Origin of the sequence: Gordonia aichiensis NBRC 108223 (assembly GCF_000332975.1) — a bacterium.
Classification (GTDB): Bacteria; Actinomycetota; Actinomycetes; order Mycobacteriales; family Mycobacteriaceae; genus Gordonia; species Gordonia aichiensis.
On sequence record NZ_BANR01000026.1, the window covers coordinates 1 to 85,886 of the forward strand.

At 65.1% G+C, this 85,886-nt stretch carries 80 protein-coding genes, 4 tRNA genes and 1 pseudogene; 50 read left to right on the plus strand and 35 right to left on the minus strand.

Going from position 1 to position 85,886, the window contains the following annotated elements:
- From GOACH_RS19190 to GOACH_RS19220, 7 genes are all read left to right on the plus strand, one after another.
- Positions 1-1,279: alpha/beta hydrolase-fold protein (locus GOACH_RS19190; RefSeq protein WP_005178421.1), on the plus strand; the 1,279-nt coding region annotated here is incomplete at its 5' end.
- Between the two features lie 201 nt (positions 1,280-1,480).
- Positions 1,481-2,032 carry a DUF732 domain-containing protein gene (locus GOACH_RS19195; protein ID WP_005178424.1) on the plus strand — a complete coding sequence of 184 codons (552 nt, stop codon included), beginning with the start codon at positions 1,481-1,483 and terminating at the stop codon, positions 2,030-2,032.
- Between the two features lie 2 nt (positions 2,033-2,034).
- Positions 2,035-3,042, plus strand: coding sequence for a cutinase family protein (locus GOACH_RS19200; protein WP_005178427.1), 1,008 nt, complete (start codon positions 2,035-2,037; stop codon positions 3,040-3,042).
- Positions 3,043-3,272: 230 nt separating this feature from the next.
- Complete coding sequence (locus GOACH_RS19205; protein ID WP_040519184.1) at positions 3,273-4,259, plus strand: LLM class F420-dependent oxidoreductase; 987 nt, start codon at positions 3,273-3,275, stop codon at positions 4,257-4,259.
- Positions 4,260-4,532: 273 nt separating this feature from the next.
- The gene (fadD32, locus tag GOACH_RS19210; RefSeq protein ID WP_005178429.1) at positions 4,533-6,452 is read left to right on the plus strand and encodes a long-chain-fatty-acid--AMP ligase FadD32; all 1,920 of its coding nucleotides are present in this window, start codon (positions 4,533-4,535) and stop codon (positions 6,450-6,452) included.
- Between the two features lie 175 nt (positions 6,453-6,627).
- Positions 6,628-11,973 (plus strand): polyketide synthase Pks13, encoded by a 5,346-nt coding sequence (gene pks13, locus GOACH_RS19215; protein ID WP_005178438.1) that lies wholly within the window; start codon positions 6,628-6,630, stop codon positions 11,971-11,973.
- A 54-nt stretch (positions 11,974-12,027) separates the two neighbouring features.
- A complete protein-coding gene (locus tag GOACH_RS19220) occupies positions 12,028-13,578 on the plus strand; it encodes an acyl-CoA carboxylase subunit beta (protein ID WP_005178441.1) in 1,551 nt (516 codons plus the stop codon).
- Between the two features lie 56 nt (positions 13,579-13,634).
- Here the strand turns inward: GOACH_RS19220 and GOACH_RS19225 are convergent, their stop codons facing one another.
- The 6 genes and pseudogenes from GOACH_RS19225 to GOACH_RS19250 form a co-directional block, all read right to left on the minus strand.
- Positions 13,635-14,861, minus strand: a complete 1,227-nt coding sequence (locus GOACH_RS19225) for an EAL domain-containing protein (RefSeq protein ID WP_005178443.1) — start codon at positions 14,859-14,861, stop codon at positions 13,635-13,637.
- Between the two features lie 85 nt (positions 14,862-14,946).
- Positions 14,947-15,387: a hypothetical protein gene (locus GOACH_RS19230; RefSeq protein WP_174320852.1), complete on the minus strand. Its 441-nt coding sequence runs from the start codon at positions 15,385-15,387 to the stop codon at positions 14,947-14,949.
- A gap of 320 nt (positions 15,388-15,707) precedes the next feature.
- Positions 15,708-16,448, minus strand: a complete 741-nt coding sequence (locus GOACH_RS19235; RefSeq protein WP_005178448.1) for a VIT1/CCC1 transporter family protein — start codon at positions 16,446-16,448, stop codon at positions 15,708-15,710.
- 95 nt (positions 16,449-16,543) lie between these two features.
- Positions 16,544-19,936 carry an arabinosyltransferase domain-containing protein gene (locus tag GOACH_RS19240; protein ID WP_245551964.1) on the minus strand — a complete coding sequence of 1,131 codons (3,393 nt, stop codon included), beginning with the start codon at positions 19,934-19,936 and terminating at the stop codon, positions 16,544-16,546.
- Positions 19,926-23,008: pseudogene (locus GOACH_RS19245) on the minus strand (arabinosyltransferase domain-containing protein). The gene GOACH_RS19240 and the pseudogene GOACH_RS19245 overlap by 11 nt, the downstream one beginning before the upstream one ends.
- 52 nt (positions 23,009-23,060) lie before the next feature.
- On the minus strand, positions 23,061-26,414 hold the full coding sequence (locus GOACH_RS19250) for an arabinosyltransferase domain-containing protein (RefSeq protein ID WP_005178456.1): 3,354 nt from the start codon (positions 26,412-26,414) through the stop codon (positions 23,061-23,063).
- 119 nt (positions 26,415-26,533) lie between these two features.
- Here GOACH_RS19250 and aroQ point away from each other — a divergent pair, with 119 nt between their 5' ends.
- Both aroQ and GOACH_RS19260 read left to right on the plus strand, forming a co-directional pair.
- Entirely contained in the window at positions 26,534-26,995 is a 462-nt protein-coding gene (gene aroQ, locus GOACH_RS19255; protein ID WP_005178459.1) for a type II 3-dehydroquinate dehydratase, read from the plus strand.
- The gene (locus GOACH_RS19260) at positions 26,995-27,882 is read left to right on the plus strand and encodes an SAM-dependent methyltransferase (protein ID WP_005178461.1); all 888 of its coding nucleotides are present in this window, start codon (positions 26,995-26,997) and stop codon (positions 27,880-27,882) included. The genes aroQ and GOACH_RS19260 overlap by 1 nt, the downstream gene beginning before the upstream one ends.
- A gap of 58 nt (positions 27,883-27,940) precedes the next feature.
- On the opposite strand, the gene GOACH_RS19265 is transcribed toward GOACH_RS19260, so the two are convergent.
- The 3 genes from GOACH_RS19265 to GOACH_RS19275 form a co-directional block, all read right to left on the minus strand.
- Complete coding sequence (locus tag GOACH_RS19265; protein WP_005178464.1) at positions 27,941-28,693, minus strand: MBL fold metallo-hydrolase; 753 nt, start codon at positions 28,691-28,693, stop codon at positions 27,941-27,943.
- Positions 28,690-30,687, minus strand: coding sequence for a galactan 5-O-arabinofuranosyltransferase (locus tag GOACH_RS19270; protein ID WP_005178466.1), 1,998 nt, complete (start codon positions 30,685-30,687; stop codon positions 28,690-28,692). Before GOACH_RS19270 ends, GOACH_RS19265 begins: the two co-directional genes overlap by 4 nt.
- 93 nt (positions 30,688-30,780) lie before the next feature.
- A complete protein-coding gene (locus tag GOACH_RS19275) occupies positions 30,781-32,586 on the minus strand; it encodes an HNH endonuclease signature motif containing protein (RefSeq protein ID WP_005178468.1) in 1,806 nt (601 codons plus the stop codon).
- A 70-nt stretch (positions 32,587-32,656) separates the two neighbouring features.
- On the opposite strand from GOACH_RS19275, the gene GOACH_RS19280 reads away from it, so the two are divergent.
- Positions 32,657-33,874, plus strand: coding sequence for a DNA polymerase III subunit beta family protein (locus tag GOACH_RS19280; RefSeq protein WP_005178473.1), 1,218 nt, complete (start codon positions 32,657-32,659; stop codon positions 33,872-33,874).
- On the opposite strand, the gene GOACH_RS19285 is transcribed toward GOACH_RS19280, so the two are convergent.
- Positions 33,788-34,336 carry a TetR/AcrR family transcriptional regulator gene (locus tag GOACH_RS19285; RefSeq protein ID WP_040519191.1) on the minus strand — a complete coding sequence of 183 codons (549 nt, stop codon included), beginning with the start codon at positions 34,334-34,336 and terminating at the stop codon, positions 33,788-33,790. The two genes, GOACH_RS19280 and GOACH_RS19285, sit on opposite strands and share 87 nt — an antisense overlap.
- 36 nt (positions 34,337-34,372) lie before the next feature.
- Between GOACH_RS19285 and GOACH_RS19290 the strand changes: the two genes are divergently transcribed.
- Positions 34,373-35,065, plus strand: coding sequence for a lysophospholipid acyltransferase family protein (locus GOACH_RS19290; RefSeq protein WP_040519154.1), 693 nt, complete (start codon positions 34,373-34,375; stop codon positions 35,063-35,065).
- Positions 35,066-35,143: 78 nt separating this feature from the next.
- Here the strand turns inward: GOACH_RS19290 and dprE2 are convergent, their stop codons facing one another.
- The 3 genes from dprE2 to GOACH_RS19305 all read right to left on the minus strand — a co-directional run bounded on the left by dprE2 (position 35,144) and on the right by GOACH_RS19305 (position 39,112).
- A complete protein-coding gene (gene dprE2 / locus GOACH_RS19295; protein WP_005178480.1) occupies positions 35,144-35,905 on the minus strand; it encodes a decaprenylphospho-beta-D-erythro-pentofuranosid-2-ulose 2-reductase in 762 nt (253 codons plus the stop codon).
- Positions 35,906-36,025: 120 nt separating this feature from the next.
- The gene (gene dprE1, locus GOACH_RS19300; protein ID WP_005178482.1) at positions 36,026-37,471 is read right to left on the minus strand and encodes a decaprenylphosphoryl-beta-D-ribose oxidase; all 1,446 of its coding nucleotides are present in this window, start codon (positions 37,469-37,471) and stop codon (positions 36,026-36,028) included.
- Between the two features lie 69 nt (positions 37,472-37,540).
- Positions 37,541-39,112, minus strand: a complete 1,572-nt coding sequence (locus GOACH_RS19305; protein ID WP_005178487.1) for a phytoene desaturase family protein — start codon at positions 39,110-39,112, stop codon at positions 37,541-37,543.
- A 253-nt stretch (positions 39,113-39,365) separates the two neighbouring features.
- Between GOACH_RS19305 and GOACH_RS19310 the strand changes: the two genes are divergently transcribed.
- The 7 genes from GOACH_RS19310 to GOACH_RS19340 all read left to right on the plus strand — a co-directional run bounded on the left by GOACH_RS19310 (position 39,366) and on the right by GOACH_RS19340 (position 48,550).
- Positions 39,366-40,196: an aldo/keto reductase gene (locus tag GOACH_RS19310; protein ID WP_040519194.1), complete on the plus strand. Its 831-nt coding sequence runs from the start codon at positions 39,366-39,368 to the stop codon at positions 40,194-40,196.
- Between the two features lie 128 nt (positions 40,197-40,324).
- A complete protein-coding gene (locus GOACH_RS19315; RefSeq protein ID WP_005178492.1) occupies positions 40,325-40,606 on the plus strand; it encodes a DUF1490 family protein in 282 nt (93 codons plus the stop codon).
- Between the two features lie 9 nt (positions 40,607-40,615).
- A complete protein-coding gene (locus tag GOACH_RS19320) occupies positions 40,616-42,847 on the plus strand; it encodes a heavy metal translocating P-type ATPase (RefSeq protein ID WP_040519197.1) in 2,232 nt (743 codons plus the stop codon).
- Positions 42,848-42,864: 17 nt separating this feature from the next.
- Entirely contained in the window at positions 42,865-43,371 is a 507-nt protein-coding gene (locus tag GOACH_RS19325) for a GtrA family protein (protein ID WP_005178496.1), read from the plus strand.
- Positions 43,372-43,373: 2 nt separating this feature from the next.
- Entirely contained in the window at positions 43,374-44,798 is a 1,425-nt protein-coding gene (locus GOACH_RS19330; protein WP_005178499.1) for a phytoene desaturase family protein, read from the plus strand.
- 307 nt (positions 44,799-45,105) lie between these two features.
- On the plus strand, positions 45,106-47,010 hold the full coding sequence (locus GOACH_RS19335) for a glycosyltransferase (protein WP_005178502.1): 1,905 nt from the start codon (positions 45,106-45,108) through the stop codon (positions 47,008-47,010).
- A complete protein-coding gene (locus GOACH_RS19340) occupies positions 46,997-48,550 on the plus strand; it encodes a glycosyltransferase family 39 protein (protein WP_005178506.1) in 1,554 nt (517 codons plus the stop codon). Before GOACH_RS19335 ends, GOACH_RS19340 begins: the two co-directional genes overlap by 14 nt.
- 139 nt (positions 48,551-48,689) lie before the next feature.
- On the opposite strand, the gene GOACH_RS19345 is transcribed toward GOACH_RS19340, so the two are convergent.
- From GOACH_RS19345 to GOACH_RS19370, 5 genes are all read right to left on the minus strand, one after another.
- Positions 48,690-49,568 carry a TIGR03619 family F420-dependent LLM class oxidoreductase gene (locus tag GOACH_RS19345; protein WP_040519157.1) on the minus strand — a complete coding sequence of 293 codons (879 nt, stop codon included), beginning with the start codon at positions 49,566-49,568 and terminating at the stop codon, positions 48,690-48,692.
- A gap of 176 nt (positions 49,569-49,744) precedes the next feature.
- The gene (gene glfT1 / locus GOACH_RS19355; protein ID WP_040519159.1) at positions 49,745-50,677 is read right to left on the minus strand and encodes a galactofuranosyltransferase GlfT1; all 933 of its coding nucleotides are present in this window, start codon (positions 50,675-50,677) and stop codon (positions 49,745-49,747) included.
- Entirely contained in the window at positions 50,674-51,522 is an 849-nt protein-coding gene (wzt, locus tag GOACH_RS19360) for a galactan export ABC transporter ATP-binding subunit Wzt/RfbE (RefSeq protein WP_085950631.1), read from the minus strand. The genes glfT1 and wzt overlap by 4 nt, the downstream gene beginning before the upstream one ends.
- Positions 51,519-52,388 carry a galactan export ABC transporter permease subunit Wzm/RfbD gene (gene wzm, locus GOACH_RS19365; protein WP_005178517.1) on the minus strand — a complete coding sequence of 290 codons (870 nt, stop codon included), beginning with the start codon at positions 52,386-52,388 and terminating at the stop codon, positions 51,519-51,521. The genes wzt and wzm overlap by 4 nt, the downstream gene beginning before the upstream one ends.
- Before the next feature lie 76 nt (positions 52,389-52,464).
- The gene (locus GOACH_RS19370; RefSeq protein ID WP_005178518.1) at positions 52,465-53,031 is read right to left on the minus strand and encodes a bacterial proteasome activator family protein; all 567 of its coding nucleotides are present in this window, start codon (positions 53,029-53,031) and stop codon (positions 52,465-52,467) included.
- A gap of 152 nt (positions 53,032-53,183) precedes the next feature.
- On the opposite strand from GOACH_RS19370, the gene GOACH_RS19375 reads away from it, so the two are divergent.
- The 4 genes from GOACH_RS19375 to GOACH_RS19390 all read left to right on the plus strand — a co-directional run bounded on the left by GOACH_RS19375 (position 53,184) and on the right by GOACH_RS19390 (position 56,169).
- Positions 53,184-54,380, plus strand: coding sequence for a cysteine desulfurase-like protein (locus GOACH_RS19375; RefSeq protein ID WP_005178519.1), 1,197 nt, complete (start codon positions 53,184-53,186; stop codon positions 54,378-54,380).
- 98 nt (positions 54,381-54,478) lie between these two features.
- Complete coding sequence (locus tag GOACH_RS19380; protein ID WP_245551965.1) at positions 54,479-54,934, plus strand: MarR family winged helix-turn-helix transcriptional regulator; 456 nt, start codon at positions 54,479-54,481, stop codon at positions 54,932-54,934.
- Positions 54,935-55,040: 106 nt separating this feature from the next.
- Positions 55,041-56,015, plus strand: coding sequence for an NAD(P)H-quinone oxidoreductase (locus GOACH_RS19385; protein WP_005178524.1), 975 nt, complete (start codon positions 55,041-55,043; stop codon positions 56,013-56,015).
- Between the two features lie 68 nt (positions 56,016-56,083).
- A tRNA-Ser gene (locus GOACH_RS19390) sits at positions 56,084-56,169 on the plus strand.
- Positions 56,170-56,338: 169 nt separating this feature from the next.
- Here GOACH_RS19390 and GOACH_RS19395 read toward each other — a convergent pair.
- The 6 genes from GOACH_RS19395 to GOACH_RS19420 all read right to left on the minus strand — a co-directional run bounded on the left by GOACH_RS19395 (position 56,339) and on the right by GOACH_RS19420 (position 59,678).
- Positions 56,339-56,638 carry a hypothetical protein gene (locus GOACH_RS19395; RefSeq protein ID WP_157227854.1) on the minus strand — a complete coding sequence of 100 codons (300 nt, stop codon included), beginning with the start codon at positions 56,636-56,638 and terminating at the stop codon, positions 56,339-56,341.
- Between the two features lie 502 nt (positions 56,639-57,140).
- Entirely contained in the window at positions 57,141-57,422 is a 282-nt protein-coding gene (locus GOACH_RS19400; protein WP_005178531.1) for a cyclic-phosphate processing receiver domain-containing protein, read from the minus strand.
- Positions 57,423-57,733: 311 nt separating this feature from the next.
- On the minus strand, positions 57,734-58,045 hold the full coding sequence (locus GOACH_RS23835) for a hypothetical protein (RefSeq protein WP_005178536.1): 312 nt from the start codon (positions 58,043-58,045) through the stop codon (positions 57,734-57,736).
- A gap of 221 nt (positions 58,046-58,266) precedes the next feature.
- Positions 58,267-58,827, minus strand: a complete 561-nt coding sequence (locus GOACH_RS19410; RefSeq protein WP_040519163.1) for a hypothetical protein — start codon at positions 58,825-58,827, stop codon at positions 58,267-58,269.
- 10 nt (positions 58,828-58,837) lie between these two features.
- Positions 58,838-59,032: a hypothetical protein gene (locus tag GOACH_RS23840; protein ID WP_040519165.1), complete on the minus strand. Its 195-nt coding sequence runs from the start codon at positions 59,030-59,032 to the stop codon at positions 58,838-58,840.
- Between the two features lie 175 nt (positions 59,033-59,207).
- On the minus strand, positions 59,208-59,678 hold the full coding sequence (locus tag GOACH_RS19420; protein ID WP_040519168.1) for a DUF6194 family protein: 471 nt from the start codon (positions 59,676-59,678) through the stop codon (positions 59,208-59,210).
- A 36-nt stretch (positions 59,679-59,714) separates the two neighbouring features.
- Between GOACH_RS19420 and GOACH_RS19425 the strand changes: the two genes are divergently transcribed.
- The 6 genes from GOACH_RS19425 to GOACH_RS19450 all read left to right on the plus strand — a co-directional run bounded on the left by GOACH_RS19425 (position 59,715) and on the right by GOACH_RS19450 (position 63,419).
- The gene (locus tag GOACH_RS19425; protein ID WP_245551966.1) at positions 59,715-60,539 is read left to right on the plus strand and encodes a MerR family transcriptional regulator; all 825 of its coding nucleotides are present in this window, start codon (positions 59,715-59,717) and stop codon (positions 60,537-60,539) included.
- Positions 60,536-60,826, plus strand: coding sequence for a hypothetical protein (locus tag GOACH_RS19430; RefSeq protein WP_005178549.1), 291 nt, complete (start codon positions 60,536-60,538; stop codon positions 60,824-60,826). Before GOACH_RS19425 ends, GOACH_RS19430 begins: the two co-directional genes overlap by 4 nt.
- Positions 60,823-61,035: a hypothetical protein gene (locus GOACH_RS19435; protein ID WP_245551967.1), complete on the plus strand. Its 213-nt coding sequence runs from the start codon at positions 60,823-60,825 to the stop codon at positions 61,033-61,035. Before GOACH_RS19430 ends, GOACH_RS19435 begins: the two co-directional genes overlap by 4 nt.
- 368 nt (positions 61,036-61,403) lie before the next feature.
- Entirely contained in the window at positions 61,404-61,610 is a 207-nt protein-coding gene (locus GOACH_RS24030; protein ID WP_040519170.1) for a hypothetical protein, read from the plus strand.
- 1 nt (position 61,611) lies between these two features.
- Positions 61,612-62,286 carry an SMI1/KNR4 family protein gene (locus GOACH_RS19445; RefSeq protein ID WP_005178554.1) on the plus strand — a complete coding sequence of 225 codons (675 nt, stop codon included), beginning with the start codon at positions 61,612-61,614 and terminating at the stop codon, positions 62,284-62,286.
- A gap of 68 nt (positions 62,287-62,354) precedes the next feature.
- Entirely contained in the window at positions 62,355-63,419 is a 1,065-nt protein-coding gene (locus GOACH_RS19450) for an SMI1/KNR4 family protein (RefSeq protein ID WP_245551969.1), read from the plus strand.
- A 384-nt stretch (positions 63,420-63,803) separates the two neighbouring features.
- On the opposite strand, the gene GOACH_RS19455 is transcribed toward GOACH_RS19450, so the two are convergent.
- Together GOACH_RS19455 and GOACH_RS19460 are read right to left on the minus strand one after the other, a co-directional pair.
- Complete coding sequence (locus GOACH_RS19455) at positions 63,804-64,289, minus strand: SRPBCC family protein (RefSeq protein ID WP_005178562.1); 486 nt, start codon at positions 64,287-64,289, stop codon at positions 63,804-63,806.
- Between the two features lie 18 nt (positions 64,290-64,307).
- Positions 64,308-64,640 carry an ArsR/SmtB family transcription factor gene (locus GOACH_RS19460; protein WP_005178564.1) on the minus strand — a complete coding sequence of 111 codons (333 nt, stop codon included), beginning with the start codon at positions 64,638-64,640 and terminating at the stop codon, positions 64,308-64,310.
- Positions 64,641-64,750: 110 nt separating this feature from the next.
- Between GOACH_RS19460 and GOACH_RS19465 the strand changes: the two genes are divergently transcribed.
- Complete coding sequence (locus GOACH_RS19465; protein WP_005178566.1) at positions 64,751-65,215, plus strand: Rv2732c family membrane protein; 465 nt, start codon at positions 64,751-64,753, stop codon at positions 65,213-65,215.
- On the opposite strand, the gene GOACH_RS19470 is transcribed toward GOACH_RS19465, so the two are convergent.
- Positions 65,203-65,559, minus strand: coding sequence for a hypothetical protein (locus GOACH_RS19470; protein WP_005178568.1), 357 nt, complete (start codon positions 65,557-65,559; stop codon positions 65,203-65,205). The two genes, GOACH_RS19465 and GOACH_RS19470, sit on opposite strands and share 13 nt — an antisense overlap.
- A gap of 177 nt (positions 65,560-65,736) precedes the next feature.
- On the opposite strand from GOACH_RS19470, the gene GOACH_RS19475 reads away from it, so the two are divergent.
- Positions 65,737-66,306 (plus strand): hypothetical protein, encoded by a 570-nt coding sequence (locus GOACH_RS19475; RefSeq protein WP_245551968.1) that lies wholly within the window; start codon positions 65,737-65,739, stop codon positions 66,304-66,306.
- A 104-nt stretch (positions 66,307-66,410) separates the two neighbouring features.
- Here GOACH_RS19475 and GOACH_RS19480 read toward each other — a convergent pair whose 3' ends face one another.
- Both GOACH_RS19480 and GOACH_RS19485 read right to left on the minus strand, forming a co-directional pair.
- Entirely contained in the window at positions 66,411-67,037 is a 627-nt protein-coding gene (locus GOACH_RS19480) for a hypothetical protein (protein WP_085950632.1), read from the minus strand.
- A 68-nt stretch (positions 67,038-67,105) separates the two neighbouring features.
- The gene (locus GOACH_RS19485; protein ID WP_005178576.1) at positions 67,106-68,185 is read right to left on the minus strand and encodes a magnesium transporter CorA family protein; all 1,080 of its coding nucleotides are present in this window, start codon (positions 68,183-68,185) and stop codon (positions 67,106-67,108) included.
- A gap of 69 nt (positions 68,186-68,254) precedes the next feature.
- Between GOACH_RS19485 and GOACH_RS19490 the strand changes: the two genes are divergently transcribed.
- The gene (locus GOACH_RS19490) at positions 68,255-69,376 is read left to right on the plus strand and encodes an acyltransferase family protein (RefSeq protein ID WP_005178581.1); all 1,122 of its coding nucleotides are present in this window, start codon (positions 68,255-68,257) and stop codon (positions 69,374-69,376) included.
- Between the two features lie 78 nt (positions 69,377-69,454).
- Complete coding sequence (locus GOACH_RS19495) at positions 69,455-70,693, plus strand: hypothetical protein (protein ID WP_040519214.1); 1,239 nt, start codon at positions 69,455-69,457, stop codon at positions 70,691-70,693.
- A 22-nt stretch (positions 70,694-70,715) separates the two neighbouring features.
- On the opposite strand, the gene GOACH_RS19500 is transcribed toward GOACH_RS19495, so the two are convergent.
- Positions 70,716-71,231 (minus strand): acyl-CoA thioesterase, encoded by a 516-nt coding sequence (locus GOACH_RS19500; RefSeq protein ID WP_040519174.1) that lies wholly within the window; start codon positions 71,229-71,231, stop codon positions 70,716-70,718.
- Positions 71,232-71,445: 214 nt separating this feature from the next.
- On the opposite strand from GOACH_RS19500, the gene GOACH_RS19505 reads away from it, so the two are divergent.
- Positions 71,446-72,507 (plus strand): alpha/beta hydrolase, encoded by a 1,062-nt coding sequence (locus GOACH_RS19505; RefSeq protein ID WP_005178587.1) that lies wholly within the window; start codon positions 71,446-71,448, stop codon positions 72,505-72,507.
- Positions 72,508-72,617: 110 nt separating this feature from the next.
- Here the strand turns inward: GOACH_RS19505 and hisC are convergent, their stop codons facing one another.
- Positions 72,618-73,691, minus strand: a complete 1,074-nt coding sequence (hisC, locus tag GOACH_RS19510) for a histidinol-phosphate transaminase (protein ID WP_005178589.1) — start codon at positions 73,689-73,691, stop codon at positions 72,618-72,620.
- A gap of 188 nt (positions 73,692-73,879) precedes the next feature.
- Here hisC and GOACH_RS19515 point away from each other — a divergent pair.
- From GOACH_RS19515 to GOACH_RS19535, 5 genes are all read left to right on the plus strand, one after another.
- Positions 73,880-73,971, plus strand: a tRNA-Ser gene (locus GOACH_RS19515).
- 38 nt (positions 73,972-74,009) lie between these two features.
- A tRNA-Arg gene (locus GOACH_RS19520) sits at positions 74,010-74,082 on the plus strand.
- Positions 74,083-74,432: 350 nt separating this feature from the next.
- Entirely contained in the window at positions 74,433-75,194 is a 762-nt protein-coding gene (gene aqpZ / locus GOACH_RS19525) for an aquaporin Z (RefSeq protein WP_005178591.1), read from the plus strand.
- A 157-nt stretch (positions 75,195-75,351) separates the two neighbouring features.
- Complete coding sequence (locus GOACH_RS19530; protein WP_005178592.1) at positions 75,352-76,125, plus strand: hypothetical protein; 774 nt, start codon at positions 75,352-75,354, stop codon at positions 76,123-76,125.
- Between the two features lie 151 nt (positions 76,126-76,276).
- The gene (locus GOACH_RS19535; RefSeq protein WP_005178593.1) at positions 76,277-76,828 is read left to right on the plus strand and encodes a putative glycolipid-binding domain-containing protein; all 552 of its coding nucleotides are present in this window, start codon (positions 76,277-76,279) and stop codon (positions 76,826-76,828) included.
- Between the two features lie 43 nt (positions 76,829-76,871).
- Here GOACH_RS19535 and GOACH_RS19540 read toward each other — a convergent pair whose 3' ends face one another.
- The gene (locus GOACH_RS19540) at positions 76,872-77,876 is read right to left on the minus strand and encodes a prephenate dehydrogenase (protein ID WP_005178594.1); all 1,005 of its coding nucleotides are present in this window, start codon (positions 77,874-77,876) and stop codon (positions 76,872-76,874) included.
- 115 nt (positions 77,877-77,991) lie between these two features.
- Here GOACH_RS19540 and GOACH_RS19545 point away from each other — a divergent pair, with 115 nt between their 5' ends.
- The 5 genes from GOACH_RS19545 (at position 77,992) to GOACH_RS19565 (ending at position 80,026) form a co-directional block, all read left to right on the plus strand.
- Positions 77,992-78,534 carry a tRNA adenosine deaminase-associated protein gene (locus GOACH_RS19545; RefSeq protein ID WP_005178595.1) on the plus strand — a complete coding sequence of 181 codons (543 nt, stop codon included), beginning with the start codon at positions 77,992-77,994 and terminating at the stop codon, positions 78,532-78,534.
- A gap of 58 nt (positions 78,535-78,592) precedes the next feature.
- On the plus strand, positions 78,593-79,036 hold the full coding sequence (locus GOACH_RS19550; RefSeq protein ID WP_040519217.1) for a nucleoside deaminase: 444 nt from the start codon (positions 78,593-78,595) through the stop codon (positions 79,034-79,036).
- A gap of 129 nt (positions 79,037-79,165) precedes the next feature.
- Positions 79,166-79,435: a hypothetical protein gene (locus GOACH_RS19555; protein WP_005178599.1), complete on the plus strand. Its 270-nt coding sequence runs from the start codon at positions 79,166-79,168 to the stop codon at positions 79,433-79,435.
- A gap of 213 nt (positions 79,436-79,648) precedes the next feature.
- Positions 79,649-79,858 carry a CsbD family protein gene (locus tag GOACH_RS19560; protein WP_005178602.1) on the plus strand — a complete coding sequence of 70 codons (210 nt, stop codon included), beginning with the start codon at positions 79,649-79,651 and terminating at the stop codon, positions 79,856-79,858.
- Between the two features lie 77 nt (positions 79,859-79,935).
- Positions 79,936-80,026, plus strand: a tRNA-Ser gene (locus tag GOACH_RS19565).
- Between the two features lie 43 nt (positions 80,027-80,069).
- Here the strand turns inward: GOACH_RS19565 and GOACH_RS19570 are convergent.
- Together GOACH_RS19570 and GOACH_RS19575 are read right to left on the minus strand one after the other, a co-directional pair.
- Positions 80,070-81,227: a site-specific integrase gene (locus GOACH_RS19570; protein ID WP_005178604.1), complete on the minus strand. Its 1,158-nt coding sequence runs from the start codon at positions 81,225-81,227 to the stop codon at positions 80,070-80,072.
- A 1-nt stretch (position 81,228) separates the two neighbouring features.
- The gene (locus GOACH_RS19575) at positions 81,229-81,819 is read right to left on the minus strand and encodes an XRE family transcriptional regulator (RefSeq protein WP_235434428.1); all 591 of its coding nucleotides are present in this window, start codon (positions 81,817-81,819) and stop codon (positions 81,229-81,231) included.
- 165 nt (positions 81,820-81,984) lie between these two features.
- Here GOACH_RS19575 and GOACH_RS24380 point away from each other — a divergent pair, with 165 nt between their 5' ends.
- On the plus strand, positions 81,985-82,197 hold the full coding sequence (locus GOACH_RS24380) for a helix-turn-helix domain-containing protein (protein WP_005178608.1): 213 nt from the start codon (positions 81,985-81,987) through the stop codon (positions 82,195-82,197).
- Here the strand turns inward: GOACH_RS24380 and GOACH_RS23845 are convergent.
- Complete coding sequence (locus tag GOACH_RS23845; RefSeq protein WP_040519178.1) at positions 82,152-82,343, minus strand: hypothetical protein; 192 nt, start codon at positions 82,341-82,343, stop codon at positions 82,152-82,154. The two genes, GOACH_RS24380 and GOACH_RS23845, sit on opposite strands and share 46 nt — an antisense overlap.
- Before the next feature lie 12 nt (positions 82,344-82,355).
- Here GOACH_RS23845 and GOACH_RS19585 point away from each other — a divergent pair, with 12 nt between their 5' ends.
- From GOACH_RS19585 to GOACH_RS24085, 6 genes are all read left to right on the plus strand, one after another.
- The gene (locus tag GOACH_RS19585; protein WP_005178610.1) at positions 82,356-83,063 is read left to right on the plus strand and encodes a hypothetical protein; all 708 of its coding nucleotides are present in this window, start codon (positions 82,356-82,358) and stop codon (positions 83,061-83,063) included.
- Entirely contained in the window at positions 83,060-83,242 is a 183-nt protein-coding gene (locus GOACH_RS23850) for a hypothetical protein (protein ID WP_152930122.1), read from the plus strand. Before GOACH_RS19585 ends, GOACH_RS23850 begins: the two co-directional genes overlap by 4 nt.
- Positions 83,235-83,579: a hypothetical protein gene (locus tag GOACH_RS19590; RefSeq protein ID WP_005178614.1), complete on the plus strand. Its 345-nt coding sequence runs from the start codon at positions 83,235-83,237 to the stop codon at positions 83,577-83,579. The genes GOACH_RS23850 and GOACH_RS19590 overlap by 8 nt, the downstream gene beginning before the upstream one ends.
- A 102-nt stretch (positions 83,580-83,681) precedes the next feature.
- Positions 83,682-84,101 carry a DUF2742 domain-containing protein gene (locus GOACH_RS19595; RefSeq protein WP_005178616.1) on the plus strand — a complete coding sequence of 140 codons (420 nt, stop codon included), beginning with the start codon at positions 83,682-83,684 and terminating at the stop codon, positions 84,099-84,101.
- Positions 84,098-85,513, plus strand: coding sequence for an AAA family ATPase (locus tag GOACH_RS19600; RefSeq protein ID WP_005178619.1), 1,416 nt, complete (start codon positions 84,098-84,100; stop codon positions 85,511-85,513). The genes GOACH_RS19595 and GOACH_RS19600 overlap by 4 nt, the downstream gene beginning before the upstream one ends.
- Positions 85,514-85,666: 153 nt before the next feature.
- Positions 85,667-85,886, plus strand: a 220-nt coding sequence (locus tag GOACH_RS24085; RefSeq protein WP_217999524.1) for a hypothetical protein, incomplete at its 3' end; no start/stop codon positions are given.

Consider the following 85,886-nt stretch of genomic DNA (forward strand, 5'->3'; position numbering starts at 1 on the left):
TGCACCACCCGCGCCGCCCGCCGCGTCACCGGCCCCCGCAGCCGCGCCTGCTGCGCCGGCGCGGGTGACCAAGGTGTTCTGGTACACCGATCGTCGAGTCGCGTTGTGGGTGCACTCGCCCGCGATGAACACCGATATCCAGGTGCAGATCCTGCTCGCCCGCGACTGGTGGGCTCATCCGGACGCGAAGTTCCCGCAACTGACCATGCTCGACGGTCTGCGCGCGCAGGACGATCAGAGCGGATGGGTACTCAACACCAACGTCGTCGACTTCTACAAGGACAAGAACGTCAACGTCGTACTGCCGATCGGCGGTGAGTCGAGCTTCTACACCGACTGGAAGCAGCCCGACCGCGGCAAGACCTACAAGTGGGAGACCTTCCTCATCCACGAGCTGCCCCCGATCCTCGAAGGTGACTGGCGTTCGACGGACGTCCGCGGCATCGAGGGACTCTCGATGGGTGGCACCGGCGCGATGATGCTCGCCGCGCGCAATCCGGGCTTCTACAAGTTCGCGGCGTCGTTCTCGGGCATCTTGCAACTGACGTCGACCGGCATGCCGCAGGCAATCCAGTTCGCTCAGCGCGATGGTGGTGGCTACAACTCGATGAACATGTTCGGTCCGCCGAGCGACCCGGCCTGGAAGGAGCACGATCCCTTCCTGATCGCTGACAAGCTTCGCGGTACGAGCCTCTACATCTCGTCGGGCAACGGTCTCGTCGGACCGCACGACAAACCGTCGGACATCCCGCTGCTCGCCACGAACTACTCGGGAGTCGGGCTGGAGCTGCTCAGTCGTGTGACCTCACAACAGTTCGCGATCAAGCTCAACGAACTCGGCATCCCGGGCCAGGCGGTCTACCGGCCGTCGGGAACCCACACCTGGGCCTACTGGGAGTTCGAGATGGCGCAGGCGTGGCCACAGGCTGCGGCGGCGCTCGGGCTCGGCGGTGACAAGGTCGCGTGCCGTCCGTCGGCGGCATTCAAGAAGGTCGCCGATGCCAACAAGCTCGGTGGTTGCCTCACACCCGAGTACGCGGTGCCCGGTGGACGCGCGCAGGACTTCTCCAAGGGGCGCGTGATCACCGGTCCGAAGGGGCCGAAGGAGATCGCGGGAGCGATCGGCGGTGCGTACGCGTCGATCGGTGGCCCCGGCGGGAAACTGGGTCTGCCGACCAGCGACGAGCTGCCCACTAAGGACGGCAAGGAACGCTTCAACACCTTCGAGCACGGCAAGATCTCCTGGACCGCCAAGGGCGGGACGGTCATCGGCAAGTGATCGCGAGCAGCCGCACCCGGTACCGCGTGTGTTCGCGCGATGGGCACAGGCTCGGTATCGGGTGTGGCTGCGCTGAGATCTCGCTGAGGAATCACGGCATTTCTGCAGGTGACGCGCATTCGGTGGTCTGTGGCTGTCGGTGAGCGGGGTAGCCTGACACGGTGCCGACAACGCCGGTCGGGTTGTGATGAGGAAGTGATGATGAGGAAGTTCTTCGGGTTGGGTGTGGTTGTGGCAGGGCTCGCTCTGGCGGGTGGACTGACCGCCTGCTCGGACGATTCGACGGCCAGTGCTCCCATCACGAGTGACCCCGTCACGACGACATCGATGTACTCGTCTCCGTCGTCGTCGGCGGCGACGAAGTCGTCGGAGTCGACGAGCGCGTCGTCGTCGGAAGCAGGAGTGGCGGGCACCAAGGTGTCCGGGTCGACGAGCCTGCCCGCGACAGCACCGAGCAGCGGCACCAAGGTGCCAGACAACTTCCCCGGCCCCGGCGGTGAGCCGGTGAGCGACAAGGGCAAGAAGTATCTGCAGGCGCTCAAGGACCAGAACATCAGCTTCGCGGGTGACTCCGACAACTCTGTCGCCCTCAACAGTGCCGAGTACGTCTGCGCACAGCAGTCCAAGGGTGCCGATCCGACGACGGTGAAGGCGTTCGTCACCGCCATGATCGGGCCGAGTTCGAAGAATGCTGCAGAGGCGAACTCGAAGGCGGACAAGGTCATCAAAGCCGCACGTGACAATTACTGCTAGGCGTGGCAGCCAAGCGAGGCGCCACCGGTCGACGTAAGGGCCGTCGACTGGGCCGGATCGCCCTGTTCCTAGCCCTTCTCGCCGTGATCGCGATCGTGTTGATCGTGATCTTGGTGATCACCCTGCTCAAGCCGGGGCCGCCGAACATCCCCGGCGGGCAGGGGCCGTCGACGAGCGCTCCGCCCCCCGGGCGTCCGGAAGCGCAATCCGCCGACTGCCCCGACGTGCTGACGCTCGTCATCCCGGGTACCTGGGAATCGGCTGCCGACGACGACCCGATGAACCCGACGGCCAATAAGGCGTCGTTGATGCGACGGGTGTCGACAGCACTGCAGAACGAGTACCCGACCTCGCGTACCGAGGTCTACACGGTGCCCTACATCGCGCAGTTCCGTAATCCGACCAACCTCAACGACCGCCAGGCCGACTACAACGTGTCGCGGAAGCAGGGTTACGACCGTGCCGCGGCAAAGCTGCGTGCCACCAACGAGAAATGCCCGTTGACGCGCTACGTGATCATGGGCTTTTCGCAGGGTGCGGTGATCGGCGGCGATCTCGCGAGCAATATCGGCAATGGGCGGGGGCCGATCGACGCGTCGGATCAGGACCTGGTGCTCGGCGTCGGATTGATTGCCGACGGCCGTCGCGAGAAGGGTAAGCAGAACGACATCGGACCCGACCCCGATGGAGTCGGAGCCGAGGTCGCTCTCGGGGGCATGGGCAAACTGGTCCCGGGCATCACCATGACGGGCCCGCGCAGCGGCGGATTCGGTGAACTGCGCGATCGCGTCCAATCCATTTGCGCGCCAGGGGATCTCATCTGTGATTCGCCGACGGTCGCCAATCCGATCGGTGCGGTCGGTCAACTCGCGGGCGCCATCAACAATCCAGTTCACGCGATGTACGCCACCAAGCGGTACTGGCAGCTCGACGGGAGCAGCGCCACGCAGTGGATGTACGGCTGGGCGAACAAGGTCATCGCCGACGCCCCCCATCCCGCGCACAACTGACCCGGATCCGGCGTCACGGGCCGCGCGTCGACGGTGCGCCGCGCCGGCTACTACGTACAACGCCCCGCGCCGCTCCCGACTAGGTCGTCTGTCCCGTTCACGCGCGCCGTGGTCGTGTTTGGGCAGTGCCGTCGACCTGCATTACCGTGGGCGTTCGGGCACACCGCCCACCAGACCGACCGGTTGCATGACCGGTGACCGCAGTGATGCGTGAGGAGAAGCAGGCGACGATGAGTGACCCCGGGGAACTGCGCAAGTTCCGGTTCGGAGCCGGCGGCGAGGGCAACAAGGACGAGGGCGGGGCCCGCAAGTTCGTGAAGCTGGCGCAGACCGCGGAAGAGTACGGCTACGACACGTTCGCGGTACCCGATCACCTCGGCAACCAGGTCGGGCCGCTGGCCGCGCTCGGAGCACTCAGCCAGGCGACGAGCACCATCCGACTGGGGACCTCGGTGCTCGCGAACGGGTTCCGCCACCCGGCGATCCTGGCCAAGGAGGCCAACACGATCGACGTGCTCAGCAAGGGACGCCTTGAACTGGGCATCGGCGCGGGGTGGATGAAAGAAGAGTTCGACAAGGCGGGCATCGAGTTCGAGTCACCCGGAGTGCGCATCCGCAAGCTCGACGAATCGCTGACCGTCCTCGACAAGCTCATGCGCGGCGAAACCGTCGACTTCGACGGCGAGTTCTATCAGATCCACGGACTCGAGGGCAGCCCTCGACCTCGGCAGGGTCCTCGTCCGCCGATCGCGGTCGGCGGCGGCGGGCCGAAGATGCTGGCGTTGGCGGCCAAGCACGCCGACATCATCTCCGTCGCGCCCGGCACCACGCCGGACGGCAAGATGAAGCTCTCGGACATGACGATCGAGAAGACAGCGGCCCGCGTCGACCGCATCCGCGAGGTCGCGGGCGACCGATTCGCCGACATCGAGTTGAACTGGACCATCGCGGTCATCGTCATCACCGATGACCGTGAAGCGACGGCGGAGATGGCGCTCAAGGCGCTGGCGCAGGGCTATCCGCCCAACATCGCCCACGACACCGAGTTCACCGTCGACGACGTCCTCACGTCGCCCTACATCGCCATCGGTTCGTTCGAGGAGATCGCCGAGCAGATCCGGGAGGTGCGGCGTCGTACGACGATGTCGTACGTCGGGGTCTTTCCCACCCAGATGGATGCGTTCGCGCCTGTTCTCGCGCAATTGAAGGGGGAGTAAGATTGCCGACGGCCCATTTCGTCTTCGTCGAAATGGGCTGCTGTGAATTCGCCTGCCGTACGGCCCGGGATATGTCGGAATTCCGGCGCCGTGAAGGCGCGATTCACCACAAGCCAAGAATTCGGGCAGGTAGCCGAGTGTGCGCTACCGTGTCACGCGTTGTAGATGCGGACACGACGCCCAGAAGCGTGGTACCTGCGGGGGAGTGCCACGACACCGCGCCGACGAGGCGCACGGACGTGGTGTCCCGCGAGGGGGCCACAGGAGTAATGGATGCTGAACACAGAATTTGAGCAGTTTCTCGATGAGAGCGGCAACCTGCATTTCACCGAGGACGCGACGCTGGTCGACTATGTCGAGCAGAACGTGCGCGATCAGGCTGACACGCTGGCGTACCGCTTCATCGACTACAGCCGCGAGCGCGACGGTGAGGCACAGGACCTGACCTGGGCGCAGTTCGGCAAGCGTCTGCGCGCCGTCGCCGCACGTCTGCAGCAGGTCACCAAGCCCGGTGATCGCGTCGCCATCCTGGCCCCGCAGTCGCTCGAGTACGTCATCGGCTTCTTCTCAGCGCTCTACGCCAGCAACATCGCGGTACCCCTGTTCAGTCCGGATGAGCCTGGCCACACCGACCGCCTGACCGCAGTGCTCGCCGACTGTAAGCCGACGGCCATCCTCACCTCCACCAAGTCGGCCGAGGCCGTGCGCGACTTCTTCGCGGGTGTTCCCGCGAAGGAACGTCCCCGCGTGATCGCGGTCGACGCGGTGCCCGATTCTGTCGGTTCGAGCTGGGTCGCGCCCATCGCGGGCAAGGACCACAACCGCGACACGGTCGCCTACCTCCAGTACACGTCCGGCTCCACCCGTGTGCCCGCAGGCGTCGAGATCACCTACGAGGCCGTCGCCGCCAACTGCCTGCAGATCTATGACTGCATCGAGATCGACCGCAACGCCCGCGGCGTCACCTGGTTGCCGATGTTCCATGACATGGGACTGCTCACCGTGATCCTGCCGGCACTCGGCGGCCGCTACATCACGATCATGAGCCCGCAGGCATTCGTGCGCAGGCCGGGTCGCTGGATTAAAGAACTCGCCGCGGCCAGCGACGGTGCGGAAACGTATGCGGCAGCACCCAACTTCGCCTACGAGCACGCCGCAGCACGCGGGCTGCCCAAGGACGGCGAGAACCTCGACCTGTCGAACGTCATCGGACTGATCAACGGCTCCGAGCCGGTCACCGTCAGCTCCATGAAGAAGTTCAACGAGGCCTTCGGCCCCTACGGGCTGCCGAAGACGGCGATCAAGCCCTGCTACGGCATGGCCGAGGCCACGCTGTTCGTCTCCGCCACGCAGCGAAACAACGAGGCCAAGGTCATCTACGTCGACCGCGACGAGCTCAACGCCGGGCACATGAAGATCGTCGACCAGCACGCCCCCAATGCGGTTGCGCAGGTGTCGTGTGGTCAGGTCGCACTGAGTCAGTGGGCTGCGATCGTCGACGCCGCCGACTACGACGAGACCGGAGAGGCCGTCGAGAAGGCCGATGGCGAGGTCGGCGAGATCTGGCTACACGGGCTCAACATCGGTGCCGGGTACTGGAACAAGCCCGACGAGAGTGATGCGACGTTCCACAACACCATCTCCACGCCGCTGGCCGAGGGCAGCCACACCGAGGGCGCACCTGCGGACGCCCAGTGGATGCGCACCGGCGACTACGGGGTCTGGCTCGACGGCGAGCTCTACATCACCGGACGCGTCAAGGACCTGGTGATCGTCGACGGCCGCAATCACTACCCGCAGGACCTCGAGTTCAGCGCCCAGGAGGCCAGCCCCGCGCTACGTCCTGGCTTCATCGCCGCCTTCGCGGTCCCAGCCAATCAACTGCCCGGCGTCGTCTTCGAGAACGCCGCCAGCGGACTGAAGTTCGACGCCGACGACGCGTCGGAGCAACTCGTGATCGTCGCCGAGCGGGGACCGGGAAAGAAGACCGACCCGCAGGAGATCGCCGACACCGTTCGCGCCGCGCTTGCACAGCGCCACGGCGTGATGGCACGCGACGTCCTGCTGGTACCCGCGGGATCGATCCCCCGTACGAGCAGTGGCAAGATCGCGCGCCGCGCGACCAAGGCCGCCTACATCGACGGGCGACTGCGCGGCGGATACAAGCAGGACGCGTTCCCCGACTCGGTGTAGTGGCGTTCTCGCCGTGTGCGCACCCGTACGTCGTCATCGCGCGTCGTCGCTGCGTCACTCACATCCCCGCAGTGTGGTGCTCGCACCGTGTGCGCCACTGGTCGCGCTCGTCGCCGACCACTTCTGCCCGCAACCCGCGCAGCTCTTGCTGCGCCGCCAAGTAGTCTGGTGAGCGATGTCTGAACTGAACAACGAGCCGAACATCGAGCCTGCGGCCGAGGCGCAGAGCCCCGGTACTGATAGCCCCGGTACTGATAGTCCCGGTACCGATGCCCCCGATACCGACAGCGCCGACGGCGAGACCGCCGGTGGCTTGACCGTCTCGGAGCTGCGGGACTGGCTGCGCGAATGGGTCGCCACGTCGACGGGTATCTCCGCCGAGCAGATCTCCGATGATCGCCCGATGGAGGAGTTCGGTCTCTCGTCGCGCGACGCCGTGGCACTCGCTGCCGACATCGAGGACAAGACCGGCGTCGTGCTGACCGCAACGGTCGCCTACAACCACCCCACCATCGCGATGCTCGCCAAGCGCATCATCGAGGGCGATCCCGACGAGGGCCTTGACCTCGACGCCGAGACCTTCTGGATTCGCGAACGCGACGCGGCAGACGACATCGCGATCGTCGGCCTGTCGACGCGCTTTCCCAAGGCGGGGCACACCCCGGACTCCACCTGGGAGGCGCTGATCTCCGGGCGCGACGGCATCTCCGATCTGCCCGAAGACCGCTGGGCGGAGTTCAAGTCCGATCCGCGTCTGGCCAAGGTCATCGACGAATCCAACGTCAAGGGCGGTTACCTCGACGACGTCAAGAGCTTCGACGCCGACTTCTTCCAGATGAGTCCGCGCGAGGTCGAGATGGTCGACCCGCAGCAGCGTCTCGCGCTCGAACTGGCGTGGGAGGCACTCGAGGACGCGCACATCCCGGCCAGCGACCTCAAGGGCGCACCGGTCGGCGTCTTCATCGGCACGTCGACCAACGACTACCAGCTGCTCGCGGCAATGGGACTCGACGACGGGGCACACGACACCGCCGCCTACGCGCTCACCGGAACGTCGACGTCGATCGTCGCCAACCGCGTCTCGTACTTCTTCGACTTCCACGGCCCGTCGGTGGCGATGGACACCGCGTGTTCGTCGTCGTTGGTCGCCGTCCACCAGGCCGTACGCAGCCTGCGGTCGGGCGAATCCGACGTCGCGCTCGCCGGTGGCGTCAACATGATCATCACTCCCGCTGCGACACTCGGCTTCGACAGCATCGGCGCGCAGGCCAAGGACGGACACATCAAGGCGTTCTCCGCCGATGCCGACGGGATGATCCGCGCGGAGGGCGGCGGTCTGTTCGTGCTCAAGCGGATGGCCGACGCCCGGCGCGATGGCGACACCGTGCTCGCAGTGGTCGCGGGTTCGGCGGTCAACTCCGACGGTCGCTCCAACGGACTGCCCGCGCCCAATCCCGAGGCACAGGTGGAGGTGTTGCGCTCGGCGTACACCGACGCAGCGGTCGACCCGCGCAGCGTCGACTACATCGAGGCGCACGGCACCGGCACCGTACTCGGCGATCCGATCGAGGCCGACGCGCTCGGGCGTGTGGTCGGCCGCGGTCGCCAGGCCGACGCGCCCGCTCTGCTCGGCTCTGCCAAAACGAACTTCGGGCACATGGAATCCGCCGCGGGTGCCGGTGCACTCGCCAAGGTGGTGCTCGCGATGCGGCACGACAAGCTGCCCCCTTCGCTGAACTACTCCGGTCCCAACCCCTACATCCAGTTCGACGCCGGGCACCTGAAGATCGTGCAGGAGCCGTCCGACTGGCCGCGCTACTCCGGTCACGCCGTCGCGGGTGTCTCCGGTTTCGGTTTCGGCGGCACCAACGCCCACGTCGTTGTGCGTGAGGTGCTGCCGACCGATCTCGCACCCGTGGTCGAGTCCTCGGTGGCCGACTCTGCGTCGACCTCGTCGGCGGAGCCCGTCGTGGCCGCCGGTGATGACGAGGACTTCCTGACCGACGCCGAACGCGCGGTCCTCGCCGCGCAGGCGCCGAAGGATGAGGCCCCGGCAGAGGCCGTCGACGCCGATCCCGCCGACGGCTTCGCGCCCTGCGCGGTCGAGGGTTCGGTTGTGCCGCTGGTGCTTTCGGGATTCCTGCCGTCGCGGCGTCGTAAAGCCGCCGCCGACCTGCTCGAGTGGCTCGAATCCGATGAGGGACGCTCGACGCCGCTCGCCGACATCGGGCGCGCGCTGGCTCACCGCAACCACGGCCGATCACGGTCGGTGGTGATGGCCCGAACGCACGATGACGCGGTCAAGGGTGTGCGTGCCATCGCCGAGGGCAAAGCCACTCCGCTTGTCTACTCGGCTGATTCGCCGGATGCGGCGTCGGCGGTGTGGCTGCTCTCGGGCTTCGGTTCGCAGCATCGGAAGATGGCCAAGCAGCTCTACCTCGAGAACCCGATCTTCAAGAACTACGTCGACCGCGTCGACGAGTACGTCCAGAACGAACTCGGCTACTCGATAGCCGAGATCTTCGTCGACGACGAGCAGACCTACGGCATCGAGACCTCGCAGGTCGGTATCTACACCATCCAGGTGGCGCTGGCCGACCTGCTGCGTCATCACGGCGCGGAACCCGGTGTGCTGGTACCCCATTCGATGGGAGAGGCATCGGCGGCCTACATCAGCGGAGGGCTCTCGCTCGAGGACGCCACCCGTGTCATCTGTCAGCGCTCGCGGCTGATGGGCGAGGGCGAGGCCACGCTCACCGGTGACGACATCCGGTTGATGGCTCTCGTCGAGTACAGCGCCGACGACATCAACGACGTCCTGGTCGACTACCCCGATCTCGAGATCTGCGTGTACGCCGCGCCGACGCACACGGTCATCGGCGGTCCCGAACCGCAGGTCGATGCGATCGTCGCCCGCGCGGAGGCCGAGGGCAAGTTGGGCCGCAAGCTGCAGACCAAGGGTGCGAGCCACACGTCGCAGATGGACCCCCTGCTCGGTGAATTGTCATACGAGCTCACCGGAATCGAGCCGAAGCGACTCGAGACCGGCTTCTACAGCTCGGTCGACCGCGAGGCCTTCTACCGTGCGGGCCACGAGCCCGTGCACACCATCGACTACTTCCTCAAGGGGCTGCGCCACAGCGTGTGGTTCAGCCAGGCGATCGCGAAGTCGGTGGAGAACGGCCATCGCACGTTCGTGGAGCTCTCGCCCAACCCTGCCGTACTGATCTCCGTTGCGGCGGTAACGTTCTCGGCCGGTCTGCACGACGCCGAACTGATCGAGACGTTGCGACGCAAGGAGGACGAGAGCTTCGGCGTGGTCAACGCGCTCATGAAGCTGTATGTCCACGGGCATTCCGTCGACGTCGGATCGCTGTTCGGCGCAGGCGATTACGCAGACATCCCGCGCACCCGCTTCGAGCGAAAGCCCTTCTGGCTCTCCGCACAGATCTCCGGTGGCGGTTCGTCTGGCAGGATTCCCGGCTCGCATGTTGCACTGCCCGACGGTCGGCACGCCTGGGAGGTCACTGCTGCGGCGGTGGCCGACCCGCGTGAACTGGTCCGTGCCGCGGCGGCAGAGGTCTTCGATGACGCGCGTGTCGGTGCTGCGGCGTCGCACGGAGAGTTCCCGGCGACGGGTACGGTGACGACCACCCTCAGCCCACATCCGGGCGGCGCGTCGGTGACGATCCACGGCAAGCGGGACAAGAGCTTCCATCTTCTGTTCGAGGCAGTCGTCACGGGCACCGCCGACTCAGCCGATGCCACCGCGATTGTCGCCGACGGCACGGCGGATCGTGCTGACGGCACCATCGATCCCACCAAGGTCGGCTATACCGACACCTCACTCACTGTCGACGACGAGGTCGTCGACGACATCGGCAACAAGTGGGATCCGGAATCGGGTGAGTCCGTGGGCGACCGGCTCGCGATCATCGTCGGTGAATCGATGGGATACGACCCCGAGGATCTCCCGCGTGAGATCCCGCTCATCGAACTCGGCCTCGACTCACTCATGGCGGTACGCATCAAGAACCGTGTCGAGTACGAGTTCGACATCCCGCAGCTGCAGCTGCAGGCGATGCGCCAGGCGAATCTCGCCGATGTCGAGAAGTTCGTCGCCTTCGCCGTCACGCACCGCGACCAGCTCGACGATCTCGCGGGCAAGGCTGCCGGCGAGGGTGAACTCGACACCGCTGCGCTGAACTCCTACATCGACGAGCAACTCGCGAAGGACGCCGAAGCACCCGCCGGTGGCGCAGCGGCGTCCGACGCGGCGCCGGGCGCGGTCACTGTCGTCGATGCAGCTCAGCCGAAGAACGACGACGCTGACCAACCGAGCAACGACCAGCCGAAGAGCACACCGCAGGCCGCCGACCTCACGAGCCAGCAGTCGGTGGCAGAGGCCGCAGGCTCCGATGTGCCGCCGCGAGATGCCGCCGAGCGGTTGACGTTCGGCGTCTACGCGGTCATCACGGGTAAGTCGGCGGGCGGCATCTTCAACAAGCTCCCCGTCCTCGAAGAGGATGTCGCGCAGAGGCTCACCGACAAGCTCAACGAGCGTACCGGCGGCGACATCGACGTCGAGGACATCCTCGATTCCGAGACGATCGAGGAGATGTCGGACTACGTCCGCAACTTCCTCGACGCCGCGGCCGACACCGACGGCTTCATCCGGTACCTGCGCCTGGTGCCGGACGGCAAGAAGAGCTACGACCCGAGTGCAGGAGACCCGGTGCCCGCGTTGCTCTTCCACCCCGCGGGAGGCAACACGTCGGCGTACGAGGCGTTACTCAAGCGACTCCCCGCCGACCAGCCGGTCATCGGATTCGACCGTGTCGAGGGCACTATCGAGGAGCGCGTTGCGCAGTACCTGCCGCGGCTGCGCGAGATCCAACCGCACGGCCCCTACGTCCTGATCGGGTGGTCGCTCGGCGGTGCGCTCGCGTACGGCTGCGCCAAGGTACTGCGTGACGAGGGCGAGGACGTCGCATTCGTCGGACTGATCGACGTGGTGCGTCCGCGTCACGACGTGCCGGACACGCCGGAGAACAAGCGTGCGCGGCTCGAGCGCTGGAAAGACTTCGCGATCCGCAACTACGACCTCGACCCCGACGTCCCGATCCCGATGGATCGCCTCGTCGACGCCGACGACGAGGGACAGTTCGCGATCATCATGGAGATGGTGTCGATGTCGGGCACCAAGATCCCTGGCGGAATCATTGAGCACCAGCGCACGTCGTTCGTCGACAACAGAGCACTGTCCAACATCCAGCCATTGCCCTATGACGGCAAGGTGATCCTCTATCGCGCCGACAAGATGCACGACGGCGCAATCGAACTCGAGCCGCAGTGGGCCGAGATCGATGAGGACGGTCGCTGGGGTGAGGTGGTCGACGACCTGGAGATCATCCACATCGGGGGCGATCACCTCTCGATCGTCGACGAGCCGTACATCGCGAGGATCGGTGCCGATCTGAGCGCACGACTGGCGACCATCGAGGCGAAGGCGACCAACTAGCTTCAGCCGAGAACAGCAACGCGCGCAGCACCAACACCGAGGAAGAAGAATCACGTGACCGACACCACCGCAGCCAAACTCGCCGATCTCCGCGTCCGGTTGGAGCAGGCACGCGAGCCGGGTGGTGAGAAGGCGATCGAGAAGCGTGAGCGCAAGGGGATCTGCTCTCCGCGTGAGCGTCTCGACATGCTGTTCGATCCGGGTACCTTCGTCGAGATCGGTGCGCTCGCGAAGATGCCCGGTGCTGCACACACCGGGTACGGCGACGGAGTCGTGACGGGTCACGGCTTGGTGCACGGACGTCCGGTTGCGGCCTTCAGCCACGACCAGACCGTCTTCGGCGGCACGGTGGGAGAGATGTTCGGCCGCAAGGTGTCTGCACTCATGGAGTGGGCGGGCAAGATCGGCTGTCCGATGGTCGGCATCAACGACTCGGCCGGAGCACGCATCCAGGATGCGGTGACCTCACTCGCCTGGTACGCCGAGATGGGTCGACGCAACGATCTGCTGTCGGGCCTGTCGCCGCAGATCTCGGTGATCCTCGGCAAGTGCGCGGGCGGTGCGGTCTACACGCCTGCGAACACCGACATCCTCGTCGCGGTCGAGGACAAGTCGTACATGTTCGTTACCGGACCGGATGTCATCAAGCAGACGACGGGCGAGGAGATCTCGGCAGAGGACCTCGGTAGCGCGCACAATCAGGCGCGTTGGGGCAACATCCACCATGTCGCGCCGGACGAGAAGCAGGCGTTCGAATGGGTGCGGGAGTATCTGCAGTACATGCCGTCGACCTGCTTCGAACAGCCGCCGGTGATCAACCCCGGTCTCGAGCCGGAGATCACCGAGTCCGACCTTGCGCTCAACGATTTCATGCCCGACAGCGACAACGCGGGCTATGACATGCGCGACATCATCGTGAAGCTGTTCGACGACGGTGCTTTTCACGAGGTCGGTGAACTGTTCGCCCCCAACATCCTCACCGGCTACGCGCGCGTCGACGGCCACAGCGTGGGCGTCGTCGCCAATCAGCCAAGTGTGATGGCCGGGACTCTCGACACCGATTCCTCGGAGAAGGCAACGCGTTTCGTGCGGATCTGCAATGCGTTCCGTATCCCGTTGGTGTTCCTCGTCGACACTCCCGGAATCCTCCCGGGACTCGTGGAGGAGCAGAAGGGCACGATCCGCCGGTCGGGCAAGTTCTTGTTCGCCTATGTCGAGGCCGACGTCCCGAAGGTGACTGTCGTACTGCGGAAGGCGTATGGCGGTGCGTATGCGGTGATGGGCTCCAAGCAGCTAGGCGCCGACCTCAACTTCGCCTGGCCAACGGCGAAGATCGCTGTGATGGGTGCCGAGTCGGCCGCTGCGGTGCTGACGCGCAAGCAGACCGAGGGCATGTCGGCTCACGACGCCGATAAGGTGCGGCGCGACTTCATCGACTTCTACAACACCATGATGGCCACGCCGTACCTGGCCGCAGAACGCGGCTACATCGACGCCGTCATCGAGCCTGCGGAAACCCGCCTTCAGCTCCGAAAGGCGTTGGCGCAGTTGCGGGACAAGCAGACGATGCGCACCCCGCGCAAGCATCTGCTGATGCCTATCTGATCGCCGCAGCGCCCGGAGCGGCGGTGCATCGGTTCAGCGTCAGGTGAGGTTCAGCGTCAGGTGAATCGTGACAGGATCACGCGAACCGCCTGAGTCACGATCGTCCGGTCGTAGCTTTGGACGAACATGAACTCACGACGTCCGCCGGGCTGTTGCCTGTGCATCTCGCGTGCGGAAAGCAGTGCGGCAAAGTGTATTCCGAGTACGGCGACGTTCCACTCGATGGCGAGTTCGTCGTCGGAACTCAGCGGCGCGTAGTGGATGTTGCCCTCGATCATGGGGCGGATGCCCTCGCCGTACACGCCGACGAGTCCCACCTTCTCCGAGAGAGCGCGCCACCGTTGCGATGTCGACGGTGCGAAATGTGTCTGGTCCTGGAAGGTTCCGAGAACCACGGCGACACTCGCCTGGGTTGCGGTCCGTTCGAGATCTTTGCTCATCTCGAGTAGTAGTCGCTCGTCGGCGGCTCGGGGGACCGCCGTCCTCGAGGCGATGGCAAAGGGGGTCTTCTCGTCGCTCGCGGGAATGGTTCGCGCAGGCAGGTCCGGAAGCGCTGAGGTCGCGCCGAGTACCCGGTCGGCGGCGGCGGAGACAGGCGCATGCAGAGTGCCCATTCCGTAGCGAGCACCCAGTGTCAGTGCGTTACGCCGGTCGGCCTCGGTGTCGACCCCTGTCGCGATCACGATCGCGCCGGTGCGTTCGGTGTGCGCGGCGAGTGTGTGCGCGAGGCGCGCGGTGTCCGGCGACGGCACCGGTGAGGACAGGACGTCGGAGTGGAGCAGCACGATGTCGGGTTCGATGAGGGTCAACAGGGTTGCGGTTCGACGATCCGCTGTGACGCCCTCGATCGCGATGAGCCTTCCGTCGCGCCGTGCACGAGCCACCTGGGCGAGGCGTGCCTGCGGACGCCGCAAGATGCTGCGCGGTTCGATCAGCAGTACCAGCGTCTGGCCCGCAGCCGGCCTGCGCTTCGGATCGTCGAGGTCGATGTCGACTGCGACGAAGAGTGGTATCTGTGCGGCGATGCTTGTGGCGGCAGGTGTATCGGCGAAGGTGAACTTGCGTGCGTCGAGAGCGGCGCGCTGCTCCATGAGGGTCGCGGTGCGACGAAGGGCTCGCGGAGTGTCGAAATTGGTGCCCTCGGGCCCGCGCAGTTCGAGACTCACCCCGACCAGGCTTTCGTCCGACAGATCGATGATCGAACCGAATTGGGGACTCAACTCCAAACCCTCGAAGATCGACGCTGCGTCGCCGCCCCTGGTACTGGTCAGACCCTGGCTCATCCCTCACGCTCTCTGCCGGAGCGGCTACGCTGCTCCGGCACTTACGGTGTGGTCGTGTCGCGCTGATTGCTGCGACTGAACCGCATCATTCGCTGTCGTGAAGTGCCGATGCGACGAGCACTCCGAGCGTGAGAGTAGCAAAAACTGCGACGCTGGTAGCGGTGAGTACTGAGGAATCGAAGAGACCGTCGATGGTGATGCCCAGCCACAGGCAGCCGATCGGGATCAGAGCAGCGATCAGCAGTGTGCTGTGCTCTTCGTGGTTGTCGGCGCTGGGCACGGTCTCCTGCGAGGGAACGGGCGCAGGTGCGGGATCGCGATCCTGGTCGGGTGTGGACTGCTGAACGGCGTCGGAGACAGCGGTCTCGACGCTGAGCACGGGGAAATCGGCGGTGTCGGCACGTTCGGTGTCCCAGGTGGAATCGAGGTGCTCGCCTGTGCCCGGCGGTCGTGGTGACTGTCGACTGGGATCGCTGTGATCGTGCGGGAAGACGTCGTGTGCGGCATTGTCCAGAATGCTCATCATCGCTCCAATCTGACGAGGCGGACTCTCTCGGTGTGAGGCGGTCCCCTGCGGAAGCGGGTCAGCAGAAATCGGTTCGCTGGACGGTACAAGCCTTTTCTGTTGCGGATTGTTTCGATATTTCCCTCTGCAATCCACGGTAGGGCACGTGATTAGTTGAGGCTGGCGAACCAAGGCGTTGTTAATGGAAACGTGACCCGATCGGAATCAGATCTCGGGCGAGTTCTGACGGCGCTCATGTCCGTTAGGTGAGGCTGAACTGGCTGGTGAATGACGGGATACGGATCACTCTCAAGCGGTCCGCAGGTGGTGGTCGGCAACCGTCAAGTAACGGTATGGCCTACCAGGTGTCCGATGCCGAAGGTTACCGCCATCGCAATTGCGCCTCCGATCACCACACGAATCATCGGTCGGAGCGGTTTCGATCCGCCGAGAATTGCGCCGACGGCTCCGGTTATCGCCAGCGCGATCAGGACGACGATGAATGTCACCGGAATGCGGATCGACGCCGGCGGGGCGAGGATTGCGATGAGCGGTAGCGCGGCTCCACTCGTGAACGACACCGCCGAGGAGATCGCCGCCTGCCACGGGTTGGTGAGCTCGTGCGGATCGATACCGAGTTCGGCGTCGACATGCGCGTCGAAGGCGTCGTGTGCGGTCAACTCGCGCGCGACCTGGCAGGCGGTCGCGTGGGTGAGCCCCTTTGCCTCGTAGAGGCCGACGAGCTCCTCGAACTCGGCTTCGGGCTGTTCGGCCAGTTCCCGAGCCTCCTTTTCGAGAAGCGAGCGCTCGGTGTCGCGCTGGGTGCTGACCGAGACGTACTCGCCGAGAGCCATCGACACCGCTCCTGCGGCCAGGCCTGCGATACCCGCGGTGAAGATCGGCGCACGGTCGGTGGTCGCAGCCGCAACACCGACGACGATGCCCGCCGTCGAGACGATGCCGTCGTTCGCCCCGAGCACGCCTGCGCGCAACCAGTTCAGTCGATTCGCCAGCGAACCGGCGTGCGGCTCATCACGGTGCCCGTGCGCATGCTCCTCGTGCGGAGAATCGTCGACGCTCATGACCATCAATCATGCGCGCCGGCACCGTTGCCGCAAGCAAGGTGATGATGCCCTCAGCCGTGCGTCCAACGACCGGAGAGTCGTCGGAAGTGCTCTCAGTACCCGCTCGACCGAATCGGGCCCGGGTCCCACAGCCCCGAGCGCCGTGCGGTGCCGAGATCGAGCCGTGCTGCCGGCGCCGGGGCCACTTCGGTGAACCGCTGCAGTCCACCCCAATCGCGGCCCCAGTTGTTGCGGAGGTAGGTGGGCAGCAGCGTGGGTATGAGCATGGCTTCGGTGATGCCGAGCGGTCCGCCCGCGGTCCCCGACATCCAGGTCTGGCTGTTCTTCTGAGTGGCCTCGGCGTCGGGCATGATGCGCCAGCGCGGTACCTGCATCACACCGTTGCGGACCTTCATCGGTTGCTGGCAGGGGAAGACCAGACCCGACACCCAGTCGATGAACACCGGATCGGTGGTTCCGACGACGTCGTTGAGCGTCCGCAGGGCGGGTATCCGTGGCGGGGTCACGGCAACCCATTCCGACGGCGCTCCGGACGTGTCCTGCACGACGATGCGTGCCAGCGTCGCCTGTGCGGGTGCGTTGGCGAGCGGGAACCGGAGATTGCGCCAGGTCGGGGCGGTACCGACATCGAGCGGCGACATCGCGCCGAGGCGCTGCACCGTGCCGCCCGCGCCGAGGCGACCGAACTCGACCGTCACGTCCTGCCCGGCGGTGCGCAAACCATCACCGTCGACGGCCTCCACAGACCCTGCGACGGCAATCGTGAGTAGCGGTTTGTCGGCGCTTCTCGCCGGCATCTGGTACCAGTCGGTCGTCACCGTACCGGTGCCCGACGGTGCGCCGTACGAGCCGAGTACCGGTGTGCTCGCCGGGTCGAGGCCGAAGGGCAGACGCACGGTCGAGCCGTTGACGCCGCGTACCCCCTGACCTCCCTCTGTGCCGCCCTGCGACGCATCGGTCGTCTGGTTGCGATCATCAGAACCCGCGCCTGTCGGTGCAGAACTCGTCGGGGCAGAACTCACCGCGCCCGACGAACCCGACGTCGAGTCGGAGTCCTCGGTGGCGTCGACCGACAGCTTGTTCGCCACGCCGTTCGGGGTGAATGCGGGTTGATTCGGCCCGCTCGCTGCGCTCCCGGCGCCGGCAAGAGCGTTGGAGATACTCGGCGCCGGACGGCCATCGACGGACGCAGGGGTCAGCATGCCTGCGTTGGCGTCGGCCTCGACGAGGACGTCGTTGGCCAGTCCGCATTCGTTGCCGGCAAGGGCGCGCGCGTTGGAGTTCAGCCACGACCACGAATCACGCTGCACATAAGCGGCTTTCGCGAATGATGCCACCATGAACAGCACCATCAGCACCGAGATGACCGGCAGCGGCGAGAACTTCAGCCTGCTGTACCAGTGGTCGGAGTGCCCGGTACGCGTCTGCTCGTCCGTGTAGTCGTCGCGCAGATGGAACCACAGGCCTGCTGCAGCCGTCAGCACGGCGGCGATGAGGAACAGCCACCACAGGTCAACGCCGCCGATCGACGGCGGCCGATCCCACCACGGAATGCCGTAGCTGCCGACGAACCACCACCCGTTGGTGCCTGCGAACGAGATCCCGGTCACGGCGAGCACAGCTGCTGCGAAGAACGCGCGGTTGCGGCGCGAACGCAGGATCGCAGGCGCCATCATCGCGCCCGCGGCTGCGGCGAGACCACCTGCGATACCCGCGTACACACCGAAGTGATGTGTCCACTTCGTCGGCGTGAACGCGATGAAGAACATCGTGCCGAGCGTGACCGCGATCAGGCGCCAGATCGGTGCCCGCGCAACCCCGTTGGGGTGGCTCTTGCGCAGCAGCCGCAGGAGCACCACTACGAGGCAGAGGATCATGATCAGCACCCCATAGCGGCGCGCGAGCGTCCCGTCTGCGGTGGGCAGGATCAGGTAGTAGTAGCGGATCGGCTCCTGCCACCACTCCAGCGTAGGGCCGACATCGGTGGCCACCTTGTTGCCTGCGATGAGCGGGGCAAGCGGTTGGTCGGCGAAGATCTCGAAGAGCACCAGGGTCCCTGCCGCGACAATCGGTGCGAGTATCGGGACCAATCCGTCGCGCCGACGTCGGGTCACGATCGTGCGCACGATCGGCCGCACCCCCGCGAGTAGCGCGGCAACAGCCATGAGACCGCCCGGCGCGAGCGCGAGGGTGAATGCGGCGACGGCCACTGCGACCGCGTACGGCAGCAGCCTCCGTGTGGCGATGGCGCGTTCGACGCAGCACCAGGTCAGCAGTGCGCCAACCGCTTCGGCGGGTTCGGGGCGCAGACCGTTGTTGTAGGGGAGCCAGAGTGCGAGAAAGACGAACGCTGCCGACCACACCGCAGGCGTGCTGTTGCGCACCGCCCGGCCGAGGCGCGGGATCACCTCGCGCGAGATCAACCACCAGCCGAGAAGGCCCAGAAGGAACGCGGGCAGGCGCATCCACGGCGTGGCGAGACTGACGTGCGTCATCGCCGCGATCACCTGGAAGTGCCACCCGAAGGGATCCTGCGGCACGCCGAAGTAGCGGAAGTAGTTGTCGGCGTAGCCCGCTTCGCCGGTGATGCGTCCGACGATGAAGTTGTAGCCGTCATCGGAGGTGTTCGCCCCCGCCAGCCACCAGAACACGAGGATGGCGAAAACTGCGAGGTCGGGGCCGCGAATGGTGAACCAGCCCGAGGGCAGGAATCGGCGGTGGCCGCGGCCATCTCGGGAGTCGAGTACGCCGAGCGCCACAAGGGACAGCAGCGTCATCACGATGCCTGCCACGATGGCGGCGAGCTTCAGCGGCGTCGGCGAACTCACGTATCGGGTGTCGATCGTGGCGTGCATCGATAGGCCCTCGCGCGACGCGGTCTCGGGCAGGTCGGTGTATACCCCGACGATCTGCGGACGCATCTCGTGGTCGGGGGTCGAGTAGGTCAGCAGGCTTCCGGCGCCGGGCGCCACACCGTCGATGCGCGCGTTCACGCCGCCCTCGTCGGCATGGAACACGACCGCGCACGACGAATTGTCCTGCGCACCGGCGCGTTCCGTCGAGAGGATCACGACGTCGCGGTCGGTCACGGTGATCGTCGACGCGTCGGCACGGACGAACAGGCCCCGTGCGCTGGCATCCTGCCCGCCCGCGGGCGTCGTCGACATCAGGACTCCGCCGGAAGCGGGTAGATCTCGGGCGAGGGTGCACGGAACGCGGAGATCCATGTCGACGGGAACGAAGGAGACCAGAGGTGCGGCGACATTGCCGACGCCCTCGCCCTGTGGCCACGTCAGAGCTGCGGTCGACTGCGTGACCGGGAGCAGTGGAGTGGCCACTGCGAGAAGGAAACCGAGAATGCCGGCGACAGCGGCGACGATCTGGGCTGGGCGGTGGCTGCGCGTGCGACGGGCCACTAAAGCGTCTCGGTTCGCGGGGTCACCGGGCGCGGAGGGCGTCTGGGGAGTCGTCGGATCAGTTGTCATCGGATTGTGGCTCCACCCTGATCGAACCATCGTGCGACCAGCCCCAGCGGGTGGTCTGTGCGGTCTGGACATGCGCCGGCGGAGCGTCAGGAGCAAGTGGTGAAAGGCGTTCCAGCGCACCCCATTCCCGCGTCCAGTCGTCCTTGAGGTAGGCCGGTACGGCCTGTGCCGAGGTCGTCGTCTCCGAGATGCCGAGCAAGCCGCCGTCGACTCCCGCCTGCCAGGTCTTCGATTGTGAGTTGGCGAACGGGTAGTCGGGGAGGATGCGCCAGCGCGGGATCTCTGCCACCCCGTTGGTCACCCGCATCGGCTGCTGGCAGGGGAAGTGCGCTGCGACCATGAAGTCGATCAGCGTGGGGGTCTGCGATCCGACGACCTGCTGCAGTGTCTGCAGTCGAGGAGCGCGCGGCGGGGTGATGCCGATGAACTGGTACTGCCCGAGGTTGTTGTCCAGGAGCGACATCCGCATCGCCGATGCGCCCGGCGGCGCCGCACTCATGGGTACACGCAGGTTGCGCCACGGGCGGTTGGAGATGACCGGTCCGGGATCGATCGGCAGAACGTCGGGACCGATCTGACTGAACGACCCGTCGGGTCCCCTGGTGCCGAACTGGATGACGAGCTTCTGCCCGAAGTTGGTCACCCCGAAGGTGTCGACGGTGGAGATGGCGCCTGCGGCGGAGACGACGAGCAGCGGGGTCGCACTACGATCGGTTGGCAGGTCGTACCAGCCGGTCATCAGGCGGGCCTCGCCTGCGTCGCGGACTCTCCGTCGGCGGATCGGAGCATCCCGGTATTGGGGTCGGACTCGACGAGTACGTCGTCTGCCATACCGCAGGTGTTGCCGCGTAGCGTGTTCACGTTCTCGGCGAACACGGTGGTCGCCGGGTAGCGCGTCGCGACGGCCTTGGCGAAGACGAGCAACTCGGCGATCACCATGAGACCCGCGACGAGCGCGATGGGCGACGATGCGAGAAAGAGGCGTCGACGATCGGCGCGTGACTCGCCTGCGCCCGTCGTGTGTGAAAGGCCTTTGTTCGCAACGTAGTCGAGGCGTAGATGCTGCCACACCGCGATGGCGGCGGTGAGCACGGCGAGAATCAGGAACAGCGTCGAGACCGGCCTGCCCGCGATGATCGGTGCCCGGTCGAACCATGAGATGCCGTATTCGTAGGCAAAGGGCCACGCGTTGTAGCCTGCCATCGCGGCGGCCAGTGCGAAGAACAGTCCGGAGACGAAGACCGTGAGATTGCGTGCCGACCGTGCGGCCGATTGCGCCACGGCGAGCGTTGCGATCGCCGCGATGGCGGCCGCGAGTCCTGCGAACACGCCGAACTGGATCGTCCACTTGGTCGGGATGAACGCGAACAGGACGAGGGTCACGCCGATGGCGCCGATCAGTCGCCATGTCGGGCCGGCGTGGACGCCGGCGATTCGCCCGCGCCGCAACATCACCGCGACGGCGACGACCATTCCTGCCAGCAACAGCAGCACCGGGACTCTGCGGGTGAGGGCTCCGTCGTCGGTGACGACGGAGATGAAGTAGTAGCGCAGATACTCCTGGTACCAACCGATCACGGGGCCGACGACGAAGCGCACGCGAATCGCCTCGACGACGGTCGCGATGGTCTGATCGCGGAACACCACCACCAGAACCAGAAGTGCTGCGGCGAGCGTCGGTGCGAGTAGTGGCAGCAGTCCGTCGGAGCGTCTGCGCACGAGCAGGACGTGCAGCAGGGCGCGGGAGGAGGCGATGAGTATCGCGACACCGATGATTCCCTGTGGCGCAAGGGCGAGCGTGAACGTCGCGAGTGCTGCCGCGATCGCTGCGGGAAAGAGTCGCCGGGTGGCGAGTGTGTGTTCGGCAGCCCACCAGGTGAGCAGCGACCCCAGCACGATGATGCCCTCCGGACGCAGGCCGGAGCAGAACGGTAGCCAGAACGCGGTGAACACAAGTGCTGCCGACCACTGTGCCCATCCGCTGCGCCGAACGGCGGAGCCCAGCCGCGGCAACAGGATTCGGCTCAGCACGAACCACGATGCCAGTCCTGCAAGCAGGGCGGGAATGTGCATCCAGAGGATCGACGGCGAGATCGACGACCAGTGGGCGAGGAGCGAGTAGTACCAGTCGAATGGTGCCTCAGGGATTCCGTACCAGCGGTAGTAGTTGGCGAGGTAACCGAACGACGATGCGGTGCGGCCCATGTTGAGGATGTACCCGTCGTCGGGACTACCCGCGCCGAGGAACAGCCAGATCACCAGCACCGCGGTGACCGCCAGGTCTGTGGCGCGGGGGCGCAGGATGCGCAGCCACCCGGTGCGTCGTCGTCGGTGTCGCACGTCGCCGATGCGATCGAGAAGCAGCAGTGCGACGAGCGAGACGATCACCGCGATGACCGCCACGACCATGACGACGGTCTTGAGTGTCGTCGGCGAACTCTCATAACGGTTGTCGATGCGGACATCGACGCGCATCCCGGCTTCGGCCGCGGCACGTGCCTGCTCGGGCGTGAGGTCGCTGAACACGCCGTCGATCTGTGGCCGTTTGTCGGGGTCGAGCGTGGTGGCCGCGCCCAGGCCGACGAACTGTGCGCCCGGCCCATCCGGCGACGACCAGACATGCAGCGTCGAGCAGCGTTCGAGATCCGACCGCGCAGCCGAGGCCGCGACGGTGTTGCGGAAGGTCGCGGTCACGGTGTCGCCCGCGGTGACGTAGAGGGCCGACGCCTTGGAATCCTGGGCGGAGACCGGCATTGATGCCAACAGGAGCGTCGAACGTCCGGCCGGCACTGCGGCGAGCACGGAGCAGGGTATCCGGACGTCGAGTGATTGCGGGGTTTGCGCGATCAGCGGAGCGGTCACCGACGACGTCGTCGACGCGAGTTGCTGGTCCTGCGGCCAGGAGAACGATGCGTCGGTGATCTGCACGGGCAGGAACCCGATCAGGATGCACAGCAGTGCGCCGAGCACGCCCGAGATGGCGGCGGTCAGTTGGAGTGTGCGACGCGAGATCGCCGGATCGTCGGCCGGTCTCTGAGCATCGGACTCGGCTGGCGGGGCTGTCGCAGGCACGATCACTGATGTTAGGCGATCGCACATCACCGACGGCTCGGCGCGTCTGCGGTCAGTGCCTGATCGGTGCGGGACTCCACAGCCCGCTGCGTGTCGCGGTGCCGGTGGTGATGGGGGCGCGCGTGGTCACATCCCCGTAGGGCTGGTAGCGCTCGAGTGCTCCCCAGTCGCGGCCGATGTCGTCCTGCAGGTAGGTGGCGACGGTGTCGGGTTTCTGCGACACCTCGAGCCACCCGAGCGGACCGCCGCCGTAGGAGTCCTGCCACGCCGATACGGCCGCGGCCAGATCGGCGCCGGGGCGGATGCGCCACTTCGGGATCTCCGCGACGCCGTAGTGGTGGGTGAACGGCCGCTGGCACGGAAAGACCAGACCCGAGGTCCAGTCGACGTGCACTGGGTCCTCGCTACCCACGACCTCCTGCAGGGTCTGCATGTGGGGTAGGCGCGGTGGCGTCACCACGATGAAGCGGTCGGCCGAGAGGTTGTCGTCGTTGGCGACGATGCGTACCGCGGTGAGGTCGTCGGGGAGCGACGACGTGGTGATGCGCACGTTGCGCCACGACGGTTGTGGGCCCGGATCGATCATCTCGGTCTCGCCGGTCGCCTTGAGATCGCTGTCGCGGGTCGACGACGTGATGTGATCGGTCGTGTACTCCAACAACAGGTTCGGGTTGTCGTAGCGTCCGGCGACCGAGAACGTCAACAGTGGTTGGTCTTTGTAGTTCGCGGGCAGTGCGTACCACCCCGACGTCAGCTTCGCCGGAACCTGATCGGTCGTCGAATAGCTGCCCTCGACCGGGGTGCGTGCCGGGTCGAGCATGAACGGAAGACGGGCGCGGCTGCCGTTGACTCCCGGTGTGTCGAGTTCGCCGCCGCCGGTGCCGCCGCTGTTGGCGACCAGCACGTCGTTGGTCGACGTCGCGTTGCCTGCGAGAACCCCGAGCGAACCCGCACTTGCCTGGGTGGTGAGGTCCTCGGGAACACTGTTCGACGCGAAACCCGTTGTCGCGGGGCGTGGTGCGTCCGGAGCGACGGTCGACGGTCCGGCGAGCGGGTCGGGCAGGGTTGGGTCGACGGGCGAGAGCATGTGGTCGTTGGGGTTGTCCTCCACCCACACCTTGTCGGCCATGCCGCACTGCTTACCGGCGAGGGCCTCGATGTTGGAGCGTGGAACCGAGAACGACGACGACTGGTTGACTGCTGCGAATCCCGCGGTGACGAGTTCGAAGATCACGACGGCGGCGGCGACATACGCGAGCGGAGCACCTGCTGCCGAGTCGAATGCTCTGCGGTACCACCGCCGGTTCGTTGTCGTGTCGTGCGGCACATCCGGATCGTGTGGATCACTTCCGGTGAACGGCTCGCGGAAGTGGAACCACAGTGCCAGCAACAGCAGCAGTAACGAGAGGTAGAGCAGCGCGTTGCTGAGCGAGAATCCGAAGTCGACCTGGCCGACGCCCCATGGCATTCCCCAGGCCGAGGCGTAGTAGTACGAGTTGGGGGCGGTGAACGCCAGGCCGGCGATGAACAGCACGAGTGCAGCGAACAGCGTGCGATTGCGTCGCGAGTGCATGGCCTTGTTGCTCGCGGCGATGGCGGCGATCGCTGCCAGGGCTGCGGCGAGTCCGGCGAACACACCGAAGTGGTGTGTCCACTTCGTCGGGGTGAACATCAGGAAGACCAGCGAGGCGAACGTGATGCCGACGATGCGTCGCGCAGGTCCGACAGCGGTTCCGGGGATGCGCGATTTGCGGATCAGCACAGCGGCCGAGACCACCATGCCGAGGATCATCGCCAGGACGGCGAAGCGTCGTGCGATGGAACCGTCGGCCGAGAACGCGAACAGGGATGAGTACCGGTCGATCTCGTTGTACCAGTGCGCAGAGGGGCCGAGTGCGGTCTTCATCTTCGACGAATCGGAGAAGGCGCGCAGCGTCAGGTTCGAGAACACGACGAAGATGACGAATGTGCCCGCGGCGAGAACAGGGGCAAGTAGTGCCGCATAGGACCAGAATCCGCCGCCGATGGCGCGTGCGCGTTTGATCAGGGCGAGGATGATCGGCCTGGCGCCTGCGATCAGTGCGGCGACGGCGAGCAGCCCCGTCGGCCCGGCGGCGAGACTGAAGGCCCCGATCAGACAGGCGATCGCGGCCGGGAGCATGCGTCCGGTCGCGATCGCGCGTTCGACCGAACACCAGGTCAGCAGGGCGCCGAGCGCGATGATCGGTTCCGGTCGCAGGCCATTGTCGAAGGGGAACCACGAGGCCAGGAAGACGAACGCAGCGGTCCAGCCGACCACGGGACGGCTGATAGCCGCGCGTCCCAGTCGCGGCAGCACCTCGTGGCTGACGATCAGCCACGACGCGATGCCGCAGAGCAGTGCCGGTATGCGCACCCACGGACTGGCCAGCGAGATATGGCTCATCAGGCCGAATACCTCGTAGTACCACCCGAACGGTGCTTCGGGGGCGCCGAACCATCGGAAGTAGTTCGCGGTGTACTCGCTGTTCTGCGCGACGCGCGACATCGTCAGCAGGTAGCCGTCATCGGACGTATTGGGTCCGATGAAGTGCCAGACGATCAGTGCGCCGATCACCACGTAGTCGCGGGCGTTGAACCGCCACCAGCGCGCCGGGAAGATTCGACGGTGCTTGCGGCCGTCGGTGGAGTCGAGCACGGCGAGCGCCGACAGTGAGAGCAGGGTGCACACGATGCCGACGATGAGGACGAGCCATTTGAGGATCGTCGGTGCTGTCGAATAGCGGGAGTCGATGGTCACGTGTGCGCGCAGGCCCGGAAGCTGCGACGCCGCTCCGGACAGATCGGTGAACAGCCCGGTGACCTGCGGCCGCTGGTCGGAGCTGTAGGTCTGCGACTCGCGACCCTCGGTGGTTCCCATCAGCGTGGTCTCGCCCGACCCTGACTGACCTGCCGGTGCGCTCATGCCCACGAACTCGGCCGTCACCGCGTCTGAATCGGCATGGACGACGATGTCGCGGCACCCCTGCGCGCGCATGTCGGCGAGCGTGGCCGACACCAGCGGCACGTTGCGGACGATGACTTCGATGCTCTGCTTGTCCGGCGAATCCGTCGGGTTGCCGGTGCGTCGGATGAACAAGCCGCGCTCAGGCGACTTGCTCGCCTGCTTCGGCGTTGTCGACAGCAGCACAGAATCATCGGTGCCGAGTCGGTCGGCCGCGGAGCACGGGATGGAAACGTCCAGGTCGATCGGGACGTAGGAGATGAGCGGTGCCGAGACGGATTCGACGTTGGACGTCGATGGCCAATCGATCTCCGCGGTGGTCTGTGTGACCGGCATCAGCGGTGTGGCCAGTGCGAGGACGAATCCGAGCAGGCCGGTGACGATCGCGATGAGTTTCGCTCGTCTCACGGTCTGCGATGGCACAAGCAGTGATCCTAACCGCAGTCGCTTCGGCCGAGACCAAGGGCATTGCGCTCGTGCCTGCGGCGTTGCGTCGGCGCGGTAGCGGTCGGTACCGGGGATCGCCTGACTACGCTTGCCCTATGTCGACCGATGCCGCGGGGAGCGAACCTGCACCGATCCTGTTGCTGAACGGCCCGAATCTGAACACGCTGGGTGTCCGACAGCCAGAGGTGTACGGATCGGCGACGCTGGCCGACGTCGTCGAACTCGCCGAACGTACCGCGGGCGAACTCGGCTACGGCCTGCGGGCGGCGCAGACCAATCACGAGGGACAGATGATCGACTGGCTGCATGAGGCGCGCGGCAATATCAGTGGGATCGTCATCAATCCGGGGGCGTGGACGCACACGTCGGTGGCCTTGGCCGATGCGCTGGTGATCCCGGAGGTGCCGATCATCGAGGTCCACATCAGCAACGTGCACCAGCGTGAGGCGTTCCGGCATCACTCCTATGTGTCGCCGCTGGCGTCCGGGATCGTGATCGGCTGCGGCATCCGTGGCTACGAGTTCGCGATTCGACGCCTGGTGGAGGTCGTCGACTGATGGCTGATCTCGACGACCTCGGACGGACCGCGCTGGGTGTCACGTGGGCGCGGGCGGCGGAATCGTCGAGGGATGACGCGCTCTTCCGTGATCCGCTCGCCGAGGCGATCGCACGCGTGCGGCCGCCGTCGGGTGCTCTTGCCGGCAGCGACGTCGAGAAGGGCGGTGCGTCGGCCGGTATTCGCTCGATGTACCACTGGATCGTTGCGCGCACGGTGTTTCTCGACGACGTTTTCGAGGCTGCGGTGGCCGACGGCATCACGCAGTTCGTGATCCTGGGCTCCGGATTGGACGGTCGCGGTTTCCGGCTCGATCTCGGCTCGCAGGCGACGCTGTTCGAGGTCGAGAGACCCTCGGTGACCGAGGTGAAGGGAGATCTGGTCGCGCAGTCGGGGCTCGAGCCGACGGTCGACCGTCGGGTGGTGGCCTCCGATCTCGCCGACGACTGGCTGCGAGCCCTGCAGGACAAGGGTTTTCGAGTCGACCTGCCGTCGGCGTGGCTTGCCGAGGGACTGTTCGTCTACCTGTCGGATGACATGGTGAAGCGCGTGATCGAGGGGGCTACGGCTGCTGCGGAGTCCGGCTCGCGGATCGGCGTGACCGTCAGATCCGGTAGGCAGGCGCCACCCGCCGCCGACGACCCGTTTGCCGACGTGCGCGCGCTCTGGCGCAGCGATGCCGACATCGCGTCGATGCTCGACGCCGCGGGGTGGAACTGCGAGATCACGACGGCACGGGATGTCCTCGCCGCGCGTGGAAGGTTGTCGAGCCAGTCGACCTCCGAGGAGTCTGCGGAGTCCGGGGGGCTGACTGCTTCCGAACAGTCCGCGACGCTGCTCTCGGGAGTGCGACGCCAACGGGGCCACGGAACGATCGACCGCTCCTGAGGGGTCGCTCCTGAGGGCCCGGAGGCCGACGGCACCGGGTTTCGTGGCGACGGGCCGCTCAGCGCGCGAGAGCCGCCCGGGCCAGATCCGCGACGGGACCGTCGAGGCGCGGGCCGTGGCCGGGGAACAGCACTGTTGCCCTCAGCTGCGTGTACGCCTCGACGCTGCGCCGGGTTGCCGCGTCGTCGTGGTTGAAGAACCTCGGGAGTAGTTGCGGACCGCGGTGTCCGGAGAGCGGATGGCCGCTGATCAGTGCGTCGCCGGAGACCAGTACCTCGCCGTCGGCGACGAGAAATGCGCTGTGTCCATCGGTGTGGCCGTGGGCGCTCACCGGCCGCGGCCGGCCGGGAAGGTCGAGCGCGCCGTCGCCGGTGAATGGCTGTGCGGTGTCGATTCCGGTGCGGCTCAGCACGCCGAGCGGTGTGACCATGGCCAGCCACCGCCAGGCTCGCGGTTGCCAGGCAACTGCCGCGATGTCGAGGGGTCCCGCCTGCTGCAGATGTTCGCGCTGGGCGTGGGCGACCTCGTCGGGGTCGGCGTACACCGGGAAGTCGAAGCGCTGCAACAGTTTCTGCAATCCGCCGAGGTGGTCGACGTGGGCGTGCGTGAGCAGGGCTGCACGGAGATCGGACGGATGTGCGCCGATCTGTTCGATCGATCCGACCACGTCGTCGACGTTCCCGGGGTATCCGCCGTCGATCAGGGTGATACCCGAATCATCCTGCAGGATGACCCAATTCACCGCAGCCGTGTGCACCAGATAGGCGGTCGACGACGCGGCGTCGACTCTGCTGACCTCGACGGTGCTCACCTGCGGACCACCAGGACAAACGGTCCGACGTCGGTCACCTGGAACCGGGGGTCGTTGAACAGGTTGGGGTCGAAGGTCACGGTGTAGCGCTTCACGTTCGGGTCGTTGGGATATACGTCCTGCGCCAGTCGTAGTGCGTAGCCGTCCGCCGAGTACCTGAACAGAAAGACGTTCGGCGGTGTCCACGGTGCGGTGTCGAGTTGATGGACCAGATCGTCGGCCGACGTCGCCTTGGACCATGTCTCGATCGTGGCGGCTCGTTTGTCGAACTCGGCCAACGGATTTGCGTAGTGCGAGGTCAACCCCTGGAAGCCCCAGTACGGGTAGACCGAGAGGAAGCCGTAGTCGGCGGTGAGTACGACGTTGTCGGTGGCCGGGCGACCGGTCTTCTCTCCGATGAGCTTGTCGAGCTGTGGGTAGTACGATTCCGCGCCCGCCGGGCGCTTGTCTGCACGGTCGCCGTACCCGTCGGTATCGGTGTAGGCGGTGGTGATCTCGTTGGAGAGATACGCCGGAATGCTCTGTGCGACAGCAATTGCTGCGAGAGTGGCGAGCACGCCGATCACGACGCGCACGTCGCCGAATCTGCCGACCGTCCAGTGTGCGAGTTCGACGACGCCGAACACACCGGCCGCGGCGAGTACTGCCACGAGAATGGGTTCGAGCCGGAATCCGAGCAGTGTGGTCCCCGCGGCGGTGGCCAGCATGGAGAGCAGGCTCATCAGGTAGATGCCGACCACCGTGGTGCCCAGCGCTGCGGCGATGGTGCGCTGACGGAAGCGGAGCACGATCCAGACGAGGCCGATGAACGTGATCGCTCCGACGAGGCTGAGGTGGAACATCGGCCACGGCAGGAACGAACCGCGTTCTGGCAGGTAGTGTTCTGCCGTTCCGCCGCTCGCGGGCTCGCTGCGCGCACGCGCCAGAAGGTAAGGCGCCCAGACGATCAGTGCGACGAGACCCGCGATCACTCCCATCACAACCAGGCGGGCGATGATCGCCAGGGTCGTACGACGGCGGGTGTTCGACACGACATCCTTCGGCAGCGCCTTGTTCGACGCATTGACCCAGCCCTGCACGATCAACGCCAGCGCCATGAGGATGGCGACGCCCGCGAACAGACCTGTATAGAGCGTGTAGAACGTCGCGCTCACGCCGAGGACGAGGCCGGTGGCGATGACGGCGGGCCAACTCGTGCCGTGACGGAGATTCGACGTCGGGCCGTCGGCATGTCGCGAGCGGCCGCGCAGGCCGTAGAGCATGGGGATCAGCATCGGGACACCGATCAGGATGAGGACTGCCGCGTAGGGTTCGGGACCCGCGTACATCAGCGTGGCGACGGTGACGGCGAGTGCTGCTGCGGTACCCCGGTCGGCGCGCACCATGCGCGACCACAACACCACACCGATGGCTGCCGCGACAGCCATCGACAGGATCGCCCACGGCTTGTACGCCTCCCAGCCGGGCATCCCCACGAGCGACGCATAGCGACCGCCGCCCCAGAACCAACCGGCTGGATAGTACGGCGCCAGGTCCAGGTAGGTCATGTCCGCCAGCCGCGGACTGCTGGTCAGCCGGGTCAGGTACTCGGTCCGGAACTGCTGGTCGGCCGAGAGTCCGGACAGGTAGAGCCGCGTCGCCCCGAGTGGCATGCCGAGCGTGACGGTGACCAGACCGGAGAGCCCCGCCGTCGACAGCAGGGTGACGAGCCAACGCGGTTTGCCGTAGCGGTAGAGCAGTGCGGCGATCACGAGGATCACCACGGCCACCACCTGGCCTGCAGTGGTCAGGGAGCGGGTGACATTCGACGAATTGAACGCCGGCCACTGCACGGAGTCGATGGCCTTGAGACCGACGAATGCGACGATCGCGGCGACGATCACCGCAATGGCCAGGTCGATCAACGCACGGAGGTACCGATTGGCCCCTTGCCGCGGAGCCCCGGAGACCTGTGGACCGGAGTCATCGATGGCCGGGCTCTGCGTTGACGTCACGCGTCTATTTCTAGCAGGGCTCTCGCGACGCTTCGGGCACGACGTCGCGCCCCCGTGAGTGTCTCCGGGGGCTGCCGTCACGGTATAGCGGGCTCAGAAGGGCGGGTCGCCGGTGTAGTGGTCGTTGGCGAGGCGCCAGGCGCGCGTGTCGGCGCGTGCTTGGTGGATGCGCGTTGTGTGGGCCGTGGTGAGTCGTCGGGGGATGCGTGGGTCGGGTGAACGGTCGGGTTCGTCCAGGGTGGGGAAGAGGTCGCGACCGCTGTAGGCGTTGCCGAAGAAGTGGTAGCCGTCGGGGGAGACGAACACCGCTCGTCCCATGGGTGTCTGGTGGTCGCGCCACCCGACGGCGAAGGTCTTGTGGCGGTGATGGAAGCGGCACAGGGGCCGCAGGTTCCGACGTACCGTCAGGCCGCCGGAGGCGGGCCGGGCGCGGTTGAACGGTTCCCAGTGGTCGATGTCGGCAGCGAACACCTTGTTGGTGCAACCAGGGAACACACAGCACAGTTCACCGGCCTTGACCAAGGCGGCGAGCTTCTTGGGGATGGGGTAGCGCAGGGCTGCGCGGGCGGAGCTCTCGTGGTCGGGGTGGATGTGGTTTCGCCGGGCTTCGGCGAGGAGTGTGCGGGCGGTGTCGGCGTCGATGAGTCCGTGGCCGTCGAGAAAGGCCGGATCGTCGTCGTGGCCGAGGACCGTCGACAGGTTGATCACGATGTGGAACATCGGTCTCGGCGCTAGGGCAGCAGGGTCTGTCGGGGACTGGTTCGACGCCCTGCGTTCTGCAGTGATGTTGTCGCTGGTGTCGGCTGACTCGTCGGCTGAGTTGGTCTCGGTCTCAGTCGTAATCCCGGTCTCAGTCGCAGTCTGGGTGCGGATGGCGCGGCAGTCCGGGCAGTCGCAGGGCAGAGTCGGCAGGCCCTGAGCGAGCGCGGTGAGTGCGTCGGCGCGCTGTTGGGCGTGAGTGCGCGGGTCGTCGGTATGGACGTCGGCGATCATCGCCTCTAAGCGGGCGTCGAGAACGGCTGCGGCGCTGGCGGGTAGCTGACCGTCGATCCGCGATTGACCGGGTTCGTCGCGGTGCGGACGGATTCTGAGGTAGCGGCGGCTGGTGGCGGTGGCCCGCCGTCGGGCGGCGCCGTCGGGATCGATGCGTTCGATGACGGCCTCGACCATGGTACGAAACCTGGTCATCGACATGGGTTCTCGTGCAGAGATGGCTGTCGCGAGCGCGGTGTCGACGGGGTCGAGGTGGGCGTCGTCAACGTTGTCGGTGCGTGCGACGATCTCCTGGAAGCGGGTCAGATCGATGCGTCCGCTGGCGAGTAATTGAGCGGTCTTGGGTACCCGGTAGCGCAGGGCGGCACCGGTTTCGATCACCCTCTTGGCCTGGGCGGGTGTCAGGCACAGAGTGGCGCCGAGTTCGGCGATCGATGTGGTCAAGCCGTCGGGCCCGAAGCGCGCCAAGGGATTCTGCCCGTTGCGAGTCAGGAGTGCGGCGAGTTGTTCAGGATCGGTGCAGCCTTCAGGGATGGGGATCTCGCCAGAGCCTATTTCGGTGTCGATGCGCTGGAGGTATTCGGCTTCGCGCTCTTCGTACAGCAGTATCGCCGCTTGCAGCATGCGGTAGTCGGCGCAGGCCTTGAGTGCGTTGGTGTGGAAGAGTACCTCGATGAGCTCGCGGGAGTAGAGCCGCTCGTCGTCGGCCAACTGTGCCAGCAGCGTCTCGACGCCTGCGGGCGCGGCTGTCCGCGCGGTCGCGGCGTCATCCAGACAGTCGTCGGCGTTGTACTCGGCGGTCATGAACTCGTTGGCCGTGGCGGAGTCGTCGGCCGTAGTGAATTCGTTGGCCGTGGCGGATTCGTCGGCGGTGAATCCGCTGTCGCCAGGCTCGTGTGATGCCATACCTAGAACGTACATTCGAGGTCTGACAATCTCTTGACCTTCACGTTGGTTGAGGCCGCACGATGGTCGGGTGACTGATCCGAAACTGATGCCGATCGGTGCGTTCGCAGAACGCGTCGGGCTGACCGCAAGCGCACTACGCTTCTACGACGACGCCGACCTACTTCGTCCCGAACGAGTCGACCCGCTGACCGGCTACCGGTTATACGGGGAGTCCCAATTGCTGCCTGCCGCGCAGCTGCGCCAACTCCGCGACATCGGTATGCCGCTGCCCACGATCGCGCGCTTCTTCACCGCCGGCGCAACCGAAGCCGCTCGACTGATCGACGACCAACTGTCCACGATCGCCGCAGATGCCGACGCAGCGCGGCAGACCGCCGAGACGCTCAAGGCCTCGCTCGCTCAGGAGGCCACCGTCAGCCTCGGTATCGTGTCGGGTCCGCACTTCGCGGCGGCTGTCGACCAGATTCTGGCGACCACGGTTCAGGATCCAGAGGCCCCGGTCTTGGCCGGTGTTCGTCTGGAGGCTTCTCCCGACTCGATCTCACTCACCGCGACCGACAGGTACCGCCTTGCGACGCGCACTCTGGTACCCCGCGAAGCGCCGGTTGCGTCGTGGGCAGGAACGCTGGCCGGCGACGACCTCCGGGCCCTGACATCGAGGCTCCGTCGCAGCCCGACGGTGCGGCTGGAAGCGAGCGAGCGGAGTCTCGCAGTGCGCATGACAGACACGACTGGCCACTGCCGCCTTCTCGTCGACGACTTTCCCGACTACCGGCTCATGGTGGGATCACTCCCCGAAGTGACCCATCGCCTCAATCTCGATGCACGGCAACTGCTCACGGCGCTGGAACACTCGCCGGAGATACTCGGGCTGCGGATCACGGACCATCTACCGAGCCTGCTGCTGTCAGGCACGGACGTACCTCTCAGCGGGACCGCATCGGGCCTCGACGTGACGCTGTGGTTCGAGCTGACGACCCTGTATCCGGCAGCGAGTCACACCCTCGGCAACGACCTGATGATCGATCTGCGCGGGACCGACCAGCCGGCCACCTTCCGCTCAGCAGACGACGGCGACCTCACCACCCTCGTCATGCCCTGCCGGGCGTACGCATCCCACGAGGCCCCGTACCGCCCCACTTCCCGCTGGGGTGCGTGCGACGCGTTGGGGTGTGCGCCAAGAAGATCGGTGTCCGAGCTAGCCGCCGCCGGTGCGCGCGGCGCGTCGAATCATGTCGACGACGTCGACCCCCGGGATCGCCAATTCCAGTGCGCCAGTGGATGACAGGACTGCGAGGCCGTGTATCGCTACCCAGACGGATGCGGCTACAGCCTCGGGTTCGGTTGTGCCACCCGATTTCTCGACGATCGATACCAGCCACTCGAAGAGCGGGCGCGACGAACTCCGCAGGTCTGCGCCGGAGTCCTCGAGGAGGTCGTGACGAAAGATCAGTGTGAACATCGCGGGTCGACGTCGCGCGAACTCGACGTAGGTGCGTCCGATCTCCACCAGGTCGTGGTCGGACGCACTGGCCGATGACCGGAGCTCGTCGGCCAGGTCGTGCAGGCCCACCTCGGCTATCGCTGCCAGAAGTAGACGATGCGTTGGAAACCACCGTCGGGGCGCGCCGTGCGAGACGCCCGCACGTCTCGCGATCGCGCGTAGCCCGACGTCGGGTGAACCGGTTTCCTCGAGTAGCTCGACGCCCGCGCTTACGAGCGCAGCCCTGGTGTCTTCGACTGTCACGTAGACAGTGTCTCCCATGTGGTGTAGACACTGTCTATGTCTTTGTGGACTCCCGTCGTATATCGCCTATGCCGACATCTTGTGATCGGTCCCGTGCTGTACCTCCTCGGGCGCCCGCAGGTGACGGGGCGCGAGCACATACCCCGGCGCGGACCGGTGATCCTGGCCGCAAACCATCTGGCGGTGCTGGATTCGTTCTATTTGACGCTTGCCGCACGCCGTCATGTGGCATTCCTCGCCAAGCGTGAGTATTTCGACAGGTCGGGCATTCTCGGATGGACGCAACGGATGTTCTTCAGAGCGGTGGGGCAGATCGACGTCGACCGTCGCGGGGGAAGTGCGTCGTCGACGGCACTGGACGCCGCAATGTCGATCCTGGCCGACGGCGGCGCGTGGGGGATTCACCCTGAGGGAACGCGATCGCCCGACGGTCGGCTCTATCGTGGTCGGACGGGGGCCGTTCGGGTCGCGATGGAGACGTGTGCCCCATTGATACCCGTCGCGATCACGGGTACCAGACCCGGGAGTCGGCCGTGGTGGAGGCGAAGGGTGCGCATCGAGATCCTCGAACCCGTGGATCTCGAACAGTATCGCGACACCGGTGCCGACGGCGTCAGGGCTGCAACCGACGACATCATGCGAACGATCGCCATCACGACCGGACAGCAGATCGTCAATGGGTATGCGCGCGAATGGCGTTCGCACAGCGAGCGCTCCGACGCGGCGTGAATGCTCCCCGACGAACTCCGTCCCGCCGGCCAGATCGGCCGAGCGGGACGGCGATGATGGAGTACGACGCCTGTCGAGCTACACCGGCAGCTTGCGGAAGACCTTGCGCGGGACGTGACGGAGCACCGTCATGATGTAGCGGAACGTGCCGGGCACCCAGACGATTTCCTTGTTGTCGTCGACGGCTTTGATCACCGACTTCGCAACAACGTCCTTGTTCACCGTGAGCGGTGCTTCCTTGACGTTCGCCGACAGTCGGGTCCGCACCTGGCCGGGACGGACGACGAGAACGTGCACGCCGTCGTCGGCCAGCGCCTCGCCGAGGCCGAGGTAGAAGCCGTCGAGCCCCGCCTTCGACGATCCGTAGACGAAGTTGCTGCGTCGAACACGCTCGCCTGCAACCGAACTCATCGCGACGATCTGTGCTCGACCCTGGTGCTTGAGCTTCTGACCGAGCAGCACTCCGACGCTGACCGCAGCGGTGTAGTTGATCGTGACCTCCGTGACCGCCTTGCGCTGGTCCTGCCAGACCTCTTCGTCGTCGAACTGCACACCCGCTGCGACGATCGTGAGGTCGACATCGCCTCCGGCGAAAGCCTTCTCGATGGTCTCGGGATGGGTTTCGGGCTTGGTCGCGTCGTAGTCGATGAGCTCGACCGACGTCGCGCCTGCCCTGCGCATGGTGTCTGCCGCGGCATCCGCCGTCGGATCACCGGGTACGACGGCGAGAATGACGCGCGCGGGACCGCGCTGGAGGAACTCGGATGCGATGGCGAGTCCGATCTCGGAGCTGCCACCGAGGATCAGGATCGACTGCGGCGCATCGACAGCGTTGAACATGGGTGGGATCTCCTCGAATAGGTCAGAAGGTGGTGGTGGTCTGAACGGGCGATCGGCGCCTTGGCCGCTGCTGCACCGCGATTCGGCTGCTCGAGAGCCGGCGGGTCGATCGCCCGCGAGTCAGTTCAGCTCGAGTCTGCGGCCCATATCCGACAAGAACACGCCTGTCGGATCGATCTCGCGACGCTTGGCGATCCACTTGTCGATCTGTGGGTACATCTTGTGGAAGTTCTCCGCCGAGGTCCGTGAATCCTTTGCGGTGTAGAGTCGCCCGCCGATCTCCATGACCCGACGATCCATGTCGTTGAGGAACTCCGCGAGCCCTGCGCGCAGCGGGAAGTCGAGGCAGACGTTCCATCCCTCGAACGGAAACGACAGCGGCGCTTTGGGATTGCCCTTGCCGAACAGCTTGATCACGTTGAGGAAGCTGATGTGGCCGGATGCCTGGATGTCGGTGATGATCTTCTTGAACTCGTCCTCGTGGCCCTTCGGCACGATGAACTGATACTGCGTGAATCCACCGCCCTTGCCGTATGCGGTGGGACGGCCATACGCATTGTTCCAGTTCCCGATCAGATCGAGCGGATGATAGAACTGCGGCAGGCTTTCGATGATGCCGCGCTTGTTGGAACCCGTGCGGTAATAGAGTTCGCCGATCACAGAGAAGTCGAACTTGTTGTCCAGGCCCCGCGGGAAGATGTTCGGCAGTGTGACGAGCGGTTTGGGGTTGAACTTGAGCGGGTCCTTCTTGAGCTTGTCTGGCAACTCGTCGAGAGTCGCCAGATTGCCGCGACTGAACGTACCCCTGCCGAGCTTCGGGGCGGGACTGATCGTGTCGAACCAGCCGGACGCGTATTCGAAGCCGTCCTCATAGCCGTCCTCGAGATGCAGTGCGATGGTCTCGTCGAGATTGTTGGTGGTGAAGGTGTCGGCCTTGAAGTACGCCGTCTCGGTGCGCTTGAGCTTCATCTTCGCGCGCAGCACGATGCCGGTGAGACCGATGCCGCCGACCGTGCACCAGAACAGTGACCCGTCGGGATCGTCGGGAGAGCCGTCGGGCGTGAGTGTCAGGATGCGTCCGTCGGCAACCAGGAGGTGCATCTCGGTGATGTGTTCGCCGAATGCGCCGGTCACATGGTGGCTCTTGCCGTGGATGTCGTGGGCGATGGCACCGCCGATCGTCACCTGGCGGGTACCCGGCATGACGGGCACCCAGAATCCGCGCGGCACGACCGCCTTCATCAGGTGGTCGATCGACAGCCCGGCGTCGACGTCGATGATGCCGGTGTCCTCGTCGAGCGAATAGATCCTGGTCAGCGGCGTCATGTCGACGGTCAGCCCACCGGAGTTCTGCGCCGACTCGTTGTACGAGCGGCCGAGTCCGCGCGCGATCACGCCCCGCTTGAGGTAGTCGGGCTTGTCGGCGTTGTCGTCGGCGACCCGTGCGACCGCATCGGCGATGACCTCGGGATACGGCGTCGACAGGACGTGCCCGGTGATCGGTGTGGTCCGTGACCAGCCGGTCAGTGTGCGCGTGGTGATCGGCAGAAGCTCTTGAGTAGACATCGCCAGCGATCTTACCGCGCGGGAAACGTCACCCGATGCAGCTTCTGCGCCGCTGGCGTGAACGCCTGATCAGCCACCGAGCGTGAACGCCGCGGCGTTGTGCCCGGGTATGCCGCTGACACCACCACCTCGACGTGCCGCAGCGCCCGCCAGCAACACACGCGGGTGTCGCGTTTCCACACCCCACTGCCCGACGGCCCCCGGGTCGACCGCCCAGGGCCATTGCAGGCTGCGGTGAAAGATGTTGCCGCCGGGCAGGCCGAGCGCGGCCTCGAGATCACGCGGTGTCTTGGCCTCAATACACGGATTGCCATGTGCGTCCGTGGCGATCACCGACTGAATGGGCTCTGCAAGAACGGAATTCAATGAGCTCAGGGTTGCTTCGACGGCCCGCGTTGTCGCCGACGGGGCGTCGAAGACGGCTGGTGGCATCTGGAGCCCGAACAGGGTCAAGGTGTGGCAGCCGTCGAGTTCTGGCCCGAGGATCGACCTGTCCGACAGTGTGTGACAGTAGATTTCGCAAGGCGGAACGGTCGGTATGGTATCGAGACCCGCCTGCTGCCATGCCGCATGCAGCTGCCCGTACGACTCATTGATGTGGAATGTGCCCGCGAACGCGGCGTCGGGGAGCACGGAGCCATCACGAAGTGCCGGGAGCCTGGTGAGCAGCATGTTGATCTTCAATTGTGCCCCGGCAGTGTCGGATTCGGTGTCGAGCGGCTCGTCGAAGCAGTCATTGACCGACTGTGGCGCGCACGCGACGTACAGCATCGAGGCGCGTGCGGTGGTCTCCCCCCGCGGTGCTGAGCGGAACTCGACGGTGCCGTCGGCAGGATCGATCCCGGTGATCTGGACCCCGGTCACGACCCGGGCGCCTGCGGCAACAGCGGCCTCGTAGAGTGTCCCCGACACCGCACCCATCCCGCCGACCGGGACGTCCCAGTCCCCGCTGCCGCCACCGATCAGGTGGTAGAGGAAGCAGATGTTCTGGTGTAGCCGGGCGTCATGGAGATCGGCGAACGTGCCGATCAGTCCGTCGGTGGCAACGACACCCCGGACCACGTCGTCGACGAAGTAGCGTTCGATGAGTTCACCGAGGGGACGCTCGGTGAGTAGTTCCCAGATCTCCGCGAGTGATGAGTCGAGCCCTCGTACATCCGCCGCACCGGTCACGAGATCGCGCAGGTCGTCGTGACTGCGCAGGGGTTCGATGAGCGTGGGAAAGACGCGACGTGCGATCTCGCCCATCCGGCCGAAGAACCATTGCCACGAGGCGAACTCGGTGTCGTCACCGGTGATGCGTCGGAACGATTCGGCAGTCGCCTTGTCATCACCGTTGTCGACGAGGAGGCCGCGAGTGGGGTCGGTGGGCAGTGGGGTGTAGGACGAGTAGCGGCGTCGGATCAACGAGATGTCGAGGTCGAGGTCGGTGATGATCTCGCGCGGCAGCAGCGACACCAGATAGGAGTAACGAGACAGACGCGCCGGTACGCCGGGAAATGGTGTCGCGGAGACGGTGGCACCGCCCACGTGATCGGCTCGCTCGAGAACGAGAACCCGGCGCCCGGCCCGCGCGAGATAGGTCGCTGCCGTCAGGCCGTTGTGGCCGGCGCCGATGATGATGTCGTCGAAGCGCTCCATGTACCGAGCAGACCACCGCCGCGTCGGGTTGTCGAGGGTCGAGGTGCCCGATCGGTCGTCTCCGAAGCGACACTCGCCCGTTTTCAGTCAATTTCGCCGCCGCCTCGGGGTAAAAGTCCAGGTCAGATCTCGGGGTAGCTTCCAGAATGACTGAAAACGGGCGAGGGGTGCGCGGGTCGCCATGGTCACGATGCGTCATCGACGCGGGTTGTTCGCCAGGCAGGATCGGCAGCCGCGACCATATCCTGAAGACGTGGAGATCCCCGCTGTCGAACTCTCGTCCGGTTTTCGCCTACCGCTTGTCGGCCTCGGAACCTACGACATGCTCGGAATGCCCTGCGTGCAGGCCGTGTCGGACGCGCTCCGATCGGGATATCGACTGCTCGACACCGCGTCGAGGTACTCCAACGAACTCAGCGTCGGGATGGGACTGCGCGAATCGGGTATTCCTCGAGACGAGGTCGTCGTCCAGACCAAACTCGGTGGCGGTGACCAGGGGTTCGACGAGGCGATCAATGCTGCCAAGGAAAGCGCTCGGCGACTCGGCATCGCCCACATCGACATCTACCTCATCCACTGGCCGTGCCCGAGTCTCGGTAAGACCGTCGACTCCTGGAGGGCGCTGCTGACGCTCGCGGAAGAAGGTTTCATCACCGTCCCGGGGGTATCCAACTTCACAGCACGCCAACTGCAGATGCTCTACGACGAAACGGGCGTCTGGCCGCAGATCAACCAGATCCAGTGCTCACCGGCACTTGCGCGAGATGAATTGCGCGAGTTCATGTCCGAACGAGGCATCGTCGCCCAGGCGTGGCATCCGACTGGCCGTAAGGAGGGCATGCTCGGCGACGCGGTCATCATCAGACTCGCCCGGAAATACGGCAAATCGCCGACACAGATCGCGCTGCGATGGTCGGTGCAGCAGGGTATATCGGTGGTGCCCAAGTCGTCACACCACGGCCGACAGCTCGAGAACGCCGACCTGTTCGATTTCTCCTTCGACGCCGCCGACCTCGCCGAACTGGCGACGCTCGACCGCGGGGAGAAGGCAGCCCGCAACTCCGAGGTCGAAGAGGAGTTCTGAGGCCCACCTCACCGTGCGATCTGCGAGCAGGTGTCGTACTCTGACTCTCCAGTTGGCAATCATTCCCAACAATTGCCTTCCCGACACTCGGCTGTCGGGAAGAAGGCTTCACGAGAGCAGGAGGTGCTGTGGCTGCCCACACACTATTGGCGAAAGCCGGATCGGCAGTGGCGACTGGCCTGGTCGGCGCCGCCGCCTATGACCTGACGAAGAAGGTCGTGGCACGAGTGCCTTTCCGGGAAGGTGCGGTCGTCGCAACGGCGTGGGGTCTACGGGGCACCCGAAAGGCCGAGGAAGTGGCCGAAAACGTTCGGCTCAGTTCCGCCGACATCGTCGCGGAGGCCAAAGAGCGGATTGGTGAAGAGGCCACACCTCCGGGAACGGGCGACGCGCACGATCACGAGCACTGAGTGGCTGCGATGACGTCGCTGCCCCGCCTCGTCGAGGCTGCTCAGGAAGACGGAGCGCGCACAGCGCCGACCGTTCGCTCCGATGCTGCCGGACGTCTGAGGCTCACGGTGCAGTGGCTGCGCGGACAGACGCGTCGCGCTGTGGCCGTCGAGGAAGCCGTCGGCTCGGTCCGGGGCGTGCGCGCGGTACACGCCCACCCGCGCACAGGTTCCGTGGTCGTGTGGTTCGGAGCGAGTGCAGAGCGGGCAGAGGTCCTGGCAGCCATCGACGCCGCAGCGACAACCGATCTCGCGCTCGTCCCCGACCGCGCACCCCATTCGGCCGACATCAGTAACAGCGAGATCGCCCGTATGGGAATAGGTTTCGGTGCGCTGATTCTTCTCGGTCTGCGGCGCTACGGGTTCAGGCGCCCCGCGCTACTCGGCCCGACGTCGCGCACGGTGGCCACCGGCGTGACGATCTTCTCCGGCTACCCGTTCCTGCGGGGCGCCGTGCGCGCACTGCGCGGCGGCAGAGCGGGAACCGACGCATTGGTCTCTGCGGCAACGATCGCCAGCCTCCTGCTCCGCGAGAACGTCGTCGCGCTCACCGTGCTCTGGCTGCTGAACATCGGTGAGTTCCTCCAGGACCTCACGCTGCGACGCACACGTCGAGCGATCTCCGATCTGCTGCGAGGTGCAACGGATTCCGCATGGGTGCGCCTCGACGACGGCACGGAGGTGCAGGTACCCATCGACTCGCTGGCACTTGGCGACGTGGTCGTCGTCCACGATCACGTGGCCATTCCGGTCGACGGCATGGTCGTCGAGGGAGAGGCCGCGGTCGACCAGTCGGCACTCACCGGCGAGAATCTTCCGGTCGCCGTGGAGACCGGCTCCACTGTGAGCGCGGGGTCGGTGGTCGTCACGGGTCGGCTCGTCGTGCGCGCAACTGCCGTCGGTTCTGAGACCGCCATCGGGCGGATCATCGCACGAGTGGAAGAGGCGCAACGCAGTCGCGCGCCCATCCAAACCGTAGGCGAGGCCTTCTCCCGGCGTTTCGTGCCCGCGTCGTTCGCGATGGCGCTCGGTACTCTTCTCGTCACCCGTGACCCGCGCAGGGCGATGACGATGCTGCTGATCGCGTGTCCCTGTGCTGTCGGACTCTCGACTCCGACCGCTATCAGCGGAGCGATCGGTAACGGCGCGCGCCGGGGAATCCTCATCAAGGGCGGCTCCCATCTCGAAGCCGCCGGAAGTATCAGCGCCGTGGTGTTCGACAAGACGGGCACACTCACCGTCGGACGTCCGGTGGTCACCAATGTCGTGTCATTCGTGGACGATTGGACCCCGGATCAGGTATTGGCATACGCCGCGTCGTCGGAGATCCATTCTCGTCATCCGTTGGCGCAGGCGGTGATCAGGTCGACCGAGGAACGTCGGATCGAGATACCTGCCCACGCCGAGTGCGAGGTCATCGTCGGACTCGGTATGCGATCACATACCGACGACGGCCGCGTCATGCTCGTCGGTAGTCCCGCGCTTCTCGACAGGCACGGGATCGGAGTCTCCGACGATGCGTCGGCTTGGGTGCAGCGGCTCCGTACGGCCTGCGAAACCCCGCTCCTGCTGGCGGTCGACGACCGCCTCGTCGGGTTGCTGAGCCTGCGTGACGAACTCAGACCCGAGGCACGCGACGTTCTTGACGGACTGCGACGGGACGGAATCGTCGAGATCGTCATGCTGACAGGTGATCATGCGGCCACAGCCGCGGCGATCGCGAACGAGCTGGGTATCGACGAATGGCAGGCCGAGGTCACTCCGGAGGACAAGTTGGCCGCGGTCCGTCGACTGCAGGCAGCGGGGCATGTCGTGGCGATGGTCGGCGACGGGGTCAACGACGCCCCGGCGCTTGCCGCCGCCGACATCGGCGTCGCCATGGGATTGGCGGGTACCGACGTGGCGGTCGAGACCGCCGACATCGCTCTCGCGGGCGACGACCTCTCCAAGATCGCTGCCGTACGTGACCTCGGCGCACACGCCGTGTCGCTCATCAGACAGAACTACGCGATGTCCATCGCGGTCAACGGACTCGGGCTTCTCGCGGGCGCAGGGGGAGTGCTTAACCCGGTGCTCGCCGCCGTTCTCCACAATGCGTCGTCGGTGGCTGTGGTGATCAACAGCGCTCGCCTGATTCGTTACGGACTCGCAGAGCAGCGGGGCCAGGTGGCCTTGGCGTCGGAGACGGTCGAGAGTTCGTGACGGTCTAGGGTGGCAGGGTGCAAGACCCAACCTCCGACGACGAGCATGATCACAAGTCACGGCACGAAGACTTCTCGACGCGCCACGCCCTGACCCCGATCGAACTCCCCGTCGACGATGCGGAGGCGTCGACCGACGTCCCGCTCGCGACGCAGATCCTCAGATTCGTCATCAGCGGCGTCATCTCGGGCATCCTCGACTTCGGGTTGACGACGCTCCTGCAGTTCGGGGTCGGGCTGCCCCCGGTGGTGGCCAAGGCCATCGGCTTCATCTGCGGCACCACCTGCGCGTATGTCATCAACCGCCGCTGGACCTTCCGCGCATCGCCGAGTACGGCCCGCTTCATCGCGGTGGCGCTGCTGTACTGCTGCACCTTCTTCGTCAACGTCGGCATCTACACCTGGCTTGCCCATGTCTGGGAGCACACGTTCCTCAACAGCCTCATCGCGTATGTGATCGCGCAGGGGACGGCCACGGTCATCAACTTCGTGGTGCAGCGCGTCGTCATCTTCCGGGTCACCTAGCGGTGAGCACTGCGGTCGTTGTCGGCGCCGGCCCGAACGGGCTGGCAGCGGCGGTCCGACTCGCGCAGGCCGGACTCGACGTGACGGTCCTCGAGGGTGCCGACACGATCGGCGGTGGCACCAGATCGGGACCGTTCGACGAGGCATTCCCCGAGCTCGTCGTCGACCACTGTTCGGCGTTTCATCCGCTGGGCGTCTCGTCGCCGTTTCTGCGCACCCTCCCGCTCGCCGAGCACGGTCTGCGCTGGTCCTGGCCGGAGATCGATTGTGCACATCCACGCGACGACGGCGCCGCCGCGTTGCTCTTCCGCGACATCGAGCAGACCGCGGCCGGATTCGCCGACACCGGGTATCCCGGGGCGGGGGACCGGTGGCTGTCGTTGTTCGGCGGAATCTCCGAGGGGTTTCGCGACATCGCCGACGACGTGCTCTCGCCGATGCTCTCCCTGCCGCGTCATCCGCTCGCGCTGGCACGTTTCGGGTTGCCGGCGCTGGCACCGGCGACGAGCCTCGCCCGTTTTCTCGGTCCGCACGCCGGCGCGCTGTTCGCCGGGATGGCCGCGCACGGCTTCACCCGACTCGACGTACCCGGCTCATCGGCTGCGGGCCTCATGCTGACCGCCGCGGGACACCATGGCGGCTGGCCGGTCGCAGTGGGCGGGTCGTCGGCGATCAGTAGCGCGCTCGCGAGTCTGTTGCGTTCGCTCGGCGGCAGCATCGAAACGGGACAGACCGTCTCCGACATCGCCCAACTGAGCGCCGACGTCGTGATCCTCGACGTGCTGCCGCGCAGTGCCGCCGACATCCTGGGTACGCGCCAGCCCGCCCGTGTCGCACGGTCGTATCGCCGATGGCGGCGCGGACCCGCTGCGTTCAAGGTCGATTACGTGATCGACGAGGAGGTGGGCTGGACCGCGCCTGACTGCGCCCGGGCGGGCACTGTGCACCTCGGAGGCGAGGCGTCGGACATCGCGAAGGCGGAGGCCGACGTCGCCGCGGGACGGATGCCGGCCCGTCCATTCACCCTCGTGGGGCAGCAATGGGTGGCCGACCCGAGTCGAGCGTCGGGCAGACTCAAGCCACTGTGGGCGTATGCCCATGTGCCGCAGGGGTATTCGGGCAACGCCACGGAGTGCGTGACCGCGCAGATCGAACGGTTCGCGCCGGGGTTCCGTGAGCGGATCGTCGCTGTACGTGCGACGACGCCCGCCGATCTGGAGCGATCGAACCCGAACTACCCCGGCGGCGACATCGGAGGTGGACGCAACGACCTGGTGCATCTCGTCGCGCGCCCACGCCTGACGCCGTCGCCGTATGCGACGGGTGTCAAGGGTGTCTACCTGTGTTCGGCGGCGACGCCGCCGGGAGGCGGTGCTCACGGGATGTGCGGCTTCGGCGCCGCCCAGGCCGCACTGGCCGACCTCTGACCCGTGTCCGGACGCGCCACCAGACCGGGCAACAACCGCGTCGGTCGGCCGAATGATCGTGTAACACGAGGGTCGGGCAACCCGACAGACCGTGTACACGAGTCCCCTGCGACGAGACTCGGCCGTGCGCCGGATTCGTCCGAAGTAGTTGGGGCGTCGGCCTCTTATGCGTCGACGGCGGTGCCGGTGACCCTGACCACCGAGGCCGGGTGTCAGTGCCAGGATGTTCACAGGGTGTGGGTTAGTGTTGGGCCGCCGGGGCCGACACGTGACGCGCGAGAGCCCCCGAAGAAACGAATGGGATGCAATGTCGACAGCAGCACAGCCGACCACGACCGATACCCCGCAATCGGATCCGTCCGAATCGAGCGGGATGTCCAGTTCGTCGCCGGATCGGCTGCTCGTCCAGCGGACGCTGTTCACCGGCCCCGACACCCGCATCGAGCCGGGCATGTACGCCGATACCGACCTGTCACGGGTCCGACTCGACCGCCACCGTGCGCACCTCGGCCCCGGCGCGCGACTGTCGGCCAACACCTACTTCGGACGTTTTCCCGCGTCGTTCTGGCAGAGCTACACCCGTGTCCGCTCCGTCCGCCTCGACTTCGACCACGACTGCGCACCCGGAACCACGCTGCGAATCGATATCCGCGCGTCGGATATCAGTGGGCGTGAACGGCCTGTGCAGACCGCGGAGGTCTCCGGCGCGGGGCACGTGAGCTTCGATCTCGACGTCACACGCTTCATCGACGGCGGCGCACTCTGGTTCGAGCTGACCGCCATCGATGGTCCCGCCAGCGTCTCCGATGTCGAGTGGAGTGTCGATACGCGCGTCCGTGACCGGCCCGTATCGGTGGTCATGTGTACGCACAATCGCCCTGCCGATGCTGTGGCCACCGTGCTGGCCCTCGCTTCTGATCCGGTCGTGCTCAAACGCGTCGCCGCCGTGTACATCGTCGACCAGGGCACCGACCGCGTCGCAGACCAGGCGCGATTCAGCGAGGTGGCCGCGGTCCTCGGTGACCGCCTGCACTACATCACGCAACCCAACCTCGGCGGTGCCGGCGGATTCAACCGCGGCATCCACGAGGTCACCAAGAACGGAAGCCACGCCACCGACATCGTGGTGATGGACGACGACATCACCTGCGAGCCCGAGTCCGTCCTGCGTCAGGTCTCGTTCGCCAACAGCACGGTGCGACCGATGCTCGTCGGCTCGCAGATGCTGCTGGCGTCGGAGACCTATCGGGTGCACATGACCGGTGAGTGGGAGGCACTCGACGAGCTCAAGGCCGGGCGTCCCGGTGCCTACGGTAAGCAGGGCCTCAACGCTCTCGAGAAGCAGCAAGATGCACGGACGGACGCGGGATGGAACGGCTGGTGGTCGTGTCTACTCCCGGTCGAGGCCGTCTACGCGGCAGGGCTGTCGCTGCCGCTGTTCTTCCAGTGGGACGACATCGAGTTCGGAATACGTGCGCGGCGCAACGGTTTTCCGACGGTCACGCTTCCCAACGCCGGGGTCTGGCACGCGGACTTCCACCTCAAGGATTACGACGACTGGTCGCGCTACTTCAGTTGGCGCAACGCTCTCATCGTCGCGGCGATCCACGGTCCCTACGACCCGAAGCATCTCGCGGGGGTGATCGCCAAGGAAATCGGCGCACACATCGTGTCGATGCGCTACGGGCTGGCCGCGACCTTCCTTCTCGCCGTACGGGATTTCCTGAGCGGGCCATCGATACTGGCCGACGGTGGAGTGTCCAAGCTGCCCGAGCTGAAGACGTTGCGCGCGCAGTATCCCGACACCGTCATCCGCGACAGTGCCGACGTGCTCGTCGACGCCGATCCGAATACCAGGATCTCGCGACGCGGTCCGTTGCCCGACGAGGACAAAGAGACCCGCGTGTTGGTCAAACGCGCTGTGCAGCAATGGCTCGGCCGGGTATCACCCGCACCGGTCACGATCTCCGCCGATGACGGGCGATGGTGGCATGTCGGGCTGTTCTCGTCGGCGGTGGTCACCGATTCGTCGCAGACAGGTGTGCGTATCCGGAAGCGTGACAAGCAGACCGCTGTCCGGCTCGGGCGTGAGTTGGGGGCACTGTGCCTGCAGTTGCGTCGAGAGGGACTCGACGTCGCCGAGCAGTGGCGCACTGCGATGCCGGAGCTGACGAGCCGCGAGAACTGGACGAGATTGTTTGACGGCGACTGAACGACTCCGCACCGCCCGGCCGGCACTGGCGGTCGGGATCCTCGGAGTGTTCTTGTCCGCCATGGGGTCCTGGCGACCCTCGCTCTGGTACGACGAGGCTGCGACGGTTTCGGCAATACATCGCCCGCTGTCGGCGATGACCGATCTGCTCGCACGGACCGATGCCGTGCACGCCCTCTACTACCTGTGCATGCATGTCTGGACCAAGGTGTTCGGACTGTCGGAGTTCTCGCTGAGATTTCCCTCCGCATTGGCCGTCGGGGTCGCTGCCGGCCTGCTCGTCGTCCTCGGTGAACGACTGTGGGACACCCGCTTCGGTGTGCTCGCCGGACTGGTGCTGCTTTGTCTGCCGCGTACCACCTGGGCGGGATCGGAAGCCCGATCGTATGCGGGCACGATCGCGCTGGCGATCGCGATGACGCTGGTCCTGCTCATCGCGTTGGACGTCGACAGTGCGCCTCGACGTCGACGCTGGGGTTGGTGGGTGGCCTACGTGTTCGTGTGCGTGGTTGGTGTGGTGTGGTTCTTCTTCACCATCACGCTGCTCGCCGCGCACCTGATGATCGTGCTCGTTCGGGTCCGCGCTCACGCTGACAGACGTCTATCGGTCTCGACCGCAGGAGCTTTCGTGGTCTCGGCGATCGTCGTTTGCGTGATCGTCGCACCATTCGCCCGGGTTGTCGTCTCCCAACGAGGACAGATCTCGTGGGTCGAGCAGATGACCCCGCGGATGCTCGGCAACTATGCGAGGTACGAGTTCTTCGACGGTGCAACCGTTTTCCTCGTCATCGCTTCGGTTGTTGCAGTGTTGGGGATCGTCGCGGCCGTTGTTGGTGCACGCGGACGATGGTCGATCTTCGTCGTCGGAGTGCTGTGGATGGCGGTGCCCGCAGCGTTGGTGTTCGTTTTCTCGTGGGTGGTCGACGCTGTCTACACGCCTCGCTATCTCGTCTTCACCGCGGGCGGGGTAGCACTGATCCTCGCGTGGGCGGTACGACAGCTTGCTCGTGACCGCATCTGGGCCGCAGCGCTTCTCGTCGTAGTCCTGGCCGCTGCCGCCGCACCGTCCTATCTCGCCGACCGCAGCCCGTACGGTCGCCTGGGTGGCACGGACTTCTCCGAAGCAGCCGACTTCATCGGCGACAATGCCCGCCCCGGCGACTGTGTTGCCTTTTCGGCACAGCCGACGTGGAGTCCGGTGTCGCAACGGGTGATCCTGCGCGCCAAGCCTGATGACTTCGTCGGTCTGCGCGACGTCGGGCCGTCGGTCGACGCGATCCGCGCCGACTCCCTCTGGGACGGCGACAAACCCGTTACCGCGTATCGGCATTTCGCCGAGAAGTGCAGCGTGATGTGGGTGATCGCCGACAAAGACCGCGACCGCGGCTACGTCACCTACCCCGGGGCCACAGCATACTGGGTGTTCTCGCCGAGCCACTTCACGTCGACGCCGCTCTACCAACAGCTTTCGGCGTCTGGCCTGCGTCTGGTGCGGCAGGTGCCGTTCAACAACTCCCAGGTCGTCGAGATGCGCCGCTGACGTCGACTGTGCGCTCCCGACCGCCGACTGTGCGCTCCCGACTGCCGGCTGTGCACTCCGGACCGTCGACTGTGCGCTCCCGACTGCCGACTGTGCGCTCTCGTCCGCTGGCTGTGCAGCCTTGGCCGTGAGCTGGGCGTCAGCCGTTGACCTTGGCGATCACGTTGTCGGCGTAGGAATTGAGATGGTCGATCTTGGTCTGCAGCGGTTCGGTGTCGTCGCCCATGACGTACGGGAGCCGGAAACCCACGATCACGTCGGTGATTCCCTTGTCCTCCAGTCGCTTACATCCGTCGACCGTGTAGGCGTCGAGTGAGATGACGTGGATTTCGAATGGGTCGTTGAGCTTTCCCTCTGCCTTACGGATGTTGGCGATCTTGTCGAGCAGCGTGTCGAGCTCCTCTGCGGGGCCGCCGCCATGCATCCACCCATCGCCGCGTATGACCGCCCGGCGCAGCGCGGCGTCGGCATGGCCTCCGACGAGCAGTGGGATCGGTTCGGTCGGGGTGGGTGTCATCTTGATGCGTGGGATGTCGTAGAACTCGCCGTGGAACTCGAAGTACTCACCGGAGGTCAGCCCGCGGAAGATGTCCATGCACTCGTCCATGCGCTTGCCGCGTCGGGCGAAGTCGACGCCCATGAACTCGTAGTCCTCCGGCCACGGACTCGTGCCGACACCTAGCGCGAGCCGGTTGTTCGTCAGGTACGCAACGGAACTCGCCTGCTTGGCGACAAGTGCGGGTGGGCGCACCGGAAGCTTGAGAACGAACGGCGTGAACCGGATGGTCGAGGTCACCGCGCCGAGGGCCGCGGCCTCGATGAACGTCTCGATGAATGCCTTGCCGTCGAGGAACTCCCGGTTGCCGTCCGGCGTGTACGGATAGGTGGCGTCGGACTCCTCGGGATACGCGAGCGAGTCGGGAATGGTGAAGCCCGCGTACCCGGCCTGCTCGGCCGCTTGGGCGAGTGGCGCATAGAAGCTGGGATCTGTCATCGCCTCGGCGAAGGTGAACCGCATGTGTCTCCCCTGGGTGAATCGATGTCTGCCCATAGAGTAGAACACGTTCTAGTTCCGGCGCGGGCGGTCGGCGAATCGCGCACAGTCGGCGCCGGGGAGCGCCCAGTCGGCGGCCAGGAGCGCCCAGTCGACGGCCAGGAGCGCACGGTCGACGGCCAGGAGCGCACGGTCGACCTTCAGTCGGGCCGCACGAACCGCTCGCGACGGCCGAGCTGCTGCAGACGGAACCACTCGCGGAACCCCTCGACGTCGCGCTGCTGGACCAGGAAGTACCAGCCGAAGCGGGCATACTCCTGGGGCAGCAGCTTGCGCATGCCAGGTTGATTCATCAGAAAGCCGCGGTTGCGGTAGGTGAAAAAGCGCTTGATCGCGTTGTCGGGGTACTGCGTGTGCATGCGACCACCCAGAATCGGACGGAACTCGTCGGACCCGTACGGGTGTAGGTATGCCGTGGTCAAGCAGGTTCCGAAGCGCAGTCCGGACCGCACCAGGCGTCGATGTACCTCCACCTCGTCGCCGCGGAAGAACAACCGGAGGTCGGGGACGCCCACCACGTCGAGCGCATGCGCAGAGAACAGCGCGCCGTTGAACAGCGACGCGATGCCGGGCAGCAGATCGTCGTCGGCTGTCGGCGCGCCCTCACCCTCGAACAGTTCCGACCGCTTGCGCCGCCACACCACTCCGCGGCGCAGCGGGAATGCGAGAGTGTCGGGGTCGTCGATGTTGACCACCACCGGCGAGACCTCGTCGAGCCGGTGCCGTGCGGCACAGTCGAGAAGCGTCGACAACACCTCACTGCCCTCCGGGCGCCCGTCGTCGTCGGCGCACCACACCCAATCGGCGCCGAGCGCCAGCGCCTGCAGCATGCCGAGTGCGAACCCGCCCGCGCCCCCGAGGTTGCGCTCCGACCCCACATACGTCGCCGGGATAGGCTGCGCGGCAACGAGATCGGCAACCTGCTTCTCGTTTCCGTTGTCGACGACGACGAGGTGGTCGACGGGTCGTGATTGGGCAGAGACAACATCCAGCGACTCGGCCAGCAACTCGGCACGACGATGCGTCACCACCACCGCGACGACCCGCGACGTCGTATCCGCGGACCTACTCACGTCGACGTGCCGTCGGTCTGCGCCATCTCGTCGAGCACCTCGCGCACGTGAGCCGCAGCTGCCGGCCCCTCGTAGGCATCGACCACTTCTTCGATGCCGCCGTCCATCCGGATCTCGCCGTGATCGATCCAGAGCGCGCGGTCACACAACTGCGCGAGGAACTCGTTGGAATGACTGGCGAACACGAGGATGCCCGAGCGCTCGACCAGCGACTGGAGCCTGGTGCGCGCCTTCTTCATGAACTCGGCGTCGACCGCGCCGATGCCCTCGTCGAGGATAAGGATCTCCGGATCGATACTGGTCACCACGCCAAGGGCGAGGCGCACCCGCATACCGGTCGAATAGGTCCGAAGCGGCATGTTGAGGTAGTCGCCGAGTTCGGAGAACTCCGCGATCTCGTCGGTCTTGGCGAGCATCTCCTTGCGGCTGACACCCAGGAACATGCCCCGGACGATGATGTTCTCGTAACCGGAGATCTCCGGATCCATACCGACACCGAGGTCGAAGACCGGCGCCACCCGGCCCTTGACCCGACACGATCCGCGGGTCGGCTCGTAGATGCCCGACAGCAGCCGAAGCAGCGTCGACTTGCCTGCACCGTTGTGGCCGACGAGGCCGATGCGGTCGCCGTGTTCGAGGTGCAGGTTGATGTTCTTGAGTGCCTCGACCACCACGACGTTCGACGCGTTGGCGCCGATCACGCCACCCGCGGCGCCGAGCACGGACTTCTTCAGTGACCGCGTCTTGGCGTCGAAGATGGGGAAGTCGACGCAGGCGTCCCAGGTGTCGACGCGGACGGAGTCGTTCTTGGCGACGGGCTTTGGGGAGTCGGACACGATGCTCACACCCAATACGGAACTCGGGCGCGGTAATTGCGCATGATGAACAGGGCGAGCAGGCATCCGACGACGGTGCAGCCGATGACGATCGCCCAGTGGTAAAAGGCCACCGACTCACCGAGCAGGGGCCCGCGCGTGATCTCGAGGTAGTGGAACATCGGATTGATCTCGACGATGCGTGCTCGCGACGATCCCTCGCCTGTGACCTTGTGCAGCGACTGTGCGCTCCAGATGATCGGCGTCATGAAGAACACCAGTCGCACCGCGGTGGTCAGCAACTGACCGATATCGCGGAAGCGGGTGGTCAGGATGCCGAAGACCATCGCGACCCACACGCTGTTGATCACGAACAGGATCATCGCCGGGATGATCAGCACGACGGTCCAGCTGAGGTGGATGTGCTTCCAGAAAATCGCGAGCAGCACGAGATAGATCACGATGTTGTGCGCGAAGATGATCAGCTGTCGCCACGCGAGCCGGTAGACGTGCACCGACAGCGGCGACGGGATCTGCTTGATCAATCCCTCGTTCTTCGCGAACACCTCGGAGCCGTCGAGGATTGAGCCCTCGATGAAGCCCCAGAAGATGAAGCCCAGGGTCACGTACGGCAGGAAGGTGGTGATGTCCTCGTCGAACAACTGCGAGTACAGCAAGCCCATCGCCACGGCGGTGATACCCGTTGCGATGGTGATCCACAGCGGCCCGAGGACCGATCGCCGGTACCGCTGCTTGATGTCCTGCCAGCCCAGCAACGCCCACAGTTCCCGGGCGCGCAGTCCATCCGAGAGGTCCTTGAAAGCCCGCCGAAACGACCTCGAATCCGACGTCGTGGGTGCTGGCGGAACTTCCCGCTCGTTGACTACCGCTGACACGGGGATTCAGCATACAAGCGAGCAGTTCGACGCTCCGGAACGGGCGCCGTGGCCGCACTCGAGCCGGGACGGATACTCAGAGGTACTGACCGGTGCTCGGTCCGCCGCCGGGACCTCCCGGACCTCCGGGGGCGACGATGCCCGGAGGTAGCGCACCCTGACGCATCTGCTCCAGCTGTGCGCGTGCCGCCATCTGTTGGGCGAACAGTGCCGTCTGGATTCCGTGGAAGAGTCCTTCGAGCCAACCGACGAGCTGGGCCTGCGCAATTCGCAGTTCGGCGTCCGACGGCGTCGAATCGTCTGAGAAGGGCAGTGCCAGGCGTTCCAGTTCTTCGCGCAGTTCAGGTGCCAGGCCGTCCTCGAGTTCGCGGATCGACGTCTGGTGGATCTCGCGGAGCCGATTGCGAGACGCTTCGTCGAGAGGAGCCGCACGGACCTCTTCGAGCAATTGCTTGATCATGGTGCCAATGCGCATGACCTTGGCGGGTTGCTCGACCATGTCGGCGACGCTGTCTTTGGATTCGCCGTCTTTCCCGTCGTGATGGTCATCTGGTCCGACCACAACGACGTTCTCGTCAGCGCCTGCGTGAGAACCGAAACCGCTGGGGTCGAACGCTCCGGACGATGTGCCTTCGCTAGCCATGCAACCCATTGTGCCGAAAGCCACCGACTCCCGTCGCAAGTAGTGGCCATTGCTCCCGACGCCGCGGCGTCGGGGAGAGGGCGTCGGAAAGGGATGGCACGTTCCGCGGTGACCCGTCCAACCTCGGGTGCGGGCCGTCTATCGTGGCTGGCATGAGTCTCGACGTCGCTGCGGTGCGAGGACTGTTCCCCTCGCTGGGCGACGGATGGATCCACTTCGACGCGCAAGCGGGCATGCTCATTCCCGACTCGGTGGCCAGTGCGGTGTCGTCGGGGTTCCGGCAGCTCGGCGCTGCGCCGGGCGGGGTCTATCCAGGTGCCGTGCGCACCAGCGAAGCGATCGACGGTGCGCGTCGGGCGGTCGCCGACCTCGTCGGCGCCGAGGCTGCGGGTGTCGTCCTCGGACCCTCGCGAGCCGGACTCATCTGGTCACTGGCGGAGTCGATCGCTCCCAACACCTGGCTCGGCGGCGATGTCGTGGTGAGCCACGCGGACGACGAGCCGAACATCGTGCCGTGGATGAGGGTCGTCGGCCGATACGGCGGATCTGTGCGATGGGCCGAACTCGACATCGAGACCGGTGAGTTGCCCGCGTGGCAGTACAAAGACCTCATCGGAGCGCGGACGGCTGTCGTCGCGGTGACCTTGGCGTCATCGACCCTCGGCGCAATCACCGACATACCAGCGATCGCTCGCATGGCGCACGCACGTGGCGCGATGCTGGTCGTCGACGCGACCAACGCAGCGCCCTACATGCCGCTCGACATCGACGAACTCGGGGCCGACGTGCTCGTCGTCTCGGCCGAACGGTGGGGTGGCCCACGAGTCGCGGCGATGGTGTTCCGAGAGCCCAAGGCCATCGACCGACTGGTACCGATGTCGGTCGACCCGCGGGCGGTCGGGTCCGCACGACTCGAGTTGGAACCGCTGCAAGGCGGCCAGCTGACCGGTCTCGTCGCGTCGATCGAACACCTCGCCTCACTCGACGGTGACGCGATCGGCAAGCGTCGTCGACGACTTGTCGCCTCGCTCGACGCGGTGAGCGAGTATCTCGATCGGCTGATGGTCTACCTCACGACGACGCTCGATCAGCTCAGTCAGGTGTCGGTGATCGGCGCCCCGACGAATCGTGTTCCGACGCTGAGCTTCACGGTCGATCAGGTCTCGGCCGACAAGGTCGTCCGACGACTCTCCGATAACGGGATCTGTGCACTCGCCGACCTCCCGTGTCGTGCGCTGACCCGCATGGGTGCGAGCGACTTCGGCGGTGCGGTGAGCATCGGTCTCGGGCCGTATTCGACGCCGTATGAAGTTGACCACTTGGTCAGAACTCTGGGGTCGTTCGGTTAGTCGAAATTCACCGAGGGAGTACTGTGGGTCGGTCGATCCACATGGTTTAGCGTTTTGTCACAACGCATACTATGTTGACCAATGTGAACGACTCCCGAGTGCCTTCTCGTGCCACCGGCGCACCTGTGCTGACTGCTGATCAGCTCGCATTGTGGCAGTCGTTCGTCGACGGCGGCTGGGCACTGATGGCCCAGGTCAACAGCACATTTGGTGCGCACGGGTGGACGACGACGGACCTGCGTCTCCTCGAAGTCCTCGGGACGCGTGAGCAATTCGGGATCAGCGAGCTCGCCTCGACGGTGCACATGGGGGTCAGTACCGTTTCGCGTCAGATCGGCAGAATGATCGACACCGGTGACGTCGTCCGCGTGCGTTCCGATCTCGACGGCAGGCATCGCCTCGTCAGGATCACCGACGCCGGGCGCGACACCCTCGAGCGGATCACGGCGGTTCGTGATCGCGTGATCCGCGAGTATGTCATCGACGTTCTCGGTGAGGACGACTTCACCACCATCTGCCTCGCCATGCGAAAGGTTCGAACCTCCTGGGCGTGAGTGCGTCCGCGACAGACCCGGTGTCATCGCCCCCGCGGTGGCCCGGTGTCGCCGCCTCCTTGGGGCCCAGTGTCATCGAGCGCGAGCTTCGGGCAGCATCGGTGGTATGCGTGCAATAACCGTCGAGTCCGACACCGCCACCCTGTCCATCGCCGACGTGCCTGATCCGACGCCGGGGCCCGGTGAGGTGCTCATCGAGGTCGCGGCCGCAGGCGTCAATCGCGCTGACCTTCTACAGAAACAGGGCCTGTACCCGCCGCCCCCCGGAGCGTCGGACATCCTCGGTCTCGAGGTGTCGGGACGGATCGTCGAACTGGGTTCGGAAGTGACGCAGTGGTCGGTCGGCGATGAGGTCTGTGCGCTGCTCGCGGGTGGCGGATATGCCGAACTCGTTGCCGTGCCCGCTGCGCAGGTGCTGCCCAAACCGTCGAACGTCGATCTGATCGAGGCGGCCGGTCTGCCCGAGGTCGCCTGCACGGTGGTCTCGAATTTGCTGTTGACCGCACACCTGCAGCTCGACGAGCTGGTGCTCATCCACGGCGGATCGAGCGGGATCGGCACACACGCGACGCAGTTGTGCCGCGCGCTCGGGGCGCGGGTTGCGGTGACGGCCAGAACGAAGGAGAAGCTGGCGCGCGCCGCCGAGTTCGGGGCGGAGATCCTCATCGATTATTCGGCGGAGGATTTCGTCGAGGTGATGTCCGAGCACGGTGGCGCCGACGTCATCCTCGACATCATCGGTGCGGCCTATCTGCCGCGAAATGTCAAGGCGCTCGCTACCGGTGGGCGACTGGTCATCATCGGCATGCAAGGTGGCGTCAAAGGCGAATTGCCCATCGGCACAATGCTTTCCAAGCGTTTGTCGGTGTACGGCACAGCGCTGCGCTCGCGGCCCGTGACGGGCGCCGACGGCAAAGCTGTGATCGTCGAGAAGACTCACGCGCGCACCTGGCCCCTGATCGAGGCCGGTTCGGTGGTCCCGGTGACCGACTCGGTGTTCGAACTCGCCGACGCCCAGGCCGCCCACGAGCGCCTCAACAGTGGCGACGCGATCGGCAAGGTGTTGCTGCGGGTGGGCTGACGGCCTACGGCACGGCGGTGAGGCCTGATGCTGGCTTCGCGCGCCGGGTCACGTACCCTCTTCGGCAGGGAAGCGTGGCAGAGCGGCCGAATGCACTCGCCTTGAAAGCGAGCGTGCCTAAACAGCACCGGGGGTTCAAATCCCTCCGCTTCCGCAATAGGGCCAGGTCAGAGCTGATTCTGACCTGGCCCTTCTGCGTTGCTGTCGAAGTAGTCACGGGGTTTTCACTATTAGGAGAGACGCTTTGCACCGTGCCGGCGACCGTTCGGAGCGCAAGTCGACCTAAGTCCCGACCTTCCCGTGGCTACAGGGAAGGTCACGATCTATACCTCGTCGGTTGCTTGTCGTGTCGGGTTGAACCAGCGGTAGGCGCCCCAGAACGGGATGAGCAGTACTCGCCGCAGGGCAAGTTTTCGGTCTGCCGGGTCGAGCCCGGCCCGCAGAACAGACACTGCGGCGGCGGCAGTGAACAGCAGTCCTGCAATGAGGAAGATGATCAGAGTGATCCCGCCTACGGGCTTGGCGAGCGCCCAGAGCAACGTTGGCACGAAGTCATCCATGCAGTTCGACTGTCCTGCATCGACGCAGTCCTGCAGTCCGGCTGCGGCCAGAGGCATAGTCATAAGACCTCCTTGTGTGAGCGATAGTCGAACTCTATTCGGGCTTAATCGGAGAGGCCCCTGGTGGCAGCCACGCAGTGGCGGCCTCTGGTAGGTCAGGCGCAGCGACATACCTCTGAAACACGAGGTCGACGCCGCGATGGCCCATCGAAGCTGCGACGGCGGCGGGGGTGCGGCCAAGGCTGTTTGATCGCCAGGTTGCGTATAGGTGGCGGATCGAGTACGGCGTAATGCCGTCTGCTTCCCAGCTGGGGACACGGGATCGGATTGGCTGCCAAAACTGCCGCATGAAAGTCGATTTCAGCCAGAATCGCTGACCAGGGGGCACCGGGTCATTGTCAGTGCCGAGGATTTTCTGTGCCTTCCGGGGTTGGGCTGACTGGGCCCGGGGGAAAAGCAAAGCGCGTTCTCCGTACTCCTTGATGACGCGTGTGCGTTGCCTCCGCAACCTGGCAGAGTAGTTGTAGATATCGATTCCCGACATGGCAATCTTCTGCGCCTCCGATCAGCGACTGATGCCCGGACCGTAACGCTCGACCATCCCTACGATCCACTCCACTCCCACCGGGTTCGCGGAGTGGACGCGCACGATAGGTGGCCAGCCGCCGTGCTCGCAGAGGTGGAGGACGATCGGTCGACTGGTGTCGTCGCCGCCGAGGTCGTGGTCGAGGCTCAATTCCTCGATCGTGGCCGAGCTGCGCAGGATCGCGAGCGCTTCGGCGGAGTTGCGGGCAATTGTCCACCCGTCCCCGGGCGGGTCGCGGAGATCATCGACGAACAGGCGCATGTGTGGCAGGCTACGGGCTGCCGGTGACGGGGTTCCATCGAATTTCGGCCGTGGCGCTCGGGGCTCGGGGAGGCGCCCATCGCCGCGCGTGCGGCGTCGAAGGCGCGTGAGTGTGGGAGCGAGTGCACAGGAGGGCCGGTCGCTTCGTACCCCGGCGGCACGTCGCTCCGGCACGAGTAGTGCACCACCACGATAGGGAGACGGTCAGTGGCACACACTCAGGGTCGGATGAATCGCGATGAGTTGCATTACGCGGCACTAAATAACGACGCTGGTCGGACAGCGCGTTGCCGTCCCAAGGAGTGGCGGCGTCAATCCCACAGGATCTGCGGGCCGGACAGATCCTCGCGCATCGACTGGTGCGAGCAACGTGGACAGGTGAGGCGGTCCCACTGTTCACATGGGCGGTTACAGTCGGGGCAGGGGAAGCGGGCCGCACGAGTGGCGTCATCGACGCGGTCGCCGTCTTGGGCGTTCAAGCCAGTGTCCGCGCTGACGACGCCGTGACGCGCGCAGACGACGGGAGTGACGATCACGCCGCTGAAACCGAAGTCGAAATCGCCGGATACAAACTCCGCGCGGAAATCGCATTTGCCGCAGACGTACGAGTTTGCGTGGCCCATGCCGTCACGCTACCTGTTGGCGACCCGCGGATGGTCTAATCGGCGTACGGCTTCGCCATGAAGTTGTCTGGCACGTCCGCTGTATCGACGATGCCGCCTTCGAAAGGCATTGTGTGCGGGACCGATTACCTTCGCTACCTCGACCTGCCTGAGACTCGGGTGGCAGAACCGTCATGGCATCAGACGCCTGAAGTCATCGGCGTTGGGTCGATCATGCTGTGTCATTCTTGGTCCCACTTCTGCTGCAGGAAACCGGTGACGTTCTCGATGTCGTCGGCCGAGAGCGAATTACTATCAGTTGCCGGGCGTAGGTAGTAGCAGGGACTGAGTACCTGGATGCTGCCGGCGTGTAAAGGAGCAATTTGCACGCCATAAACTCCGGCTTTTCCATGTGTGGCGTCATCACGATTCCACTCCACACCGCTTTCCCGTGTCTGGTGGTGAAAGGTCTCGACGGTCGTGCCCCGTAGGCGATCAATGAACACTGTCGCCGAATACTGGACTCCGTTCTGGGTAGGTTGAAATGCGAACGACTTCTGTTTGGCGGTGCACGATCTCCACTGCTCGGTGGAGCGGTCGCTATCGACTCCGCCTGACCCGGCGTCGACCTCTGCGATAACGCGGTCCATCAGTGCACGGCCGTGCTGTCGGACGCTTCGTGCCTGCTCAGCGGTCAGCGGGGACTGTGAATCAACGACTGCCGATGAATCGGGTAAAGGAGCCTTTTTGTCGGTGCTACACGAGATCAGTAAGAGCCCCACAGCAGCGATGACCACGAGCATCGTGCACGGTCTACGCACGTTCAAAGACTGGATTGCAGTCATGATCAGTCGTCCCTCGACCGGTGTTGACGGTGGGATTGTTCTGACCAATCGCACCTTCGATCACATCCGAGCTGGGCAGGGTTGCGGGCGGTTCGGCGGAGGTGCGGGCGATCAGCCACCCGTCGCCGGGCGGGCCGCGGAGTTCGTCGACGAACAGGCGCATGTGTGGCAGGGTACGTCGTGCCCGAGCGACGTTCCGCCGGGGTACGAACACCCCGAACAACAATGAAGGACATCCCACCGACCTTCTACGCATGGCTGTGGGACTACCCGTTACGCGCCGAGTAGTTCAAGGACCGAGTAGCGGCGAGATGTTCAGGTGCGGAAGGTTGGTCCCATTAGCTTCCGTCGGAAGCGCCGCGCAAGAAACGGAGTCGTGCTGCCTCGTGAGCTTCGCGTAGCAGGCTGGCGGCCACCTCGACGGTGCGTGGTCCTGGGTTGACGATCGACACCCATCCCTGGCGGCGATAGACCGGGTGTGGCAAGAGCACGTCGGTCGCGGCGTAGTCCCACACTCTCTCCGACAATCGAGTCGTGTCGCCGATCAGTGCGAGGAACCTGTCGGCGCCTACGCGAATGTTCACCCGCCAGCGGTCGGGTGCGTCGAGTTCCGAGCGAGAATCGTCAGGATAGTTCTTCGTCACGATCGTCGCGTAGGGCTGTTGACGCGGGGGTATCTGGCCGTTCGGCGCGTAGTAGAAGAAGTGATCGCCCCAGGCGAGAGGAGGGGAGTCGCCGCCCTCGACCGGGGCGACGTCGAGCACGCCGTCGAACGAGCTCACTACCCGCAACAGATCATCCATACTCATGGTTCCAGCGTGTAGTTGAAGTGCGTATGGAGGGTTATGGTGCCAACAGAGGAAGCATGGCCACAGGTGATGAGCACCGCCACGGTGGCGGCCGCGTCGGGATATTCCGTGCAGCAAGTGCGCGATCTAGAGGCGCTCGGAGTCATCCCGGCGGCGACCAGGGCCCCCAACGGCTATCGGCAGTTCGCTGCCGAGCACGTGCGAGGTCTGCGCGCTTACCGCGATCTCGCCCGCGCGGTGGGCGCGGTCGAGGCGCGCCGCGTGATGCGGCAGATTTACAACGAGCCGCCTGATGTGGCCGCGGCGCTGATCTGCGAGTTCCACACGGGGTTAAACCGTGAGCGTGAGCAGACGCTTGCCGCGCGATCGGCCCTGCAGTCGATCAGCGCGGAGACGATGACCGACGACGCCCCCACTGATGCGGACGCCATGACCATCACCGAGCTGTCGCGGGCCATCGGCGTGAAGGCATCGACTCTTCGGTTCTGGGAGAGTGCGGGATTGGTCACCCCGGACCGCATCTCGACCAGATCGGGAACCGCGCGACGGTACCCCGTCGCCGCGATCCGAGAAGCGCGTATCACGGCGGCCCTGCGCGCAGGCGGCTACCGCGCACCAGATGTCCGGAAGGCGATCGACGCGGTCCGCAAACTCACCGATGTCGCGGGCTCGCTGGCCGCGCTCGACGCCCGGCTCGAAGCGATCGCCGAACGCGCCTTCGCCCTGTTCCGCGCCTCGGCGGTGCTGGCCGAGAGTGTCGAGCTGCAGAGGTACTCTGTCACACCGTCGTGGGTCCCGCGTGATAGAAAGCTGTTGGTTTCGGGATCGCACCTGCCCCAGATCGAACGGACGTTCAGATGAGTACTGCTTCAATCGTGAAGTCGAGTTCCGTGCATGCCCTGATCGCCGGTGCCTTCGCCAGCGTGGTCGGCGGTGCCGTAAACGGATCATCGACATTTCTGGTTGGACAGCACATGGCGTCGACGGTCTTGCTCGAGGCTGTTTTGGTCAGCACGGCGGTGGTGGTGTTGGCGGTGAGATTCTTACTTGCTGCCCTTGGCAGCACGAAATCGCTACTCACCCCAATGCTCAGCGGGCTGGCGGCCGGGCTGGCGGGGGCTGCGCTGCTGTTGTCTGTCGGCTTATGAGGGATGAGGTGTGGGCGGCACTCGGTGCGGTGGGGGGAGCTCTGCTGTTGGCTTTCGGGGTGGTATATCCGCCTCTGTGGATCGTCTACGTGTTGGCCATGCTCTCGTTGTTGCAACCGGCTCGTACCCGATCGTTCGGTATCGGGATGGCGACCGCCCTTCTGGCGCTGGGTGTATTCGCCGCCGTACGCCTGTCCTTGGATGCCTAGTGCCGTGTCTACACGGACCTGCCAGGAGTGAATTCGTTGGTAACCAGACGGCAGGGTAACTCGAACGCTTTCTCGATCGTCCGTATCGTGGTCGGGCTATTCGTCGTGGTGTATCCGATCAACAATTGGATAGCACTGTTTCGCGGGACAGTTGACGCTTCGGTCCTCACCGTGACGTATTTGACGGCAACCGTCATCGTCGGAACTTCGCTTGTGGCGCTTGGGGTTGTAGGACTCTGCAAGTCCAGAGAAAAGGAGTAACCGTCGCCTCGCCGGCTCGATCTGATGGACCTATCCTGACTGCGACTGGTGAGTGCCGCACGCGCCCTCAGGCGTCGAGCAATGGGGTACATGGTTGCATGCCGGGTATGAGTACAACCGCGAGGGTTCTGTTGGCAATTACGTCTTATGTCGCCGCAATTCTGACCGTCCTGTTCGCTGTCGCCACGGTGTTCGCTCTCGTCACGTTCGGTGCGATTATCTGGTGGCAGCCGCTGAGTGTGATTGTGTTCGGCGGGATCTGGTACGGGCTGTCTCGTCTTCGCGTGAGGCTGACGATTGAGAGGAGTCGTTGACGTGATCGGATGGTTGGCTGCGCTGCGGTCTGCGGACTCGTCGGAGGCCGGCACACTGGCCGAGGCGGTGGCACATGCTGCCGCGACGGTCAGCGGCGTCGACTTTGATGAAGTCGTCGCTAGGGGTCGCGCGGCTGTGGAGCGCGGAATGTGTTGCGACATCTACCAATTGCCGGAGAACGAACTCGATGGCCCGGCGGCAATTGTCGGGACCGACGTCGGAGCGACGTCGGTGTACGACGTTCGCCGGTTCACCTACCGAGCGGGTAGTTCGCTCAAGGAGGTGCGCGCGGCCGAGGAGGCGCTCGGTGTGCCGTTGCCGCCGCGGTGGGTCGACTACCTGACCGGGCCAAGTGTCCTCGACCTCTTCGACGGCGAGGAGTACCTGGACATCTTCACTCCCGCCGACATCGTCGATGTGACCAACGCGTACTTCGAATGGGTGCCGCGCATCGGTGCGGCGATGATCGCCGGTGACGGCGGTTCGGGTCGGCTGTTGCTGGACACGCGCGTCGGCGATGACAGTCCGGTGGTCTTCTCCTACTCCGGTGGCGATGACGGCTGGGAGGGCACCACTGTCCAGGCCGACAGCATCGACGACTTCATAGCGTCCGCGGAGGCGGGGACGCTCGAGGTCGTTTTCGACGATGCGCGGGAATATCGCCCGCGCGTGTGATGTGTCGAGGGTCGAAAAGAATTGTGAAACAGGATGATCAGCAGAATGCAGAAACGGCAGTGAGCGGCATGACTGGTGAGGCCGCGGAAACCGCCGAGTGGGACGAGCTCGTGCGCCGCTGTGTCGAGGTGTACGCGCAGCTTGTCGAGAGCGGCCTCACCGTCGACGTGCCTGGTGAGGCGCCGCCAGGACCGCGGCCACCTGCGACGCTCGCTCAGATCGAAGCAGCGGAAGCCCGTATCGGGGCACGCCTTGACCCGGACGCCCGTGAGCTTCTCGCAAGGGCGAACGGCTGGGTCAGGCTCGCCGGCCGCTTCACTCTGCTGTCGTGTGAAGACATCGGTGGTCCCGAGTGGGCGGAACTACTCGAACTGCGTGACATTTTCTTCGACTCGTGTCCTCGAGAAGTGTGGCCGCGCAGCGTTGCCGACCCTCGTGTGCTGATCCCCATCATCGTCGTGCCATCGTCCCCGGAGACGATCTATATGTTTCCGAGCAGTCCGGGTGAGCAGGCGAGACCGGCGTTGAATACCGGACTCGATCCGATTCCCGAGATCACGTTGAAACAAGCCATCGAGGAGTCACTCGCGGAATTGGTAGCCGATCTGAATGCACTTGCGAACGGCAGTGTGGCCGGCGCGACCGCCAGGGCATCGGAGTTGGAGACGAGAACGCCTACCGGCTATTCGGTCGGTGAGATCCGCTGTCCCTCACCCGACGAAGTCAGCAAAGCCCTCAACCTCACGACCCGACCACTCGTCACCCGCCAGCAAGGAGCGACCGAGGTGTCCTGCTTGGTCGAGATTCCGCGGAGTTACATGTTCTCGATGCTGTCTTTTAAGAATCGAGGGCAGCTTTGCGACAGTGTGCTTCCTGTACTTGAAGAGCAAGCACAGATGCCCAGTGACCGGTCCGACGGCAGGACGACGTCGTCGACAATTCGACCGATCGACGGTATCGGCGATGAGGCGTACGAGATGACCACGCGCTTCGACGACACCAACGAGGTCTTCCACGTCGTCGTGTGGAGTCGGACCGGCTCCTACAGGGTGAAGGTCTCCGGGTACTTTCCCGACAGGGACTCCGCATTGTCTGCTGCGCGGCTCTGGGTGAAGACGCAGCCAACTCAGTAAACTTTTGCGTCCAAGGCGAATTCGTGGATGGGTATGGAAGAAATGCGACCAAAGAGTCTCGAACAACTACTGGTGGTCCGCGCCCCGGGGGTATCAGAAATCATCTATCTGGTGATATTCGCGATTATCCTCATTGCAGCAGTGGGAGATGGGCTCACCGATCGGGTTGGTGCATATCATGTGGTCGCGTATGTGCTTGCGCCAATAGGGATCGCGATCATCGCTATACGGAGTATCAGGTCTCGATAGAAGCTTACGTCGACATAGCCAAGGCCGACGGACTGAAGATGCACAAGACGCGCAACGGATATGCCGGTGCGCAGTACCAGGGAAACCGGGTCATCGGAAAGTTCGTGATGACCCGCATCCGCTGAGTCGGCCGGTTCAGATCGTCAGCAACCCGTCGATCTGATTCAGAGACTGTGCAGCACCCTCTTCGACTCCCATCTCGATGACCTTCTCGAGTGCGTCGACAGTTTCGTAGGTGCTCACATACGTCGCGACTGTTCGTCCATCCTTGTCGGCGAACGAGTATGCGTTGCGCGACAACGGGAGTGAGTCGATCGGGGTGAAGTCTTCGGTGGCGAAACCGTCGCGGAAAGTGAAACCCGTCGGCTTGTCGACGGTGTCGACGATCCAGTAGCCCGCGTACTTCTCCCCTTCGGGACTGGTCATGTGATAGGTGACACGACCGCCTGGGGCGAACTCATGGTCCACGAAGGTGGCTGGATATTCGGTTGGGCCCCAGATCTTCTCGAGTTGACGTGGGTCCGCGTAGATCTGCCAGATGCGCTCGACCGGGGCGTCGAACTCGGCTGTGATGGTGATGGATCGGTCGTCGAGATTCTTGGTGACGTCGATGACTGGCATTGTGATCGTTCCCTATCGCTAGTGGTCGTCGGTGGTGAGCAGTGCGTCGATTCGGTCGACGCGGCCGCGCCAGACCTGTTCGAGTTCATCGAGCATGTCCGAGACCGCGCGCACCGCCTCGACATCGCCAGAGGCGAGTTGTTCGCGTCCTCGGCGTCGTTTCGTCAGTAGCCCGCAGCGTTCGAGCACGGCGACGTGCTTCTGCACGGCGGCGAAACTCATGTCGTAGTCGGCGGCGAGTGTGGACACCGACTGTTCTCGGGTGAGCACGCGCCGCACGATGTCGCGGCGCGTCCGGTCGGCAAGCGCGTGGAATAGCGCGTCTGCGCGGTCCTCTGTTGTCGTGTTCACAGATCAAACATACAACCATTCGGTTGTATTTGTCGAGGGTTTCGCGTCCATTCGGCGCCGATCGTCCCCCGGGGTCCGCACTCGCAGTCCATCGGGAGCAGACTGGTGGGATGCGCGACGATCGGAGAGGTGTGGACCACGACGAACTGGACCCGCGACTCGCGGAGTCACTTCGCGGAATCGAACGCAAAGTCATGGCTGAGGTTCCGCTCCGTCGTCGTGCGGTCATCGCGATCTGGGTGGCCCTGATCGTGCTCGCGGGTATGAGCGCAGTGACCGCTCTGGTCGGGACTCCGACTCCGCTGTCGCAACTCGCCGTCGTCTTTGGTGCTGCCGCGGTGGTGCTATCTCTGGCCGCAGTGGTCGTTCGACGTTTCGCGGTGTGCTGGGTCGCCGCAGCTGTCAGCGCCGTCGCGATACCGGTCTCGATACTCGGCTACTGGTCGGATCAGACTGCGCGCCAACAGACATCGTTGGGTCTCCTGGTCGCCGCGCTATGTCATATCGCGCTCGTGATCAATTGGGTGCAATGCGTACGGCCACCCGTCGGACACGGCTCAGGTCACGCGCCGTAGGAGTATCGCAAGTGGGCGAAGAGCAGCTCGTTGACCCGCTTGCGCATGTGACCGGTGAGGCTCACATCCGGCGCGGGGTCATCCGCGATGAGCGTCCAGTGCACCGCGGTTCCCCCGCCGGACCCGGTCAACTCGATGTCCAGAACCGCATCGGGTCGACGAGGCCACAGCGACGACCACCGCACACGCGTGAACTTCTCGGCGTCGAGAACTGTAGGCAGCGTTTCGTCGTCGAGCAGTGCGAGCCACTGCCTCGACGGTTGGCGATTGGGTTCGACAAGGTCGGCGAACACCGCCGCGGGTGGCGCGGGTAGATCGCGTATACGTTCGCCGACGATGGGCACGATCAGAGGTTACGGATGTGCCGAGCTCGGTGCCATCCGATTCGTGAGCCGCAGTCATTTGTCCGCGCTACCACGGGTAACTGCTCGGGAGTCGGCGTCGAATACTGGGCAAGAGGGTGATCTCCCGATCGCCCGGGACAGGGATTCATGATGCGATACCGCTGGACTGTACTGACGATGGCCGCAGCCGCGACCGTGCTCACCGTGGCAGGCTGCAACCCCGACGACGAGCCATCGGCGGTGACGTCGACGCCGACCGTCGTCACGACTACGACGGTGGCGTCCGATACCGCCACGTCGGCCGCCAGTGGTGCTGACCAGCAGTCCGGCGGTGCTACGCGGGCATCTGGAGATGGTGCTCAGATGACCGCCACGTCGACGCTGCCGCCGGGTCACGGGACCGGAGCGTCGGCGTATGTCGGCGAGTGGACCCGCCACGCCAGCCATCTGGAGCTCGGCGCTGATCAGGCGGGCACGTTGGTCATGGGGTCGGGTGCGGTGAATGTCGAGAAGTGGACCATCACCTGGTCGCCGCAGGGCAGGGGCATCGTCATCACGGTTGGCGACCAGGTTTCCAAGACGGGCGACGGGGTCGGCGACATCTCGAAGGGCGAGACCGTCACAGCCGAACTCTCCAGCGGCGCCAACAACGGTACGACGCTGCTCACCAAGGGGCTCGGCGACACCGGCGGGCCGCTGACATGGTGCAACTCCTCGTCAGCAGGCACGCCGGCGTGCGGGGCGTGATCGACGAGATCGATCAACGGAGTCCGTACACAACTCGAACCCCAGCGAACCGCCGAGGAGATTATGTCGATGGCCGTCCGCTCACGACCCGATTGTGGACGTATTCAGGCCGGCGCCATAGCGCGCTGAGCCTTCTCGAGTGCGGCGAGGGTGCGGAGTACATATTCGCGTCGCGAGGTGAGGTCGGCGATGCGGGCCTTGGCCGACAGTCCTGATTCCTGCTCAGCAGATGCGAGGCGCTCGTCGATGTCGGTGAGTTCGTTCAGCAGGCCCTCGGCCCGGCTGAGCAACTCAGCCCGATCCGGCCGCGAGACGTCGTTGCGCCGTGTCGGACTCGTCGTCGCCGTGCTTGCCTTGTCGCCGGCGGGTTTTGTGCTGCCCGACTTCACGGCGCTCGACTTCACAGTGCCCGCAGCCGACCGCGACGCGGATCGCTTGGCCCGAGGTGCCGGGGTGCTGGTACGGATTCGATTCAACTCGGTGTAGGCGTCGCGGGCGCCGACGCGGTGCTCGCGCTCCTCCTCGTCGTCGCATTCGACAGATCCGCCGAGCGGTCGTAGGCCGTAGAACCCGAGGAACTTGCGAGCTTCGGTGATGGTTTCTTCCAGATCGCGGCACTTGCTGCAGCGCGGTTCGTCACGGAAGTCCGCGACGTCGTCGGTGGAGGAGCACCACACACACGCGGTGGCAGTGGTTTCGGTCACGAGAGCATCGGCAGTTCTGGAGAGCACGTTCGAAAACAATACGGGACAAGAGGTTTCGAGATCCAATTCGAGCGTGTCGCGCGAGGTCGACCGGCCTAGAGCCAATCGCGTTTGCGGAAGTTGATGTAGAGCACGATCACAGACCCGACGATGAGGATGGCGCTGACGGCGACACCCCACGACGAGTTGTATCCGGGGAAGAGCACATTCTGCCCGTAGTAGCCGGTGATGAGTGTGGGCACCGCGATGATGGCGGCCCACGCAGTCAGCTTCTTCATCACCGTGTTCAGTCGGGCGTCCATCAGGGACAGGTTCGTTTCGAACGCGCTGCTGAGCATGTCGCGTAACGACTCGGTCCATTCGGCTGCGCGCAGCACGTGGTCGTAGAGGTCGGAGTAGTTGGGGTCGAGTTCTTTCGCGTGGTCGTCGCGATCCTGATAGCGGTGGCGCTGGATGGTGCCGACCACGTCGCGCATCGGAAGGACCACTCGACGCAGCACGACGAGATCCTTGCGCAGGTCGTAGGTGCGCCGCTGTAACTGCACGTTGGGAATGGAGTCGTCGAACAGGTAGTCCTCGAGCTCTTCGATCTGGTCGTCGAGCACCTGCACGGCGTCGAAGTGGCCGTCCACCACGACGTCGAGCAGCACGTAGAGCAGGCCACTGACACCGAACGACGCCGCGTGCGTGTCGTCGCAGCGCTCCACCACGGTGTCGATCCCGTCGTCCGGATGCATCCGCACAGTGATCAGGGCGTTGTCCTTGATGAAGATCGAGATGCGATGCAGCGTGAACGACTTCGCCCGTCTGTCCTGTTTTCTTCCTTCGACGGTGCCGGACGTCGGCGGCGGCGCGTCGTCGGAGTCGTCGTCGGTGCGGGTCTTCTCCTGCACCACAGGTGTTTTCATCTCGATCGCATACACCATGATGAACGTGTGGTCGCTATAGGACACCGTCTTGACGCGCTCGGCCGCCGAGATGGTGTCCTCGATGGCGAACGAGTTGAGACCGAGTTCGGTGGCCAGTGATCCGAGCGTCTCGTGGCTCGGGCATTGCAGGTCGGCCCAGACGAGCGTGTCGGACTCGCCGATGTGATCGGAGATCGATGCGAGGGAGAATCCGTCGACCTTCTCGCCGTGTCGCCAGATCTGGCCGGTGATCTGCTCGTCGCCCATGGCGTCATCCTTCCACGCGATCGCGGTCCTCGACGTCGCCTCGCGTACCCGGCCTGGCAGGATCGGCCCATGGCCCACCGCATCCCGTCGCTCACCGGTGTGCGTGCCTTCGCGGCCGGCGCAGTGAGTCTCACTCATGCCGCGTTCTGGACCGGCCACTACACCGACGACTATGGTGGGCGACTCTTCTCGCGGTTCGAGGTCGGCGTCGCCATCTTCTTCGTGTTGTCGGGATTTCTGCTGTTCTCGGAGTGGATACGTCCTTTTCGGGAGGGCCGGGCATTGCCGTCGACACGCCGCTACTTCTGGCATCGCGCCCGACGCATCCTGCCCGCCTACTGGATCACTGTGATGGTCGTCTACCTCGTGTACGGGTGGTACTCGCCGAGTGGTGAGGCGGCGGTGACGGGCACCGGCTGGTCGGGTTTCTGGCGCAACATGACACTGACGCAGGTCTACGGCGTCGGGCATCTGCACAACGGACTCACCCAAATGTGGAGTCTCGCAGCGGAAGTGGTGTTCTATCTGCTACTTCCGGCGATCGCTTGGGTGTTGATCGTCGTGGTGTCTCGCCGACGCTGGCGGCCTGATCTGCTGATCGGCGGTCTGCTCGTGATCGGGCTGGTGAGTCCGGTGTGGGCGATCCTCGTCGACGGCAATCCCGACGCTGATCCTACGGCGCGGCTGTGGGCACCCGCATTCCTGGGGTGGTTCGTTGCGGGCATGGTCGTTGCGGTGTGCGCGCCATTGATCCGGAAGTGGAACACCTGGATGTGGCTCGGCGCTGCGGCGATTGCGTTCGTCGTATCGGGGCTGCCGCTGGCGGGGGAGCCGACCATCACGCCGAGCACGGCGTCGGCAACCATCGTCAAGCATCTGCTCTATCTCGTTGTCGCCGTTGGAGTGGTCGGACCACTCACCTCCGCCGACCAGTCGTCTGTGTGGGCTCGTCTGTGTGGCAGCCGGATAGTGGTGTGGCTGGGAGAGATCTCCTACGAGTTCTTCCTGGTACACGTGCTCGTCCTCGAAGTGGTCATGGATCTGCTGAACTACCGCGTCTTCGACGGAAACGTGGTTGTGGCCTTCGTGGTGACGACTGCGATCAGCATTCCCGCCGCCTGGGCGCTACACCGCGTAACCCGCCCGCTGTGGCGTGCGCCGACCCCTGGGGCACCCGAATTGCGCAGGTAGAATGGGATGACGTATTCCGGCGATCGGATGGTTGCGATCGGGTCGTCGGCGAAGTCCCGACTCGAAGGCGTGACGACGATGATCGAGAAGAACGCGGCCCAGCGGGGTGGCGACAGCAGTGCTCAGATCCGCAGCTGGTGCGAGCGTTCGGCAGTCGCGGGGGAGCGTCCAGAACTCTCGGACACCGCCGCGCTGCTGGTGGCGTCGGGGTATCTGACCCCTGCAGGTCGGGCGATCCTGGTCCGCCGCATCTCCTCCGGACTCCCGGTGCCGACGTTGCCCGCGGGATTCGGGGAGCTACGTAGGCTACAACGCGCGATCATCCAGCTCGAGCATCAGCTCGACACCCCGATGGTTCCCGGGATGGTCGCCACGCTGATGCGCGGGCGCCTCAATGGCCTCATCCGACGCCGCGACGACGCCCGCAAACAGATCGTCACCGCGAAAGGAGTGTTCGCGGGAAGCACACGCGCGGTTCGCAGGGAACGTCGGGAGAACGTGTACCTCGAGATCGAGGAACGCGAGCGGCTGTTCGCGGGGCTCCTCTGCACACCCACCCCGAACGTGAACACCTCCAATCCCATGCGCCGCGCGGGAACCGCGGCCGTCGGGCGCATTGCGGGCGTGGTCGGGCAGGTCGCCGCCCGCTCCGGGTATCCGCAGGCTGGTGAGTGGGCCAACCGCGTCACCTTCGCCGACGGTGGGCCGGATGTGCCGCGGCCGACGTCGCCGCTGTCGAGTGTGGCGAGTTTTGTCGACGGATACGAGACTTTGATGTTCCTCGCCGCGCACTACTACGACCGCATCATGCGCAACCCGGCCTGGCGGTCGGATCATTTTGCCGTGCAACGGACGCAGGTCAATCTGCACGCAGAACTCGCCGAGATCGTCGCCGACGTCATCGCACTGCGCTCGGTGCGTATCGACCTCGACCGCGCCAAGCGCAACGGTGGATTCGACGCGTCGTTCGCTGCGCAGATCGATCGTCGTGAAGCATCGCTGCGGCCGGTCTGGACCGAACTCATCGACCGCGTCCAGGCTATCGGCGACGTCGCGCACGTCGTCGAGTCGGCAGCCGTCGAACTGCGGATTCTGTCCGAATACAACAGGGCCGCAACCATCGACGACCGAATCGACGCGCTCATCGCCAGGTCGGGTGACCGGGAGATCTCCGTCGACAACGCCAAACGCCTGAGCGAGCAGGTACGCAGTGGTGAGGAACAACTGCGTATCTACCGCGACGTGCTCGAGGGCAACATCGCGCGAATCTCACCCGCCGTGCCCCGCGAGCTCCCTGCCCGCTACGAGCCGTCCTGAGTCTGTATTCCGCTGCCCTGGGTCATCCGGCGCGTGACCAGGCACGCAGGTGATCTTTTTCGACGCTGCTCAGCCGGCGAAGCGAGTGTGCCTCTGCATCGACCACGGCCATCTGAGTGCTCGCGACGCAGGCCGGTTTTGAGTCTGCGTCGGCGTGCGCGCCCCGGATCTCGTAGCCGATGGTGAAATCGACCGAGCGAAAACCCTTGATCCACATACCGATTCGCAGTGGCGAGTCATCGTGGCGAAGTTGGCTCTGATACCGGATCTCCACGTGGACGATCATCGCGCTCTTGATCAGTTCAGCTTGGGATTCGGCAGGCGTGTCGGCGTCAGCCGCCATATCGGTCGCGGTGACCAACCACTGAATGCGTGCCTCCTCCATGAGGGTGACCATCCGTGCGTGATTGATGTGACCAAAGGCATCCATATCCGACCACCGCACGGGGACCTGTGCGACAAATGCGAAATCTCGGGCCCCGAGAACGCCGTCACCTGCAGGCTTCGCCGAACTGTTCACATCCTTTGGTGTTGTCACGAATAACAACCTTATGTCGACGGTGCGCGAGCGTGGTTCGAGGATGTCACTTACCCGTCTCGCCACGTACCCTGTGGACGACACCGGCCGCGGTGGGCGGGGAACCCACCGACGCGGGCCGTCGTGAATATTGACGACGATGTGCTGAGAGCGCAGTCGTGTGTATAGGACCCGACGAGGTCCGTGCGCTGCTACGAAGTCGAGGAGCCGTTGTATGGGTGGGCGTTGGAAGATCGCGGTCGCGGGTCGGCGCACCAAGGGTGGTGCGGCGGTGAGTGAACGCTCGGTGGTCCGTCGGTCCTGTGTGCTCGCAGCCACGGTCATCGGATGTGGTGCGCTGCTCAGCGGCGTTCCCGCGGTCACTGACGCTGCGCCCGTGCCGGTCGCGAAGATTGCGAAGGATGAGAAGCTCGGCCCACTTCGGACCGATGTCTGGGTCGATTCGCCGTCGATGAAGACAAAGATCAAATTGTCGGTTCTGACCCCCGCGAACGCATCGGGCCCTCGCCCCACCGTGTACATGCTCGACGGTGCCGGAGCAGAGGGTGACGTGAGTGATTGGATCACCAAGGGCCACGCGGGCCGATTCTTCGCAGGTAAGAACGTCAACGTGGTGTTGCCCGCGGGTGGTAAGGGCAGTTTTTACACCGACTGGCAGAAGCGTGATCCCAAGATCGGGCAACCGATGTGGGACACGTTCTTGGCCAAGGAACTACCCCCGCTGATAGACAAGCGGTTCGACGGTAATGGGCGTAACGCGGTGATCGGCCTGTCGATGGGTGGTCAAGCTGCTTTCGCACTCACCATTCGTCACCCGTCGGTCTACAGCGGACTCGCGTCGCTGTCGGGCTGCCCGCCGGTCTCGGGACCGGCCAACGAGGCGTACGTGCGTACGACCGTCGGACGTGACGGCGGCGACGCGACCAACATGTGGGGTCCGTTCGGCTCTGCAGGCTGGGATGCGCACGATCCCGCCAAGCATCTCGATGCACTGCGCGGCAAGAACATCTTCTTGTCCGCCGGATCAGGCGCCATCGGTCCGCTCGACCTGCAACGCCGCATCGAGCCCGACGAGGGCCCGCCGGAAGCCGTGACGGCGTCGTCGTCGGCTCTCGAACTGGGCGCCTACCGCTGCTCGCTGGAGTTCGCCGCGACCATGCGCGCCAACAACGTCGCTTACACCGACGGGTTCCGGCTCATCGGCACACACACCTGGGCGTACTGGGAGCAGGACCTGCCCGCCGCGTGGCGAACCGTATCGCGCGGGCTGTACTGAGGCCGACTGAGGCCGACTGGGGCGGCCTCAGGCGTCGACCGGGCGTCTCGTGCCGCCGACTGTGCGCCCGGTGTCGCCGACTGTGCGCTGTTAGGCGCTGACCGGGTGTTTTACGCGGTCGACGGGGCGGCGGCCCATCGTTCTGCGAAGGTCAGGAAGGTGTCGTTCTCGCCGGCCTCGGTGACGGTCACACGCACCCCGTCACCTGCGAATGGCCGGATGATCACACCCGCATCGCGCGCGGCGTCGGCGAATTCGGTTGTCGAATCACCGAGTTCGATCCAGACGAAATTGGCCTGGCTCTGCGGGACTCGGTAACCCACGGCGCGCAATCGGTCTGCGATCCTGGTGCGTTCGCCGACGATCGCCTCGGTGCGTGCGAGCAACTCGGCGTCGGCGTCGAGGCTGGCAACGGCGGCGGCCTGCGCCACGGAGTTCACCGAGAACGGAACGTGCGCCTTCCCGAGCGCGGTGATGATCTCAGGATGTGCGATCGCATACCCGACCCGCAGTCCGGCGAGGCCATACGCCTTCGAGAAGGTGCGCAGCACAACCAGATTGGGGAACTCGCGGTGCAGTTCAATGGCGTCGTAGGCCTGCGACTGTGATGGCCGGACGTACTCGAAATACGCCTCGTCGAGTGCGACGACGACTCCGCTGGGCACCTTCTCCAGAAACGCGCGCAGGCTGTCGGCGTCGACGATGGTCCCCGTGGGATTGTTCGGGTTGCAGACGAAGATCAGGCGAGTGCGGTCGGTGATCGCGTCAGCCATCGCAGGAAGGTCGTAGCTGAGCTCGTCCGTCAGCGGAATCTGTACCGGAATCGCGCCGACGAGTCGGGTCGCCAGCGGGTAGGTCTCGAACGACCGCCAGCCGAACAGCACCTCGTCGCCGGGCTCGCAGGTGATGGTGACGAGGTTCTGACACAGGCTGACAGAGCCGCAGCCGACCTGGATCTCGTCCTCGGTGACGCCGTATCGCTTTGCGAGCGACGCCGTCAGCTCGACCATGCCGTTGTCGGGATAGCGATTGATGCTAGCGAGTGAATCGACGATGGCTCGCTGGACGCTGGGCAGCGGCCCGAAGGTCACCTCGTTGCTCGCGAGCTTGATCGCGCCGGGGAACGTCGCACCGGGCACGTAGACAGGCAGTTCTTCGAGATGGAGGCGAAGGCGGAAGCTCACACGTCAAATGTAGGGCGCGGGTGTGTTGGCCCGGAAACCGGCTCGTTCGACGCAGTGGCCCGGCGTGCTCGTCGTCGACTCGTCGGAGGGTGTCGACGCAGGTCGTCGCGCCCTGTAGCTCGCGGTTTGCTTCGGACTGGTGACCGTGTGTAACCTTTCCACTCGGCAGTTCGAAAGGACTCCGCCAAGGAGGCGTGCCAGAGCGGCCGAATGGGACTCACTGCTAATGAGTTGTCTCGCTAAAACGGGACCGGAGGTTCAAATCCTCTCGCCTCCGCCACCGCAGTCGCCTCGACCGCGGAGAACTGAATAACGCACGCGCCCGTAGCTCAACGGATAGAGCATCTGACTACGGATCAGAAGGTTTGGGGTTCGAATCCCTACGGGCGCACTTCTGAAAGCACCCCGCATTTGCGCGGGGTGCTTTTCTGTGTGCGGGGTCGGTATCGACCGCGGTGTGGCCGGAACAGAACCCGCGGAAGGAATCCCTCCCCTGGTTTTCGACGTTCGCGCTGGTTGTTTCGCGGGGAAGGGGACGGAACCCGCGGAAGGAAACGTTCCGCTGGTTTCTGCGCCGCCGTGGCAGCGGGCACTGCCCGCTCAGGTCTGGGCCCGGTCTCGCCCAGGTCACCGTTCCGAATCGAAGGGCTGCTTCTCAACCGCGAATGGTGTTTGCTGAAGTTGCACAAGTTTCTGATGTGACATTCGAACCCCCGCGAGTTGCACGACGGAAGGAACTCTATGCCCTCGCCCATCGCGAAAATCACTGCCGAGTTGTTCGGCACGTTCTGGCTCGTCTTCGGCGGTTGCGGTACCGCGATCTTCGCCGCGAAGGAAGTTGCTGTCGGCGACGACACCGGCACCAGAATTCAGGTCGGCGTCGGCTATCTCGGCGTCGCACTCGCCTTCGGCCTCACGGTGGTCACCATGGCGTATGCCCTCGGACACATCTCCGGCGGCCACTTCAATCCCGCCATCACTCTGGGTGCGTGCGTGGGCGGTCGGACACCGTGGCGTGACCTCCCGGGGTACTGGGTTGCGCAGATCGTCGGCGGTCTGCTTGCGGGTCTGGCGCTGTGGGGGATAGCGACAGGCAAGCCGGGCTGGACACGCGAAGGAAACATGGCGGCCAACGGGTACGCCGAGCACAGTCCCGGCCACTACACACTCGCCGCAGTGATCGTCGCCGAAATCCTGCTGACCGCCTTCTTCCTGATCGTCGTGCTCGGTGCGACCGACATTCGGGCGCCAAAGGGTATGGGAGCCTTGGCAATCGGGTTCACGCTCATGCTCATCCACCTCATTTCGATCCCGATCTCCAACACATCGGTCAACCCCGCTCGGTCGACGGGCGTCGCATTCTTCAACGGCAATGGTGCGCCCGGCCAGCTCTGGGTGTTCTGGGTCGCGCCGCTCGTCGGTGGCATCATCGGCGGACTGCTCTACCCGCTGCTCTTCGAGGACGGACGCTTCAAGTTCATGCCCGTGCAGAACACCGTCTGACACCGAAACCCTCAGCGACGTCGGACAACGGCGTTCGACGCGACGGCCGGCCAGGGCAATGCCCGTGGTCGGCCGCCGCGTTCTGTCGACGGTCCGTATCGTCGGAATCGGGACGGCCGCGATTCTGGCCGCACAGTCGGCGAGACAGGAGTAAGGCATGGGACAGCAGGGGGCGGGGCCGCGGCCCGAAGACCTCTATCGCGCGCCGCTCATGCCGGGCCTGTACCCGCCACTCGGATTCGCGCCGGATGGAACGCCGCTCTTTCGGCCGGACCAACGACAGCCCTCGACGACGCAGACTTCGCACGCCGAGTGGCCCCAGTCGACGAACAATCCCGCCGGCATGCCATACCCGGGAGACGGCACGGCTCCGCCGGTGCCCCCCGACGCGACGTTCGACGACGCCGCGCCAGACGAGCAGCGGCGTCAGCCGCAGTCGCCCGGCAGGTTCGGCGTCGGATTGGTGTTCGCGCTGGTCGCCGCGGTCGTCGTCGGGCTCGTCTTCTACGGGTTCTCGCTGATCCGACACTCCGATGCGCAGCAAGAGGCCCCGACGACCCTGACGATCGTCGAGCCGACCCCGCCCGACATCCCGACGCAGCGCCAGCAGCCCACCAACCCGATGGTGCCGCCCGGAGCTGCCCCTGCACCTCGTGACAGCGAGACGGTCGGACGATCCGTGACCTACGACGCGACCATCGAGGGCAGCGGCACCATCCTCTACGTCGACGACGTCGGGTTGCGGAGCGAGTTCACCCCGCCTCCGACGTGGCATCTCGAGTTCACCGCCGGATCGGCGCCCCTGCGGCTGTTGGTTCTCGCGGGGGCCAACAGTTCGGCCTCGTGCGAGATCAAGGTCGACGGCCAGACCATCTCCACCGATCGGGTCGACGCCGGGTCGGCCCGGCGGACCGCCACCTGCCGCGGCTGAGTGTCACGATCCGGTCGAGACCGGCATCCGATGTGTGTCCTGGCCTCGCGATCGCTACCGTAGACGCGTGAGTACAACCCCAGCCCCTGATCACGACACCGCAGCGAGCGGCGGAGCGGTCGACACCGCTCCTGTGCGGGAGTTCAAGACGATGATCACCTGGCGCGGTGTCGGAGTCGACAGGCTCGAGCAGGTGCGACTGCACGTGTCCGGGCTGCGCATCAAGGCCTACGGCCGGATCATCTCGGCAGCGACCGCCGACTCCGAGGCATTCTCCGCCTCGTACGAGCTGATCACCAACGACGCGGGCGTCACCAAGCGACTCTCGATCCACCTCCTGCGAGAGAGCGGCGAGAGCCAACTCGGCCTCTCCCACGACGACGAGAACCTCTGGCTCGTACGCACCAACGGAGACACCACCATCCGTAGTGACTTCGACGGCGCGCAGGACGTCGACCTGGCCATGTCGCCGATGTTCAACGCGCTACCCATCCGACGATTCGGCCTGGCCACAGCGCCGAACGACATCGAGATCCCGGTGGCGTACGTCTACCTCCCGACGGGCGAGGTCAAGCCCGCACACATGCACTACACCTCGGGGCCAGACGGCATCGACGTCGTCTCCCCGGTGGCCACTGCCAAGATCACCGTCGACGAGAACGGCTTCGTCGTGAACTACGAGGGGCTCGCCGAGCGGGTGTGATCTCGTCTCGGGCTGCCGGTCCGGTAAGTTGCCGACGGCCTGTTCACCCCAGCCACACCCGCCCCTCGTGGGCTTGTTTGCGCAGTTCCGACGCCCAGCCGGGCGTACCGACGTCGACCCCGACAATGGGCTCCCGGCCTCGGGCCGCCATCTCCTCGTAGGCCATGCGCGCGCGATGCCCGTCGTCGATCAGCGCTGCGACGCTGCCGGAGTCCCGTAGTTCGTCGCGTGCCTGGACGAGGCGGTCGATCGCCTCGCTGAGGGCGTTGAGTACGGCGACGTCGTTGGCCTCGATCATGGCGCGCTGCAGCGCCGGCGCGGTCGCTGCCACCCGCGTGCCGTCGCGGAAACTCCCCGCTGCCAGACGCAGGGCGAGGTTGCTCTCGCCGGCGCCGACAGCCGCTGTGTCGGCGGCCATCAGGTGCGGTACGTGCGAGATAGCCGCAACGGCCCTGTCGTGCGCGTCCGGCGCCGCGGGGACCACGACGGCCGACACCGCGAGTGCAAGATGGGCGACCGCGGTCCAGTCGTCGGCGTCGGTGTCGTCGGCGGTTGTCACCATCCACATAGCGTCGCGGAACAGCGTCGGATCGCATGCGTCCCACCCGGAGCGGCTGGTGCCGGCCATCGGATGTCCGCCGACGTACCGCGCGCGAGGGTGAAGCCGCGCAACCTTTTCCGCCACAGCCTGTTTCACGCTGATGACGTCGGTCAGCAGGCATTGAGGTGCGGTCTCGGCGATGGTGCTCAGGAGCGGCTCGATCGTCGTGACCGGTGTGGCCAGCACGATGATGGCGTCCTCGGCGGCTGCGCGGCGCAGCGTCGACATCACATCCGACGAGGCGTCGTATCCCGCGTCCGACGCCGCGTCGACGGTCACCGTGGAACGGTTGTATCCGAACACCGCGCGGCCGGTTGCCGCCAGAGCCTGCATCAACGACCCGCCGATGAGTCCGAGTCCCAGGATGCAGACCGGTCGTCGACCTGCCGACGTCGTCTCTGATGCCGGTGCGTTCTGTGGGTGGCTGTCCTGGTTGTTCGCGGTCACACCGTCCAGATTCGCACATCGGGACGGCGTCGTTGCGCACGTGCCGACGGAGTGCAGGCGGCCCGAGGTGAGCGGGGATTGGGGTGGGCGTCGAATCTGGACTACCGTGTGCGTCATGGCAGGTGCCGGCGCTGGGGTTTCGGATTCCAACAAGCAGCAAGCGATCGACGATATCGAGGGATTCGCGGTAGCCGTGGTCCGCGAGGACGCCACCTGGAAGGTCAAAGCACTCGACAAGTCCGCGCTGACGGATCTCTCTGCCGCAGAAACGCAGTTGCGTGAGCTACGCGCCGCTGGTGCGATCTTCGGCCTCCTCGACATCGACGATGAGTTCTTCATCGTCGTCCGACCAGCTCCCGGAGGCGCACGACTACTGATCTCCGACGCCACGGCCGCGATCGACTACGACATCGCCGCCGACGTCCTCGACGCCATCAACGTCGACGTCCCTGACCTCGACGACGACGAGCTCGACGATATCGACCCCTGGGAGGAGGGCGATCTCGGCGTGCTCTCCGACCTCGGGCTCCCCGACGCAGTGATGGGCGTGATCGTCGGCGACACCGACCTCTACGCCGACGAGCAGATCGGCATGATCGCCGCGCGACTCGGATTCGCCGACGAACTGTCGAAGGTGCTCGACTCGCTGGGTCACTGAAGGACCGCTCGTGGACCAGGCGCGTGAGACGTCCAGCCGGGTGCGCGCGTGGGAGCAGATGATCGGCGAGGCGCTTGCCGCGGCTGTCGACTCGTCCGGCCCCGACGACGTCCCGATCGGTGCCGTCGTCTTTGACCCCGCGGGTGTCGAACTCGCGCGCGCCGGGAACCGTCGGGAACTCGACGCCGACCCCACTGCTCACGCTGAAATCGTCGCCCTGCGTGCGGCCGCACACGCGTTCGGCGACGGGTGGCGACTACCCGGCTGCACGCTCGCCGTCACCGTCGAGCCGTGCACGATGTGTGCCGGGGCGATCACGCTGTCCCGCGTCGACGCAGTGGTCTTCGGGGCATGGGAACCGAAGACCGGTGCCGTCGGGTCGCTGTGGGACGTCGTTCGTGACCCCCGTCTGACGCACCGGCCACAGGTGCGTGGTGGGGTGCGCGAAGCGGAGTGCCGAGAGCTGATGATCGGGTTCTTCGATACGCGTCGCGACGGCTGAGTCCGTTTCCGCTGCCGGTGCGTGTCGACCGCTAATCAGGGTCTTCACCCACAGACAGCGTCGACCTGCTGTGGCAGGTTGGTAATCGAGCGCGGAGCATCCGGCTCTGCATGGCGAGGAGTCGAGACCATGTCTGAATCAAACGACAAGATCAACGAGGCCGTCGAGACGGTCAAGGGGAAGATCACCGAGTTCGCGGAGAGCGAGAAAGTTCAGGACGCGGTGGGCACCGCGAAGGAGAAGTTCACCGAGTTCGCCGAGAGCGAGAAGGTTCAGGACGCCGTCGGCACCGCGAAGGAGAAACTGGGCGAGCTTGCCGACAATGAGAAGGTCCAGGAGACCTTGCACACAGCCAAGGAGAAGTTCGGGGAGATCAAGGACAAGCTACTCGGGAACTGAGGCAACTCCGTCCGTGTGTGCTGCGTACTGCAGTGGTGCCGCCACCTCTGTGTTCGGGAACCTCGACCTCGATCGGTAGCGCAGTAGGCCGCTCGAAAGAGTTAGGCGCCGACAAATTCAGATCCGGCACAGCCTCTTCGATGATGTGTACGGTGGATTGCAGGAGCCGCGAAAACCGCGCTCTGGTTCGCACACGCGAAGGAGAGAGTTCTTATGGCAACCAGTGATGATGCACAGAACAAGGCAGAAGAGCTCAAGGGTCGGGGCAAGGAAGCCGTTGGCAGCCTGACCAACAACGACGACCTCAAGGACGAGGGCAAGGGCGACCAGGCCGTTGCCGAGGGCAAGCAGAAGGTTTCTGAGGTTGCCGACAAGGTCAAGGACGGCGTCGAGAACATCAAGGACAAGCTCACCGGCCACTGAGCGTAGCGCTTCGAGTTGCCACCGTGCGCTGACCTGCTGATTTAGTGTCAGACGCCAGCTGCGGTACAGTCTTCCGCGGTGGCGTGTCCGAGCGGCCGAAGGTGCAGCACTCGAAATGCTGTGTGCGGTAACCCCGTACCGAGGGTTCAAATCCCTCCGCCACCGCCAGAAATGGCCTCCTATCTTCCCAGGTAGGGGGCCATTTTGGTGTCTACGGGGAGGTGTCGGTGGTTCCCTCTGCCCACACTTTGCCCACACTCTGCGGCGAGTAGCGCTGATTCAGGGTGACCGCGACAGCATCAAGATCGTCGTCAAACAGGTCTGCGTAGACGTCGAGCGTCACCTTCGCGGAGGTGTGCCCGAGCATCCGTGCGAGCGCCAGGACGTTGACGCCGGCCGACACCGCGAGGCTCGCTGTCGTGTGTCGCAGATCGTGCGGCGTGATCGTCTGAACTCCTGCCCGCTGCACCGCTCCGGCGAACCACCCTCGAGTGGACTTCGGCCGCGGCAGGTACCGACCGTTCGGACCCGGGAACACCAGCTCGTCGAGATCCTTCCCCTGACATTGCACCGAGAGCTCATCAAGGATGAACTGGGGGACAGGTACCGATCGAGTCTTGCGTGACTTCGTGCGCCCAACCGCGTGCTCTACACCAAGCTGCACCGCATTGTCATGCACAGTGAGCCGCTTCCGCAGGAACTCGACATCGCGGACCCGCAGGGCAACCAGCTCGCCCCAGCGCAGACCGCAGTAGGCCAGGGTGAGCACTAGGGCGCGGTGCTCACCCGACTCGACGGCGAGACGTTCGACGTCGGATGCTGACAGGTAGACGTGCCGCTTGCGGCCCTTCTTCGGCAAGTTCTCGACCCCACGGGCTGGGTTCACTGCGAGTCGCCGAGACTTCACCGCGTCGTCGAGGATGCCGGCGAGTACGCCGTAGGCGCGGATGATCGTCGTCGCGCCGGCGCCCTTCTTCACCACTTCGCCCTTGGCGTCGGTGATGGTGCGCCCAAGATCCGCGATCCACCGCTCGACCTCGCCCAGTTCGATGTCGGCGATGCGACGCCGACCCCACTTCGGTTCAACGTGTGTGCGCCACGCACTCTCGAGTGTCCGGTAGTTCGACGGCGCAACGTCAGATTCCTTGCGCGACAACCAGTCGGGTGCGAGCTCGCTCACGGTGATGCGCCCCAGGGTCGGAGCGACGTAGGAGCCGGTCAGCTTCTCGAGCTCGACGGTGGCAGCGAACGCCTCGGCGTCACGCTTGGTTCGGAAGCCACGCTTGTCTGTCTGGCGATGGTCCGGCGTGCGGTAGCGGACGCGATATCGCTTGCCGCTCTTGGTCGTATAGCTCTCAATCGTCGCCATCTCAGCCCCTGATCGCTTGCCTCAACTCGGACTTCAACGCCCGCATGATATGGCCGCGCCTCTGTGGAGTGGCGTGTTCGCCGGCACGTGAATTGCGCTCGTCCTCGACTGACCAGCCCCAGAGACTTGCGCTGGCTGCGTTGATCATTTGGACGGAGGTCTCTAGGTCGGCAGCAAGTCGTGAGGTCGCCAGTCCAGAGTGTTCTTCCACACTCTTGAGTGTGCGCACGTCGACATCGGGAAATCTAGCGGCAGCCTCCCGAAAAGCGTTGACTGAGCCCGCGAAAACCTCACGGATCTCATCAGGGCTCTTCGTGTCGCCGGCCAATGGCGTCGGGTTGCCGCCAGACAGAATCTCCTTTAGCCGATCGGCAGTGAGTCTGAGCTCTGAGGTGAGGTCAAGACGGTGCTCTGTAGTGAGGACGGCAGAGACGGTCAACGGGTCGCCGGTCGCTTCGCTGTACGCCATGCATGCGGCAACTACGGTGCCGATCGTTGAACTGACTCGGCCGGACTCAAAGTCTCCGGTACGCGAACTAGTCCACCGCAACCCGTAGGACCGAGCCACCTTTGCAACCTCGTCGAGCGTCACGCCGTGACGTTTGCGATGCGCTCGTGCGTTCGCCCCGATCGCCTCCGATAGCTCCATAGCTCGCAACGATACGTGATTACCAGTTACTTGACATCAGTCCTGTTCTTTGTGTATCTGTTGAAGTGACGCAAAAACGCGTTCCTTCAACCAAGAGGAGAAGACCGAATGTCGAATACGAAGTCAGTGGCAACTCCACCGTTACTTGGAACACCGGGCGAGGTAGCGGAGGTCTTGCACACCACAGTCGAGGCACTCAGCCAGGATCGCTATCTCGGTCAAGGGATTCCGTACGTGAAGCACGGTCGCCGGGTTCTCTACCGATGGGCAGACGTTCACGCGTACATCGAGAGCAACACAGTGAATCCGGGCGCCGCCTGATGGGCATCACCCAACACGACCGAGACCGCATCGAGGATCTCGGCCTGGACCCGGAGGCCGATCACACGGAAGACCTCCGACAGAACAATGCCGCCGACACCGCAGATCTTGGCGGAACGGGTGTCGACGGCCGGATCAACTCTCACTAAGGAGAACCGATGACAACCATAGTACCCACCGTCGCTGACGTGCTGGAAGAGCGACGTCGCCACGTATATGACTTGCTGTTGGCAATCTGCACTGTCTGCGCGCAGCCTCGCCAGGCCAAGCGGCCCCGCAACCGCGACTACCGCACCGAGACAGGCGACCTCAAGTGCGAAGGCTGCGGCAAAGTCACGCGGCACGCACTGATCAAAGGACTTAGCCACGATGAGCGTACGTGGGCGTTTGCCTACGGAATGCCGGACGACTACGGCAACGTCCACACCGACGAGTTCATGGATCGTATGCGCGCCGGGATGCAGCGAAACCCGCGGCTGAGCCACATCTGGTACTCGTCCGTCGAAGCGAAGGCCATTGCCGCGGGGGCGCCAATGATGCGCACATTGTGCGGGGAACTGGTACCCACCCCTGCGAGTGCAGACGACACGAACCATGTCCCGAAGGCTTCGCTGGACCCGATCGCGTATGGCGAGTCTCGGCACCACCGAGAGTTCGATTCGAGCGGGTGGCGAATCATGGATTGCGTCAACTGCCTTCGCGTGCACAACCACGGCGAGGCTGTACGTCGTCGCAAGCACCTGGCGGAGTTGATGACGACTGCGCTCACTGAACTCCTCGATCCGCCGCGTGCCGGAATCTACGACGACCACTCGGAGGCGCTGATCGCTGCGTTGAGGGCCGTTCACGGGGAGGTGTCCCGATGACCGTCATCGTCGCATTCGCCTTCATCGTCGGGTTCGTCCTCGCTTACCTGATCGGTCGGGAAGACGGCGCAGAAGCAGAGCTCGAATTGTGGGCGAGCGACAGCAATTCGCCCGTATGTTGCACGTCTCGGAGTATTCGAGATACGCGCCGGACGATAGGGCCGGATTGTGATGCCTGATTCCACACAACCACCGCAACAAATCCTGGTCACTGGAAGTGACGGCAACGTCGACTCATTCATCGACGCGGACCAACTGCAATCGGACGCTACCCGGTTGATGTACCAACTCGCAGCCACCGCAGGTGATGACGAGGCCACCGACAAAGTTTCCAAGCGATGGGTGACGGAACACGATCCCGACTATTTCGGGTTCCTCGCCGCCGCAGCCCTCTCGTTAATGACGCGCTGCATTCTTGGTCCCATTCTTGAAGTCACTGACGAAATGGGTGTGAACCTGCGCGACGGTCTCAATAATGCGGCCAACAATGCCGAAAGCACTCTCGGCGACAACTGAATACAAGAAACCCCGGCATGGGGTGGGCGGAAGTCTCGCACTTCAACCGCACTCGTTCACCCCAGCCGGGGAATCCCAACCAGAAAAGGAGCACCACCACTGATGTCCACCACCAGTATCCCAAAGGTCGGGGCTGATCCCGGTCGAATTTCGGCGAGGTGCGGCGCCGACCCCATGGGCAACCGCATCGTTGCGCTGACGCCCAGCAGCCGCGAAGTCTCTTGGTCACTGACGCACGAAGCGCTGTGGCCCGTCGTCGAGCGCGCTCTACGAGTTGGGCCGCTCCCATTGATCGGCACCCACGACTGGATCGACCTCGGCGCTAGTGATCCGCGACGCGTCGGCGCGATCTACCTCGCCGCCGACCAATGGGCACTGCACTTGGAAAACCACGCCACAGCAATGATCGACGCAGCCGCCGAAGTTTCAGCCGCTCTCGACTGGTCCGCGCAAGCGCAACGCCAACTCGAGCACGAACGCTGGATCGAAGCGAATCCGTGGGCTGTTAGGAGGTCGGCATGAGCGACAGCGAAGTGTCGATGCCGAAGGTGTGGAAGGCGACCGATCTGAAACCAGCGGAACAGCCGAGGCATCTAGCCAGAGGTCATCTGATTCGCGCGGCGATCAATCTCCTGGTCGGTGACGAAGGAATCGGGAAGAGCCTTTTTTGGGTGCTGATCATCGCGGCAATCACCAAAGGCCGTGCTGTTCCGGAACTCGGTATACCCGCCCGCGCCCCGCAGCACGTCCTACTGGTGATCACCGAGGATGCGTGGACCGACACTGTGCTGCCACGCTGCGAGGTTGCGGGGGTGGACCTGGACTACGTGTCGGTGATCTGCGCCGAGGACGACGGTAGCGGTGCGCCAGTGTTCCCCCGAGACATGGACCTTGTGCGCAACGCCGACCCCCAGCCGGTGCTGATCGTCGTCGATGCCTGGCTGGATACCGTCGCAGCGAACCTGTCGGTCAAAGACCCGCAGCAGGCACGTCGTGCACTGCACCCGTGGAAAGAGGTGGCGACTCACACCAGCGCCGCGGTGCTGCTGTTGACCCACACCAATCGCCTCGACACAGGCAATGCTCGCGACAAGTACGGCTCTACCGGCGAGCTGCGCAAGAAGGCGCGCCTAACACTGTTCGCTCAGCAGGATGACGACGGCAACCTTGTTGTTGGTGTGGAGAAGGCCAACACCACCAAGGCATTGCCGGCCTCTATGTTCACCATTGACCCGATCCAGCATTTCGATGCGACCGACGAACACGACGGCTCGGTGCCTCGACTGCGCTACATCGGCCAGTCGGATCGGACCGCACGCGACCATATCGCCGATCAATTCGACGGCGAACACGGTGACGACCGCCAAGAGCGTCAGGACGCCGCGACGTGGCTTCGCGGGTATCTGGAAGTTGAAGGCCCCGATGCGCACTCAGCAGAGGCGAAGAGAGAGGCCAAGAAGGCGGGGATCTCTGAGCGCACCCTTCAGCGGGCCCGGAAGAAGTTGGGCGTGGTGATCGGATACACGGGGCAACCGCCGGTGTCGACGTGGTCGTTACCCGACCAAAGTGACCGTGTCGTCGATGGGGAAGTGGTCGACTCGACCGTTGTGCCACCCGAGGCCACTACCTCTACGGGTGGCACAGCTGGCACAACTGGCATATCCACTGGTCACAACGCTATGCCAAAGGGCGAAAACCCTAGTTGTGCCACACCCACCGACACGGGGCACGAGGTGGCACAACGGGGTACCGCGCGCCCGACGATCTGCTCGGTGTGCGGTTTCGCCATGACGTTCCCCGCCGATGTCGACGCAGGCCACCACGACGCGTGCGTTCCGCAACCCGCCGTGATGAACATCTGCTCGGTGTGTGGACGCCCCTGCAAACCCACCATTGCGGCTCACGTCGAGTGCCTGACGGGGAAGGCGTCGTGATGCGAACCGATTACAACTCGGGTGCCCTTGGTCTCCTCGCCGCGATCCTCGCCGACAGCCCTGATCTGAGTGGAGCAAACTGTATCGGCTCGCCAGAGCTATTCGATCCGCGTGACCCCCGCGAGAGCGCCGACGAGGTGCGCTACCGCCACGATGCGGCCGAAGCGCTATGTCACCAGTGCCCTGCGCTCGAACGGTGTCGGTCATGGACGTCGAGCCGCCGCGATGACGGATCAGTGGTTGCTGCGCAGGCGCCTCGACTTCCCGGTCGACCACGGAGCGGTGCCGCGTGAGGCGCTACGGCAGAGGCGGTTCGGCGTCGGTCTACGTCACCCGCGACTATGCGCGGCCAGTCGTCGTGACGCTGGTCGGT

Coding starts and splice junctions, on each gene's coding strand:
- GOACH_RS19195 (WP_005178424.1), top strand. CDS start 1,481: ATGAGGAAGTTCTTCGGGTTGGGTGTGGTTGTGGCAGGGCTCGCTCTG.
- GOACH_RS19205 (WP_040519184.1), top strand. CDS start 3,273: ATGAGTGACCCCGGGGAACTGCGCAAGTTCCGGTTCGGAGCCGGCGGC.
- fadD32 (WP_005178429.1), top strand. CDS start 4,533: ATGCTGAACACAGAATTTGAGCAGTTTCTCGATGAGAGCGGCAACCTG.
- pks13 (WP_005178438.1), top strand. CDS start 6,628: ATGTCTGAACTGAACAACGAGCCGAACATCGAGCCTGCGGCCGAGGCG.
- GOACH_RS19225 (WP_005178443.1), bottom strand. CDS start 14,861: ATGAGCCAGGGTCTGACCAGTACCAGGGGCGGCGACGCAGCGTCGATC.
- GOACH_RS19230 (WP_174320852.1), bottom strand. CDS start 15,387: ATGATGAGCATTCTGGACAATGCCGCACACGACGTCTTCCCGCACGAT.
- GOACH_RS19235 (WP_005178448.1), bottom strand. CDS start 16,448: ATGAGCGTCGACGATTCTCCGCACGAGGAGCATGCGCACGGGCACCGT.
- GOACH_RS19240 (WP_245551964.1), bottom strand. CDS start 19,936: ATGACAACTGATCCGACGACTCCCCAGACGCCCTCCGCGCCCGGTGAC.
- aroQ (WP_005178459.1), top strand. CDS start 26,534: ATGTCGACCGATGCCGCGGGGAGCGAACCTGCACCGATCCTGTTGCTG.
- GOACH_RS19260 (WP_005178461.1), top strand. CDS start 26,995: ATGGCTGATCTCGACGACCTCGGACGGACCGCGCTGGGTGTCACGTGG.
- GOACH_RS19275 (WP_005178468.1), bottom strand. CDS start 32,586: ATGGCATCACACGAGCCTGGCGACAGCGGATTCACCGCCGACGAATCC.
- GOACH_RS19290 (WP_040519154.1), top strand. CDS start 34,373: ATGTCTTTGTGGACTCCCGTCGTATATCGCCTATGCCGACATCTTGTG.
- dprE2 (WP_005178480.1), bottom strand. CDS start 35,905: ATGTTCAACGCTGTCGATGCGCCGCAGTCGATCCTGATCCTCGGTGGC.
- dprE1 (WP_005178482.1), bottom strand. CDS start 37,471: ATGTCTACTCAAGAGCTTCTGCCGATCACCACGCGCACACTGACCGGC.
- GOACH_RS19305 (WP_005178487.1), bottom strand. CDS start 39,112: ATGGAGCGCTTCGACGACATCATCATCGGCGCCGGCCACAACGGCCTG.
- GOACH_RS19320 (WP_040519197.1), top strand. CDS start 40,616: ATGACGTCGCTGCCCCGCCTCGTCGAGGCTGCTCAGGAAGACGGAGCG.
- GOACH_RS19335 (WP_005178502.1), top strand. CDS start 45,106: ATGTCGACAGCAGCACAGCCGACCACGACCGATACCCCGCAATCGGAT.
- GOACH_RS19345 (WP_040519157.1), bottom strand. CDS start 49,568: ATGCGGTTCACCTTCGCCGAGGCGATGACAGATCCCAGCTTCTATGCG.
- GOACH_RS19370 (WP_005178518.1), bottom strand. CDS start 53,031: ATGGCTAGCGAAGGCACATCGTCCGGAGCGTTCGACCCCAGCGGTTTC.
- GOACH_RS19375 (WP_005178519.1), top strand. CDS start 53,184: ATGAGTCTCGACGTCGCTGCGGTGCGAGGACTGTTCCCCTCGCTGGGC.
- GOACH_RS19385 (WP_005178524.1), top strand. CDS start 55,041: ATGCGTGCAATAACCGTCGAGTCCGACACCGCCACCCTGTCCATCGCC.
- GOACH_RS19395 (WP_157227854.1), bottom strand. CDS start 56,638: ATGACTATGCCTCTGGCCGCAGCCGGACTGCAGGACTGCGTCGATGCA.
- GOACH_RS19400 (WP_005178531.1), bottom strand. CDS start 57,422: ATGCGCCTGTTCGTCGATGATCTCCGCGACCCGCCCGGGGACGGGTGG.
- GOACH_RS23835 (WP_005178536.1), bottom strand. CDS start 58,045: ATGGGCCACGCAAACTCGTACGTCTGCGGCAAATGCGATTTCCGCGCG.
- GOACH_RS19410 (WP_040519163.1), bottom strand. CDS start 58,827: ATGCTCGTGGTCATCGCTGCTGTGGGGCTCTTACTGATCTCGTGTAGC.
- GOACH_RS23840 (WP_040519165.1), bottom strand. CDS start 59,032: ATGCGCCTGTTCGTCGACGAACTCCGCGGCCCGCCCGGCGACGGGTGG.
- GOACH_RS19420 (WP_040519168.1), bottom strand. CDS start 59,678: ATGAGTATGGATGATCTGTTGCGGGTAGTGAGCTCGTTCGACGGCGTG.
- GOACH_RS19425 (WP_245551966.1), top strand. CDS start 59,715: ATGGTGCCAACAGAGGAAGCATGGCCACAGGTGATGAGCACCGCCACG.
- GOACH_RS19430 (WP_005178549.1), top strand. CDS start 60,536: ATGAGTACTGCTTCAATCGTGAAGTCGAGTTCCGTGCATGCCCTGATC.
- GOACH_RS19435 (WP_245551967.1), top strand. CDS start 60,823: ATGAGGGATGAGGTGTGGGCGGCACTCGGTGCGGTGGGGGGAGCTCTG.
- GOACH_RS24030 (WP_040519170.1), top strand. CDS start 61,404: ATGAGTACAACCGCGAGGGTTCTGTTGGCAATTACGTCTTATGTCGCC.
- GOACH_RS19450 (WP_245551969.1), top strand. CDS start 62,355: ATGACTGGTGAGGCCGCGGAAACCGCCGAGTGGGACGAGCTCGTGCGC.
- GOACH_RS19455 (WP_005178562.1), bottom strand. CDS start 64,289: ATGCCAGTCATCGACGTCACCAAGAATCTCGACGACCGATCCATCACC.
- GOACH_RS19465 (WP_005178566.1), top strand. CDS start 64,751: ATGCGCGACGATCGGAGAGGTGTGGACCACGACGAACTGGACCCGCGA.
- GOACH_RS19475 (WP_245551968.1), top strand. CDS start 65,737: ATGGCCGCAGCCGCGACCGTGCTCACCGTGGCAGGCTGCAACCCCGAC.
- GOACH_RS19485 (WP_005178576.1), bottom strand. CDS start 68,185: ATGGGCGACGAGCAGATCACCGGCCAGATCTGGCGACACGGCGAGAAG.
- GOACH_RS19490 (WP_005178581.1), top strand. CDS start 68,255: ATGGCCCACCGCATCCCGTCGCTCACCGGTGTGCGTGCCTTCGCGGCC.
- GOACH_RS19495 (WP_040519214.1), top strand. CDS start 69,455: ATGATCGAGAAGAACGCGGCCCAGCGGGGTGGCGACAGCAGTGCTCAG.
- GOACH_RS19505 (WP_005178587.1), top strand. CDS start 71,446: ATGGGTGGGCGTTGGAAGATCGCGGTCGCGGGTCGGCGCACCAAGGGT.
- aqpZ (WP_005178591.1), top strand. CDS start 74,433: ATGCCCTCGCCCATCGCGAAAATCACTGCCGAGTTGTTCGGCACGTTC.
- GOACH_RS19530 (WP_005178592.1), top strand. CDS start 75,352: ATGGGACAGCAGGGGGCGGGGCCGCGGCCCGAAGACCTCTATCGCGCG.
- GOACH_RS19535 (WP_005178593.1), top strand. CDS start 76,277: ATGATCACCTGGCGCGGTGTCGGAGTCGACAGGCTCGAGCAGGTGCGA.
- GOACH_RS19545 (WP_005178595.1), top strand. CDS start 77,992: ATGGCAGGTGCCGGCGCTGGGGTTTCGGATTCCAACAAGCAGCAAGCG.
- GOACH_RS19550 (WP_040519217.1), top strand. CDS start 78,593: ATGATCGGCGAGGCGCTTGCCGCGGCTGTCGACTCGTCCGGCCCCGAC.
- GOACH_RS19555 (WP_005178599.1), top strand. CDS start 79,166: ATGTCTGAATCAAACGACAAGATCAACGAGGCCGTCGAGACGGTCAAG.
- GOACH_RS19560 (WP_005178602.1), top strand. CDS start 79,649: ATGGCAACCAGTGATGATGCACAGAACAAGGCAGAAGAGCTCAAGGGT.
- GOACH_RS19570 (WP_005178604.1), bottom strand. CDS start 81,227: ATGGCGACGATTGAGAGCTATACGACCAAGAGCGGCAAGCGATATCGC.
- GOACH_RS24380 (WP_005178608.1), top strand. CDS start 81,985: ATGTCGAATACGAAGTCAGTGGCAACTCCACCGTTACTTGGAACACCG.
- GOACH_RS19585 (WP_005178610.1), top strand. CDS start 82,356: ATGACAACCATAGTACCCACCGTCGCTGACGTGCTGGAAGAGCGACGT.
- GOACH_RS23850 (WP_152930122.1), top strand. CDS start 83,060: ATGACCGTCATCGTCGCATTCGCCTTCATCGTCGGGTTCGTCCTCGCT.
- GOACH_RS19590 (WP_005178614.1), top strand. CDS start 83,235: ATGCCTGATTCCACACAACCACCGCAACAAATCCTGGTCACTGGAAGT.
- GOACH_RS19595 (WP_005178616.1), top strand. CDS start 83,682: ATGTCCACCACCAGTATCCCAAAGGTCGGGGCTGATCCCGGTCGAATT.
- GOACH_RS19600 (WP_005178619.1), top strand. CDS start 84,098: ATGAGCGACAGCGAAGTGTCGATGCCGAAGGTGTGGAAGGCGACCGAT.